This window comes from Novosphingobium sp. SG754, assembly GCF_013149315.1.
GTDB lineage: Bacteria > Pseudomonadota > Alphaproteobacteria > Sphingomonadales > Sphingomonadaceae > Novosphingobium > Novosphingobium capsulatum.
The window spans coordinates 1-91,069 of record NZ_JABGCC010000011.1 but is presented as its reverse complement, the minus strand read 5'-3'; the positions used below and the strand labels follow the sequence as shown (position 1 = coordinate 91,069).

77 protein-coding genes and 3 tRNA genes are annotated in these 91,069 nt (G+C 65.6%); 40 read left to right on the top strand and 40 right to left on the bottom strand.

Features of this window, described 5'->3' with window-relative positions; translation table 11 throughout:
* Positions 1–209 precede the first annotated feature (209 nt).
* The 3 genes from FHW97_RS19575 to FHW97_RS19565 all read right to left on the bottom strand — a co-directional run bounded on the left by FHW97_RS19575 (position 210) and on the right by FHW97_RS19565 (position 4,124).
* Positions 210–1,271: a glycosyltransferase family A protein gene (locus FHW97_RS19575; RefSeq protein WP_168353345.1), complete on the bottom strand. Its 1,062-nt coding sequence runs from the start codon at positions 1,269–1,271 to the stop codon at positions 210–212.
* Entirely contained in the window at positions 1,268–3,811 is a 2,544-nt protein-coding gene (locus FHW97_RS19570) for an aminotransferase class I/II-fold pyridoxal phosphate-dependent enzyme (protein WP_168353346.1), read from the bottom strand. Before FHW97_RS19570 ends, FHW97_RS19575 begins: the two co-directional genes overlap by 4 nt.
* 151 nt (positions 3,812–3,962) lie before the next feature.
* Positions 3,963–4,124: a hypothetical protein gene (locus FHW97_RS19565; RefSeq protein WP_171799559.1), complete on the bottom strand. Its 162-nt coding sequence runs from the start codon at positions 4,122–4,124 to the stop codon at positions 3,963–3,965.
* A 175-nt stretch (positions 4,125–4,299) separates the two neighbouring features.
* On the opposite strand from FHW97_RS19565, the gene FHW97_RS19560 reads away from it, so the two are divergent.
* The 6 genes from FHW97_RS19560 to FHW97_RS19535 all read left to right on the top strand — a co-directional run bounded on the left by FHW97_RS19560 (position 4,300) and on the right by FHW97_RS19535 (position 9,945).
* On the top strand, positions 4,300–5,226 hold the full coding sequence (locus FHW97_RS19560) for a LysR family transcriptional regulator (protein ID WP_028657921.1): 927 nt from the start codon (positions 4,300–4,302) through the stop codon (positions 5,224–5,226).
* A gap of 184 nt (positions 5,227–5,410) precedes the next feature.
* A complete protein-coding gene (gene modA / locus FHW97_RS19555; protein ID WP_168353347.1) occupies positions 5,411–6,277 on the top strand; it encodes a molybdate ABC transporter substrate-binding protein in 867 nt (288 codons plus the stop codon).
* Entirely contained in the window at positions 6,274–7,593 is a 1,320-nt protein-coding gene (locus FHW97_RS19550; RefSeq protein WP_168353348.1) for an MFS transporter, read from the top strand. The genes modA and FHW97_RS19550 overlap by 4 nt, the downstream gene beginning before the upstream one ends.
* Positions 7,594–7,761: 168 nt before the next feature.
* On the top strand, positions 7,762–9,123 hold the full coding sequence (locus FHW97_RS19545) for an MFS transporter (protein ID WP_370525477.1): 1,362 nt from the start codon (positions 7,762–7,764) through the stop codon (positions 9,121–9,123).
* Positions 9,124–9,240: 117 nt separating this feature from the next.
* On the top strand, positions 9,241–9,561 hold the full coding sequence (locus tag FHW97_RS19540) for a hypothetical protein (protein WP_028657923.1): 321 nt from the start codon (positions 9,241–9,243) through the stop codon (positions 9,559–9,561).
* 72 nt (positions 9,562–9,633) lie between these two features.
* On the top strand, positions 9,634–9,945 hold the full coding sequence (locus FHW97_RS19535) for a hypothetical protein (RefSeq protein WP_370525478.1): 312 nt from the start codon (positions 9,634–9,636) through the stop codon (positions 9,943–9,945).
* Between the two features lie 496 nt (positions 9,946–10,441).
* Here FHW97_RS19535 and FHW97_RS19530 read toward each other — a convergent pair whose 3' ends face one another.
* From FHW97_RS19530 to traA, 6 genes are all read right to left on the bottom strand, one after another.
* Positions 10,442–12,085, bottom strand: a complete 1,644-nt coding sequence (locus tag FHW97_RS19530) for a response regulator receiver domain (protein ID WP_171799557.1) — start codon at positions 12,083–12,085, stop codon at positions 10,442–10,444.
* A gap of 38 nt (positions 12,086–12,123) precedes the next feature.
* On the bottom strand, positions 12,124–15,075 hold the full coding sequence (locus FHW97_RS19525) for an ATP-binding protein (RefSeq protein ID WP_171799556.1): 2,952 nt from the start codon (positions 15,073–15,075) through the stop codon (positions 12,124–12,126).
* Positions 15,076–15,111: 36 nt separating this feature from the next.
* Positions 15,112–15,504, bottom strand: coding sequence for a very short patch repair endonuclease (locus tag FHW97_RS22405; RefSeq protein WP_221190890.1), 393 nt, complete (start codon positions 15,502–15,504; stop codon positions 15,112–15,114).
* Positions 15,505–15,542: 38 nt separating this feature from the next.
* Positions 15,543–16,646, bottom strand: a complete 1,104-nt coding sequence (locus tag FHW97_RS19515) for a DNA cytosine methyltransferase (protein ID WP_171799554.1) — start codon at positions 16,644–16,646, stop codon at positions 15,543–15,545.
* Positions 16,647–17,012: 366 nt separating this feature from the next.
* On the bottom strand, positions 17,013–17,579 hold the full coding sequence (locus FHW97_RS19510) for a hypothetical protein (protein ID WP_171799553.1): 567 nt from the start codon (positions 17,577–17,579) through the stop codon (positions 17,013–17,015).
* 154 nt (positions 17,580–17,733) lie between these two features.
* Entirely contained in the window at positions 17,734–20,679 is a 2,946-nt protein-coding gene (traA, locus tag FHW97_RS19505) for a Ti-type conjugative transfer relaxase TraA (protein WP_171799552.1), read from the bottom strand.
* A gap of 182 nt (positions 20,680–20,861) precedes the next feature.
* On the opposite strand from traA, the gene FHW97_RS19500 reads away from it, so the two are divergent.
* From FHW97_RS19500 to FHW97_RS22180, 4 genes are all read left to right on the top strand, one after another.
* A complete protein-coding gene (locus FHW97_RS19500; RefSeq protein ID WP_171799551.1) occupies positions 20,862–21,194 on the top strand; it encodes a conjugal transfer protein TraD in 333 nt (110 codons plus the stop codon).
* Positions 21,195–21,210: 16 nt separating this feature from the next.
* Complete coding sequence (locus FHW97_RS22400; RefSeq protein WP_171799550.1) at positions 21,211–21,426, top strand: conjugal transfer protein TraD; 216 nt, start codon at positions 21,211–21,213, stop codon at positions 21,424–21,426.
* A gap of 76 nt (positions 21,427–21,502) precedes the next feature.
* Positions 21,503–21,670 (top strand): DUF6771 family protein, encoded by a 168-nt coding sequence (locus tag FHW97_RS19490; RefSeq protein ID WP_171799201.1) that lies wholly within the window; start codon positions 21,503–21,505, stop codon positions 21,668–21,670.
* 443 nt (positions 21,671–22,113) lie between these two features.
* The gene (locus FHW97_RS22180) at positions 22,114–22,392 is read left to right on the top strand and encodes a GNAT family N-acetyltransferase (RefSeq protein ID WP_370581493.1); all 279 of its coding nucleotides are present in this window, start codon (positions 22,114–22,116) and stop codon (positions 22,390–22,392) included.
* 234 nt (positions 22,393–22,626) lie between these two features.
* Here the strand turns inward: FHW97_RS22180 and FHW97_RS19480 are convergent, their stop codons facing one another.
* The 4 genes from FHW97_RS19480 to FHW97_RS19465 are packed head-to-tail and all read right to left on the bottom strand — an operon-like array spanning position 22,627 to position 25,913.
* Positions 22,627–23,727, bottom strand: coding sequence for a PIN domain-containing protein (locus tag FHW97_RS19480; RefSeq protein WP_171799549.1), 1,101 nt, complete (start codon positions 23,725–23,727; stop codon positions 22,627–22,629).
* On the bottom strand, positions 23,727–24,593 hold the full coding sequence (locus FHW97_RS19475) for a hypothetical protein (protein ID WP_171799548.1): 867 nt from the start codon (positions 24,591–24,593) through the stop codon (positions 23,727–23,729). Before FHW97_RS19475 ends, FHW97_RS19480 begins: the two co-directional genes overlap by 1 nt.
* On the bottom strand, positions 24,590–25,633 hold the full coding sequence (locus FHW97_RS19470) for a hypothetical protein (protein WP_171799547.1): 1,044 nt from the start codon (positions 25,631–25,633) through the stop codon (positions 24,590–24,592). The genes FHW97_RS19475 and FHW97_RS19470 overlap by 4 nt, the downstream gene beginning before the upstream one ends.
* A 1-nt stretch (position 25,634) precedes the next feature.
* A complete protein-coding gene (locus tag FHW97_RS19465; RefSeq protein WP_171799546.1) occupies positions 25,635–25,913 on the bottom strand; it encodes a hypothetical protein in 279 nt (92 codons plus the stop codon).
* A gap of 119 nt (positions 25,914–26,032) precedes the next feature.
* On the opposite strand from FHW97_RS19465, the gene FHW97_RS19460 reads away from it, so the two are divergent.
* From FHW97_RS19460 to FHW97_RS19440, 5 genes are all read left to right on the top strand, one after another.
* Positions 26,033–27,235 (top strand): ATP/GTP-binding protein, encoded by a 1,203-nt coding sequence (locus tag FHW97_RS19460; protein ID WP_171799545.1) that lies wholly within the window; start codon positions 26,033–26,035, stop codon positions 27,233–27,235.
* Complete coding sequence (locus FHW97_RS22395) at positions 27,232–27,813, top strand: RloB domain-containing protein (protein WP_171799544.1); 582 nt, start codon at positions 27,232–27,234, stop codon at positions 27,811–27,813. The genes FHW97_RS19460 and FHW97_RS22395 overlap by 4 nt, the downstream gene beginning before the upstream one ends.
* Positions 27,813–29,276, top strand: coding sequence for a caspase family protein (locus tag FHW97_RS19450; protein ID WP_171799543.1), 1,464 nt, complete (start codon positions 27,813–27,815; stop codon positions 29,274–29,276). The genes FHW97_RS22395 and FHW97_RS19450 overlap by 1 nt, the downstream gene beginning before the upstream one ends.
* An 879-nt stretch (positions 29,277–30,155) precedes the next feature.
* Positions 30,156–30,740 (top strand): hypothetical protein, encoded by a 585-nt coding sequence (locus tag FHW97_RS19445; RefSeq protein ID WP_171799542.1) that lies wholly within the window; start codon positions 30,156–30,158, stop codon positions 30,738–30,740.
* A gap of 283 nt (positions 30,741–31,023) precedes the next feature.
* Positions 31,024–31,233 (top strand): AlpA family transcriptional regulator, encoded by a 210-nt coding sequence (locus tag FHW97_RS19440; RefSeq protein ID WP_169041624.1) that lies wholly within the window; start codon positions 31,024–31,026, stop codon positions 31,231–31,233.
* A 54-nt stretch (positions 31,234–31,287) separates the two neighbouring features.
* On the opposite strand, the gene FHW97_RS19435 is transcribed toward FHW97_RS19440, so the two are convergent.
* Both FHW97_RS19435 and FHW97_RS19430 read right to left on the bottom strand, forming a co-directional pair.
* Positions 31,288–31,563 carry an RNA polymerase sigma factor gene (locus tag FHW97_RS19435; protein ID WP_171799541.1) on the bottom strand — a complete coding sequence of 92 codons (276 nt, stop codon included), beginning with the start codon at positions 31,561–31,563 and terminating at the stop codon, positions 31,288–31,290.
* Entirely contained in the window at positions 31,560–32,456 is an 897-nt protein-coding gene (locus FHW97_RS19430) for an ArdC family protein (RefSeq protein ID WP_171799540.1), read from the bottom strand. Before FHW97_RS19430 ends, FHW97_RS19435 begins: the two co-directional genes overlap by 4 nt.
* Positions 32,457–32,972: 516 nt before the next feature.
* Here FHW97_RS19430 and FHW97_RS19425 point away from each other — a divergent pair.
* Both FHW97_RS19425 and FHW97_RS19420 read left to right on the top strand, forming a co-directional pair.
* Positions 32,973–33,215: a hypothetical protein gene (locus FHW97_RS19425; protein WP_171799539.1), complete on the top strand. Its 243-nt coding sequence runs from the start codon at positions 32,973–32,975 to the stop codon at positions 33,213–33,215.
* A gap of 753 nt (positions 33,216–33,968) precedes the next feature.
* Entirely contained in the window at positions 33,969–36,146 is a 2,178-nt protein-coding gene (locus FHW97_RS19420) for a hypothetical protein (protein ID WP_171799538.1), read from the top strand.
* A gap of 270 nt (positions 36,147–36,416) precedes the next feature.
* Here the strand turns inward: FHW97_RS19420 and FHW97_RS19415 are convergent, their stop codons facing one another.
* The 4 genes from FHW97_RS19415 to FHW97_RS19400 form a co-directional block, all read right to left on the bottom strand.
* Positions 36,417–37,667 carry an integrase arm-type DNA-binding domain-containing protein gene (locus FHW97_RS19415; RefSeq protein WP_171794053.1) on the bottom strand — a complete coding sequence of 417 codons (1,251 nt, stop codon included), beginning with the start codon at positions 37,665–37,667 and terminating at the stop codon, positions 36,417–36,419.
* 163 nt (positions 37,668–37,830) lie between these two features.
* Positions 37,831–37,904 (bottom strand) — tRNA-Cys (locus FHW97_RS19410).
* A 125-nt stretch (positions 37,905–38,029) separates the two neighbouring features.
* Positions 38,030–38,740 (bottom strand): RlmE family RNA methyltransferase, encoded by a 711-nt coding sequence (locus FHW97_RS19405; protein ID WP_054132614.1) that lies wholly within the window; start codon positions 38,738–38,740, stop codon positions 38,030–38,032.
* Complete coding sequence (locus FHW97_RS19400) at positions 38,737–39,897, bottom strand: Ppx/GppA phosphatase family protein (protein ID WP_168353124.1); 1,161 nt, start codon at positions 39,895–39,897, stop codon at positions 38,737–38,739. The genes FHW97_RS19405 and FHW97_RS19400 overlap by 4 nt, the downstream gene beginning before the upstream one ends.
* A gap of 532 nt (positions 39,898–40,429) precedes the next feature.
* Here FHW97_RS19400 and FHW97_RS19395 point away from each other — a divergent pair.
* Both FHW97_RS19395 and FHW97_RS19390 read left to right on the top strand, forming a co-directional pair.
* Positions 40,430–40,503, top strand: a tRNA-Gln gene (locus FHW97_RS19395).
* A 216-nt stretch (positions 40,504–40,719) separates the two neighbouring features.
* Complete coding sequence (locus FHW97_RS19390) at positions 40,720–42,690, top strand: bifunctional diguanylate cyclase/phosphodiesterase (protein WP_158271979.1); 1,971 nt, start codon at positions 40,720–40,722, stop codon at positions 42,688–42,690.
* A gap of 49 nt (positions 42,691–42,739) precedes the next feature.
* Here the strand turns inward: FHW97_RS19390 and FHW97_RS19385 are convergent, their stop codons facing one another.
* From FHW97_RS19385 to FHW97_RS19370, 4 genes are all read right to left on the bottom strand, one after another.
* Positions 42,740–42,889, bottom strand: a complete 150-nt coding sequence (locus FHW97_RS19385) for a hypothetical protein (protein ID WP_158272950.1) — start codon at positions 42,887–42,889, stop codon at positions 42,740–42,742.
* Between the two features lie 113 nt (positions 42,890–43,002).
* Entirely contained in the window at positions 43,003–44,163 is a 1,161-nt protein-coding gene (locus FHW97_RS19380; protein WP_168353123.1) for a M14-type cytosolic carboxypeptidase, read from the bottom strand.
* Positions 44,160–44,750: a DUF4136 domain-containing protein gene (locus tag FHW97_RS19375; RefSeq protein ID WP_022675724.1), complete on the bottom strand. Its 591-nt coding sequence runs from the start codon at positions 44,748–44,750 to the stop codon at positions 44,160–44,162. The genes FHW97_RS19380 and FHW97_RS19375 overlap by 4 nt, the downstream gene beginning before the upstream one ends.
* A 109-nt stretch (positions 44,751–44,859) precedes the next feature.
* Positions 44,860–45,672, bottom strand: a complete 813-nt coding sequence (locus FHW97_RS19370) for a DUF4136 domain-containing protein (protein ID WP_183533842.1) — start codon at positions 45,670–45,672, stop codon at positions 44,860–44,862.
* Positions 45,673–45,894: 222 nt separating this feature from the next.
* Between FHW97_RS19370 and ykgO the strand changes: the two genes are divergently transcribed.
* Together ykgO and FHW97_RS19360 are read left to right on the top strand one after the other, a co-directional pair.
* The gene (ykgO, locus tag FHW97_RS19365; RefSeq protein WP_008069451.1) at positions 45,895–46,020 is read left to right on the top strand and encodes a type B 50S ribosomal protein L36; all 126 of its coding nucleotides are present in this window, start codon (positions 45,895–45,897) and stop codon (positions 46,018–46,020) included.
* Between the two features lie 183 nt (positions 46,021–46,203).
* Positions 46,204–46,842, top strand: a complete 639-nt coding sequence (locus FHW97_RS19360; protein WP_168353122.1) for an HAD family phosphatase — start codon at positions 46,204–46,206, stop codon at positions 46,840–46,842.
* Between the two features lie 191 nt (positions 46,843–47,033).
* Here the strand turns inward: FHW97_RS19360 and FHW97_RS19355 are convergent, their stop codons facing one another.
* A complete protein-coding gene (locus FHW97_RS19355) occupies positions 47,034–48,359 on the bottom strand; it encodes a hemolysin family protein (RefSeq protein WP_022675721.1) in 1,326 nt (441 codons plus the stop codon).
* 183 nt (positions 48,360–48,542) lie between these two features.
* Between FHW97_RS19355 and FHW97_RS19350 the strand changes: the two genes are divergently transcribed.
* Both FHW97_RS19350 and FHW97_RS19345 read left to right on the top strand, forming a co-directional pair.
* Complete coding sequence (locus FHW97_RS19350; RefSeq protein ID WP_022675720.1) at positions 48,543–49,232, top strand: OmpA family protein; 690 nt, start codon at positions 48,543–48,545, stop codon at positions 49,230–49,232.
* 133 nt (positions 49,233–49,365) lie between these two features.
* Positions 49,366–50,376, top strand: coding sequence for an aldo/keto reductase (locus FHW97_RS19345; protein ID WP_168353121.1), 1,011 nt, complete (start codon positions 49,366–49,368; stop codon positions 50,374–50,376).
* A gap of 7 nt (positions 50,377–50,383) precedes the next feature.
* Here the strand turns inward: FHW97_RS19345 and FHW97_RS19340 are convergent, their stop codons facing one another.
* Entirely contained in the window at positions 50,384–51,166 is a 783-nt protein-coding gene (locus tag FHW97_RS19340; protein ID WP_054132606.1) for an inositol monophosphatase family protein, read from the bottom strand.
* A 206-nt stretch (positions 51,167–51,372) separates the two neighbouring features.
* Here FHW97_RS19340 and sucC point away from each other — a divergent pair, with 206 nt between their 5' ends.
* Together sucC and sucD are read left to right on the top strand one after the other, a co-directional pair.
* A complete protein-coding gene (gene sucC, locus FHW97_RS19335) occupies positions 51,373–52,572 on the top strand; it encodes an ADP-forming succinate--CoA ligase subunit beta (protein WP_022675717.1) in 1,200 nt (399 codons plus the stop codon).
* A 3-nt stretch (positions 52,573–52,575) separates the two neighbouring features.
* A complete protein-coding gene (sucD, locus tag FHW97_RS19330) occupies positions 52,576–53,460 on the top strand; it encodes a succinate--CoA ligase subunit alpha (RefSeq protein ID WP_168353120.1) in 885 nt (294 codons plus the stop codon).
* Between the two features lie 191 nt (positions 53,461–53,651).
* Here sucD and FHW97_RS19325 read toward each other — a convergent pair whose 3' ends face one another.
* From FHW97_RS19325 to FHW97_RS19300, 6 genes are all read right to left on the bottom strand, one after another.
* On the bottom strand, positions 53,652–56,087 hold the full coding sequence (locus tag FHW97_RS19325) for a ligase-associated DNA damage response DEXH box helicase (protein WP_171799537.1): 2,436 nt from the start codon (positions 56,085–56,087) through the stop codon (positions 53,652–53,654).
* Between the two features lie 43 nt (positions 56,088–56,130).
* Entirely contained in the window at positions 56,131–58,254 is a 2,124-nt protein-coding gene (locus FHW97_RS19320; protein ID WP_171799536.1) for a hypothetical protein, read from the bottom strand.
* The gene (locus FHW97_RS19315) at positions 58,251–59,957 is read right to left on the bottom strand and encodes an Hsp70 family protein (RefSeq protein WP_171799535.1); all 1,707 of its coding nucleotides are present in this window, start codon (positions 59,955–59,957) and stop codon (positions 58,251–58,253) included. The genes FHW97_RS19320 and FHW97_RS19315 overlap by 4 nt, the downstream gene beginning before the upstream one ends.
* 134 nt (positions 59,958–60,091) lie before the next feature.
* A complete protein-coding gene (pgmG, locus tag FHW97_RS19310; RefSeq protein WP_171799534.1) occupies positions 60,092–61,495 on the bottom strand; it encodes a phosphoglucomutase/phosphomannomutase PgmG in 1,404 nt (467 codons plus the stop codon).
* A gap of 42 nt (positions 61,496–61,537) precedes the next feature.
* Complete coding sequence (locus FHW97_RS19305; protein WP_107718730.1) at positions 61,538–61,822, bottom strand: molecular chaperone DnaJ; 285 nt, start codon at positions 61,820–61,822, stop codon at positions 61,538–61,540.
* Positions 61,819–62,646 carry a division plane positioning ATPase MipZ gene (locus FHW97_RS19300; RefSeq protein ID WP_171799533.1) on the bottom strand — a complete coding sequence of 276 codons (828 nt, stop codon included), beginning with the start codon at positions 62,644–62,646 and terminating at the stop codon, positions 61,819–61,821. Before FHW97_RS19300 ends, FHW97_RS19305 begins: the two co-directional genes overlap by 4 nt.
* A 120-nt stretch (positions 62,647–62,766) precedes the next feature.
* Between FHW97_RS19300 and panC the strand changes: the two genes are divergently transcribed.
* The 4 genes from panC to arsC are packed head-to-tail and all read left to right on the top strand — an operon-like array spanning position 62,767 to position 65,931.
* Positions 62,767–63,621 (top strand): pantoate--beta-alanine ligase, encoded by an 855-nt coding sequence (panC, locus tag FHW97_RS19295; protein WP_171799532.1) that lies wholly within the window; start codon positions 62,767–62,769, stop codon positions 63,619–63,621.
* Positions 63,621–65,021 carry a D-alanyl-D-alanine carboxypeptidase/D-alanyl-D-alanine-endopeptidase gene (dacB, locus tag FHW97_RS19290; protein ID WP_171799531.1) on the top strand — a complete coding sequence of 467 codons (1,401 nt, stop codon included), beginning with the start codon at positions 63,621–63,623 and terminating at the stop codon, positions 65,019–65,021. The genes panC and dacB overlap by 1 nt, the downstream gene beginning before the upstream one ends.
* Before the next feature lie 32 nt (positions 65,022–65,053).
* Complete coding sequence (locus FHW97_RS19285) at positions 65,054–65,563, top strand: (2Fe-2S)-binding protein (RefSeq protein ID WP_171799530.1); 510 nt, start codon at positions 65,054–65,056, stop codon at positions 65,561–65,563.
* 26 nt (positions 65,564–65,589) lie between these two features.
* Positions 65,590–65,931 carry an arsenate reductase (glutaredoxin) gene (arsC, locus tag FHW97_RS19280; RefSeq protein WP_171799529.1) on the top strand — a complete coding sequence of 114 codons (342 nt, stop codon included), beginning with the start codon at positions 65,590–65,592 and terminating at the stop codon, positions 65,929–65,931.
* Positions 65,932–66,045: 114 nt separating this feature from the next.
* On the opposite strand, the gene FHW97_RS19275 is transcribed toward arsC, so the two are convergent.
* The 4 genes from FHW97_RS19275 to FHW97_RS19260 all read right to left on the bottom strand — a co-directional run bounded on the left by FHW97_RS19275 (position 66,046) and on the right by FHW97_RS19260 (position 68,720).
* On the bottom strand, positions 66,046–66,486 hold the full coding sequence (locus FHW97_RS19275) for a biopolymer transporter ExbD (RefSeq protein WP_028657722.1): 441 nt from the start codon (positions 66,484–66,486) through the stop codon (positions 66,046–66,048).
* Positions 66,487–66,550: 64 nt separating this feature from the next.
* Positions 66,551–67,081 (bottom strand): biopolymer transporter ExbD, encoded by a 531-nt coding sequence (locus tag FHW97_RS19270; RefSeq protein WP_082209053.1) that lies wholly within the window; start codon positions 67,079–67,081, stop codon positions 66,551–66,553.
* Positions 67,082–67,211: 130 nt separating this feature from the next.
* Positions 67,212–67,973, bottom strand: a complete 762-nt coding sequence (locus FHW97_RS19265) for a MotA/TolQ/ExbB proton channel family protein (protein WP_022675739.1) — start codon at positions 67,971–67,973, stop codon at positions 67,212–67,214.
* Between the two features lie 84 nt (positions 67,974–68,057).
* Entirely contained in the window at positions 68,058–68,720 is a 663-nt protein-coding gene (locus tag FHW97_RS19260; protein ID WP_022675740.1) for an energy transducer TonB, read from the bottom strand.
* Between the two features lie 450 nt (positions 68,721–69,170).
* Here FHW97_RS19260 and FHW97_RS19255 point away from each other — a divergent pair, with 450 nt between their 5' ends.
* Positions 69,171–69,941: a hypothetical protein gene (locus FHW97_RS19255; RefSeq protein ID WP_107718762.1), complete on the top strand. Its 771-nt coding sequence runs from the start codon at positions 69,171–69,173 to the stop codon at positions 69,939–69,941.
* 81 nt (positions 69,942–70,022) lie between these two features.
* Positions 70,023–71,345, top strand: a complete 1,323-nt coding sequence (locus tag FHW97_RS19250) for a homoserine dehydrogenase (RefSeq protein ID WP_022675742.1) — start codon at positions 70,023–70,025, stop codon at positions 71,343–71,345.
* 83 nt (positions 71,346–71,428) lie between these two features.
* On the opposite strand, the gene FHW97_RS19245 is transcribed toward FHW97_RS19250, so the two are convergent.
* Together FHW97_RS19245 and FHW97_RS19240 are read right to left on the bottom strand one after the other, a co-directional pair.
* Positions 71,429–71,977 (bottom strand): hypothetical protein, encoded by a 549-nt coding sequence (locus FHW97_RS19245; protein WP_168353110.1) that lies wholly within the window; start codon positions 71,975–71,977, stop codon positions 71,429–71,431.
* A gap of 294 nt (positions 71,978–72,271) precedes the next feature.
* Positions 72,272–74,074: a methyl-accepting chemotaxis protein gene (locus FHW97_RS19240; RefSeq protein ID WP_171799528.1), complete on the bottom strand. Its 1,803-nt coding sequence runs from the start codon at positions 74,072–74,074 to the stop codon at positions 72,272–72,274.
* Between the two features lie 270 nt (positions 74,075–74,344).
* Here FHW97_RS19240 and FHW97_RS19235 point away from each other — a divergent pair, with 270 nt between their 5' ends.
* Genes FHW97_RS19235 through FHW97_RS19220 form a run of 4 tightly spaced genes read left to right on the top strand, consistent with a single transcriptional unit; the run spans position 74,345 to position 77,471 of the window.
* Positions 74,345–74,986 (top strand): PepSY-associated TM helix domain-containing protein, encoded by a 642-nt coding sequence (locus FHW97_RS19235; RefSeq protein ID WP_171795294.1) that lies wholly within the window; start codon positions 74,345–74,347, stop codon positions 74,984–74,986.
* Positions 74,987–75,007: 21 nt separating this feature from the next.
* Positions 75,008–75,514 carry a DUF2271 domain-containing protein gene (locus tag FHW97_RS19230; RefSeq protein WP_171799527.1) on the top strand — a complete coding sequence of 169 codons (507 nt, stop codon included), beginning with the start codon at positions 75,008–75,010 and terminating at the stop codon, positions 75,512–75,514.
* A gap of 14 nt (positions 75,515–75,528) precedes the next feature.
* Complete coding sequence (locus tag FHW97_RS19225; RefSeq protein WP_171799526.1) at positions 75,529–76,491, top strand: DUF4198 domain-containing protein; 963 nt, start codon at positions 75,529–75,531, stop codon at positions 76,489–76,491.
* A 23-nt stretch (positions 76,492–76,514) separates the two neighbouring features.
* Entirely contained in the window at positions 76,515–77,471 is a 957-nt protein-coding gene (locus FHW97_RS19220; protein WP_370525480.1) for an FAD:protein FMN transferase, read from the top strand.
* An 85-nt stretch (positions 77,472–77,556) separates the two neighbouring features.
* Here the strand turns inward: FHW97_RS19220 and FHW97_RS19215 are convergent, their stop codons facing one another.
* Positions 77,557–79,959, bottom strand: coding sequence for a TonB-dependent receptor (locus FHW97_RS19215; protein ID WP_370525481.1), 2,403 nt, complete (start codon positions 79,957–79,959; stop codon positions 77,557–77,559).
* Positions 79,960–80,342: 383 nt separating this feature from the next.
* Here FHW97_RS19215 and FHW97_RS19210 point away from each other — a divergent pair, with 383 nt between their 5' ends.
* The 5 genes from FHW97_RS19210 to gltX are packed head-to-tail and all read left to right on the top strand — an operon-like array spanning position 80,343 to position 85,115.
* On the top strand, positions 80,343–81,119 hold the full coding sequence (locus FHW97_RS19210) for an energy transducer TonB (RefSeq protein ID WP_171799525.1): 777 nt from the start codon (positions 80,343–80,345) through the stop codon (positions 81,117–81,119).
* Positions 81,120–81,130: 11 nt separating this feature from the next.
* On the top strand, positions 81,131–81,811 hold the full coding sequence (locus tag FHW97_RS19205) for a Fe2+-dependent dioxygenase (protein WP_054132590.1): 681 nt from the start codon (positions 81,131–81,133) through the stop codon (positions 81,809–81,811).
* Positions 81,808–82,899: an alpha-hydroxy acid oxidase gene (locus FHW97_RS19200; protein WP_171799524.1), complete on the top strand. Its 1,092-nt coding sequence runs from the start codon at positions 81,808–81,810 to the stop codon at positions 82,897–82,899. Before FHW97_RS19205 ends, FHW97_RS19200 begins: the two co-directional genes overlap by 4 nt.
* A 24-nt stretch (positions 82,900–82,923) precedes the next feature.
* A complete protein-coding gene (locus FHW97_RS19195; protein WP_171797612.1) occupies positions 82,924–83,748 on the top strand; it encodes an arylamine N-acetyltransferase in 825 nt (274 codons plus the stop codon).
* A gap of 44 nt (positions 83,749–83,792) precedes the next feature.
* A complete protein-coding gene (gene gltX / locus FHW97_RS19190; RefSeq protein WP_171799523.1) occupies positions 83,793–85,115 on the top strand; it encodes a glutamate--tRNA ligase in 1,323 nt (440 codons plus the stop codon).
* 10 nt (positions 85,116–85,125) lie between these two features.
* Here the strand turns inward: gltX and FHW97_RS19185 are convergent, their stop codons facing one another.
* Together FHW97_RS19185 and FHW97_RS19180 are read right to left on the bottom strand one after the other, a co-directional pair.
* Complete coding sequence (locus FHW97_RS19185; protein ID WP_171799522.1) at positions 85,126–90,597, bottom strand: hypothetical protein; 5,472 nt, start codon at positions 90,595–90,597, stop codon at positions 85,126–85,128.
* Positions 90,598–90,982: 385 nt separating this feature from the next.
* Positions 90,983–91,059, bottom strand: a tRNA-Met gene (locus FHW97_RS19180).
* Between the last annotated feature and the right edge of the window lie 10 nt (positions 91,060–91,069).

Genomic DNA, 91,069 nt, shown 5'->3' with positions numbered 1-91,069 from the left:
CAACCAAGCCGCCGGAAAAACCGGCTGCACCGCATCGGTGAAGCGGCATATATGGAGCACTGCCCAAACCGTCAACGGCCATTTTTCCACAGGGGTGCCATAGCCACCAAAAACCCAGTATTTCCGGGACTTATTGGCGTTACATTTTTGTGATCAACGCCTTTTCGGCGGTGTTCGCGCGACTCACTGCAGCGGTTTGCGTGACAGAATCAGGCCCTTTTGAGTCGCGATGCCAGCGCGCGGCCCGTTCCGATCAGCAGCGACGTGGCCGAACGCATGCGCGAACGTGGGTGTTGCGCCAACCCGGCCGGGCACAGCGCCACCACGTCTGCCCGCGACAGCGTGCCCGAACGCACGCAGGCATCGCCCAGCCGCCACCACAGACGGGCGTATTCTGCCAGAATCAAAGCCAGATCGGCCGCATCGGGCCGCCGCGTCGCCATGAAATGCCCATGGACCACCGCGACCAGCCGGCCCACCTCGGCCAGGGTATCGCGACAGGGCACCGGCACGCCGCCGGTGAAATGGTGCAAGACCAGATGCGCCGCCCGTGGCGCATCGGCACCGAACAAGTCTGTGTAAGGCTGGGCCAGAACGGCCGCCGCGCTCTGTTCCATCCGCGCGGTATAGCGCTGCGAGGCACCACCGGGATGGATGCGATAGGTCGCCAGCGGCGTGTCGATTCGGGCGAGCGCCCCGAACCGGGCGAGCCGGTGATAGAGATCGAAGTCTTCGGCATAGAGCCGATCGACCTGCTCAAACACGTCAAGCCGGCGGGCGGCTTCGGCCCGGAACATCACCGACGACCAGACCAGCGGATTGCCCAGTTGTAACCGCCAATCGATCAACGCCGGCGAGGTATGAAATGGTGCACGCGGCCCCGAGATCGCGCCAGACTTGAGGATATCGACCGCGGAGGCCACGAGCACGACATGCGGGTTGGCCTCGAGAAACGCGTGCTGCACGGCAAACCGGGCCGGATGACACAAGTCGTCTTGATCCAGCCCGACGATGAATCGGCCACGCGCCGCCGCAAACGCCAGGTTGCGCGCCACTACCGGGCCGCCATTGCGCGGAGCCGCAATCACCCGCACGCGCGGATCCTCCACCTCGCGCAGGCGGGCCAGAGTATCATCGGTGGAACAATCGTCGACCACCACCAGTTCGAAATCGGGCAGGGTCTGGGCCAGGACACTGGCAATCGTGTCCCCGATCAGGGCGCCACCGTTATAGGCGGCCATCACCACGCTGATCAGGGGTGCATCTGTCATGCCACGGCCTGGCAGGGTGCGGCGCTGGTGGCCGGCAGGACCGCATCGACGATCATCTGCCCCACATCATTCTGCCACAGCCACAGCCCATTGGCGTTGCCACGGAAACTCGGCTCTCCACCCAAAGGACCCCATGGCACGAAGCCGGCGGCAAGGCCGATGCCGTAGGCGCCCGGCACGATCTGCCCGGCGGCATCGCGCAGGCGGCAGTGACGATCGACCATCGGGCCAGGCTGCGGACCATCGCAGGCGAGCATGATCGGCGCGCCTGCCGCATCGAACAAGGGCAAGGCGCGCGGCCGATAGCCGGTTGCCCCGATCACCACGTCGGCTGCGTCAAGCGCCGCGCGCGCCGCGGCCGGATCGTGCTGGTCCAGTTGCAACAGCGTCAGGCGCGGTTCCGGCGCGCGTCCGCCCACGGCCAGCATGCGCAGCACAAGTTCGCGCGCTTCCAGCCGGAACCCGGCGAGGCGATAGACGAAGCCGCTGACCGGGCAGATGTCCGCCTCGGTAAAATCGGTGAAGCCTTCGGCCAATGCCGCTTCGCGCGAGGGGTAGAACGGCCGCAACGGGCGACGATGCAAAAGAGTGATGCCCCCGGCGCCGAGCGACAGCGCAGGATCGGCCTTGAGCAGCAGGACCGCCGCCGCCAGCGCGCTGGTCGATCCACCAACGATGGCAATGCGCGGGGCGCTGTGCGGATTGCTCCGCGCCGCAAGCCGCTGGCGCAGCGCATCCATTCCTCCCAGCCGCAGGAAGGCGTCCGACAGCACGAGGCGCTTCCCGGCAATGTCGCCCAGCGTGCCCCCGGCCAGTGGCGCCGCATGCACGGCCTGCGGGCATTGATAGCCGCCGGTGGCCAGCACGATATGGCGCGAGAGCAGGTCACGCGTCTGCCCCGCGCCATCCCGCACCGTCGTGCGCCAGCGGCCGTCGCTTTCGCGCTGGGCACGCAGCGCGGCATGCCCGGTCAGCACGCTGGCGCCATGGGCGAGAGCCACATCGCACAACCGGTCTCCCGTCACTGCGAGCAGGTCTCCCGCCTCGACCAGCGGTGCGCCCAAGGCGCCGATGTGTCCGGCCATGGTCATGCCCGCCGGATGATCGATCAGCGCGGCAAGCTCGGGATGGGCATTGTCCTTGACCGCGCTGAGAAAGGTTTCGGCCGTACTGTCGGAGCGGATGGCATACTGGCCCAGTTCGCCCCGCCCCAATGCCGGCCCCTGCTCCACCACGGCCAATCCTTCGGCCAGGACACCGAGCCGGTTCTGCTTGCTGGCGGCGGTCAGCATCGCTGTGCCGGCCGGGCCGCCACCGATCAGCACGGTTTCGAACGTCGCGCATGGCGGCATCGTCTGCTTATCCCCCTTTGGCCGCCCGTCAGCGCCCGGCGTGACCGCCGCGATGGCGGCCATGAGCTGTTCGATCACCGTATCGACATCGGCAAGGCTCATCCCATCGGTGATCGGCAGGGACAGCACGCGCGCGGCAAGGTCATCGCTCACCGGCACAGGTTCGATCAGGGCATGGTCGCGAAACCACGGCTGCATGCCCAGATGCGGGCTGAAATAGTGGCCGGCGCCCACGCCACGCTGGGCCAGGGCGGCAATCAGGGCTGGACGGTGTGCCGCCAGATGAGCCGGCAGCAGCAATGACCAGAACTGGAACGCCTGCCGCCCCGCCGCCATCGGTGCCTGGGCGGCAAAGCCCGGCCCCAGCCGATCCAGGGCCGCGTGATAGGCATCGGCCAGCGCGGCACGATGGCTGCAGACGGCATCGAGTTCCGCCAGCTTGGCCATGGCGAGAACCCCGCCCACTTCCGACAGCTTGGCATTAAGGCCGGGCAGTTCCGCCGCGCGGGCAGCCCCGAAACCGAAGTTGCTCATCCGCCGCAACGCCGCGATCAGATCAGCATTGCCGCTGTGGATCAGCCCGCCCTCACCCGTGGCGAACGTCTTGGTGGCATGCATCGAATAGACCACGGCGAACGGGGCGCCTGCGCCGAAGTTGACGCCATGGGCATCGCAACTGCCGAGCGAGGCCGCAGCATCGATCACCACCGCCACGCCATGCCGCCGGGCCAGCCAGGCATAGCGATCAAGATCGAGGCTGCGCCCGAATGCCGCATAAGGCACGATCGCCGCCACGCGGGCGCCATGGCGCGCGAGCAGGCGCTCTTCCGCCTGGGGATCAGAGGCCCAGGTCTGCGGATCGACATCGTGGATCAGCGGCGTCAGGCCGGCCCATTCCACCGCCTGGGCCGTGGCGGCAAAGGTAAAGGCCGGCACCAGTGCCAGAGCGCCAGGGCGAAGACGCGGCCCGGCAGCATGCCGAATGGCCAGGATCAGGCCCAGCGTGGCATTGCCGACGGCCAGGCAATCCCCCTTCCCGCCAAACAGCTGTGCCACCGCCGCTGCTTCGAACGCCCGCACCGCCGGCCCGCCGTTGCTGAAAATGCCACGCTGCTCAATCGCCGCAAGCTCGTCGGCCAGAGCGCTGAAGCGCGGGGGATTGGGGGCAATAAGTGGAATCGAGGGCATCGCAGGGCATCCCTGGCAGCAGGAAACACGCGCCTGTTTGCCTTGCCATCCCTAACATGCCGTTAGCAATGACTTTGATCGCCATGTCCAATGCCGAGACGGATTCATTGCGAAATACTAACGCGTCGCTGCGCCAACTTTGCCATCCGCGCTATTTTCGGGATTTGGTCGATGGCGAATGCAACCGCTGATCGGCTTCTACCAGCCGTGGCAGCACCGCCTTGGCCATCAGATCGTTGCCGGGTGTCGCCCGGTTACAAGCGCCTGCGGTGATCATAGCCACCCGCAACCGATACTTGGCTTCATTCACCACCGCGAACACTCCCGGTAGGCAACGATCTCGACCAGCGCACCCCGCTGGTCTGCATGGACGCGGGCATAATCGGCGATGGGCGCCTGTTCGAGCTGGGCAGCGCCGCGACGCATGCTTGGGAACAGGCCGTGATTTGCCGGTGCAACAACCGGCACGCGCGTGCTAAACGACCAGGGTGAGCCTGTTGAACTGCGAAATACTCGACCTGCGATCGCTGGTCGCTGTTGCCGAGTGCCGCAACTTCGTTCGCGCAGCGCACCAGCTCAATCTGTCGCAGCCCGCGCTCAGCCGCCGGGTACAGAAGCTGGAAGCGCTGGTGGGAGAGGCGCTGTTCGAACGCAGCACCCGTAGCGTTCGCCTGACCCCGGCCGGCCAGCAGATCATGCCACTGGTCCGCCGCCTGCTCGACGAAATCGACACCTCGCTCCTTGGCAAGATGGCGCTGGGCGAGCGGCAGGACGGGCGGATCGTGCTGGCCAGCATACCCAGCGCAACGGTTCGCTTTCTGCCAAGCGTGCTCGAGCAATTCGGGCGGGATTATCGCAATGTGCGGGTAAGGGTGCTGGACCTTTCCGCGACGGAGTGCGCCGAGGCGGTTCGCACCGGCGCGGCGGAATTTGGCCTTGCGCTACCGGTCTCGAGCGACGCCGATCTGGTGTTCGAACCGCTTTACGACGATCACTATGGACTGGTCTGCCGCAAGGATGATCCGCTGGCAGCAATCGACAAGCCGCGCTGGGAAGACCTGGTGGGACTGCGGTTGGTGACGGTCCATACGGGAAGCGGAAACCGCACGACGTTGGACGCGGGCCTGGCACCGCTCAATCTCGATCTGCGGTGGTTCTACGAAGTTACCCGGCTCACTTCGGCCCTGGCGCTGGTCGATGCCGGGCTGGGCGCGTCCATCCTGCCACGGCTGGCGTGCGAAGGACCAGAGGCGCGCGATCTCGTCTGGAAGCCGCTGCAGGGCGCGACAATCTTCCGCACCATCGGCGTTTTGCGTCGTCCTGCCGTCGCATTGTCTCCTGCCGCGCATCGGCTGCTCGGCCTGCTCTGTGACGCCTGGCGGGAGCGCGGAAGGAACGACACCATTCCAGATTGAAGGCAGCGTGGCGGCTGGGGGGCCGGCCGAAGGCGCATGATTTATGCGCTTAACGCATAAAGAGTGCCGATCGTTGCATTTGATGAAACGGCCATATTCTGACTTCCTGTTGCTGCCCTGAAGCTGCCGCCCCCTTTGTCAACGGTGGCGGCTTTAGCGGGTCGAGCAAGCAGTGAGAGGATATATGAACGCGCCAACTATCGCCCATGCGCGTGCGCGCCAGACCCAGAACAAGCTGCGCCGCATGCTGGGAAGGTTGCTGCTGCCCATGGCGGCGCTGGCCGGATGCAGTGCCAACACGCCTGCCAGCACGCCCGCACCACACGGGCCGCACACGGAACTGCGGGTGTTGACCTCGGGCGGCTTCACCTCCGCCTTCGCGCGTCTGTCGCAGCAGTACGAGCGGGAAACCGGCGTCCACATCGTCATCGCACACGGCCCCTCGATGGGCGAGACCCCGCAAGCGATCCCACACCGCCTGGAACGCCACGAACCTGCTGACGTCGTCATCCTGGCCAGGTCTGCGCTCGACACGCTGACTGCCGACGGTTCCATCATGCCCGGTACGCAAACGGATCTCGTGCTGTCCAAGATCGCCGTCGCGGTAAAGGCTGGCGCGCCCGCCCCCGACATCAGTACGGCCGCAGCAGTCCGCTCGGCGCTGCTCGCCGCCAGGTCCGTGGCATGGTCCGACAGCGCTTCGGGCGTCTATATCCAGACGACGATGCTCGACAAGCTGGGCATCGCCGATCAGGTCCGCCGCAAGGGCCGGATGATCCCCGCAACGCCCGTCGGCCAGATTGTCGCCAGTGGCGAGGCAGAGCTGGGCTTCCAGCAACTGAGCGAGTTGAAGCCGGTCAAGGGTATCCGCATCGTCGGCCTGCTGCCGGCCGACCTGCAAAAGGTCACGACCTTTTCCGCCGGCGTCGTCGCCTATTCGCCCCATCCTGCCGACGCGAAGGCGCTCATTGCCTATCTCGCCTCTCCCAAGGCCAGTGCCATCATCCGCGAGAGCGGACTCGAGCCTGCACCGCAGAAGGTTCTGCCATGACCCAAGCTTCCGCCGCAAATCCGCCGCCAGCGACACCGGCAGCGCCACGGGCCAGCACGCGTTCGGCCTTCACGTCGATCTTCATCGTTTCCAGCGGCAACTTCCTGGAAATGTTCGACTTCATGGTGTTCGGCTATTACGCCACCTACATCGCCAAGGCGTTCTTCCCAACCGGCAGCGCATTTGCCTCGCTCATGCTGACGCTGATGACGTTTGGCGCGGGCTTCCTCATGCGTCCCGTCGGCGCGCTGGTCCTGGGCGCCTACATCGACAATCACGGCCGCCGCAAAGGTCTCTTGCTGACACTGGGCCTCATGGCATCGGGCACGCTGGCCATCGCCATCACGCCCACCTATGCGCAGATCGGCCTAGCCGCACCGATCATCATCCTGGTCGGTCGCCTGGTGCAGGGCCTCTCGGCCGGTGTCGAGGTGGGCGGCGTATCGGTCTATCTCAACGAGATTGCGCCACCGCACCGCCGGGGCTTCTTCTGCGCGTGGCAGTCGGCAAGCCAGCAAGCCGCCGTGGTCTTCGCGGCACTGATCGGCCTGCTCGTCTCAAACTCGCTCGATGCCGCAACGATGCAGGCGTGGGGCTGGCGTGTGCCGTTCGTCATCGGCTGCATCATGGTCCCGTTCCTGTTCGTCATCCGTCGTCACATGGAAGAGACCGAGGCGTTCCTCAACCGCCAGGAGCACCCACAGCTCAACCAGATCGTGGGCATCGTCGCTGCGAACTGGGGCCTGGTGCTCAAGGGCACGTTGATGGCGGTGATGACCACCGTGTTCTTCTACATGATCACGGCCTACACGCCGACCTTCGGCAGCAAGGAACTCGCGCTGTCCTCGGGTGAAAGCCTGTTCGTCACCGCGTGTGTCGGGCTTGCCAACTTCACGCTGCAGCCGATCATGGGGGCGCTGTCCGACAAGGTTGGGCGCAAGCCGCTGCTGATCACGGCCACCGTGCTGGGCGGATTGCTGGCCTACCCGCTGATGAGCTGGCTGGTTGCAGCGCCAAGCTTTGGCAGACTGCTGGCGGTGGAACTGCTGCTGGCGGCCATCTATGCCACCTACAACGGCGCGTTCATCGTCTTCCTGACCGAGATCATACCGGCGCACGTCCGCACCGTGGGCTTCAGCCTGGCCTATAGCCTGGCGACGGCGATCTTCGGTGGCTTTACCCCGGCTATCAGCACCGCGTTGATCGGCGCCACCGGTGACAAGGCAATCCCGGGGGCATGGTGCGCCGCGGCCGCCCTGCTCTCGCTGCTCGCGCTTGTGATCGGCGGCAAGCACGCGGCCCGCGCCAAGGACTGACCCCTGCCCTTCTCTTCAACACAGTGCGGGCCGCCTTCTGGAACATGACCCGCACGGTTCTCTCGTCAGGATAAGGGATTGAACGCAAACACGGATAGGGCGATCGAACGGTCCGCGGGGCTGTGGCAGCGCATCGCGGCGCGTCCTCGCACGTTCAGGAGCACGGCGGTGGTCGTCGCTTCGGCCATGTTCATGCAGCAACTGGACAGTACCGTGCTGACCGTGGCGCTGCCCACCATGGCCCGGGATCTGGGCGTGGCGGCGCCAACGCTGAGCCTTGCGCTGACCAGCTATCTGATCGCGCTGGCCCTGTTCATTCCGGCCAGCGGCACACTTGCCGATCGATTCGGATCGCGCATCGTGTTCTGCCTGTCCATTGCCATCTTCCTCGTTGGATCGGTGGCCTGCTCGCTGGCCTTCAACCTGCCATCGCTTGTCGCGGCACGGTTCCTGCAGGGCATCGGCGGGGCGATGATGGTGCCGGTCGGCAGGCTGGTGGTCTTGCGCAGCGTCGACAAGAGCGAGATCGTCCAGGCGCTGTCGTGGCTGGTCATGCCGGCCCTCGTTGGCCCGATCCTCGGGCCTCCGCTCGGCGGCATGATCGTAACCTGGTTCGATTGGCGCTGGATCTTCTACATCAATATCCCGATCGGCATTGCCGGTATCGTCTTTGCCATCATGCTGGTGCCCAACATCCACGGATTGCAGGCGCGGTTCGATTGGGCCGGCTTCTTCCTGTCCGGGGCGGCACTCGCTTGCATCCTGTTCGGGCTGGAGCTCGCCAGCCGCAGCGGCACGGGGACCGTGGCCCTCGCCCTGCTGCTTCTCGGCAGCCTGCTTGCCGCAGCCTACCTGCTCCATGCGCGCCACACCCAGAACCCGATCCTCGACCCTGCGCTGCTGCGCACCACCAACTTCCGTCTGTCGGTCATTGCAGGATCGCTGGCGCGCATCACCCAGGGCGCGCAGCCGTTCCTCCTGCCGCTGCTGTTCCAGCTTGGCTTCGGCTTTTCCGCGGCGCTGACCGGGACGCTGACCGTCTCGGTCGCCATCGGCGGGCTGGCGATGAAGACGCTGGCCCCGCGCATCCTGCGGCGCTGGGGCTTTCGTCGCAGCCTGATCGTGTCCGGATTGGCGGGGACGGCGGGCTATGCGTTGTGCGGCGCATTTCGACCGGAATGGCCCTTGCCGCTGATCGTCCTGATCCTGCTCGTCGCCGGGTTCTTCACCTCGTTCCAGTTCACCGCTTACAACGCCATCGCCTATGCCGATATCGACGAAGCACGCATGAGTTCGGCGACCAGCTTCTATGCCACGTTCCAGCAATTGAGCATGTCGCTCGGCATCTGCCTCGCCGCAGCGACGCTGGAACTGGCCCCGCGGATGGCCGGTCGCGGGGTGCTGACGCTCGGTGATTTTTCCCTGGCCTTCCTCCTGGTATCCGTCATCTCGGGCAGTGCCATCATCTGGAACCGCAGGTTTGCGGCAGAGGCAGGCCAGGCTCTCACCAAACCCGCAGCGGCTCCGTGACGCTTCCGGCAAGAAGTGCCCCGGCGCCCATGATCAGACGGCGCACGTCGCTTTCCCATCGATCATGCGGTCGACATTGCCGTGGCTTGGCGACGGAATCCTGCTAACCGCATCGCCATGTCAAACATGCACAGGCTTGCCGGTACCGTCGAGGTTGACGGGCTTCGCTACGATTGGGAACTGCGACGCGAGCCGCAATGGAGCGAGTTTGATGGCTGGCGCGGCATGGCCGTTGCCTTGCTCCAGCAAGATGCCCCGCGTGGCGCGATCCTCGAATTTCCCACTCCCAAACGCCTGCTGAAAGGCTTGCCACCCAGCCGGCTGCAAATCAGCGACGCCCTGGTGTCACGCGGCATTCGCGCCGCCCTGCTCGCCGGGTGGGAGCCGATGTCGCGCGGCAAGACCATGGTGTTCGTCGTCGATGCAGACGGCAACTAGGCCGTTACAAGCTTGGAGAGCATGATGAGCGTTTCGGCAAAACCCTGGCAAAGCGACGTGGTCTGCACATGGTTGGAACGCCGCATCGACGCCGCACGACTGGATCAGATCGCGGCGGACCGGCGGGGATATGAAGGCCAGGACGACTATGACAAGGCAGCCGCCGAGGAATGGGTCTGCCGCGCCGTAAAGGCAGCCGCGCGCCAGGGCGACCAAACCGCCTTCGCCGCCCGCCTCAAGCACTTGCTGGGGCAGGACGACTATCAGACCACGGGCATCTATGACGACCGGTGCTTTGAAAGATATGTCCGCGCCAACCTCAGGAAACTGGCCAAGATGGCCAAGACCAACGTCGGGTTCGAGAACACCTTGCGCTATCAATGAGCAGCGCTGGCGCCGCAGCCCCCTGCCTCGCGCGCGCCCAACCACGCCCAATCGCGAGGTCTATCGCCGAGGTCGCCTGCGGCAGCTGAGACCGAAATCGGCACTGTATGGGATGAAACCCAGCTGCGCCGAGCCGGAATCGAATTGATAAGACAACTATATGATTATCAATAATAATATAATTGTATATACATTTATCTCCATCAACTGAACCATCAATGTAAATTTCAATCTCGGTTCTATTCCGAATGCCGGAATCGAACTGATTTCAGCCGCGATTCGCGAAGCGGATTTGTATCCGATTTAGGCGAAGAATGGGGGAGGAGGGGCGGCCTCCGCCGCGATTTCGGACGTCCCCGCAGCAGGGGGTCGACAACGAAACGTAAGACCGTATGTCCGCCGTGCTCATGAGGGCGGCTTGCCGTACACTTTGGCTCCGAGGGTTACTCGGGCAGCCGAGCTGATCCTCTTTGCAGGAGGACGAGCCAGTAAGCTCTCACCCCTTGAGATTTCCTCCACGCCTGAGCCATTCGTACTCGTCGAGTCCCACCCGCCCAAGAGCGCTGGCCATCTCACTTGCTGCCCGTTGCGCCTTGAGCTGATCTAGGTCTGCGACCCAAGTGTACTTTTTGCCGTCAACATCCTCGAAGACGAACTTTCCGGTCACCGGTTCGACTCTGGCAGTGATCTTTCGAGTACCGCTGTCTGGCTTGAAGCCGGCAAAATGCCTCGTCGAGACTGAAGTTAGAAGGTTCATTCTCAATTTTACGTGCTGCGCATCGTTGCGAACCACCAGCCAGAAGTCCTCTCCTTGCCCGGAGGGTGTCAGGGTCGTGAAAGAGAAGAACGTGTCCTTCTGGAGGCGAACGGTATCGCAAATCGGCTGAGTGCAGAGCATGTATGTGCCACTCTCCGCGTTCTCAGCTCTCATCCAAACGATGGAACCAATGGTGAGGTGAGGAGCCCATCCTGCGGGAGAGGGGGTAAAGCCATCTGCCTCTCGCGCGTGCGAGCTGAGACGAGCCAACTCGGAGGTCCGCTCCTGCTCGATGACATCGGCAGCACCTTCAGTCAGGTACAGACCGCGGTGCAGGAGTTTAACCTTCTCATTCCCTTGAACCTTGGTCTTTGCGTCACCCTCAACAAGGCTCGCCTTCGCAAGCTCGGCGGAGATATTCTGCTCGCCAAGAAAGGTGCCCAGCGCCCCCTGTGCGTGGTGGTCGAACCAAGCGGAGATAGTGGCGGGGCTGAGCACCTTCTCCAGCTCACCATTCCGCGTGAGGAAGCCTTTCATCTGGAGCAGCAGGACACCCAGCAGGAACTCGCTCGTGTCCGACGGATCCTGGAGCACCATGCGGTGCCCGAGCAGTGCGGGATCGAGATTGCTCCGGAACAGCGACAGAATATGATGCGTCCCATCACGAACCGCTGCCACTGCGGACATCGCGAAGGCGGGCATCAATCCTTCAGCTTCCTTTGCGAACTCGCTGATCGCCAGCACCGGTAGATCGGCGACCTTGGTCCCCTCCTTGCCCCAACTCTTTTCTGCGAAGACGATGCGAGTTGAGCCAACCTTCAGAGTCGGCTGCAAGCCCTCCGGTCGTCCGAACTCGAACCCCTCAGCCGTAAGCCGGCTCTCCAAGTTGCTCCGGCGATCGATTAGGGGAGTGGCGCTGGTGTAAACTATCACCAGTCGCATGCGACCATTTTGCTCGCGGTCCTGACGGAGCAGGTCGACAAGTGCGCGCTGAGAGAGGTCGGCATTGCCCTTGCGGAGGAACCAGTCGAGGATGACGACGTCGGCGTTTGTGCAGGCCGTCACTGCCCGCTGGACGATCGCGTCATCCTCATCCGTTTGCGCAGGCTTAAGGACGGCGCAGACGATGCGCTGATCGAGAAAGGCGTCGGCGAGCGGCTTCAGATCGACGTCGGACGATCGCTCCTCGCCGCTCAGATTCCCAGCCTGCCCACCAGCGGCGGCCAGCCCGGCATCGGTGAGCTGTTCGCTGTGGCTCGCTTCGGCTGCCTCTGCCCCGAGGAAAGCCGGCTCGATCAAGGGCTCCTGCGGTAGCGGAAGCGTACGATCGACAAAGGCTTCGTCATCGATCAGGATTGCGGTGCGTAGGAAGTTCTTCGTCACTCCGCTACAGATCGCAGGAAAGTCAATAGCTCCGCTCATCAGGCCTCCGACACTTCACTGGCCGGTGGCGTGATAAGGAACAGCGGGTGCTGGCCGGCTCCTACACGCGACAGGCGGATGTCCATCCCCTCCCTCTTGAGGGACTCACGGGAGAGGTAGAGGCCCATGCCACGTCCCCCCGGCTTGGCGGTCTCACCGAACTCGAAGATCCGTTCCGCATCGCGCTCATCAATGCCGGGACCGGTGTTGCCGATGAGAAAGCCCTCGGGTCCTGCGTCTAAAGTGATCACCCGGTTTCCTTCGCGAAGCGCTCCGAGCCAGTGGACCGCATTGTCCACCACGTTCACGAACACCGGCATCAGCGTCGAGGGATATGTCACCATAGCGTGGGTGCGGAACTCCGAGGTGGCGAGCAGAGTGACGCCATGTCGCTCCAGGCGGGGCTCAAAGATCGTTCTGACGAAGTCCTCGATCTCGGACCCGCTGACCTCCACACGGCTGCGACTTAGGCGGCGATTGAGCGGCACGAACAGTTGCAGGTAGGACTCCAGGTGCTCGAAGCTGATCCGCAGCCTTGAATACAGCCCCTCGAGCGACTTGTTTCGGTCGGCCCAGGGACGCAACGCATCCAGCCCGCGGTTGATGTTCCGGACCTGACCCGTGAACTCGTGCTGCACCAGCCCGAGGGCCATGCCGACCTGCGCGAGATCGGCATATTGATCGACTTGCGCCTTCAGGTCGTCGTTCTCACTCTCCAGCGCGGCCGTGACGTCTACCGTGAGCATGTCATCGCCCAGCGCAGTGAGGATCGAACTCAGCTGTACATCCAGACCCTGCATCAGACGGAGTGAGCGTTCGCTGGTTTCCCTGATGTCCGAGATCAAGCGGTCCCGGCGCCGCTCGAGTTCCCCCGCGTCGAGCTCCGCGACGTTAGTACGGGCCAGATCCGCCTTCACGGTCTCCACCCGGCGACCGAGATCCGCCCAGCTCGAGTTTATCGTAGCCCTGATCTGCTTCTCGAATTCGACAAGCGCGGTCGAGGTCGAGCGGCGGGCACTTCCCACGGCTGAAAGCGCTGTCTCGCTCTCCTCCTCGACGGGCTGATCGAGACGGAGGCGGAGCTCGAACCGAACCTCTCCGGCTTCCGCCATCTCGCGCACCACCGCCGCGATGTGCTCGCGCAGAGGCTCGACATTATCTACCAGCTGACGCCTTCTCTCGGCGCCGTACGCCTCCCAGTCCTGCTTCTGGCGCTTGTTCAGCCCGAATGCCCTAGGTCGAGTCACCCCCATGGCGCCCTCGACGCCTGCGAGAGCGCTTCGAATCTCGCTCTCGAGCCTCAGGAGCTGGTCGCCCGCGTCGACTGGATCCGGGTTGTTTCTGATTGCCAACACCCTGCGGTCGAACTCTTCGCGGATCTCCCCGCAACGGTTTGAGAAGGCACCGGCCCTAGCCTGTTCGAAGAACTTCTCCAGCGAGCGATCGAATGTCCGGCGCAGGCCGGCCACCTGCTTCGCGCGCTTCTGGAGTAACTCGTACTCGCGCTGCTTGATGGCGCGGATCTGGTTGAAGTCCGTGGTGAGCCGCGCGTTCTCACGGAAGAAATCGGTCGCCAGCCGCTTGAAAAGCTCCTCGATCAATACCGCAAACTGCCGATAGGCGCGGTTCTGACGGAAGCCCTCACGTCCCGCCTTCTCGACGAGGCTCCCATTGTCCAGGTGAGTGATCTCCACCGCTCCGAACAGCCGCCGGTAGGAGAAGAACCAGTCCTTGGCGGCCAAGGTCCGCCGCCGCTCGATGTTGAGCCAGTCGTAGTCGGAGTTACCATAGGGGAGGACGCGGATGCCGTCACGGTAGATGTAGAGACCACCAATGCGGTCGCATTTGTCGGCCAGCCTCTTCCACTCGTCCAAGGGCATGCGGGTGTCGCGGGCGGCACCCTGGATGTAGGCGAAGTTGATCGCGAAGGGGCCGCACGCAGTGCCACCCCGTATGTCGGAGGGAGGTGCGATCACGAACTCGTGATCGACGGTGCCGTAGATCCGCACGGTACCACGGAATGTGCCGTACTCGTCGAAGGTACCTTCCACGTGGTGATCGGCGGATGCAAACTCCTCCGGCGTGAAGAAGCTGCGGGGTCCAATCAGGTCCTCACTCGAGCCATCGGAGCGGTGCTCCCAAAACTCGGCGGTGATCGGCGGAGCGGTCGCCGCGCCCCGCATGGTGTTGCCGAAACCTAGGAGATAGCGTTCGAGCGAAGTCGCCCCGATGTCGGCGCCGGTGGTCAGTTGGTTGACGGTGAGGTCAAGGACCAGCTCGGGGCTAGTCGGCTTCACGATGAAGTGGGTGCCATAGGGTCGTTCGTCCAGTGAGGAAGGCCCCAATGCTGTGTAGATGGCGCCAGGATCAAAGGCGAAGGCATCGAGCTCACGGCGGATGAGGGCTCTCGTCCCTGCCCCGATGACATCATCTAGTTCGTCTAGATTGCGTGCCGCGGCGGCGATCAGACCAGCGATATCTTCCTCGGTTGGCCTTCGACCACCGGACAGGGTGAGCATCGGGATTTCGATTCGATCGAGGTCCAAGCCAGGCTGCTCGAACAACGACCAGTTCACGAACCCGAGAATCGGGTCGGGGTTGGCTTCCTTCCGGATCGCCCGACTGTAGACGAGCACCTGTGGCCCGATAGCAGCGATAGCGAGGCGCCCAATGCCTTTTTCACCGAGACTGGTCCGACGGGGAAGGCCCTCCGGGCCGGTCCAAACCGTTCGATTGGGATTGTTCTCGAAGACCTTGCTCTCGGTGCCGAGCGTCAGCCACTTCGTCTCGAAGTCTTCGGCGCTCATTCCGAGCCCGTCGTCGCGCAGGAGCAGCAGATCCAAAGAGTGGATGTAATCGACCCGCACGAGATGCGCATAGGCGTCATGAGCGTTTTTGAAGAGTTCGTGGATAGCGGTCGGTATGCCCGCGATCTGCTGACGCCCCAGCATGTCGACGGCACGAGCCCTGACTCTAACCTTTGCCACTCAGCGGTTCCCCTGCTCGTCCTGCAGGTTCGCTCTGGCGCCTAGCACGACACTCACCATCTCGCCGACCGAGATATACTCCCATAGACGGATAACCGTCCAGTCCAAGGCACGTAGATGATTGTCGGTGCCCACATCCCGTGACTTGTTCCCCTCTAGCTTCGGGGTCCACCAGCCACTGTTGGATGCTGGGACGCTGCCGTGCTCCGGGCAACTGCGCCAGAAACAACCGTCGATGAATACCGCCAGGCGCTGCCGGGGGAAGGCGATGTCCTTGGAGCGCCGGGCCCGGCCAGGGACGAGGTAGTGCACCCGGAAGCGCGCACCGCAGCGGTGGAGACACCGACGGAGGTCCAACTCCGGGCCGGTGTCGCGCGAGCGCTGTCGGCTCATCCTTGAGGACACGACCGTGGAACTTGCTGTTGGTTTCGTCAACATTCGACCGACAGGTCAAGCGCTGCCCTGAAACCTTGCGCGAGCTTGGTGATCATCAATGGCGGGACCGCATTGCCGATCTGACGGGCTAGCTGGGTCGAATTCCCAATAAAGGCGTACTCATCGGGGAAGGTCTGCAGCCGCGCCGCTTCCCGGGGAGTAATGGATCGGTCCTGCTCGGGGTGCGCGAAGCGGCCCTTGGTTACGTCAGTGCACCCCGTGGTGAGGGTCGGGGCGACGGTCGACCAGGACATGCGTCCGTACACATCCGGGAAGGAACTATCGTCGGAATGGCAAGCCAGCCGCAGTGCAGGCGGAAGGCTGCGGCGGCTGCCACCATCCCTGGGGATCGCCCGCAGCCGTTGGAGAGCCAATGTGCTGTGCTGGCGGGCGCGGTGCAGCGAATCGGTCTGGGATTGCTCACCTGGGCCGAGTGGGGCGAGATCGCCGATCGCGTCCAGCACCGATCTGCGCGGCGCAGAGAGGTCGAGTGCCTTGAACAACTCAACCGCTTCGCGGCAGCGCGAGGCCAGCATGATACAACGCCGGCGCCGCTGGGGAACGCCGAAGTCTGCGGCGTCCCTGACCAGCGGGCCGGAGATGTGGTAGCCTAGCCCAGCTATCCGATCGGTGAGCTCATGGAGTATCGCCGAGTGCCGTGGGGAAGCCAGCCCAGGAACGTTCTCAAAAAACACTAGGCGCGGTCGGATGAACTCCACCAGCGCGACCGAGCGCACAATCAGCTGATCGCGGCTGTCCGCTTTTCCACTCCTATTCTGACTGCTAAAGGGCTGGCAGGGCGCGCAGACGACCATCAGGTCTACCGCGGCATGTCCTGTCGCCGCTCCCAGTCGGGCACCAATGCTCTCGTCGCGGATGTCCTCCTCGAGCAGGATGACCTCGGGATGGTTCGTACGGTACGTTCTCGCCGCGACCGGGTCGTTGTCAACGGCCGCGAGAATTTTCCATCCCGCCGCCTTGAGCCCGGTGGTCACACCACCCGAGCCACAGAAAAGATCAATTACCGTCCCCGTCACAGCTACATGACTTAGCCGGTAGTTGTGGCACTCGGGAATAGGTAAAATCAAGCGGTCGATCATTCTTCGGCCCGTGACCTCTAGCTCAGGCCCTTAACCGCGGGTCGAGCGGCACGAGCTGTTTGCCCGCGCCACGCCCGCGTCGAGGGTCGAGGGTCAAGGGAAAGGACGGGCGTCAAGTTGGCGTCCTGGTTTGCCTCAAAAAGCGGCCGATCTTCGGAGTTGCTCAGCCGTAAGCAGCCCTTCCGCTCAGCAGAAGTAGTCATTTGAGCCTTTTCTCGGCATCTACGAACGGCGGCTTCCAGCATTTTACACCTCGGTCTTGACTACTCGTTAGGTGAGCCTTGCTGCCATTCGGTTTGGATGAATAAGCGACCGCTTCAGCCGGCTGCTGCCCGAAAGCAGCCTCACTGGACTGTCCCTCCCCCATCACGGCCGATCTTCCCTGCGCGCCGTCGCGATCAGCCGTTCGCCTGCGGCCCTCTGATCCATGTTCATGGTTCGCGCCGCCATCCACTGGGGCACATGCCAACTGGCCGGCAGGGACCGAGCGATGGCTCCGGGGAGCGTGGCGCATAGGAAGCTGCCGGCAAGCAGTCCCGCCGCCGCGCTCCATATCTGACGCTCGATCTGCCGATCGGCAGCCTGTCCGCGCTTCACCACGCTGTCGATTTGCCCGGCAGACCTGTCGAGCGCAGCGCGGGCAGTGTCGAGCATGCGCCTATCCTCGGCGCGCACCGTCTGGGCGGCGAGGTTGATCTGCTTGGCCATTTCGGCAGGCGTCAGCGAGACCGCCGGTGTCTGTTCGATGGCGGCAAGCCGGGCGTGGACATTGCCCAGACTGCGATCGATGCCATCGAGCGCGGCGGTGTGGTCGGGGATTCGCTCGCGTGCCGCCGTCAGATTGGCAACGGCATTGTGCAGGAGGCTGAGCTCGTGCCGCACGGCCTCGAAAGCCTGGGCGGTGGTCACTTCGGTGTCGGTGGTTTCGGTCATAGGCGCAGGCTAAACCGTGCCAGTTTTGGAACGCCAGACCCTGGAACCTCGCTGGAAGGGGTGAGATTGGTGGCCGTGTCGGCGCGGATGCTGCTGAGGCGACTTGAGATTGTGCCAAGCGGCGAAGGCTTTGCGACTCGGGCTTTGGCCTGTCCTACAGCCCGAGCCCCCGCCCCCGGCCTAGATCGAGGCCGTGCTCGAACGCGAGCTGGGGGCCTAGTTTACGCTGGCTGTCCATCATGGTGATGCCAAGTTGGGCCTTGCGGCTGGCCAGCAGGGATTCAAGCTGCGGATCGCGCTCCAGGCTCCTGGCCATGTTTGCCATGGCGGTGCGCGCGCTCTTGTGGGCGTCGATGTCGCCGGCCGCATAGTGGCGATCGGCCTGGTTGGACAGCTCGTTCCAACGGCTGACGAAGCGGTCGGCGCGAAGCTCGGGATTGGTGCGCAGCTCGGTTTCGAGCTGTAGCGCCCGGATGGCGCGATTGGCATTGCCGCGTGCCGCTTCGCTCGCCAGGCTGGGGTCTCTGGCATAGGCCGCCTCGGCATCGCGCGGCCCATGCGGGCGCAGTTCCTCGAACGCCTTGCGCGCGGACTTGAGCTCGGCAAGCTGTTCGGGAGTTTCCCGGCCGCCCTGGCCACGTGCGCTGTAGATCCCGTCGATCGCTTTGGCATGGCGTGTCAGCGCCTCCATGCGCTCGCATCGCAGTTGCGCCTCGCGGGTTTCAGGGCCGGTCGGGATTGAAGCGATTTCAGGTGACGGGGCGACAGGACGGAGCAGATCTTTGGAGACCTTGAAGCGGTGGCCATCAAAGTTCACCCGTTCGGGTAGGGCTGAGAAGTTGGGCACCTTGAGCTTGAGCCCGTCGAAGATGCCGCGCCTGGGCTGCACTTCGGGCGCAGGCTCGGGTGCGCGGGCATAGTCCGATGCCATGTCCTTGCCGCGCTCGCGGCTGAGCGCGCGGACAAGCCGATCGCGATCGGCGAAGTCATCCTTGCCGTAATGCAGATCGACCTGGTCCCTGTGCCGCGAGAGCGCGACATAGGAAGCATGGCGGTCGAGCCCTGGCGTTGCCAGTACATGGACGCTGTCCACGGTCATGCCCTGCGCCTTGTGGATGGTGGCGGCGTAGCCGTGATCGATATGGGCATAGTCCTTGAGATCGAAGGCAATCGATCGCCCATCGTCGGTGCGCACGCGCATGGCGATCTGGCTCACGTCTTCCACCGTGCCGAGCGTGCCGTTCTTCACTTCCAGGCTGCGCTCGTTCTTGAGGAACATCACGCGATCGCCGGACGCGAACGACCGCTGCCCACGTTCCACCTCCAGGCCGACATCCTCACCGAGCATTTGGGCGGCGCGCATGCGCCCACGCGCAGCTTCGTTGAGCTCGCGTACTTCATCGTTGGTGTGTGTGAGAATGATCCGGCTGGCATCGGGATTGGCCATGCGATTTCGATCCCAGCGATCGATCAGGTCTTCGCGTGCCTGCTCGCGTGTCTCGGCGGCGTGGACATGGCCAGCCTCTTCATAGGCCGTCAGCGCCTCGTCCGTGCGGCCGGTGGCAAGCTGGCGCGTGGCATCGCGCTGCCAGTCCTCGGACTGGCGGCGGATGGTGGTGATCTCGACCGCGCCGTGACGCTCGGCAATACTGCGGAACGAGGCACCGGCTTCGATGGCCTGGAGCTGCTCTGGATCGCCGACCAGCACGACCTTGGCACCACGCTTCTCGGCCTCGCTGATGACGCGCTCCATCTGGCGCGTGCCGATCATCCCGGCCTCGTCGATGACGAGGATCGATTTGTCGGTCAGCAGCTCGCGACCCTGGCCCCATTGATGTTCCAGACTGGCGATCGTGCGCGACGCAATGCCAGAGCCGCTTTCGAGGTTTTCGGCGGCAATGCCCGACAAGGCCGCGCCATGGACGGTGTAGCCGGCCGACTCCCAGGCTTCACGCGCCACGCCCAGCATCGCGCTCTTGCCGGTGCCGGCATAGCCGATGACGTTGCTGATCCCGCGTGCCTCTGTGACATGCTCCAACGCGCCGCGCTGTTCAGGCGAGAGCACCATGCCGCGTTGCTCGGCGTGGGTGAGCGCGCGTTCCAGGTGACGGTCATTGACGCCATGGTGGCGCCGCGCGTCCAGCGAGATGGTCGCACGTTCTAGCCGCTGTTCGGTCTCCAGCATGGCGCGCGAGGTGAAGCGCTCCTCGCCGCGTCCGTCAGGACCCAAACGGACAAGATCGGGTGAACTGCGCACCGCCGCCAGCACGGCATCGAACTGGTCCTTCCCCTCGCTGTGGCGGTGCACGAACATCGCAAGGTCGCGATCGGTGAAAGTGGCCTGTTGGTGGGTGATCGCATCGAGCGCGATGCCGGGGTTGGCGAGGATCTTCTCGCCATTGCTCCGGGCAATGGCAAAATGCTCTTCCAGCCGCTCGCGGACCAGGCCTTCCTGGGCCATGCGCGCTGCGGCTGGGCCGATCTTGTTCTGCGGCTCCAGGTCGATGCCCTGGGCCTCGAGACTCCGGTGATCAATCCGCGCGTCGATATCGAGCTGGGCCAGCCGTTCGTTGACGTGTTCGGCCCAGGCTTCGCGCCAGTGGGTCAGCAGCTCCGTCTTATTCCACTCGCGCACTTTGCCGCCGAAGCCATCCGATCCAACTTCGCGCATGCCCAGCATGACATGGGCATGGGGCTTGGCGAGGCCGTCGGGTCCGACATCCCAATGCACATTGAGATCGGCGACCATGCCCCGGTCGACGAATTCCCTTTGCACAAAGTCCCGCGCCAGCGCGATGCCATCGGCCTGGCTCATCTCGCGGGGAATGGCGAACTCGATCTCGCGGGCCAGCTGCGCGTCCTTGCGCACTTCGACCGCTTCGACGTCGTTCCACAGCGTCGCCCGGTCGCGCCATTCTTCCGGCGCGCCCTCGGGCAGCATGACTTCGCTGTGCACGACGCCAGTCTTGTTGGAGAAATCGTGGTGCCGGTCGAGCCGCTGATCATAGAGCCGATCGGCCGAGCGATAGGCGGCGGCGGCCACGGCGCTGGAGCCGCCACCGCGCGAAATGACTTTGGCCGAGAAGTGATAGATCGCCATGGCGACACACCAGATACGCCCAAAAGCGCACGTCGGCACGACGTATAAGCGCGCCCTCAAAAGATTTCATCATTCTCGGGACGGCAGAATCCCATGAGGTTTCAGGCAATTGGCATTGATCGTCAAGGCCGATAACTGGAAGGCCTCACGGTGCAACAGACCGCCGTCACAGGACACCAGACATGCGCAAGCCCCGCAACTATGACGAGGACCTCAAGGCTCTCACCGCCAAGGCCAAGCAACTCAAGGCACGCAAGCAGAGCCAGTTGGGCGAACTGGTTGAAGCCACTGGCGCCGATCACCTTACAATCGAAGAGCTGGCCGGCGCGCTGCTCTCGATTGCCGCCATCACCGATCCGACGCGACGGGAGGCATGGCGCAAACGCGGCGCTGCGTTCTTTTCTGGCGAGCGGACCGAACAGGCTTCTGGCCCACGCACTAGCGACAACGCGCAACCAGCAGCGCCGCACGACCAGCGCCCGTCATCGTCTGGCTCTGCAACAGGCGCGGCATGACACAAGGGTCTGGCAGGTGAAGCGCCGTGAACGCACGCGGCAATTGATCGAGCTGGGCGGGCTGGTCGCCAAGGCTGGCATCGTCGAACTGACCGACGATGATCGTGCCGCGATCTTTGGGTTGCTGGTCGAAGCGGCGGCGAAGCTAAAGTCCGACGACACCGGCAATCAACTGGCGCTGTGGCAGCGGCGCGGGCGGCGAGCTTTTGCCGAGGCCGGCGACAAAGACTGAGCACCCGGCAACGCGCGTCCCACAAACCGTCGCCAGCACGTTGCCCGCAGCCAGCCGCGTCGCCATAGGGACTAGTATGGACGACAAGACCAAGACCCGCATTCTCGGCGTGATCGAACGCGCACCGCAGTGGCTTCGCAACGATCTGGCCGCCAAGGATGCATCGGCTCGTGCGCGAGCTGAAGAAGCGCTGGCGGCAATGCTGGCCGATGCAATCGACGAGGGCAACAAGGCAGTCGGATGACAGCCAGCGACAATAAATACCAGCAGACTGGCGGACTCGTCGGCATGGCCATGCCGAACGGCACAATTCGATGGGCGAGGCGTGATGAACACCGAAGGCCTTGATCCGCATCTGCTGCATGCTTGGCTCGCCGCGCGATCGCTGGCGCGCGGGTTGCCCATGCCAGTGGCCGAGCATGGCGGTTTCCGCGTCGATACCGGATCAGAAATGGAAACTGTCCGATGGGTGTTTCCGTGCATTAGTGATGGGCTCAAGGAGCTTGCCCGTACGATCCATCAGCCGCGCCAGTTCGTGAGGTCTGTGACACGTCGGAGGCCTTGCGTGCCGCGCTGCCAGCACACTGGACCATCCATGCGCCCAGCCATGTGATGCGGACCAATGGCCCAATGCCCCGCCGACAACTCGCAGACGGATACTCTATCGCGGTCGAGCAGTCTGGCCCCGTGACATCAGTCCGCATTGTCACAGACATCGGCATCTTGGCATCCAGCGGCTACGGCGCCGAGACAGATGGCGTCTTCGTCTACGACCGAATTGTGACCGAGCCAGAGCATCGCCGCAAAGGCTTGGGGCATGTCCTCATGCAGACCCTGCACGAGGCTAGGGGCGATCCCCATAGTTTCGAACTGCTGGTCGCCACCGACGATGGCCGGGCACTCTATGAAACCCTGGGATGGGAGAAGATCGCGTCCTACGCTAGCGCCTCGATTGTAGTGATGTGATCGCCGCCAGCCGGGGGCAACTCGCGACCAATTCAAGCCGTTCTCGGACTGACGGTTGGATGACTGCTCGTGCCGGGATCAGTCATTCGCCCGCCGTGGAGCCGCCGGGCGGCTCTCCACCAGATCTCGGCCGTTCAGATTGATCCGCTCCGCTCCGCTCCTGTTACCGGAGATGCGCGTAGCCATGATGATTGCACATGGCACTCCTAAAATCCGCATGATGCGTGGATCCCGTCAGGTATCGAGGTTATCCCATTCATCGCCGAGGACCCAGCGCAGCGCGCTGAGCTTTCCGCTCAACATACCCCATTCGAAGTTGTCCCAGGGGCCGAGGTTTTCGAGACCGACCTCTTCTTCTACCCGCTTTGCAGCTGCGAGCGCACCGGTCCAGATCGTGTCAAGGATCTCGTTGGGTTTGTACGAATCACGCGAATACTCGCTTTCGGGCAGAACCTTGGTCTTGCCCTCGGCAATCATCTGCGCACGTAAGCCATGGCGGCTGTACCAAATCTGGCGCTCGAGCAGTCGTTCGGCAGCCAGAAGCTCGGACAGCTTGCGCGGCTCGATCTCGTCCTCGAATTCGGCACGGAGCTCCTCGACCCAGTCCGGCGCGATGTCGCCCAGCAGGTCGACCAGGTTGGTGGCATAGACCGATCGCTCGCCGTCGAAGAGGTCGGCGATGTCGGGATGCGGTGCGCGGTCGTCCGCGCCGACCGCACTGAAATCATGCTTGTTGTGGGTGACGAACGCGAAGACGTCGTCTGACGTCACCTCATCGGCGGCGGCGGCAGCGTAGAGCTCGATCAGTACGGCATCCGCCATGCTGTTCTTGGGCTTGTGGAACGGCGCACGTTTGTCGATCGCGCGTTCGGCGGCGCGAAGCAGCGCGTCGTCGCTGGTAGCGATATGTTCGGCGCCAGCGAAGAGCGCCTCGATCTGGGCGATCGACTCATTGACCGCTTCTCCCAGGATGGCGATGCGATGGTCGATGTCGCCGAGCTGGACGAGCGCGACATCCTTACCTTCGGCGTTTCCGAACCGGTCGACCGCATCGCGGACGCGGCGGAAGGTCGACGACAGGCTCTGCCCGCTTTCCCGGATAATGCGCTCCTTGTTCCGCGCAAACTCGGCCGAGACCTGGTCGGGAAGCAACAGGCGCAGGGCATCGGCCTTGGTCAGTTGCTCGAGCGCGGCGAGCGTCGGCCGTTGCCGATAATCCTTGGCGAGATCGAGCCACACGCTGGTGTCGATCAACAAACGAACGACCCAGGTCTCTTCGGCACCGTCGACCGAGCCGCCCGAGTCACCCGTAGTCGAGACTGTCGCATCGGTCATTACCCCGCCTCTTTCTTCCATTGGCGCTCTGCCTTGTAGTCGAAATGCCGGTCGATCGCGCCTACCAGCGGCATCTTGAGGAACGACCACCCCGGCGCGAACGCCGGCTCGAATATGTCGCCTACGAGACCGTGATCGAACGCTTCGAAGTGGCTGGCGAGCGCAAGGTCGAGAACTTGGCGCAAAAGGCGGGCAACGGCGTTCACGTCGGCGATGGTCTCGAAGGCAAAGTGCTTGCCCTTCTCGAAATTGGCGAGATCGCGCGATACATCGCGCGACGAGATATGGGTGGTCGTGGAAAGCGTGCCGTAGAGGCTTTTGGCAGATTGCCGATAGGTTGCGCCGGCGGCGGTATCGAGCATGCCGAAGCGCAGACTGTCGACCAGCTGATCGAACCGTTCGCGTCCCAGCCCGTCCAGCGCCGCGACCTTCTCGGCGACGTTGCGCGGCGGACGCTTCTGCGCGCCGTCCGGCTTGCCCGCAATGGCGGGGCTGCCCTGATCGAGCCAGAGCGCCTTGACCGATGCCTCGACGAGGAAGCGCATTTCGCGCCGCGCAGGGTCGTGAAGCCCTTCACGGATCATGTGACTGGCAGCGATCATCGACTGGACGAGATGCGGCTTGATCCGCAGCGAAATGCGTTCGTCGAAGAAGGCGTGCCAGCGCGTCGCCATCAGCTCGATCATGTTGATGCCGAGCCCATAATCGAAAATATAGCGATCGAGCTGCCGAATGGCGCCACGATAGGGCGCGCTATCGCGCAGGGTTGCATGCGCGTCCGCCCGGCGGTTCCGATCGGCGCCCAGCTCGGCGAACATCCGTGCCGACGGAACGCCCTCGCCGGACGTATTCTCGCTCTCGCTCATGCCTTTTCCTCGTCCGTGGCCGCCCGGCGCCGCGGAAGATACATTTCGGGATCCTCATGCAGATAAGGCGCGCGCTTGATCTCGATCCGTGCCCCACCGAAGCGTAGCTTATGCTCGGCGACGGCGCCAACGCCAGCCACGACCTTGAGCGCGGTGCGATAGCGGGCGAATGCCTGCGCCGTGCTGATCGCCGGGCCACCGCCATATCGCCACTCGGCCATCAGCTGCCAATTGGGGATGCCGCGCAGGACGGTGCGCTTGAAGGGCGACGGGCCGTCAGGAAGGCTGTCGTAGAGGTGATAAAGATCGTGGCTTTCCTTGAAGCTGCCCGAGCGCTGCTCGGACAGCAGTTTCAGGGCGAGCTCGCAGGCCATCTGCAGATCCCATTGTGCATGTTTGCGCTCTTCGGGCCGGTCGCGCGCGATAAGCGATGCGGCGCGATCGAGATGGGGCAGGATCGCGTCGCGCATGCCTTCGACGCGCGTGGTCGGAAGTTCGATTGCCATGATCGAGGTCACGATCGCCCGAACGGCATTGGCGATCTCGATCGCCTGGCGGCGCGCTTTGAGGCCATCGCTGCGCGGCAGCTCGCGGACATTGGGGCCATCGACGATCCATTCCAGCGGGTCTTCGTCGTCTTCGACTTGCTTGGGGAAGCAGACCCAAATGGTCTCGCCGGGTTGGCCAGGCCGCTTCGTCACGACCGGGATGCGCATCGCAAACGGCGTGTCGAGTACGAGGGTGCAGCCGGTGTGGGATTTGCCGGACCCTGATTTCACCGCTTGGCCGTAGCGCGCGGTATACCAGCCTATGGTGCGGGCATAGATCGCCTTGAACCAGTCGCTCGCCATGTAGTCGAGGAATTTGCCGGGCTCGGTGATCTCCTCGCCCACCGCGACCTGCATCACGCAATAGGTCACGAAGTCTCGCGCGGCCCGCAAGGGCCGGTCGCGCAACGGCACCTCGTCCTTCGCCAATTCGCGGTCGATGACGTCGAGCGACTCTCCTAGCGCGTCTTCGAAGTCCGTGGGCACACTCATCTCAGCCGCGTCCGCGATCCATCTGCCGCTTCAGCTCGGCCGACAGATCTTCGATCACTTCGGCATGCACGAAATAGCGCATGCTGTTGTCCTCGGGATCTTCCGAATGCTGCGCGATATCGACGAGCAGGTCATACTGCTCATCGCCATAAGTGATGTGAAGGATGTCGCCGACCCGCGGCGCGACCTCGAACTCTCGCTCGACGGAGACGCCTCCGGCGCCAAACTGCACGCTGATCAATGGCATAATGCCCGTCCTTTCCTGCTCGCCCTGAACCATCAGGAAACCCGCGAGTGCGGCCCTGTTTGTCCCAAAATAGCAATCCTCAGCCAAAGTTTGACGATTTCTTGTCAAAATGGCGGTATATCCCTATATCCGATGCGCCACGGGAATGAAACATGCTGTACGAACTTGAGATCGAGAATTTCTACTCCATCCGCGATGCGCAGCTGATCGACCTGCGCGTGGCGGCCAATGCGCCCGACCTGCCGGGACGTTTCGCGCCGTTATGGGCCGGGTCGAAGGATCGCGCACCCAAGGTGGTGGCGATCTTCGGTCCCAACGCCTCGGGCAAGTCCACGGTGCTGCGCGCCTTGTCGTTCATCGCCTGGTTCGTGCGCGATAGTTTCAGCATCGCACCCGGGGCTCGCCTGCCCTTCGAAAAATTCAACAGTGTCGGGGGACGTGGAGATGTGACGCGCCTTGCCGTGTCGCTCGCCGGCCTCGCCGACCCGGCGGACTCGAGCGAGGATGCCCTGCAATGCCGCTACCAATATGAGTTGGAGATCGGCCGTGATCACACGGTGCTGGGCGAGGCGATGTATTATTGGCCACCCGACACCGGCCGCAAGGTGCGTCTCTTCGACCGCGACGCCGATGGCAAGGTAACGGCGGCCAGTGCGTTCGGCCTGTCAGGCTTTCGCCAGGCGCTTGAGAAGGTGCTGCGGCCCAATGCCAGCGTCATTTCGACGCTGGCGCAATTGAAGCATCCATTTGCAACGTCGATCTGGGAAGCTGCCACAACGGTCTTTTCCAACATTCTGATCGAGCGGACCGACGGGATCGAGGAGCAGATGGTTCGACTTTATGCCGATAATCCCGCCCTTGTGCAGGCGCTGAATCGCGAGATCGAGCGGATCGATCTGGGCATCCGGTCGATGAAGCTCGAGATGGGCGCGAACGGCCCGATCGCACTGTTCGCGCATGAGGGCCATGATGGTCTCGTGCCGCTGGTGCTCGAAAGCCATGGCACGCGGACCTTCCTGAAGCTCTATCCCTATCTGCTTCGCGCGCTGGAGACCGGCGGGATCGCAGTGATGGACGAGCTTGATTCCGCGATCCACCCGCTGGTGCTCCCGGAGATCCTGCGCTGGTTCTACGATCCGCTGCGCAACCCGCATGACGCGCAACTCTGGATGACCTGCCACAATGCGTCGCTGCTCGAGGATCTGGTCAAGGAAGAGGTGATCTTCTGCGCCAAAACCCATGAAGGGCGCTCGGAGGTCTACGGCCTGTCCGAAATTCAGGCTGTGCGCCGCAATGACAATTACTACCGCAAGTATCTTGGCGGCACCTACGGCGCGGTGCCACAGATCGGATGAGGCCGCCACGACGACATCCAGCCCGCCGGGCCATCCCGCAGCGCCGCCGGCTGTTCGTCGGATGCGAGGGTGAAAGCGAGCAGGCCTATGTCGCGCTCCTAGCGCGTCTTGCCGACGATGCCCGACTGGCGGTCCATCTCGATGCTGTACTGCTGCAACCGGGCGGGGGCGATCCGCTGGCGATCGTCGAGCGTGCGGCACAGCGCGCCGACGAGCGTGAAGGCCGACGCGGCGAACCCTATGCCCGGCGTTTCGTCCTTCTCGACGATGATAAGCTCGGCCAGGCATCGCAACGCGACCAGCGTATCGCCGGCGTCGCCGCCGCCGCAGGCTTGCATCTGGTCTGGCAAAAACCTTGCCATGAGGCCGTCCTGCTCCGGCATCTTGAAGGATGCAGCCAGTTTCAGCCGCCAACGACGACGGTCGCGGGCCAGCAACTCGTGCAACGCTGGGCGAATTACGAGAAGGCGATGCCCTCGGCGCGCTTGGCAGAGAGGCTCGATCAGGCCGCGATTGTCCGGGTGAGCGCGGTCGAAGCCGAGCTCGCGGCGTTCCTCCAGGATATAGGGTTGATCTGATGTCGCGTTCGCTCGCCGCGCTGGTGATCGGCAATTCGAAATACAAGAAGGCGGGTAAGCTCAAGAACCCGGCCAACGACGCCACCGACATGGCCGCCGTCCTCACCGCCTGCGGTTTCAGCGTGACCATCGTCATCGACGGCACGCACAAACAGATGGACAAGGCGCTCGCCGATTTCAAAGCCGCGCTCAAAGGCCATGATGTCGGGCTGTTCTTTTTCGCCGGTCACGGTGTGCAGATTGGGGGCGAGAATTTCCTCGCGGCGATCGATGTGAAGACGGCCGACGAGACCGAGGCGAAGCATTCGTCGCTCGCGCTCAACAAGGTCATCGATACGATGGAGGCGGCGGACACCAAGACCAACATCATTATTCTTGATGCCTGCCGCAACAATCCCTGGGCGCGGGCGTGGCGCGGGGGCGAGGAGCGCGGTCTTGCGCCTGTCTATGCGCCGCGCGGCACATTGATCGCCTATGCAACGTCGCCCGGGCAGCTCGCCGGCGACGGCAAGGGTCGCAACGGCGCCTATACCGCTGCATTGCTCGAACATATCGCCACGCCCGACGTGACCGTCGAAGCAATGTTCAAGCGCGTCCGTAACACGCTCAGCGCTACGACCGCGCAGAAGCAGATTTCATGGGAGCACACATCGCTCGCCGGCGAATTCTACTTCAACCTGAGCGTCGCCGCACGCATCACCGATTATGGTGCTGCGGCGCTCGGCGATGACCTGTTCGAGCTTGATACGTCCAAGAAGAGCCACAAGATCATTGCCTCGTTGAAGACGCTGACCTGGCCGCGTCAAAACCCGGCGATCGACGAGATTACGCCCGCGCTGATCGCCAAGGTCGCGACCGACACGTTGTTTGTGCTTGGCCGCAATATCTACCAGTCGGCGGCCGGCAACGCGAATTCCGCGATCGCCTATATCAACGACTTCACCGCCAAGACGACCGGCACCGACAAGAATGACCGCAAGGCCCTGCTCGATGGCATGTTGTTCGAAATTTTCTTCGACAAGACCGGGACGCTCCGCGATCAGCCCAAGTTCCGCCGGTTTAACGAGGTGTTCGATCTGCAACGCTTTGCGGCCTGCAAGCCGAGCTTTGATTTCATCGCCGCCTGCCTCCTGCCCTATGCCGGGCGCTATTATGCGATTCCCGGCAAGTGTCACGAGGTGATCGCCGACGTACGGTTGGGCGAGAAAGAGAAGGATGCGGTGCTCGAGGTGTTCGTCGCCGGCCAGCAGGTTCTGCGCCGCGATAGCGACGATCTTCCGGCATGGGACGACGACGAGGACAAAATCTACTATCGCCAGCGCAGCAAGGCTCAATTCGAGGCATGGCTCGAGGAAGAGCTGATCGTGCCGGCGCGCCTGTTGAAGATCGGGTATAGTCGCGACGTCGCCAGCGGGGAGACTCTGCGTGTCCCGATGGGCTGGACCTGCCGCCTGCCCGCTTGAGCGCCGCGCCCAGCGGGAGCGCGCTCGCCGCGCTTCGGCCATCGCCTCCTGCTCGTCGTAACAGCCATCGATGCGCCCGCGTTGAGCGCTTCACTCGATTGCACAATTGGTAGTCTTCTGAATGTCCGATCATGTCGATAGCGGTCGTCCTGGGGAGTAATCGGAAACGACAGTTTTGTCCCAGACTCGGACCATGCGGATGAAAATCCGTTCGATACGGGAAATCAACGCGGCGGCTATACCTCACTCTCCCTGCCGCGCAGTCTCCTCCAGCACGGCGATGCGTTCCGAACAAATGGCATGGACGACACCCCTTTCGTCATCGTCCTCTGCGTCATCGCGCACGCCGCAATGCATCCGACACGATCTCGATGCCAAAGAAGGGGCCGGTCGCGCCTGTGCTGAAGAAACCCTGGCGGCGATGATTCCTAATGCGCTGTGTGAAGGGTCGGGTGAGGTGGGCGCGGCCTAAAGCCGCCCCCCCGCATCGGAGCTTTCATGATGTGTCGCCGGCGCCGCATCGGCCCCGCCGTAACCTTTTGAGTATCCTCGTCCAAGAGCTGAAGGGGCACGCCCTACTTTCCATAATTCACGCAAAAACTTGGCGCGCGGATTCGCGTCTGATATCGTGGCGCCGCGCTGCGCAAAAGGCGGCGCCGGGACTGGTAATCCCGCGAAAGCAAAGAGCTCGGAAAACACGGTTTTCCGGGGTGCCGTCGCGCATGTCCAAACCTTCGGGTTAAAGGCGGCGGCGCATGTGCTTTCGCATGTTACCAGCTCCGGCGGCTCCCGCGCGCACGCGTGCGGGAGCTCGGGGTCAGTCCGCGTGATGACCTGAGGCCTTCCGCTCCCCGCTTCTGACGCGGACCGGAGGTACATATGGACACGATCGTTCCTGCTACTTCACCCCACCTTGGCGCTCCCGCGCTGGGCGCTGCCATCATCACGTTGCCGAGCGAGAATTCTGAGCTCGGCGCGCTATGGCGACGCTACGATGCGCGGCCCGTTCGGCTCCTGCGCACGCGCGAAGGCCGCGCGCTCAGCCTGGATCGCTATCAGCGTGCAGGCGAGTTTATGGGGTCGCTGTTCTCGCCCATGGCCGATGACACCGCCTATCTGTTCTACTCGGCCGGCATCGTCGCGCAGCTGGCGATGTCGTCGCACCTGCTCGACGTGGGTTTCCCCGACGCGTGGTGCGCCAAGTACATCGGCCTCCATGTCGATCGTTCCCTGGCCTACGCCAATGCCACTGGCTTCGGTTGCGAGGACACGGAAACCGAGCGGCTGATGGACGTGCTCTCGCCCTACTGGAAATGGAACGACCTTAGCCGCGCCCACGGCATCAAGCCCGACACGGGAGGCTTTGCCGCCGGGGAGGTTCGCGACATCGTTGTAGCACTGGTGGACCACGTCGCGGAAGTGACCGGGCACGGCAGACGCAAGCAGCGCCGGGCACCGTCCTGATCGGTCTCGCCGCGCAAGACTGATTCGCGCGGTGAGACCGATTGGGGGCGGTAGACTGCGTGACACCGCTGAACTTCGCGGTTTGTCCGCCGCGCAGCCCCTGCGCGCAAAATTTTTTTGGTGTTCGTGCGAGGTCGTACCGGTACGCGCGGGTGTACCGGGCAGCGTGCTCGCGGCAGATGCCACATTCCCTGAATTCTCAGGTTCTTGCGCTTTTCCCGCAACGCCCCAATTCTACTCGTGGCCGGCCAATCCAACCCATCAAACAGGAAGGATGTGCCACATGAATACCGCCTCACCCAATTCGTTCGTGCGTCTGCCACAGGTGCTCAAGGAAACCGGGCTTTCGCGCGCGACGCTCTATCGCAAGGTCCAGAACGGGACCTTCCCCAAACAGTCACGCATTGCCACGCGCTGCGTGGGCTGGCGCCGCAGTGCGCTCGACCAGTGGCTGCAGAACCCGATGTTCTATTCCGTCGACGACTTCACTTGATGGGACCACCACCATGGTGCCGCCCGATGGCAAGCCATCGGGCGGCCTGAATTTTCACCACGGCCACCAGCGCTGCCACCAGTGCCCATAGACCGCGCGGGTCAGCGTGGAGAGGGCCTTGGCCAGTTCGGCCTGCACCGCCTCGACACTGATGCCATGGCGCTGGGCCAGCTCGACATAGCTGGCGCCCTCGAAGCGCACGGCCGCGAAGATCGCGCGCTGCCGCTTGGTTATCCGGCGCAGACCGCGCTGGCCCCGGCGCCAGAACGCGCGCGGCGATATGGTCGGCAGGACGGGCTTGCCCCATTCGGGCGCAAGAGGCGAGCTCATGGCCGATCCTCCCCACAGGCCAGCAGGAAGTCGGCCGCTTTGCTCGCTGCACTGGCGGCGCGGAAGATAGCCTTCTCGTCGGCGCACAGCACTTCCAGCCATGCGCCGATATAATCAGCATGCCGCACCGTCGGAACAATGCCCAGCGCGACACAGGCAAAGGCACTGGCCATTTCCGCTACCATTTCCTCTTTTGCATACGAAGCAGAACCAAACTTGCCGGTCTGATCCCGGTCCAGCCGGCTCTTGTGGCCCGTCGCATGGCCCAGCTCGTGCAGGGCCGTGCGGAACCAGTTGATCGGCTCGAGGAAGGCAGCCTGCGGCGGCACCTGCACCACGTCATGCGTCGGGGAATAGAATGCTTCCCCGCCCCCGATGCGGAAGGTCACCCCGCTGCCCTGGATCACGCGATCGGCACCAGCAATCGCCAGCTCGGGCGCAATCGGCGCCACTGGCTGCACCATGTCGTCAGGTAGGCCCTCGCACTGGTCGAGGTTGAACACGGTAAAGCGCTTGAGAAAGGCCACGGTGCGCGCCTCGCGGTCTTCATCCCTGGCCTTGGCCGCTTCCTCGCGCGGGGTGAAGCGATCGGCATAGCAGACCACCGTCCCCTTCTCGCCGCGCCGGACATGGCCCCCGGCTGCTTCGGCCTGGCGATAGGTCAGCCAGCGCTGCGAGGAAAAGCCCTGCTCGGTGGCAGAGGTCCAGAGAATGAGAACATTGATCCCTGAATAAGTCCTACCCGAACCGGCATTGTGGGGCAGCGTGCAAGGACAGCGGCTGGCGTCCCATGGCTGCACCCAGGGCAAGCGCCCGGCTTCGAGTTCGGCAATGATGCGGGAAGTCACCTCAGCATAGAGGGACTGGCGTTCGCTCGTGTTCACGGTGCTCATGATCTTCAAGCTCCTTAAACCGCCATGGCCCGGCGCCGGGGTGGCGGGGGGCGGCAGGAGCGGACCAACAGCCCCGTCAACAGCGGCGGGGTGCACCGAAGGGCGCAACAGCGTGGAGCACCCGGAGCCGCGCAGCGGGCCGGGTTGCACCCCGTCGCGGCGGGGCTACAGGGCCGTGACGCCCCCCGTCACCCTGGAGCCGAGGCAGACACCGCCGCGCACAAGCTGCGCGGCGACAACCGGAGGGCAGCCGAAGGCGGACCGACAGGCCGGGCCAGACTGGCCGGGCCCCGCGTCAGCGATCGTACTGGTTCTGCCGACAAGCCGGCGCCGCCGGCTCGCTACGCGCTGCGCAGGCTCGCGCGAATCCACCACCAGCGAATGGATGCTTAACCCGACGTTGGATCAGGTCGATGATGCCCGCTGGCGCGTGCAGGTGAACATTCTGCCGTCGCGTTCTGCCAAGCGTAATGCCGGGGTCTGGGACTTACCCGCCATTCCTGGTCGCTGAGCCGAATGGCTGATAACAGCATAAGCCGCCGTGTGCTTCGCGCTCCTGGCTTTCTTCCTGCCACGCTGCAAACGCACCTTCAGAGTTCCGAACCACCACACGCCGGCAGCACAGGTAACGTCAGGCCGTTGCTCAAGGCCGCACCCGAGGCCGTGTTGTCGAACACCTATCTGCGCGATCAGGGCCTGCTCTTAATCCGCATGATGAATCCGAAGCTGTCCGAAGCCCCCCGCAGCCCGGCACTTTAAGCGCAGACAGCCTGGGGCGGGGCGCCGAAAAGATCGAACTGGTCAGACATCCGGGATGATCACCGAAGTTGACTGTCCTTGCTCCCACGGCGGTTGATGGCACCGAGCGGCCGCGCCCGCGTCCAGTCGCGCTCAGCCTAACAGGTAGCGCAGGTGGGAAACTGCGGGCAGCGCAAGGCGGCGGTGGCTGGGGATGTCCTCACCGCTGGCCTCACATTGTTCAGACTTTCGCCGCTCAGCAACCGCCGGCGCTGCTCGACACTGCATCCCTGATGCTGTCTTCGAATCTGATCCTGAACCGCGCCTTCGGGCACCCATCCGTTGGCTATCTTCGTATAGCTGATGCTCCAACCAAGAGATTGATTTATATTGACATTGGCGCCGGCTATTCCAAACTCTCAGCCCCCGGAAGCACTGGGTCCTGCCCCCACACGCTGCCAGCGATCGATCCCCCAAGAAGCGCGGCGAGGAGCGCGAGAGTTCAAAAAATCAATGGGCTGTGGGTCTTCGTGGCGGAACAAAGGTTGTCTCAGCGGCTTCCCAGTCGAGAACCGCCGATCGGAGCGCACGATGGTTGAACACACTCCCGACTGCGAGGACGCCCGGTCCATGTCCGCAGCGGCGCATTTCAGGCTGACGCAGGCGCACCGTGCCGCTGTTTTCCTGATGCGCGTTGAGCCCTTTAGGAGCGAACATGATTGAAGATAGCGGCCTTTTCTGTGTCCGGCCCGGCTCTTGGGTAGAGGCCACCTGATGGAAAGCTTGCGCCTAGAAGCGATCGAGGCCCGCGAGGCGATCGCGCGCGGCAAAAGGCTGGGCCAGGACTCCGCGCACGCAGGCTTTCTTATCGAACTCGTTCATTACAACGCCGACGTGTGGATCGTCTTGCGCTGCGGTGACAGTGGCGGCATTGCTCTGCGCGCCCCGCTGTTCACTGCGTCCGCCTCCGTCACCCGCAAGCGGCAAAAGGGCTGTCTGATCGCCTGGGAGGCGCAAAGCGAGATCGGCCGATTCACAGGCGAATTGACTGGCGAGAAAACCGGCTTGGCCCAGTTTGCTTATCGCATCCACTTCACCGCCGCCCAGACAGTACATCTCCCCTACTTTCCGCGCGACCTGATCCCCCTCGGCAAAGGCGGGGATCCGCTGGCCGCGCGCGGCACGATAGAGGCCAAGCAGCGCAAGCTGAACACCGGCCTGTGCTATCTGGAACTGGAGCGCCCCAAGCTCGGCAAGCTGCTTTATGTCCAGAACCTCACCGCGCTAAATCCCTATTTCCTGGCAACCGGCACGAAGCCCGAGAGTGTGGTCGGCGGCGAGTGGCCGGTTCTTGGCTATCTTGCGCCCACTCAGCCGGGAGACCCTTCGGCGGCCATTCCGGCGGGCCAGGAAACGGTGCTATACGACACGCACCTTGTTTTCCGCCGCAAGGCTCAAGAGGATGAGGCGGAAAGTGCCTGGCAGTTTCTCGACATGCTTGGCGCGATTTACCGCAATCTGGACAAGCCCCGCACCGTGCGGCGCCCGTGGATCGAACGCAGCCGGCGCACCCTGCGCGATCTGGCCCGGTCGCCCAAGGCGCGTGAGCAGCACTATGGCGAAGTCTATTTCCACCCTTACACCTCGGCTGAATACCCTGACTCCATGGTTCAGCTCACGTTGGCGTCGGCCATCCACGATTGGGGCGTTTGGCAAGGCAAGGTCCACCCCCTTGGGGCGGAAATTCGCCGCGGTTTGGAGAAGTTCTACGACCCGCAGCTAAAAACCCTGCGCCGCTATCTGCCCGATGTCGGGTCCGACAAGAACCCCGACGCGGTCGACAGTTGGTATCTCTATCATCCACTGCTCAACCTCAGCAATCTAGCGCTGGCAGGGGATCAGGACGCTAAGGCCCTGTTCCTGCGCACGATCGACTATGGCATTCGCGCTGCACAGCATTTCCAGTACAAATGGCCGATCCAGTACGACGTTACCGACTTCACGGTCATCACCCCGGTCGCCCCCGCGGACAACCTCGGTCAGACCGATGTCGGCGGCATCTACGCTTGGGTCACGTTACAGGCCTTCGAACTAACAGGCGAAGTCCGCTTTCTCGACGAAGCGCGCAACGCTTTGGAAGCGGCGCGGGGAATGCGTTTCGATCTCAATTATCAGGCCAACCTGACTGCCTGGGGCGCCGCGGCCTGCATTCGGCTGTGGCGCATAACGAACTGCAAGACCTATCTTGCGCTGAGCTATGTCTATCTCGCCAGCTTCTTCCACAACGCACAGATCTGGGAGAGCGAGCTCGGCCTGGCTCGGCACTACTCGAACTTCATGGCCGTCACTTGCCTGCAAGATGCGCCCTACATGGCGCTGTACGAATGCTTCGACAGCTATGCCGCCTTTGAACGGTTTCTCGACCTTGGGGGGCCGGACCTGATCCCCTCAGCCAAGATGCTGGTCTCCGAGTTCTGCCGCTACGCTCTTCATCGCGCTTGGTTCTACTATCCCGACACGCTGCCTAAGGAAGCCATTGCCGCCAAGCAGCGCAACGGTGAGATCGACCGTGCCCTGTCGTTCCCGGTGGAAGACCTTTACCCGGATGGCCAGCCCGCCGGCCAGGTGGGCCAGGAGGTTTACGGTGCCGGTGCGGCCATTGTTTTTGCAACTCGCGCTTACCACCGCGTGCCCGGCGCGCCGTTTGTGATCTTCTGCGACTATTTCCTGCGCGCTGTCACCCGGATCGACGATCGCACACTCAGCCTGAAGATCGACGGCGAAGACAACCACGTCGCTAGGTTCGCCCTCGTTCGCACCGGCCGCGCGCCGTTGCCCGATGCCATTGTCCGAAAACTCTCGGGCGAGGTCATTACAGCTTCCACCGCCACAGCGGATGAGCTTTGCTACGATGTCCCGCCCTTTACAGGTTTGGTCCTATCGTGGGGATAATGAGATGCGCCTCCGGTCGATCAAACCCTCGCTTCAAGGCGCAAGGGCGCTTCTCAGTCTTTGGGGTCAGCAAGAAGTGAACGAACGTCTGGTTTCGGGATCGAGCTAAGCGGCGAGTGACGACCTACAATAGCGCACCTTGCTGGCAGTCCGCTTGGTGGCATCCAACTGGCGGCTTTTGTCAGAAGCGGACCCGCGCAAAGACGGAAGCGAACGACCTCCTCTGGTCGACAACGGCCGCCTCTAGCTGCCAATCTGCCAGCCCACGCTCTACGATCCGCTGTGCCCAAATTTCGGGCGCAGGATTTTCGCGCCGTCGCGCAGTTGATCGAGATGATCGGACCAGTGCTGCATCATACGCACCCGTTCCTCCCAATATTGGCCCCGTGCATAGGCCCGGCGAATAGAGTTTCCATCAGCGTGGGCAAGCTGACGCTCGATGGCGTCCGGATTCCAGCAGCCCATTTCGTTGAGCAGCGTGGCTGCCAAGGCGCGGAACCCGTGACCGGTCATTTCCTCCTTGCCATACCCCAGCCGCCGAAGCGCTGCGTTGATTGTGTTATCGGACATGGGGCGATCAACGGCGCGCAAGGAGGGGAACAGGAAAGAGCTATAAGCGGAGTCGTGTTCAATCTCTGCCAGTATCGCCAGCACCTGCCTGGTGAGCGGCACAGCATGAGGGCGGCGCATCTTCATCTTGTGCCCTGGGATGGTCCACACGCGCTTTTCGAGGTCAAATTCGGACCACTCCGCCCAGCGTAATTCGCCGGGTCGAACGAAGACATGCGCAAGCATCCGCAACGCCGTTCGGGTCAGGGGGTGCCCGTCATAGTCGTCGATGGTGCGCAGCAGCGCCCCCGCTTCAACAGGCGTCGTGATTGCGGCCCGATGGGTGGTCTTGGGCGTGATCAGCGCACCGCGTAGATCCGAGGCGATATCGCGCTCGGTCCGCGCGGTGGCTATGGCATATCTGAAAACCTGGCTGGATGCTGTCCGTGCTCGATTGGCGGTGTCGTAGCGCTTCGTGGCTTCGATTTTCTTGAGTGCTAGCAGCAATTCATGCGCAGAGATTTCACCGATCGGGCGCCTTCCAATCGCCGGGTAAAGCTTCGCCAGGAGCCATCGCGCTTTCTTCACCGTCATCGGCGCAGCGCCTTCGGCGACTATCTTGTCGAGCCATTCCTTGGCCACCGCCTCGAAAGTATGCGTAGCCGCCAGCGATCTGGCGATCTTTTCGAGCTTGGCGTGTTCGACGGGGTCAATCCCCTTGGCAAGCAGCCGGCGCGCATCAAGCAGTCGCTCCCGGGCCTCTCCGAGCAGCAGTTCGGGCCAGCGACCGAAAGTTATGGTTCTCTGTCTGCCATGAATGCGGTAATTCATGCGCCAGACGCGGCCACCGCTTGGTTCAACCAGCAGATAGAGGCCGTCGCGATCGCTTAGCTTGTAAGGTTTATCCTTGGGCTTCGCACGCGACACCCATGCCGCCGTAAGCCCGGATTTCTGCCGTTTTTCGCTCGACATGATGGTATGTCCCCATCCTGATATCGGGGCCTACCATCAACTCGTCCATCATACGGGTGAGATTTGATGAAACGGCCCTCGACTGACGGAGCCATAATAGCAGATAAAAATGCCGAAAAACAGCCGCTTACAGGACGCCGTCAGACGCTCTGGGAGGCTGCGATGGAGGCCCGAGCCGGAATCGAACCGGCGTAAACGGATTTGCAGTCCGGTGCGTCACCACTCCGCCATCGGGCCTCTCGTCGCGCGGCGCCGGGTGGGGCCGCGGGTGGGAGACGGGCGGTTAGCCGAGAGTGGCGCGCATCGCAACGGGATTCTTTGCACGACCGGGGATTATCCCCGGCCATGCACGCGCATCAGGATCAGGCGTCCTGTTCGCCCGACGGATCATCCGCAGGGTTGCTCGTGGCGGCGCGGCCCTTGAAGCCTTGGGCGATCACGTACCATTCCGAGGAGTCCTTGCGGCTGGCCGGCGGCTTGGCGTGCTTCACCGTGGTGAAATTGCGCTTGAGGATGGTGAGCAGGTCGCCGTCGGTGCCCCCGGCAAAGACCTTGGCGACGAAGGCACCGCCCGGGGCCAGGGTGTTGATGGCAAAATCCACCGCCGTTTCCACCAGGCCCATGGTGCGCAGGTGGTCGGTCTGCTTGTGGCCCACGGTATTGGCGGCCATGTCCGACAGCACGAGATCGGGCGGGCCATCGAGTGCGCCCTCCAGCGCGGCGGGGGCTTCATCGGCCATGAAGTCCATCTCGAAGATGGTCACGCCATCGATCGGCTCGGTCGGCAGCAGGTCGATCCCGACCACGCGCGCGGCCGGTGCCTTCTTGCGCACCACCTGGCTCCAGCCGCCCGGCGCGATGCCGAGGTCGACCACGCGCTGCCGCCCCTTGAGCAGGGCAAAGCGTTCGTCCAGCTCGATCAGCTTGAACGCGGCGCGGCTGCGCCAGCCTTCGGCGCGGGCCTGCTTGACGTAGGGATCGTTGATCTGGCGCGAGAGCCAGCGCGCCGAAGACGCCGTGCGCTTCTTGGCGGTTTTCAGGCGTTCGTGCGGATCCTTGCCGGAACGGCTCATGGGGTTGCTCCACTATTGAGTTGGCGCAGCGCCTCGCGGCTGCGCACGGCATCGCCGCCAGTGGCCATGAGGGAGCGCAGGATGCCTTCGCGGATGCCGCGATCGGCAATGCCCAGCCGATCGGCCGGCCAGATATCGAAAATGGTTTCCAGGATGGCGCAGCCCGCCACCACCAGATCAGACCGCTCGCGCCCGATGCACGGCACGGCGATCCGCTCGGCCGGCGAGAGATGCGCCAGACGCTGACTGATGCCGCGCATCGCCGCGGTCGGCACGATCAGGCCATCGACCGCGCGCCGATCATATTGCGGCAGACCCAGGTGGAGGCTGGCCAGCGTGGTCACCGTGCCGCTGGTGCCGAGCAGGCGAATCGCCCCTTCGGCCAAGGCGCGCGCGCGGGTGGGCGCGATACGCTCGATGAACGGGGCAAAGCCATCGGCGACGCGTGCGCGCATGTCGGCATAGGCGGCGGCGCGCGCGGCCGGGCTATCGGCGATCGGCCCCACCCCTTCGGTGAGCGAGACCACGCCCCACGGCACGCTTTGCCAATCGAGGATACGCGGCACCGGATCGGCCGGATCGACCAGCACCATCTCGGTCGATCCGCCGCCGATGTCAAAGATCATGGCCGGCCCATCGCCATGTTCGAGCAGGATATGGCAGCCGAGCACGGCCAGCCGCGCCTCTTCCTGCGCGGTGATGATGTTGAGGCGGATACCGGTTTCGCGGTGCACCCGCTCGATGAATTCGGCGCCGTTGCTGGCGCGGCGGCAGGCTTCGGTGGCGACCGAGCGGGCCAGGTGGACATTGCGCTTGCGCAGCTTTTCCGCGCAGACATGCAACGCGGCCAGCGCGCGGTCCATTGCCGCGTCGGACAGGCGGCCAGACTGGGCCAGCCCTTCGCCCAGGCGCACAACGCGGCTGAAGGCATCGATCACCACGAAATGCCCACCGGCCGGCCGTGCGATCAGCAGGCGGCAATTGTTGGTGCCAAGATCGATCGCGGCATAGGCCTGGCGATGAAACGGCACCGGCTTGTGCCAGGCGCGCGCCCCGCCCTGGCCCACGGCCTCGTCAGCGGCAAACAGCGCTTCGGGCAGCACCTCTCGCCCGGCGGTGACAGCCGATGGCGCCGCCACAGGATCTGGCTGTGCCATGCCGGATTGCGGCACTGCTGCAGCGCCGGGAGCGGGGGATGCGGCAAGGGGCGTGGCAACGGCGGCCGGCGCCGGCCTGCCCCGGCGCGCCCCAGTGCGGCCCCGGCCTCTCGCGCGGCCGTTGCCCTTGGCCTTGCCCTTTGTCGGTGCGGCGCCTTGCGCTGCGCTATGGCCGGCCGGCGTGGCGGCGGGCGGCTGTCCGGCGGCATCGGGCGCGGGTGCGGCCTTGCGCGGCCCTCGCTGCCTGTTCCTTCCGCCGGATCGCGGCCCTCGTCCCCTGGCCGGCGGAGTGGATTCCGCCATGATACAAATTCGCTTATGTTTTCCCGCCGGCATCGGTGCCGGTCGGGTACTTGCCTGTCACCGTAGCGTCATGGCGCCCGCGCGGCAAGGTTCGCCCCCGGCAAGCGCCCCGGCGAGGCCACGCCAGCCCTGGCGCCGGCGCGATCAACCGGCGCGATCGCACCCTGATGCAGAGGCGAAAAAACGGGTTGACGCTCTGAAACGGCCCGACTAGAGGGGCGCCTCCCGATGCCCCGTCGTCTAAAGGTAAGACTACGGACTCTGACTCCGTCAATCGAGGTTCGAATCCTCGCGGGGCATCCAATCTTCTGAAATCGCAGAATATTCTTTTCAGCTGGCATGATTGCCGGCTGCCTTGGTGCGTCTGCGCGCCATTGGCCTGCGCCACGCCCGCTGCGGCGGCGGCAGGCACCCACGTGCCGCGCGGGGATCACCGTCCGGGCGGTATGATTCTTTTCATGTTTTTGCAGGCATAATCCTGGTTTGCGAAGGAATTCGACCGACTGGGGGAGAATGCTGTTGCGCGCGTCGCGTCCATTTCGCTGGTTCGCCGAAATCGGGGATGATCCCGCGCTGGCCGTGTCGCAGGCGGTGAACCTGCAACGCCAGGTGCCGCTGCTCTATGGCCTGCTGCTGATCAATTCGCTGGCCGTGGCGATCACCCACCGCCACCAGGCACCGGCGGTCCTGACGATCAGCGTGCCCGCCGTGCTGTTTGCCATCACCTTCTTCCGCATGATCCACTGGCTGCGCCAGGCCCGCAAGGGCGTGCCCACTGCGGAACAGGCGCGGCGGCAGTTGCGCGCGATCACCGCCGTATCTGGCCCGGTGGCGCTTGCCTATGTCGGCTGGTCCCTGGCGCTGGCGCCCTATGGCGGCCCGTTCGAGCAGGCGCACGTGGGGCTCTATATCTCCACCACGGTGATCGGCTGCATCTTCTGCCTGATCGTGCTGCCCCAGGCCGCGCTGCTGGTGGCGCTCACCGTGCTGCCGGCATTCATCATCATGTGCCTGGCGCGCCAGCAGCTGATCTTCGTGACGATCGGCATCAACGTGGCGCTGGTCCTGGCCGTGCTGCTGCGCGTGCTATTCAACAGCTTTGCCCATTTCGAAGGCCAGGTCCGCGCCGGCACGCTGCTCACCGCGCAGCACGCCGAACTGCAGCGCCTGAACGAGGAAAACCGCCGCCTCGCCCTGACAGACGCACTCACCGGCCTGGCCAACCGCCGCCGCTTCCATGCCGATCTCGAAGCCTGGACCACCACCCACGCCGGCATGCCGTTTGCCGTGGGTGTGCTCGATCTCGATCGCTTCAAGCCGATCAACGATACCTATGGCCATCACGTGGGCGATCGCCTGCTGGCAGAAATCGGCGCGCGCCTGCGCCATGCCGCCGGCCCATCGGCCCAGGTCTATCGCCTGGGTGGTGACGAATTCGGGCTGATCGACCCGGACGTATCCGGCTTTACGCGTACCTGCGAGCGCTTGCTGCAGCAGATTCGCGCGCCATTGCAGGTGGGGGAAATCGTGCTCCATGTCGGCGCATCGCTCGGCGTGGCGCACTGCCCGCAGGCCGGCACCGGGGCAGACGACCTGTTCGATCGCGCCGACTATGCGCTGTATCATGCCAAGCATGTCGAAGGTGGTGGCGTCTGCGTGTTCAGCGCCGCGCTGGAAACCGCAGTGCGTGCCGATCGCGCGATCGAAGTGGCGCTACAGGGCAGCACGCTGGAAGACGAGCTGACGATCGTGTTCCAGCCGATCATCGAACTGGCAAGCGGCCGGCTGAGCGCGGTGGAAGTTCTAGTGCGCTGGACCAGCCCCGTGCTGGGCGAGGTTTCCGCCGCCGATTTCATTGCCGTGGCGGAACGCTCCACCGCGATCCACAGCATTACCCGCGCGGTGATCCGCAAGGGCCTCAAGGCCGCGCTGCACCTGCCCGACGATGTCGCGGTATCGTTCAATATCTCCGCCTGCGACCTGACCTCGGCCACCACGCTCGCCTTCATCCGCCGCGAGATCGAGCGGACCGGGATCGATCCGGGCCGCATCTGGCTGGAAGTGACCGAAACCGCGGTCATGGCCAATGCCGAAACCGCGGCCCAGGCCTTGCAGGCCTTTCGCGACATCGGCGTCCACGTGGCACTCGATGATTTCGGCACCGGCTATTCCAGCCTCGGCTATGTCCAGCGCCTGCCGCTCGACAAGGTCAAGATCGATCGCAGCTTCGTCGCCGGGCTCGACGGGACCGATGGCGATACCATCGCGCGCGCCGTGATCACCTTCTGCCACACCATTGGGCTGAGTTGCGTGGCCGAGGGCGTGGAAACGCCCAGCCAGTGGCGCATGCTGCAGGAGGCCGGCTGCAAGCACGCGCAGGGCTATCTGTTCAGCAAGCCGCTGACGCTCGATGCGCTGCTTGCGCTTTGCACGGAATGGGAACGGCAGCGCCCCTGGGGCGCACGCCAACGCCAGCGCGGCGCAGCCTGAGCGGCAGCACCGTCGCCGGTTGCTCAGCAATAATGCGGGGAAGTCTGCTTCAGAACGGCAGCGCGCGGCCGGCGCAGATCAGCGCGGCGGCGCAGGCAAGAACCGGCACGCTGGCCAGCACGTGCCCGGCGCGGCCCGGCAGCGCGGCGATTCCCCGGCCGTGCAGCATGCGGCTGGCCAGGGGCCCAACGTGGCGCATGGGGGCGGAAAGGGGCAGGATGCGGTCCATGCCCTGTCATGGCGCCAAAGGAATTAACGCGCCGTAAAGAGGGCAGGCTTCCCCGCCCTCCAACCGAAGGCACCTATCCGCGCTTAACCCTCTTGCGGTTGCAGCCATTCCCACAGCGCTGCCAGGCATTCGCGCGCCAGCAGCTTGCTGCGTTCCGCGCTCCAGCCATAGACCGGATCGGGCAGATCGGCATTGTCCTTGAACGGCATTTCCAGCGTCATCGCCACGCAGCCAAAGCGCTGCGCCACCTGGTTGGTGGACATCGCCAGGTTGCCCTGCCCCGGCCGGGCTTCGGGATAGCCACGGCGCACCTGGAAATCGGGACTGCGCCGATCGAGAATCGCGCGATAGCGCCGGTATCCGTCGAGCTGCGCGGGCGTGAGGCCAGGAATGCCTTCAAAACCGGCCAGGAACACCGCCGGGATCGCCTCGTCACCATGCACGTCCATGGCAAAGTCCACCCCGGTGGCGTCCATCGCGTTGCGAATCGCCAGGACTTCCGGCGCGCGCTCGGCGCTTGGCTCGTGCCATTCGCGGTTGAGGTTTACGCCGATGGCATTGGTGCGCAGGTGTCCGCGCGCGCTGCCATCGGGGTTGCAATTGGGCACGATGTGGAACGTGCAGGCCTGGCGCAGCGCGCGGCCATGCGGGTCGGCCGGATCGGTGAGCATGTCCAGCGCCCCTTCCATCCACCATTCCGCCATGGTTTCGCCCGGATGCTGCCGGGCATAGAGCCACACCTGACGTGGGCCGGTGCCCAGCGTCAGGCAATCGATCGCCCGCCCGTCGAGCGACAGGCCCAGCACCTGGTGCGACACGCCCGGACTGGCGGCAGCCTCGCTCACCAGGTCGTTGTGGCGTTCCAGTGAATAGGGCGCGAAATAGGCGAACCACACCTGGTCGCCCACCGGGCGATGGCGGATATGCAGGGTGCCGCCATCGCGGCCACGGTCGAAATCGGATGCCGCGCGCGTCCATTCCTGGCGGTCTTCGGAAACGCAGGCGGAATAGCCGGGCCAACCATCGGGATAGGCCGAGGTGTTGAGCCCGGTAATCGCCAGGTCCAGCTCGCGCCCGGCCACGCCGCTGACGCGAAAATGGAACCACTGAGCAAATTCGGACTGGTTGTCGCGGCGGATGGCCAGTGTGGCGCGGGCGCCATCGACGGCCAGCATCTCGATATTGCCGGCATCGAACGCGGCGTTGACTAGAATCGGGGCGGGGGCTGAATTTTCTTGCGTCATTTGACCGAGATAGTGTCACCCGACTTGCCGGGAAAGCCCGCAAACAGCGCATGGGCCATGCGCGGCGCCAAAACATCGGCCGATGCAGCGGCAGAGCCGGTCTTTTCGGCGTTTTCGGCGCGCCCTTCCCATAACGGCTGGCCACTGACGCGATCGCGCAGCACCACGCGCAGGAACGTGGCATCGACGCGGCGCGGGCCGCCGCCGATGTTGAACCCCAGCCCCAGGCCAACCCCGCTGTGCCATCCGCCGGTAGAGCCACCCAGCCCCAGGCTGACCGGGCCATTGCCGCCGCCACGCACCTGCGCCTCGCGCGAAACCTGCACTTCGGCCACGATATCGGCAGCGCCGGGCGTCGCCGCACCAAAGCCCAGGCCCGCCACTTCGCGTTGCACGGCCATCAGCCAAGGCTGGTCAGCGAGGCTTTGCGGATCGGCCGTCGGCCCACCGCCAACCGATACCACGGTCACGGCATCATGGCCTTGGCGGGCGGTAATCTCGGGCGTGGTAAAGCGCGTGACCTGCACAGGCGCTGCCAGGGCAGGCAGCGGCGCGGCCATCAGCATCACAAAAGCCAGCCTACGCATACCCTTTGCATCCTTCCTCAGGCGCCCGCTCGGTGCGGATCGTTCCGCTTGAGAGATAGGCATGGCACCGGGCCTGCTCAAGGGCGGCCAGGGCAGATCATGGCGCAGTTCAGGGGGTGCCTTGGGCCGGGGCAGCGCCAGCCGGCGCCAGGCCCGCCGAGCCATTACCGGGCGCGGCGGCATCGGCCACCACCACCTGGCCTTCGGGGAAGCGGGCAAACAGCGCCTTGGCCAGGCGTGCGGCCATCTTGCCGTCGTCCAGCCCGCCCTCGCCTTCGCGCGCCATCCCTTCGGCATGGCCTTCCCACAGCACGCGGCCGCTGGCCTTGTCACGGATGCGCACGTCCATGCGCGTGGCCACGATCGCCTTGGCCGGCTTGGTAAAGTCGAGAGCCACCCCCAGCGACACGGCGGAACCGTAGTTGCTCACCGTCGTGCTCATCGCGCCGCTGACCGGGGAATGCTTCTGCTCTTCAGGCACCACCACCTGGTGGCTGACCGCCACTTGCGCGATCTGCCCGGCATCACTCACCGTCTGGGTGTCATAGCCATGGCCCACCAGCGAATCGACCACTGCGGCCTCGTAAACCGGCAGCTTGTCAGGCGTCGGCTCATCGGCGCCCTGTTCCAGCGCATCGGCCGGGGCATCGACGCCAGCCACCACGATCCTGCCCTTGCCCAGCAGCGCCAGCGCATCAGCACTGCGATAGGATGTCACGTCGATGCGGCTCGACGGTTCGGCCGCCGCGGGTCCCCGGCGCGGGCCGTCAAAGCCGCCATACCCGCCCCAACCGGGGCCATAGCCACCACCCCAGCCGCCCCAGCCTTGCGCCTGCGCAGTGGCCGGCGCCACGGCGAGCAGGATCGGCGCCAGCGTGGCGGTGGCAGACAACGGCAAGAGCGCGCGCGAAAGGCGGAGCATGGCAGGAAATCCCATCGACAGGGCCGCAGCTGTGCCGAAAAACGGCTGTCGCGCGGCTGAACCATATGATTTAACGCATCGGCGCGCGAAACCCTCCATGCCCGGACCGGTTTATCCCCACAACCGCGATCTGCCATGCCACGGTTGACTTTCCACAGGGGGGCCACTAACGGCGCACCTTCAGTTTCGCGCCCGGGTCGGATTCGGGCAAAGGGAATAGCCATGAAGATTCGCAACAGCCTGAAGTCGCTCAAGGACCGTCACCGGGACAACCGCGTGATTCGCCGCCGTGGCCGGACCTACGTGATCAACAAGACCCAGCGTCGTTTCAAGGCGCGCCAGGGCTAATCGCCCGGCGTGCGTGAACGTTGTGCCGCTCGCCGGCACGACGGAACGCTGATGCCAGCCCGCTTCCCGGCCCGGTAACCGCCTTGCTTGCGGCCCCGGTCCGGGAAGCGGGCTGGTTTCGTTTGTGCCTGCCGCCCGCCTGTGCCCCTGTCTGTCTGCCCCCTCCCCACGGATAACCGCGCGATGCCGCATGCCCCGAATCAGTCTGTCATCAGCCGGCCGACCATCGTGGTATGGGACGTGGGCCGCGTGCTGGTGGAATGGGATCTGGCGCTGCTCTATCGCGATGCCATTCCCGATCCGGCCGAACGCGCCCGATTCGTGGCCGAGGTGGTGAGCGAGGAATGGCACGGGCAGCACGATGCCGGCGTGCCCTGGTCCACCATGGTGGCGGCGCGCAGTGCCGAATTTCCCCAGCATGCCGCGCTGATCGCCCGCTATGCCAGCCATTGGCTGGACAGCATCCCCGGCCCGGTGGCCGGCACGCACGATCTTGTCCGCCGCCTGGCCGCGCGCGGCGTGCCGCAATATGCGATCACCAATTTCGGCGTGGACGCCTGGGCGCAGTTCCGCCCGACTTTCCCCATCCTCGATCACTGCCGCGATATCGTCGTGTCGGGGGCGGAACGGCTGATCAAGCCCGATCCGGCGATTTTCGAGCTGGCCGCGCGCCGATTCGGCCAGGCCCCCGAAACCATGCTGTTCATCGACGATAACGCCGCCAACATCGCCACGGCCCGCGCGCTGGGCTGGCACACGCACCACTTTGCGCAAGGTGCCGATGCCCTGGAAGCCGATCTGCTGGCCCACGGCCTGCTCTAGGCCGTACCTGCAAATCCTTGCCGTATAGACCTTCGTCACCCCGGACATGATCCGGGGTCCCGCTTTCTTTGCGCCAAGCACATACGGTTAAGGTAAAAAGCGGGACCCCGGCTCGAAGGCCGGGGTGACGCTGGAAAGGCGAAACAACCCAAACCTGCCACGCGGCGGTTCGGCCAGCCAATGCCTTGCCCTTACCCGTCGAGTTCCACCGGCGGGGTGGCCGCCTTGGCGCGCTGGATCAGCAGCTTGTCGATCTTGCGGCCATCCATGTCGACCACTTCGAAGCGCCAGCCTTGCTCGGCAAAATGCTCGCCTTCGGTGGGCAGCTTGCGCAGCACGGACAGGGCAAAGCCAGCAGCCGTGGCATAATCGCGGTCTTCGGGCAGATCGATGCCCAGGCGATCGGCCATGGCATCGGCCGGCAAGGCGCCGGCGATCAGCAGCGAGCCATCCTCGCGCTCCACGATCATCGGCGCATCGCCTTCATCGCCATGGGCCACGAAATTGCCAGCAATCGCGGCCAGCAGATCGGCCGGGGTGACGATCCCTTCGAGATGGCCATATTCATCATGGACCAGGGCCATGGCCACTTCGGCCTGCTGGATCACCCGCAGCGCGTCCATGGTATCGAGCCGATCGGGCACGATCGCCGGCTTTTTCATCAGGCTGGCCAGCGCCGGCTCCACCCCGCGCAGCCGCGCCGCCAGGATATCGCGCACCTTGACCACGCCGACGATGCGATCGACCGAACCATCGGCCACCAGCAGCAGCGAATGCGGGCTGTCTTCGATGGCCTCATCCAGGTTGGCCGGCTGCGCGTCCTGCTCGATCCAGTGCAGTTCGATGCGCGGCGTCATCACCTCGCGCACCGGGCGGTCGGCCAGGCGCATCACGCTGGCCATCAGCGCGCGCTCCTCCTCCTCGATCACGCCAGAGCGGGTGGCTTCGGCAAAGATCATCTGCAGTTCCTCGGCCGTCACTTCCTGTTCGCCGCCCTTGGCCAGGCCCAACAGGCGCAGGATCAGGCCCGACGAGCGGTTGAGCGTCCAGACGAACGGCGCCGTCACGCGCGACATCACCACCATAGGCCGGGCCGCGACCACGGCGATCGGCTCTGCCGCGTTCAGTGCCAGCTGCTTGGGTACCAGTTCGCCCACCACCAGGCTGAGATAGGTGGTCACCGCAATGACCAGGGCAAAGCCGGCCTCGGCGGCATAGGCCGCCGGCACGCCCAGCGCGGCCAGCCGCTCTCCCACCGGACCGCCCAGGCTCGATCCGGAATAGGCACCGGCGACGATGCCCACCAGGGTGATCCCGATCTGCACGGTCGACAAAAATTTTCCGGGATCGGCAGCCAGTTCCAACGCCACTTTCGCGCCGCCACTGCCGCCTTCGGCCAGAACCTTGAGGCGGGCTGGCCGTGCCGAGACAATGGCCAGTTCCGACATGGAAAACAGGCCGTTGAGCACGACAAGGCCCAGGATCACGAGGGCGTCTGGCCACGGAAAAGAGGTCACGAGACGGCCCCTAGCAGATTTGCGCCGCGCCGCGAAGTCCCTCCGGTGTGGCTACGGTTGCCGCCAACATTCGGGAACCATTCAGGCGGCGCTGGTGTATTGGGCTTGTCCGAATTACCGATCATGTCGGGAGGCTTGGCGGGCACAATTGCCGGGCCGAGGATGAAAGAAGGGGTATTTGTCATGAAATTCAGTCGGGTGCTTGTCTCCAGCATGTGCGCCGTGTCGCTGGTCAGCCTGTCGGCCTGCGTCACCGATCCCAACACCGGCCAGCAGAAGGTGTCGCGCACCGCGATCGGCGCCGGCGCGGGCGCCCTGGGTGGCCTGCTGCTCGGCGGCCTGATCGGTGGTGGCACCGGCCGCATCGTTGGCGCGGGCATCGGCGGCATCGCTGGCGCGGCCGTGGGTTACACCATGGACAAGCAGATCAAGCAGCTGCGCGAACAGACCGCGGGCTCGGGCGTCGACGTGACGCCGACCGACAATGGCCAGGCGATCCTCGTCAACCTCCCCAACGGCGTGACGTTCGACACCGACAGCACGATGATCAAGCCCGCGTTCCGCGACACGCTGGATCGCGTCGCCCAGTCGCTGGTGCAGTATCCCAACTCGCTGATCGACGTCTATGGCCACACCGATTCGACCGGGTCGGATGCCTACAACATGACCCTGTCGCAGAACCGTGCGCAGGCCGTGGCCGATTACCTGTCGTCGCGTGGCGTTGCCCCGGCCCGCATCCGCGCGCAGGGCTTTGGCAAGACCCGCCCGGTCGCCTCCAACGCCACCGAGGAAGGCCGCGCCGCCAACCGCCGCGTGGAAATCAAGATTGTGCCGGTGACGCAGGACGACGTGGCTCGCGCCCGCGGCCAGTAAGCCGCAACGGCCTTGGCCCTTGCAAAAGGGGCGCCATCCAGACCGGATGGCGCCCCTTTTCGTTTGCCCCTCATGCCGGTTGACGCAGCGCACCATCGGCTGGCATTCCCCGCGCCAACAAGGAGATACCGCAATGTCCACCGCTTCGCACCGCTTCCGCACGCTGGCCGGCAAAGCCATGAACCCGATCGGGCTGGGCTGCATGTCGCTGAGCTGGGCCTATGGCGAGCGGCCGACCGACGCCGACGGTATTGCCTTGCTGCACCGCGCGATCGATATCGGCTATGATCACTTCGATACCGCGCGCCTCTATGGGCAGGGGCACAACGAAACGCTGGTGGGCCAGGCGCTCAAGGGCAAGCGCGACAAGGTTTTCCTTGCCAGCAAGATGGGCATCTTTGCCAGCGGCGAAAAGCGTGGGGTCGATTGCCACCCCGACACCATCCGCGCCGAGCTGGAAAAGTCGCTGACCCTGCTGCAGACCGATCACATCGATCTCTATTACATGCACCGCCGCGATTTCACCGTGTCGATCGAGGATTCGGTGGGCGCGATGGCCGACCTGATCAAGGAAGGGAAGATCGGCGCGATCGGCCTTTCTGAAATGTCGGCCGATACGCTGCGCCGCGCGGCCGCCGTCCATCCCATTGCCGCGATGCAGACCGAATATTCGCCGTGGACGCGCCAGGCAGAAATTGCCGTGCTCGACGCCTGCCGCGAGGTGGGCACCACGTTCGTGGCGTTTTCCCCGGTTGCGCGCGGCGTGCTGGCCAATGGCGTGCGCGATCCGCAGGCCCTGGAAGACGGCGACATCCGCAAGGCCATGCCGCGCTTTGTCGGCGAGAACTGGGTGCATAACCTGGCGCTGGTCGATGCCTTCAACGCCATCGCCGCGCGGGAGGGCGTCACCCCGGCACAGCTCTCGCTGGCCTGGGTGCTGGGCAAGGGCGATCACATCGTCGCTATTCCCGGCACCGGCAAGATCGCCCACCTCGAGGAAAACATCGCGCGCTGGGACTGGCAGATCCCCGTCGCCGTCACGGCCGAGATCGACGCGCTGATCAACCAGCAGACCGTCGCCGGCCACCGCTATGCCCAAACGATCCGCGCCACGATCGACACCGAGGATTTTGCCGAGGCCTGACCCCGGCCTAGCCGCGCAGGGCCTTGGACGTGGCGGGAGAAACCAGCGCGCGGGCGGCTTCGTGGATCGCCGGTGCGCTGACCAGCACGCCGAACGCGCGCGGATCGGGCTTGTTGAACAAGAGGTCCGCGCCATGCGCGTCGGTCACCAGGGCGCCGGCTTCCTGCGCGATCAGCGCGGCAGCGGCAATGTCCCACTCATAGCCCCAGCGCCAGGTCGCCAGCAGGTCCGCCTCGGCCGCCGCGACCATGGCCATGCGCAGCGCGATCGAGTTGGGCTTGTCGACCATGACCAGGTCCACCTCGGTCGGCGGCCGCAGGTCCATCGGCATGCGCGCGCCGCTCAGCGCCATGCGCTGGCTGGCAACCAGCGGCACGCCATTGCGCGTCGCGCCCTGCCCGGCCATCGCCAGCCACACCTCGTCACGCGCCGGCGCGGCGAGGATGGCCGCGATCGGACGCCCCGCCGCAACCAGCGCGACAGAGACTGCCCAGCCCGGCCGGCCGCGCACGAAATCGCGGGTGCCATCCACCGGATCGACCACCCAGCATAGCCCCCGCTCCAGCCGGGCAGGATCATCGGCAGATTCTTCCGACAGCCATCCCGCCTCGGGCAGCAGGGCGCCAAGCTGGTCGTGCAGAAAGGAATCGACCGCCAGATCGGCCTCGCACACCGGATCGTTGTGCCCCTTGTCCCATATCCTGGGGGCATGGCCGTGGCCCGGCCACAGGGCCAGCGCCTTGGCGGCGGCTTCCTCGACGATGGTTGCAAGGGTGACGGGATCGATCATGCCTGGCCCAGCCTTGGGCGTACGATTCCCGATTGGCAAGAGGGGGCAAGAGCGCTGCCCAGCGCCACTGCCAGCTAGCGATTCCGACAGTGCGCAGATTAATCGCGCAATGAAGGTCTTTGCAACTGCGAAAACCTGTGCTTATGGCAGCGCGGAAAACACGGCGCTACGCCCTCCCTTCACTCATACGTAAGCGGGGATCCTGCATGAACGTCCACGAATATCAGGCCAAGGAACTGCTCGCCAAGTTCGGCGTCGGCATTCCTGCCGGCATCGCCGCCCTCACGGTCGAAGAAGCGGTGGCTGCGGCCAAGCAGCTGCCCGGGCCGCTCTATGTCGTCAAGGCGCAGATCCACGCCGGCGGCCGCGGCAAGGGCAAGTTCAAGGAACTGCCGGCCGACGCCAAGGGCGGCGTGCGCCTCGCTAAGAGCATCGAGGAAGTCGAAAGCTTCGCTCAGGAAATGCTCGGCAACACCCTCGTCACCGTGCAGACCGGTGAAGCGGGCAAGCAGGTCAACCGCCTCTACGTGACCGATGGCGTTGATATCGCTAAGGAATACTACCTTTCGCTGGTGGTTGACCGTGCCACGGGCCGCGTTGCCCTGATCGTCTCGACCGAAGGCGGGATGGACATCGAAGAAGTCGCCCACGCGACTCCGGAAAAGATCACCACGATCACCATCGATCCGGCCCAGGGCTTCATGCCCCACCACGGCCGCGCCGTTGGCTTCGCGCTGAACCTGTCGGGTGACCTCAACAAGCAGGCCGCCAAGATCGCGCAGCAGCTCTACACCGCGTTCGTCGCGCTCGATTGCGACATGCTCGAAATCAATCCCTTGGTGGAAACCAAGGACGGCAAGCTGCTCGTCCTCGACACCAAGATGAGCTTCGACTCGAACGCGCTCTATCGTCACCCCGACGTTGTTGCGCTGCGGGACGAGACCGAGGAAGACCCCGCCGAAATCGAAGCCAGCAAGTATGACCTGGCCTACATCAAGCTCGATGGCGACATCGGCTGCATGGTCAACGGCGCGGGCCTGGCCATGGCGACGATGGACATCATCAAGCTCAACGGCATGTTCCCGGCCAACTTCCTCGACGTGGGCGGTGGCGCCAACAAGGAAAAGGTGACGGCCGCGTTCAAGCTGATCCTGTCGGACCCGGCGGTGAAGGGCATTCTCGTCAACATCTTCGGCGGCATCATGAAGTGCGACATCATCGCCGAAGGCATCGTTGCCGCGGCCAAGGAAGTGAACCTGCAGGTTCCGCTCGTCGTGCGCCTCGAAGGCACCAACGTGCAAGCGGGCAAGGACATCCTCGCCAACTCCGGTCTCCCCATCGTTCCGGCCAACGACCTTGGTGATGCTGCCAAGAAGATCGTCGCCGAAGTGCAGAAGGTCGCCTGATCCATGAGCATTCTGGTCAACAAGAACACCAAGGTCATCACCCAGGGCATGACCGGTGCCACCGGCACGTTCCACACGGAACAGGCCCTGGCCTATGGCACGCAGATGGTCGGCGGCGTGACGCCGGGCAAGGGCGGCACCTCCCACATCGGGCTGCCCAACTTCAACACCGTGGCCGAAGCCAAGCACGCCACCGGCGCGACCGCATCGTGCATCTACGTGCCGCCGCCATTTGCTGCCGATTCGATCCTGGAAGCGATCGACGCGGAAATGGAACTGATCGTGGCGATCACCGAAGGCATCCCGGTGCTCGACATGGTCCGCGTCAAGCGCGCGCTGGCCGGCAGCAAGTCGCGCCTGATCGGCCCGAACTGCCCCGGCGTGCTCACGCCCAACGAATGCAAGATCGGCATCATGCCCGGTTCGATCTTCAAGAAGGGCTCGGTCGGCGTGGTCTCGCGCTCGGGCACGCTCACCTATGAAGCCGTGTTCCAGACCTCGAACATCGGCCTGGGTCAGACCACGGCCGTCGGCATCGGCGGCGACCCGGTCAACGGCACCAACTTCATCGACGTGCTGGAACTGTTCCTGGCCGACGATGAAACCAAGTCGATCATCATGATCGGTGAAATCGGTGGCGACGCGGAAGAACAGGCCGCGCAGTTCCTGATCGACGAAGCCAAGCGTGGCCGCAAGAAGCCGATGGCCGGCTTCATCGCCGGTCGCTCGGCTCCTCCGGGCCGCCGCATGGGCCACGCCGGGGCCATCGTCTCGGGCGGCAAGGGCGATGCGGAAAGCAAGATCGCCGCGATGGAAGCCGCGGGCATCCGCGTCTCCCCCTCGCCGAGCCTGCTGGGCGAGACCCTGGCCGAAGTGCTCAAGGGCTGATCAGCCAAACCGCTGACAAAAAAGGGCCGGAAGGGAAACCTTCCGGCCTTTTTTGTTGGATTCGGCGCTTGCCGGCTCATGTTGCGCTGGCCGCCCTTCGACAGGCTCAGGGCGAACGGGAGGGCAAGACAATCGGGGAATTCCGTTCGGGCTGAGCTTGTCGAAGCCCCCACCCAGGGAGCGCAATCCCGCTAATCGGCCCGCATCGCCAGCCCGCCGAGGCTTTCCGCCTCCATCACCAGTTCGTCGTCGGCCTCGCCCTGGGCCACGCTTTCGCGCCCAATCATCACCAGCACCGGTACGGCCAGCGGCGTTACCCGGTCCAGTTCCACATGCACCAGTTCTGCCGCTGAACGGTCGAGCAGGTCAGCCAGGCGGCCCACGTCGGTCATGCGCGCGCGCGCATCGGCCCAGGCGGCCTCGATCAGCACGTGGTCGGGTTCGTATTTGCGCAGCACGTCATAGATCAGGTCGGTAGAGAAGGTTACCTGCTTGCCGCTCTTGCGCTTGCCGGGATGCTGCCGCTCCACCAGGCCGGAAATCACCGCCACTTCGCGGAACGCCCGGCGCAAGAGGTGCGAGTTCTGCACCCAGTCGACGAATTCGTCAGTCAGGATGTCGGGCGACAGCAGCGGCGCGGGATCGGTGATCGGGCGCAGGCTCCACACCGCCAGGGCATAGTCGTTGGCCACAAAGCCCAGCGGCGCCAGGTCCAGTTCCTCCATGCGCCGGGTGATCAGCATGCCCAGCGACTGGTTGGCGTTCCACCCCTCGAACGTATAGAACACGCTGTAGGCGCGCCCGCGATAGGGAAAGCTTTCCACCAGCAGTTCGCCCGGCGCCGGCAGGCGGCTGCGCCAGTCCTGCATTTCCAGCCATTCGCGCACGTCGTCGGGAAACCGCGCCCAGGTGCCGCGGTTGGCCAGCATCGCCTGCACACGGGTGGACAGGTGCGTTGTCAGCGGCATGCGCGCGCCGCCATAGCTGGGGATCTGCCCGGCCTTTTTCGCTGCCCGCACCACCAGTTCCAGATCGCGCACGCCTTCCACTTCCAGGTCGAGCCCGGCAAAGCGGAAGGTGTCGCCCGGGCTCAGCTGCGCGCCGAAATGTTCTTCCACCTTGCCCAGCGAGCGCCCGTTGCGAAAGCGCACCTCGAGCATTTCGGAATCGACGATGATCCCGGCATTGAGGCGATGCCGCGCCGCCTGTTCCGGGTGCGTCAGCCGCCAGGTGCCGGCCTTGTCGCGCACGATCCGGGCAAAGCGATCATAGGCACGCAGCGAATAGCCGCCGGTCGCCACGAAATCGAGCACCCGGGCAAACACCGCCTCGTCCACCCAGGCATAGGGTAGGCAAGCGCGCACCTCCTGCAGCAGCGCGGCTTCCTCGAACGGGCCGGCACAAGCGCAGCCCATCACATGCTGGGCCAAAACATCAAGCCCGCCGGGGCGGAAATCCTCGCCATCGCGCTGGCCCTCGTGCACGGCATCGCGCGCGGCCATCGCCTCCAGGTATTCAAAGCGGTTGCCCGGCACCAGCACCGCGCGGCTCGGCTGATCGAGCCGGTGGTTGGCGCGGCCGATGCGCTGCAACAGGCGCGATGAGCCTTTGGGCGCGCCCATCTGCACGACCAGGTCGATATCGCCCCAGTCCACCCCCAGATCGAGGCTGGCGGTGCAGACCAGCGCGCGCAGCTCGCCGCGCGCCATTGCCCCTTCCACTTTGCGGCGCGCCTCGGCCGACAGGGAGCCGTGGTGGATGCCGATCGGCAGGTTGCCCTCGTTGGCATCCCACAGCAGCTGAAAGATATATTCGGCGAGAAAGCGCGTATTGGTGAACACCAGTGTGACGCGGTTGGCGCGGATCATCTCGATCAGCTGCGGCACGGCCCAGGCGGCGGCATGGCCGCCCCACGGCACGCGCTCTTCCTGCGGCAGCAGGATTTCCACCTCGGGCGGCGCGCCGGTTTCGCCCTCGACCAGGGCAACGGTATCGATCTCCCCCCACGGAGCCAGCCAGCCGCGAAAGCCTTCGGGCTCGGCCACGGTGGCCGACAGCGCCGCGCGTTGCAGATCGGGGCTGATCGCCTGCAACCGCCCCAGCGCCAGGGCCAGCAGATCGCCGCGCTTGCCCGTGGCAAAGGCATGGATCTCGTCGATCACCACCCGTTTCAGCCCGCCGAAGATTTCAGAGGCCTCGGGATAGCTGAGCAGCAGCGACAGCGATTCGGGCGTGGTCAGCAGAACATGCGGTGGCTTGGCCCGCTGCCGCGCCTTGCGATCGGACGGGGTATCGCCACTGCGCGTTTCCACCCGCAGGTTGAGGCCCATTTCGGCGATCGGCGTCAACAGGTTGCGCTGCACATCGTGCGCCAGCGCTTTCAGCGGCGAGATATAGAGCGTGTGCAGGCCGTCAGGGGGTGGCGCATCGCCCAGGCGCGAGGGGCAGAACGCCGCCAGCGTCGGCATGAACCCAGCCAGCGTCTTGCCCGCGCCGGTATCAGCGACCAGCAACGCATGCTGCCCCGCGTCAGCCGCGGCGAGCATGTCGGCCTGGTGCCGCCGCACCCGCCAGCCACGCCCGGCAAACCAGTTTTCGATTTCGGGCGGGATCATGGCCATCGTCATAAGATAGGTAGGCTGCCCCGCCGCTGCGAGAGGCGGAGCGCCTTCACAGCAAGCGCAAAATCGGCTGGCGCTCGGTGCCTTTCCAGTTCAGCGCGGCCTTGAGCAACGCGATCTGCACCGTACAGACCGTAGCGGGCAATCCCTCCCCGTTGAATGCGCGCCGCACCGCGCCTTCGGGAAGACCGGTCGTCTGGATGATCTGGGCGATGATCGGCCCCGGAATGTTATAGCTACGGGTGTAGCCATCGGGCTGGGGCGCATCGATTTCGCCCGATGCCAGCAGTGTCCGCGCCAACTTCTGCTGCCGTTCCAGCGCGGCTCCGGTCAAGGCCGAACCCTTGGGCAGATCCTCCCAGTGGTAGACCTTGAGGCAGGTCTCTGGTCCATCGGCTTTTGCTGCCATCAGCATGTCGAGGCGCCAGCGCGCCAAGGCGTCAAGCCGCGCCGGCCCGGCGTGGGCGCGCGCATAGAGCAACCGCTGGGTCAGCACCACCTGGCCCTGGTGTGCGAGTTCGCCGGGGTCGGCGGTGAGATGCCGATTGGCATTGATCGTGCCGGCGAAGTTGGGATTGGCCTTACGCAGATCGGCATAAGACATGCCTGGCCCGAACAGTTGGTGGACCACATCGGCCAGCAGCGGGTCGGCCGCCGGATCAAAGGGGGCATTGGGCGCCTGTCCCGGCGCGGCAGGAGCACTGGCTTCGTAGGCAGCCGGAGGCGCTGACGCCGGGTGGTCCTGCCCGTAATCGGCAATAGCAATGACCATGCGCACCAGCCCGATCAGCACGATCGCGATCCAGCCAAAGTTCCTGCCGATACCGCCGCTGCCACTGGCCTGCGGCTCCCACGCGGCGACGAGGACAGGATTGAAGTGCTGTTCCAGCTCGGGAAAATTGCTGCGCACGCCATCGATCAGCTGGCGCACCTGGCGCCGCGACACGAACAGGCCCTTGCGCGTGCCCGTCCGGGTCAGTTCGGCCCAGGCCCTGTGCAGCGGGTGGGCCTTGTCCTGCACCTTGCGGGCAAAGCGCAGGCCGCGCAGCCGCGCGTTGAGGAAGGCGATCACCGGCCGCTCGTTCAGCGTGCCGCGTTCCCGTTCCCAGCCAAGAGCCTGCGCCGCCGGTTCCAGCAGCGGGGCAGAACGCGGCCAAGATTGCGCGAGCAGATCAGCCAGCCAGGTTTCGATCTCTTCCGATCGTTCCACCTGGGCCATGTGCGCCTCGCCCAGCAGGGTTTGCAGATGCGCAAGCGCCGCCGCTTCCTCCACCCCGTCAAGCGGCGCCTCGCTGCCACCCTCGGGCATCAGCGCGACGAACAACGCGTCTTGCGGCGGGTGGGCCGTGCGCACCAGCGGCTGGCTGCCCAGGCGCGAGATCAGGAACGCCACAGCCGGCGAATCGCCCGTGGTCGCCGGCCGATCGGCCCAGCCGAACGCCTGCGCGGCGCGGTCGAGCAGCGGCGCCGCGCGCGGCCAGCTACGCGCCAGGGTTTCGGCGAGCCATTCCTCGGTGCAGGACCACAGGTCCACCCCGCCGGCATCGGCCTGGGCGATCAGCCGATCGAGCAGAGCCAGGGCGGCCGCGCGATCGTCTGCGGTCAGGCCAAACTCGGTGCCCGGCCCGGCGAGCAGCAGGTCATGCAAGGCATGGTCGGCGCGCGTTTGGGGTTGTTGGCGCCCAAGGCTTACCCCCGGCGCATCGGCTGCCCCGGCCAGAACGATCGCTGCCAAGGTGGGTCGCTGCACCACGAACTGATCATCGGCCGGACCGCGCGCCGGCGCAAACGGCAAAGCCGGCACCAGCGCATCGTGGCCATGGTCGTGCCCGGCACGTACGGTGCCTGTGTCGGCATGCCCGTCCAGCCGGGGCGCGGCGTGGGGCCAGGTGCCCGGCGGGGTATCGTCAGCCGCCTCTGCCGCTGTTGCGCGCTCGTCTTCCATCGCCACGGGCAGCGCGGCGGGATCGCCCGGCGCATCGGGCGCACTGGCCTGCGCCGCCTGGCTGCGCGCCCAGGCCAAAGCCGTATCGCGCGCCTGGCGTAGCGCGGCAAAGCCGGCAACATCGGCGTCCACCTCCATCGCCCGCAGCGCATCGGCATAGGCGCGGCGGATCGCGCCCTGATCGGGTGTTGGCGCGATGCCCAGGCGGCCCCAGGCGCCGTCAATCACAGTGGCATCTCCGCGTCCAGGCTGTCGAGCCGGGCGGCAAGGTCGGCATGGGCCTGGGCAATGGCGCGATGGTCCTGGCTTTCCAGCGCAGACTGGAACGCGATGATCCACTGGCCGATCACCGTGCGCACATCGCCCAGGTGATCCTCCCACATGCGCTCTGCCCGGGCGAGCAGGGCCTGGTTGCCGGCGTCCTCGCGCGGGTGAACTTTCAGCGCGGCCAGGGCACGGCGGCGACGGTCGAGTTCCGCGTCATCCTTGCGATCCTCCTCGTCCACGAACACCACATTGCGGCTTTCCCCGGTAAGGGGGATGGACACGTCCACCTCCAGCAGGCCGGAACTGTCATAGCTGAAGCGCACGTCCACCTGCACGTCGCCCGCCGGGCGCGGCGGCACGGCTATATCCACCGCCCCCAGCCGCACATTGCCCGAAACCTCGCGCGCCTCGCCCTGGTAGATGCCGAATTCCACCCGCCGCTGGTTGTCGCCCATCGTCTGGAAATAATGCACCCGGCTGACCGGCACGGGGGTATTGCGCTCGATGATCGGGGTGAACAGGCCGCTGACAATGCCGCCACGGCCATCGCGCTCGCTGCGGTCCACGCCCAGGGTGAACGGGCAGACATCGGTGATGCGCACTTCGTCCAGCCCGCCATCGCGGGCGATCAACCCGCCCTGGATCGCCGCGCCCAGCGCCACGGCGTGATCGGGATGCACGGTGGAATTGGGAAAGCGGCCGAACAGCCGCGTGATCGCCTTGCGCACCACCGGCATGCGCGTGGCCCCGCCGACCAGCACCACCTCTGACAGGCTGGCCGTATCGATCTGGCTGTCGCGCAGGGCACGCACCACCGGATCGCGCAGGCGGCGCAGCAAGGGTTCGGCCGCCGTTTCCAGATCGGCCGCGCTGACGCGGGTCGCAAGCCGCTGCTCGGCCACGGTCAGCGCCAGTTCCGCCTCGCCCGTGTCAGACAGCACGCGGCGCGTGCGTTCGGCTGCCTGGAGCAGCAAGGCGCGGGCGTGTTCGGGATTGAGCCGGTCGAGCAGGCCATCGGGATCGAGCCGCGCCCGCACTGCGCCAGCCAGCGCCGCGTTGAAATCGTCGCCACCCAGGCGGTTGTCCCCGGCAGAGGCGCGCACCTCGACAATGCCGGCAAACATCTCCACGATCGAGACGTCGAACGTGCCCCCGCCCAGGTCGAACACCAGAAACGGCTCATGCTCGCCCCGGCTGGCAAGGCCAAACGCCAGCGCCGCCGCCGTCGGCTCGTTGATCAGGCGGCGCACCGATAGGCCGGCCAGCTCACCGGCGCGGCGCGTCGCCTTGCGCTGCTTGTCGTTGAAATAGGCCGGCACGGTGATCACCGCCTCGGTCGGCACGGTGCCGGTCTGCGCGGCCACGTCATCGCGCAGGCTGGCGAGGACCAAGGCGGAAAGCTCTTCGGCGCTGAACGTGTTGCGTCCCAGCTTGAGCTTGTGGTCGGTGCCCATGTAGCGCTTGAAGCTGACCTGGGTGACGCCATCCTTGGCGGCCATCCGCTCCAGCGCGGCCTGGCCGACAAGCGTGGTGCCATCGGGCAGGACGGACACCGCCGATGGCGTCAGCATCTGCCCCAGCGCATTGGGCACCAGTTGCGCCGCCTCTCCATCCCACAGCGCCACGGCCGAATTGGTGGTGCCAAGGTCAATCCCGATGATCATGCGCGCGTGCCCGTTGCCATAGCGCGATCATGGCCGGGCGAGGGCGACGATGGCAAGACGATACCCGCTCCAATCACGTTCAGATCAACCTGGCATGGCGCTGCGATCGCGCCAGAAAACGGAACGGGTCCGTTTCAATGCGGCACTTGTTCCGTGCGGGCCAGGCCCGACAGCGCCAGTTGCGTGTCGATCTGCTGCATCAGGCGGGCCAGCCCTGCCTCGCTTTCGCTTTCCGCCCGCGCCACCAGCACGGCCTGGGTATGCGAGGCGCGCAGCAGCCACCAGCCATCGGGCGTGGTCACGCGCACGCCATCGATCGCCACCATATCGGCGCCTTGCGCCTCAAGCCGTGCTTTCACCTCGTCCACCGCGGTAAACTTGCGCGCTTCATCCACGGCAAAGCGCAATTCGGGCGTGGCGATCGTATCGGGCATCGCGCCGCGCAGGTCGTTGATCGACTGGCCCAGCCGCGCCGCAGCCGCGATCAGGCGGATCGCGGCATAGATGCCATCGTCAAAGCCATACCAGTCATCGGCCAGGAAAACGTGGCCGCTCATTTCGCCCGCCAGCAGCGCACCGCTTTCGCGCAGGCGGGTCTTCATGTGCGAATGGCCCGATTTCCACATCTGCGCCTGCCCGCCCAGCGCCCGTACCCGGTCGAACAGGGCCCGCCCGGTCTTGATATCACCCAGCACCAGCGCGCCGGGACGACGGGCGAGCAGGTCTTGCGCCAGGATCATCACGATCTGATCGGCCCAGATCAACCGGCCCAGCCCATCGACCGCGCCGATGCGATCGGCATCGCCATCGAACGCCACGCCAAAATCGCAGCCGTCCCGCACCACTATCTGGCGCAGATCGGCCAGGTTTTCCTCCACCGTGGGATCGGGGTGGTGATGGGGAAAGGTGCCATCCACCTCCGTAAACAGCAGCCGGTGCTGCCCCGGCAGACGCGCCACCAGGCGTTCCAGCACTGGCCCGGCGGCGCCATTGCCAGCGTCCCACGCCATGCTCAGCCCGGCCAGACTGGCGCGGTCGATCCCGTCGAGTCCCTTGAGCAGGCGATCGACATAGGCATCGAGCACGGTGACGCTGCGCACCGTGCCGGTGCCGCTGTCCCAATCGCCGGCCTGCGCCTGGCGCCCCAGATCCTGGATCGCCTCCCCGAAAAAGGGCTGGCCATCGCGCACCAGCTTGAAACCGTTGTGATGGGCGGGGTTGTGGCTACCGGTGATCTGGATGCCCGCAGCCACGCCGGGCAGCGTCAGCGCCGCGAAATAGAGCATCGGCGTGGGGCCAAGGCCGATCCGCACCACATCGGCGCCGCTCGCGCTCAGGCCTTCGACCAGGGCATGCTCCAGGATCGGCGAACTGACGCGGCCATCCATGCCCACCACCACTGCGCCGCCGCCCGCGCGCACCACCTGCGTGCCAAAGCAGCGCCCGATGGCACGGGCATCATCGGCGCCCAGGCTTTCGCCGAATACGCCGCGCACATCGTATTCGCGCAGGATCGTGGGATCAAAGCTGTGATTCATGGCCTGCCCTCCGGCCGTGTTGCAGCGCTGCCGTGCGCCGGCTCAGCGCCGATCGACCAGCCGGGCCAGCAGCAGGTCGCGCGCGGCGTTGGCTTCGTGCACCGCTTCGTTGCTGCCGCCGCGATCGGGGTGGACCATGGCCAGAAGGCGGCGATGCGCCTCGATGATCTGTTCGCGCCTCGCATCGTTCCCCACGCCCAGGAGATTGCGCGCCCGGGTTTCCGCAATCGAACGCGTGTCGCGCTGGCCCAGTTCCCATGGCCAGCGCTGGGTCAGCGCCTTGACCGCCACGCAGACCAGCGCCGCCAGCAACAGCAGCTTGGTCACGCGACGTCGACCATCGGGGTCGCCTGGCCAGAAGCGGTGCGGTGATTGGCCGGCGGCAGGTTGAGCCCGGCCACCAGGGTGCGCAATTCCTGGCGCGCTACGAGGTGGCTGGTGCCCAGTTCGCCCAGGTGCCCCTTGTCGAGCAGCGTGAGGCCGCTGGGAAACAGCTCGCGATAGATCACGCGTTCCGACAGGCCATTGGAAATGCGGAAGCCCACGCGCTTGGACAGCTCGTTGAGTGCCTGGTCGATGCGCTTCTGGTTGCGCGCTTCCACATGCTGGGTGCGGTTGCGCACCACCACCCAGTCCATCTCGCGCCGGGCATCGCGGATCGTGGCCATGGCGCGCTTCTTGCGCGCTTCCCAGATCAGCTCGGCATAGAACGACAGGCGCCGCACGCGAAAGGTTTCGGCGTCGACCTGGCCGATCAGGTCAAAGTCGACGAAGCTGTCGTTGAGCGGGGTCACCAGGGTATCGGCGCTGGTGGCCACGTGGCGGGCCAGTGGGTCATCGCGGCCCGGCGTATCGAAGATCAGGAAATCATGATCCTGCGAAAGATCGGCCACCACCGCGTCCAGCGCCTCGGGCGTGGTATCGTTGAACACCACGTGGGTGGCGTTGGGCAGCGGGATCTGGCGGCGGCGCGCTGTCTCGTCGCGGTTCTGGAGATAGCGGTTGAGCGTTGCCTGGCGATTGTCGAGGTCGATCGCGGCGACCCGCGCCCCCTGATAGGCCAGGGCCACGGCCACGTGGACGGCGGTGGTCGATTTGCCGGTGCCGCCCTTTTCGTTGGCGAAAACGATGCGATGGGGACCTGTCGACACGCGGGCTCTCTCTCGATCTGGGGCGGTTAACCGAACGCTTGAACACCCGGTTCACCACGGCTAGGGGAAACCCCGCCGCGCGGCCGGTTGTTGCCCCGGCTTAAAGGAGAGGCACCCGGCGTGCAAACCATCTATCGCCTGGACGACCTGCGCGCGGCCGTCGCTGCATCCAAAACAGGGGAAAAAACCCTGGCCCTGGTGCCAACCATGGGCGCGCTGCACGAAGGGCACCTCACGCTGGTGCGCCGGGCGCGCCATCTCGCCGATGCCGTGGCGGTGTCGATCTTCGTCAATCCGCGCCAATTCGCCCCCGGCGAAGATTTCGACGCCTATCCCCGCCGGCTGGAAACCGATGCCGCGCTGCTGGAGGCCGAAGGGGTGGATATCCTCTGGGCCCCCACGCCCACCGAAGTCTATCCCCAGGGCTTTGCCACGACCGTTTCGGTGGCCGGCCTTGACGAGCCGCTGTGTGGCGCGGCCCGGCCCGGCCATTTCGATGGCGTGGCCACGGTGGTGTGCAAGCTGTTCAACCAGGTGCAGCCCGATTTCGCGCTGTTCGGGGAAAAGGACTGGCAGCAGCTGGCGATCATCCGCCGCATGGCGCGCGATCTTGATCTGGCCTTGCCGCGTGCCGACGCGATCATCGGCGTACCCACCGTGCGCGAGGCCGATGGCCTGGCGCTGAGCAGCCGCAACCAGTACCTCACGCCCGCCGAACGCAGCCAGGCCGCCGCCCTGCCCCGCGCGATCGAGACTGCGATCGCCAGCCTGCGTGCCGGGGGCGATGCCGATGCCGCCCTGGAAACCCTGCGCACCACGCTGCTGCGCGGCGGCTTTGCCCGTGTCGACTATGCCGAACTGCGCGACGCTGAAACGCTCGACCTGCTCGATGCGCTGGGCAGCCGCCCGGCGCGCGTGCTGGTGGCCGCACACCTGGGCAAGGCCCGCCTGATCGACAACTGGCCGGCCAACTGATGCGCGGCTGGCGCCCTGCCCTGGCCGTGGTGCTGCTGGGCTTGGCGCCGGTGGCCCATGGCCAGGCCGGCGATAACCTGGAGCCGATCCTCGCCGGGCTGCCCGCAGGGGCGCGCATCGGCCTGATCGCCATCGATGAAACCGGGGCGGTGGTCGCCGCGCGCAATGCCGACGCGCGCATGGTGCCAGCCTCTACCACCAAGCTGTTCACCACCGCGGCGGCCCTGGCGCTGCTGCCCGCCGCCGATCAGCCCGATACCACCGGCGGTGCGAGTGTTTCCCTGGAAGGCCGCGCCGACCGGCCCGACGTGATCTTGCGCGGGCATGGCGACGCGCGCCTGTCTTCTGCGCCCGATTGCGCGGTCGATTGCCTGGCCACCCTGGCCGATGCCGTGGCGGCGCGCACGCGCCAGGTCGGCGCGGTGATCGGTGATGATCGCGCCATGGCGGACGAACGCTGGCCCTCGGGCATGAGCTGGGACAACATGGCCACGCCCTCGGGCACGGCGATTTCCGCGCTCACGCTGGATGACAATATCGCGGTGGCCGCGATCGACGCGACAGCCGCTGGCACAGCCGACAGCCCCGTCCGGATAACCCCGCCAGCAGGTCTCACCATCAGCGGTACCGTGCGCATCGGCACCGGCGATCAGCCTGCCCTCACCCGCCGCACCCTGCCGGGGTCAGACGCCTGGCGCATCGATGGCGTGGTTCCCGCCGGCAAGACCTGGCGCATACCCCTGGCCCTGGCCGATCCGGCAGCGCGGGCAGCATGGGTGCTGCGCGGGATGCTGGTGGCACGCGGCGTGAAGGTGCGCGGCAGCACCCTGGCCCGCCATCGCGATGGCGCCGTGCCGGCCGAGCCGCCGGTGCTGGCGCGGCTGGTGCCCCCGCCCTTGCGCGAGGATGTGGCGCTGACCTTGCGGCAAAGCCAGAACCTCCATGCCGAACTGCTGCTGCGGCGCCTTGCCGCCTCTGGCACGGTGGCCGATGGCATCACCGCGCGGATGGCGGCGCTGCAAGCGGCCGGCCTGCCGCCGGGCAGTGTCAGCCTCTATGATGGCTCGGGCATGTCGACCTACAACCGCGTTACCCCGCGCGCACTGGCGCTGCTGCTGCGCTGGGGGCAGGCGCAGCAGTGGGGTTCAGACTGGATCGCGGGGTTTCCCGTCGCCGGGCAGACCGGTACGCTCAAGGCACGGCTGAAAGCCACCCCGTTAGAGGGCAAGCTACGCGCCAAGACCGGCACCTTGCTGGGCACGCAGGCCCTTGCCGGCTTCCTGCCGACCGCCGCTGGCCATACCCTGGCCTTTGCCGCGCTGGTCAACGATCTGCCCGATGGGACCAGCGCCACGCCGGTGGTCGATGCCTTGCTGCTGGCCCTTGCCGCGCAGCATTGAGCCTGGCCGCGCCGGCACTATAACCGGGTGCCATGGCCAGCCTTACCATCAATGCCCAGCCGCTCGACATTCGCCTGCCCGATGACACGCCGCTGTTGTGGGCGCTGCGTGATGCCGCCAATCTGACCGGCACGAAATACGGCTGCGGCACGGGGGAGTGTGGCGCCTGCACGGTGATGGTCGATGGCCAGGCGATGCCCAGTTGCACGCTGTCGCTGGGCGAGGCCGAGGGCCGCAGCGTGACAACGATCGAAGGGCTCTCACCCGATCGCAACCACCCGGTGCAGCAGGCCTTTGCCGCCGAACAGGCGATCCAGTGCGGCTTTTGCACACCCGGCCTGGTCATGGCCGCCGCCGCCCTGCTGGCCCACAATGCCGATCCGGCCGAAGCCGATATCACCGCCGCGCTGCCCTACGTCTGCCGCTGCGGCGTCCAACCCCGGCTGGTGCGCGCGGTCCAGCGCGCCGGGCGCATCCTGCGCGGCCAGGAACCCCCAATCCGCCTGCCAGCGCCGCGCACGGCGACCACCGGCGGCTACTGACCCTTCGCGTTTCAAGGAGAACGACCATGCATGCCACGATCTGGCACAATCCCGCCTGTGGCACGTCGCGCAATACGCTGGCCCTGCTTCACGAGGCTGGCGCGCAGGTGACGGTGATTGAATATCTCAAGACCCCGCCGAGCGCGGACAAACTGGAGCAGCTCTATCGCGATGCCGGCATCACCCCGCAACAGGGCCTGCGCCTCAACGGCACCGACGCGGCCGAGCGCGGCCTGCCCCAGGCAGATGACGCCACGGTGCTGGCTGCGATGGTGGCGGAGCCCAAGCTGATCGAACGCCCGCTGGTGGAAACCGACAAGGGCGTGCGCCTGTGTCGGCCCAAGGAGAAAGTATTCGAAATCCTCTGACCGGCGTAACGCCGGCGGGCCGCCTGGGGCGCGGGCAAAGAAAAAGGGGCGGATCACTCCGCCCCTTGATCTGGTTTCCGGCGTGGCAGCCGGAGGAAACGGGCCGGTTAGGGCTTACTGCGCCGCCTTGCCGAAGGTGGCGTAGTTTTCGTTCCCGACGAAGCCGAACTTGGTCACCTTGGATTCGGTGATGTCCTTCAGCAGTCGGTTGGCCGTTTCATAGCTGGCATAGGCTTCCGGCTGGAACTGCAGTTCCGGTTCCGGATTCATCGCCTTGGTCGCCTGCAGCAGCGAGATCAGGTTGCCTTCGGTAATGGTCGAGCCATTCCAGAGGATCTGACCGGTCTGCGTCAGGATCAGCTTGTTCTTCACCGGGTCAACGTGAGGCATGTTCGTAGGCGGGGTCGCCTGCGGCAGGTTCACGTTGACCGAGTGCGTGGCCACGGGGATGGTAATGATGAACATGATGAGGAGCACGAGCATGACGTCGATCAACGGCGTCGTGTTCATTTCCATCATCGGCGCGCCATCGTCCTTGCCGCCGCTCATTGCCATGGGTTTTACTCCTGTTCGCCGTGCGTGCCCCGAAGGACACGCCCCGGACGGTGTCCGTCAGGCGTTAGCCGTTGGGATCGACCGGGGTGGAGATGAAGCCGACCTTGGGATAGCCCGCAGCCTGCACGTTGTAGATCGCACCGGCGACACACTTCCACGGAACATTGACGTCGCCACGGATGTGCACTTCGGGGATCTTTTCCGGGTCCATGTTGGCCGCGCCGCCTTCACGCTTCACGATCGCGTCGAGACGATCGAAAGCCTGCTTGTACAGCTCGGTGTTGTCCACCGGAGTCACGTTGTTGAAATAGACGCGGCATTCGCCGTTGCGAGAAGAGCCCTGATAGCCCGGTTCGCGCGGGCTACGGCCATTCGCGTCGGTCGCCACAACAGCGAGAAGCAGGTTTTCCACCTTGTCCTGGGTTTCTTCCGAGGCAAGGACGGGAACCTTGAGCTTTTCGATGGTCTGGATCGCGACCGGCACCGCGATGAGGAAGATGATCAGCAGCACCAGCATCACGTCCACGAGCGGCGTGGTGTTGATGTCCGACATCGGGCGTTCTTCTCCGCCAGCGCCGCCTACAGACATTGCCATTGGTTACATCCTATCCGATTGAAGCCGCGGGAGGGGCCAGGGTGTGGGCTTGAAAGGGCCGCCCTGGCCATGACCCGCGTTCTGCGGACAAGGCCGGCGACAGGATTGCTGCCGGCCTTGGGGTGACAGCTTACTTCTTGACCGGAGCAGCAACCGGGGCAGCCGGCTTGGCGGCCGGAGCCGGACCAACGGCGGGCTTCACGGCGCCCTTCGAGGTGATGTTGGCAAGAACGTCGGTCGAGAAGCCCTGGAGCAGCTCGGCGATCTTCTTGTTGCGCGACTGCAGCCAGTTGTAGGCAAGCACGGCCGGCACGGCGACGAGCAGACCCAGCGCGGTCATGATCAGAGCTTCACCGACCGGACCCGCGACCTTGTCGATCGAGGCCGAACCGGCAAGGCCGATGGCGATCAGAGCGCGGTAGATGCCGACCACGGTACCGAACAGACCGATGAACGGCGCGGTGGCGCCCACGGTGGCGAGGAAGGGCAGGCCGCCAGCGAGGCGAGCGTTGATCGAAGCTTCCGAGCGAGCGAGCGAACCGTGCAGCCAGTCATGGGCTTCCAGGGAGTCGGTCATCTTGGCGTGCTGGTCTTCAGCGGCGATGCCGTCGTCGACGAGCTGGCGCCATGCGCTGTTCTTGTCCAGCTTGGCAGCGCCTTCGCGCAGGGTGGGGGCGCGCCAGAAGTTGGCGAGCGCCTTGTACTGGCCAAGGATCTTCGCCTGTTCGAAGTACTTGGTGAACAGGATGAAGAACGAGCCGAACGACATGATGCCCAGGATGGTCACCGTGGCGTACGAAATGAAACCGCCAGCCTGCAGGGCTTCAACGAAGCCGAACTTGTTCTGCGGCGCGGCATTGGCCGCAGCAGCGGCAAGCGTCTGGATAAACATTCGGGTCTTCCTCTCAAGAATTCGATAGCAAGTGCAAAAGGCTGCGCATGGACGATGGCATATCCGAAGGGGTGATGGAGATCATCAATCCTTCGGGATCTGCCAACGCACCGAACTGCTGTACGTGCTGCCGACCGGCTGGCCGTTCTGGGTGCCGGGCTTGAAGCGCGCACGGCGCATCAGGTTCTGGCACGTTGCAGCGTCCAACTCTTGGTTGCCCGAAGAGCGCGTAACCGAGCAGTTGGTTGGCCGGCCGCTGGCGTCATATTCCAGACGGAAGCCGGTCGTCCCTTCGGCGCCTTCACGCAGTGCGCGCGAGGGGTAGTCGTTCGACGTCACCCAGTCACCCGGGTTGCCACGCGGCGTGCCGGGAACCGGCGGCGGCGGCGGCGGCGGGGCCGGGGGAGCCGGCGGAGCCGGAGGCAGCACGACCGGAGTCGGCGGCGGTGCGACCGGCGGCGGCGTCGTCACAGCCTGAATCGGCGGAGGAGCCAGATTCAGGTTGATCGGCGGCGGCGGCGCAACGATCGGTGGCGGCGGTTGATCAGGCTGCTTCGGGGGCGGCGGTGGCGGCTCCTTCGGCTTTTCCTCTTCGATCTTGACCGCGGTGGTCACGTCCTTGATCTTCTTGAACGCCGAGTAGGCAAGGCCGGTGACCAGCGCATACCCCACGACGACATGAAGAACAGCAACGATGATGAGCGCGGTGATCTTGTTACCGCTCATCTGTTGGTCAGCGTATGCCATTCAGCTCCATTACTCCTGAACGTCCTAGCCAAGCCCGACACATCGCCCACAGGACAACGCCAATCGCGCCCGAAAAGGACCGACGCCCGGAATCACCGTTCCGGCCGACGAGACAATCCAGCGATTTCATTCCACCCTGCCGAACAACCCGGACCGCCGACATCGGACGCAGAGGGCCCGGCGGCGGCATGGTTCGGACTTGGTTTTTTGTTTGCCCGAACGATCGGGAGCTTTAACGCCGAACCTATAAGGGCGCAAATGCTTTATCGGTTAAGCCATGATTCAGCGATGCGTCCCGCAATCGCAAGGAAATCTTAGCAATTTTGCGGCGCTGCGCCGCACGGAAGGAGGAATATGCCCAAATCCGCGCATCCGATGCGAAATTTTGTCGCTGGCATGCTGGTGTTTGCAAGCATTTCGGCGCCCCTGCACGCACAATCGGCGCCGCCCATGATTCGCACTCTTGACGCTCCGGCGCTGACCTATGCCGATCTTGTCGACCTTGCCCTGCCCGCGCACATCGTGGCCAAGGCAGAAATCACCGCGGTTTCCAAAATCAATCCGGCACTGTCTGCCGATGTCGCGCCGGGCAAGGTGCGCCTCTATATAGAGGCGCGCACCACCGCCCTGCTGGTCGGCCCCGACATTGCCGATACGCTCAGCTTCCTGGCCGACGTGCCGCTCGATGCGCGGGGCAAGGTGCCCAAACTGCGCAAGATGCCGGTGCTGCTGCTGGCCGATCCGGTCAACGGCCGTCCGGGCGAGCTCAAGCTGGTGTCGCCCGATGCGATGCTGCCCTGGACGCCCGAGCTGGAAGCGCGGCTGCGCCCGATCCTGACCGAACTGGTCAACCACGGCCAGCCGCCGGTGATCACCGGGGTGCGCGAGACCATGCACGTGCCCGGCAACCTGACCGGCGAGGGCGAAACACAGGTGTTCCTCTCCACCCCCGATGGCAAGCCTGCCTCGCTCTCGATCCTGCGCCGCCCCGGCGAACGAACCACCTGGGGCGTGAGCTTCTCCGAGATCGTCGACCAATCGGCCAAGCCGCCCCAGCCCGAAACCCTGGCATGGTATCGCCTGGCCTGCGCCCTGCCGCCCGAGCTGCCGCCCCGCAGCGTGATCAGCGGCACGGCCGACGATCGCCAGATCGCCAGCGAGGACTATGCCCAGGTGATCCGCGAGCTGGGCCCCTGCACGCGCAATCGCCCGCCGCACTGAGAACTGCGCAGTGATGCTGGCCTTTTGGCCGGTGCTGAACTAGGGCACCGGCCAGAGAACAAGACGAGAAGTGGGAAGACCATGAGCGAACCCTTGCGCATCGCGCTCGCCGGCCTGGGCACCGTTGGCGGTGGCGTGATCCGGCTGATCGAAACCAATGCCGACCTCATCGCCCGCCGGGCCGAGCGGCGGATCGAGATCGTGGCCGTGGCCGCCCGCGATCGCAGCAAGGACCGCGGCGTGGACCTGTCGCGCTATGCCTGGGAAGACGACATGACCGCGATGGCCGCCCGGCCCGACGTGGACGTGGTGGTCGAACTGGTCGGCGGGTCTGACGGCCCGGCGCTGACCCTGGCGCGCAATACGCTGGCTGCCGGCAAGGACCTGGTCACCGCCAACAAGGCGATGATCGCCCACCATGGCCTGGAACTGGCCGCGCTGGCCGAAAAGGCCGATGCCGCGCTCAAGTTTGAGGCGGCCGTGGCCGGCGGCATCCCGGTGATCAAGAGCCTCAAGGAAGGCATGGCCGCCAACGATATCAAGCGCGTCTATGGCATCCTCAACGGCACCTGCAACTATATCCTCTCGACCATGGAGGATACCGGCCGCGACTTTGCCGACGTGCTCGCCGAAGCCCAGGCCAAGGGCTATGCCGAAGCTGATCCCACGTTCGACATCGACGGCATCGATGCCGCGCACAAGCTGGCGATCCTGTCGAGCGTGGCGTTCGGCACGCGGATGGATTTCAAGAGCGTGACGACGCGCGGCATCCGCCGCCTGCTTGCCGCCGATATCGCCCAGGCCGATGTGCTGGGCTATTACATCCGCCTGATCGGCATGGCCGATACCGAAGTGGACGCCAGCGGCCAGCGCCGCCTGGTGCAGCGCGTGCAGCCGCACCTGGTGCACCGTGACCACCCGCTGGCCCATGTCGATGGCGCCACCAACGCCGTGGTGGCCGAAGGCAACTTTGTCGGCCGCCTGCTGTTCCAGGGTGCCGGGGCCGGCGACGGACCGACCGCCAGCGCCGTGGTTGCCGACCTGATCGACATTGCGCGGGGCGATATCGGCACGCCGTTCTCCATCCCCGTGGCCGAACTGGGCGAGGCCCCGCCGGCCGAGACCGGCGATCGCATCGGCAGCGCCTATATCCGCTTCAACGTGGCAGACCGTCCCGGCGCGCTGGCCGAGATCACCGCCGCGATGCGTGACGCCGGGGTTTCGATCGAAAGCCTGATCCAGAAGGGCACCCCGGGCCTGGCTGCCGGCGATGCCGATACGGTGCTGGTGCACATGGTGACGCACGATGGCCCGGAAAGCGCGATCGGCCGGGCCATGGCCCTGCTGTGCGACTCCCCCTGCCTGACCGAGCCGCCCGTGGTCCTGCCGATCCTCGACGAGTAGGGCCCGCAAGCCGCCGACAAACTGAAAAGGGCCTGGAAAGCATCGCTTTCCAGGCCCTTTTCATATCCAGCGACCAGCAGCGCTCAGGGTGCGCGGATTTCGCCCTTGGCGATGCGATCGGCATCCGATCCGGGCGGCGGCGGCGGCAGGGCGGTGATATCGAAGTAATACATCGGCGGCGGCACGCTGCCAAAGCCGACGCAGGCGCCATTGCCCTTGCACGGCGCCATGCCAAATACATTGGGCGCGCGGGGCAGGCCATCGTTGGTCGATTGCGCGGTATCAGTCTGGTCGCGCAGCGGCAGGCGCTCCTTCTCCCGCGCTTCGGCGCCGCCGCAGACCACGATCGCGCCATCGGCGCTGCGGCCGGGCCGGCAACGGGTGGCCTGGCTGCCGGTGATCAGCCGCTGGGCAAGATTGCCGTCGGCATTGCTCAAGGTTGGTAGCCCCGGCCCGGCAACCTGCGGCACGGCCACCGTGGGAGCGGCGGAAGGCGTGGCCTGACTGGTCTGGGCCTGACTGGTCTGGGCCTGACTGGTCTGGGCCTGGCTATCCTGAGCCTGGGGCTCTGCCTGGGCCAGGGCCGCCGGGGCCGGTGCCAGGACCAGGCCGCAGGCCAGAGCCAAGGCCACGATCGGGGCGGGAATGGGAAAACGGACCGGAAAGGGCACTCTCGACAACACGGCTTTCTCCCGTCCAGGGGCGGCCCCGAAACATGTGCCGGACATAGCCAGCACGCGAATGCTGGTGTCTGCCGTGTCCTCGTGCGCGCGATGACGCGTGTCACCGCTGCTGCGGCGATCGGTGCGTGACGCCTGACCGGCCGCAGCGACAAAAACATTGCCGGCGCCATAGCTGTAGAGGCCATGTGCCCGGCCTTCAACGAACTTTATACAGAGCACTCCCAGAGCATCGGCGGATGCAGGCTACCCCGCGGCCAGTGCCAGGCGCGGACCCGGCTGGGCATCCTCGCGCATCGAGGCGCGGCGCAGGTCCTGGGGCCTGGCCACATGGGCTGGGCGATTGGCCACGTCGCGGGTGCGGAAGGTGGATACCAGCCGGGCCAGCGCTTCGGCCTCTTCGGCCAGGCTGCGGGTGGCGGCCGATGACTGTTCGACCATGGCCGCGTTCTGCTGGGTCATGCGGTCCATGTCGCTGACCGCGCGGTTTACGTCGCGCAGCTTGTCGGCCTGGTCGATCGCGGCTTGCGCAATGCCCGAAACCAGGCCGCCGATCTCTTCCACCCGCGTGACGATGCCGCCCAATCGCGCGCCGGTCTCGCCCACCAGCGTCACGCCGTGGCTCACCTGCTCGGTGCTTTCGCTGATCAGGGCCTTGATATCGCGGGCTGCATCGGCAGAGCGCTGCGCCAGCGCGCGCACTTCGGAGGCAACCACGGCAAAGCCCTTGCCAGCGTCTCCGGCGCGGGCTGCCTCCACCCCCGCGTTGAGCGCGAGCAGGTTGGTCTGAAAGGCGATGCCGTCGATCACGCTGATGATCTGGCCGATCCGCGCCGACGATGCCTCGATCGCCGCCATCGCCGCCACCGCGCGGGTGACTACGTCGCCACCGGCAGCCGCCTCGTCCTGGGCAGCGCCGATCGCGCTCTGCACGCTGGCGGCGCGCTGCGCGGTTTCGCCAACGCTGCGGGTTACGCTATCGAGCGAGCCTGCCGTCGTGGCCAGGCTGGCCGCCTGTTCCTCGTTGCGCTGGGCCAGGTCTTCGGATGCGGCGCGGATTTCGGCGATGGCGCGGGCCACGCGGTTGGCCCCCACGCGCACGCCGCGCAGCGCCTCGGCCATGGCGGCGATTGCAGTGTTGTAGTTGGTGCGCAGCGCCTCGAAGCCGGGCGGGAACGTCGCATCGATCCGCTGCTCCAGATCCTTGCCGGCGATCACGTCCAGCCCATGGGCCAGGGCATCGACCACCCGGCCCTGCGCCGCCCGATCGGCCTCGCGCGTTTGTGCCGCGGCGCGGAACACGTCCATCGCCCGCACGATCTGCCCGATCTCGTCCACCCGCTCGGCGCCTGCCAGCGGGCGATCCAGCGCGCCCTGCGCCATATCGACAATGCCATCGGCAGTATCGACCAGCGGAGCGATCACCCGCTGGCGCAGCAGGTGCCCCACATATACGACCAATACCAGCACCAGCGCGGCAAGCAGGCCGGTGCCGACCAGCGAGACCGTGACCTGGCGATAGCCGCTTTCGAGCAGGCGGGCGCGGTTGGTATTGGACAGCGTGACCAGCGCATCGACGCGCTGGTGCTGCAAGGCATAGGCCTGGCGCAGCGGCCCGGCGTGGATTGCCCGCATCGCCGCCAGATCGCCCCGCCGTGCCGCGGGCAGGAACTGCTCGTCCACGGTCTTCCAGAACGCCACTTCGGCATCGAGCACGGCCTGCACCGGCGCGCGCATTGCATCGGGCACGGGCGCGGCCTGCCAATAGGCCTGGCGCTCCTTGAACTGGGCTTCCTCCTCGGCCAGGGCCGTCATCTCGGCATTGGCGCGGGCGGGATCGTCGAGCATCAGCGTGGTATGCAGATAGGGTTCCACCACAAAGCACGGTGGCGGCAGGATATCGGCCAGGAGTTCGTCCTGCAGCAGGCTTTCGTGATGCATCGGGCCGCCAAAGCGGATCTGCGCGACCACGAACGCCGCCAGGGTGATGGCGACCACGATCAGGCCGATGACCAGCCGCGTTGCTTGCCGCGTGCGCACGCTCAGCATCGAAGAACACTCCATGGGCGGATTTCGCGCTTTTCCTAGCGTGGCGATGCTTAATCCCGCGCGGTAGACGGGTTCCGGGGAATTGCGGAGCAGGGCAAACCCGTAACAGCCGTGATACAACCACAAACTTGCAAATGACTCGCATTAGGTTAAGAGCAGTACCAACTCCAGCCCGCCAGCGACGGACCCGCCTTGACCACGCTTGACCAGATCGACCGCCCGCGCCCGCCTGCTGCCCCGCCCCACGCGGCGCCGCGCCCTGATGCGGCCCTGGCGCCAGACCGCAACCAGGCGAAGAAAGCGCGCAAGGCCAGGCAGTTCTGGCTCAAGCAACTGCACACCTGGCACTGGATCAGCGCGGCGGTGGCGCTGGTTGGCATGATGCTGTTCGCCATCACCGGCATCACGCTCAACCATGCCGCGCAGATCAATGCCGAGCCGGTGGTGGTCGATCGCAACGCCGCCCTGCCCGCCCCGCTGCTGGCACAGATCGCAGCCGCGCCAGCGGCCAGCGATGCGCCGCTGCCCGCGCCTGTGGCGCAGGCCGTGGCGCGGGCCGTGGGCATCGATCCCCAGGGGCACGCGGGCGAATGGTCTGACGATGAAGTCTATGTTGCCATGCCAGGCCCCGGCACCGACCGCTGGGTCAGCGTGAACCGCCACAGCGGCGCAATCACCTCGGAAAAGACCGATCGCGGCTGGATTTCCTGGGCCAACGATCTGCACAAGGGCCGCAACACCGGCACGGTGTGGTTCTGGTTCATCGATGTGTTCGCGCTGGCCTGCGTGGTCTTCACGCTGACCGGGCTGATCCTGTTGCAGTTGCACGCCCGCCATCGCCCCGCAACCTGGCCGCTGGTGGCGCTGGGGCTGGTGATCCCCGCAGGCATCGCCCTGTTCTTCATCCACTGACCGCAAGGGAAACCCCTGTCGATGCGCAAGTCCCTTCCGCTTGTTGCTGGCGTGCTCGCCGCGCCGCACTTGGCTCTGGCCGCCCCCGCCGCGCCGGCCGGCGTGATCACTGTCACCGTCCCGCGCCTGTCGGTAGCCGAATACCACCGGCCCTATGTGGCCGGATGGATCGAGCCGGCCGGCGGCGGCCAGACCCGCACGCTGTGGGTGTGGTACGATATCAAGAAGGTAGGTCGCGAACCGGGCACCAAGTGGCTGGGTGACCTGCGCAGCTGGTGGCGCAAGGGCGGCCGTTCGCTGGGCCTGCCAGCCGATGGCCTTTCCGGCCAGACCCGCGCGCCGGGCGCCTATCGCATCCCGCTGCCCGCCGGACTCCGGCCCGGGGCCTATACCCTGTTCGTGGAAGCGGCGCGCGAAACCGGCGGCCGCGAACTGGTGCAGGTGCCGTTCTCGGTGCCGGCCAAGCCCGCTCCGGCTGGCGCCAGCGGCCGGGCCGAACTGGGCCAGGTGACCGTTTCCCTGCGTTGAGAGGACCGACCCCGATGAACCGCAAGTCTCTGGCACTCGCCGCGCCGCTCATGGCGCTGGCGCTTGGCGCGCCCGCCCATGCGCATCGCATGTGGCTGCTGCCCTCGATCACCGTGCTGGCCGATACCAACCAATCGGTCACCGTCGATGCGGCCATTTCCAACGACCTGTTCTATCCCGATCACTTCCCGCTGGGGGTTGACCAGGTCAAGGTCTGGGCGCCCGATGGTACGCCGGGCAAGATCGAAAACGCCGCGCGGCTGCGCACGCGATCGGTGTTCGACGTGGTCATCGACAAGCCCGGCACCTGGAAGATCGGCACGGAAATGGCCAATCTATCTGGCACGTTCAAGGTGAATGGCGAGCTGTGGGGGCTGGGCATGCGCCGTCCCGGCGGCACGGGCGGCCCAGGCAGCCAAGCGGGAATGGGTGCGCCGCCGCGCGGCATGATGCCGGGGGGCCCGGCTGGTCCCGGTGGCCCCGGCGGACCCGGTGGTGGCGAAGGCGGCCCCCGCCCGCAGATCGCACCCGATCACATGGTGGCCAGTCTGGCCGATATTCCCGCCGATGCCACCGAGGTAAACCTGACCGAAACGCTCAACCGCAACTTCGTGTTTGTCACCGCCGGCACCCCCACAACGCAGGCCTTTGCCCCCAACGGCAAGGGGCTGGAAATGGTGCCCATCACCCATCCCGATGAACTGGTGAGCGACGAGCCGGGTAAGTTCCGCTTCCTGATCGACGGACAGCCGGCGGCCAAGCTCAAGGTGACGGTGATCCCCGGCGCCAAACGCTATCGCGATATCGAGGGCGCGCAGGAACTGACCACTGCCGCCGATGGCACGGTCACGGTGAAATGGCCGGTGCCTGGGTTCTATTGGCTGAACGCCAGCCTGACGGACGATCACCCGGCCAACCCGCGCGCCGCCCATCGCCGGACCAGCTATACCACCACGCTGGAAGTCGTGGCGCCCTGACCCTGCCCGACCAGGCAAACCGGATGTTGCGCCTTGCCGTGCCCACCGCGATCGACCCGGACAGCCTGGCCGGGTTCGATCCGGCGGCGCCGATCATCACCCTGTCAGGGCTAACCATGGGCACACGCTGGCAGGTGCGCCTGGCCCATCCGGCTGGCAGCGCGGACAGCGCCGCTTTGCATGCCCTCATCCAGGCGCGGCTCGACCGGATGGAGCGGGCGCTCAGCCACTGGCAGCCCGGCAGCGTGCTGATGCGCTTCAACCGCGCGGCACCGGGAACTTGGCTGCATGTGGATGAAGACCTTGCCGGCGTGCTGCACCATGCTTTGGCCGTGGCGCGGGCGAGCCATGGCGCGTTCGATCCGGCCATCGGCCGCCTGACCGACGCCTGGAGCCTCGGCCCCCGCCGCCACCCCGCCCCGCCCGACAGCGCCACGCTGGCCGCCGCCGGCGCGGCCTCAGGGTGGCAACGCCTGATCCTGGAACACGCCTGGTTGCGCCAGCCCGGCGGCCTGTGGCTCGATCTGTCGGGCGTGGCCAAGGGATATGCCACAGACACCCTGGCCGATCTGTTGGCCGCGCAGGGCCTGCGCCACGCCCTGGTCGAGGTGGGCGGCGAATGCACCGGGCGCGGCCTGCGCCCGGATGGCGATCCGTGGTGGGTAGACGTGGAAAGCCCGCCCGGCGCCAACCTGGCGCCGCTGCGCGTGGCGCTGCACCAGTTGAGCATGGCGACCTCGGGCAGCTATCTTGGCCTGCACACCATCGCCCCCGCCACGGGCCAGCCTGGCCAGCGCCATGGGGCGGCAACCGTGCTGCACCGCCATGGCGCAATGGCCGATGCCTGGGCCAGCGCGCTGATCGTGATGGCGCCAGCCCAGGCCCACGCTGTGGCCGTGCGCGAAAATCTCGCCACGCGGTTGGTCGATCCGTCGGGTGGCGAGTGGCTTAGCCCGGCGTTGGCAGCGATGATGGAATAATCATGCTAACACTGATAGCATGACGGCCACAAGAAAGGCCACCGGATGGTCTCCGGCGGCCTTTTGCTTGGCTATGCAATAGCCGTTAGAGCTTCACATTGGCCGTGAGGATCGCCGTGCGGCCCGCAGCCTGGCTGGCAAAGTGCGAGGCATAGGCCTTGTCATAATAGCGCTTGTCGAACAGGTTGTTGATATTGGCCTGAAGCGAGAAGCGCGGCGTCACCTGGAAGCTGGCATTGGCATCGAACCGCCAGTAACCGGGCACATAGCGCGCCAGGGTCTTGGTCACCACGCCGCCGCTCACCGCCGCGCCATAGCCGCCATAGACCTTGCTCATATAAAGCGCGTTGGCGCCCAGCGAGAGGCGGTCAGTCGCCCGGTAGGTGGTGTTGGCGGTAAAGCTGTGGTCGGGCGTGTTGGGAAAGCGCTGCCCGGTGCTGGGCGAGGGTACGTAATAGGTGACGCCCCCTGCCGTCACCGCAGTGGTGCCGCCGTTGATGATGGTGGAATCCATATAGGTATAGCCGCCGAAGACATTCCAGCGGTCGGTGATATTGCCGCTGGCCGAAACCTCGATGCCCTTGACCCGCTTGTTGCCGATGAAGGTCACAGTGCCGTTGGCATCGGTGGCGCGGGCATTGGTGGTTTCGGTCTGGAACGCGGCAAGGGTTAGCGACAGCCCTTCGCCGAAGACGTTCCACTTGGTGCCCACTTCATAGCTGCGCGTGCGCTCCACCTTGAGGGCATCGGTGATCGCCTGGCTGGTGGTATTGAGCGCGTTGCTGTCGCTGCCATTGGCCAGATAGGAACCCGGCGGCGTCGCGGCGGTAGAGGCCGAGGCATAGATGCTGCCGTTGGGCGCGGGCTTCCACGTCAGGCCGGCCTGCCAGGTCCACAGGTTGTCGATCCGGCTGTACCACGCGCGGCCGCTTTCGTCCGCAGCGGTCGCCAGCAGGCCAGGGCTGACGCGCGTGACGTAGTGATCATAGCGCAGCCCCAGGTTGAGCAGCAGCGCATCGGAAAAGTCCACCGTATCGAACAGCGACACCGCCTGGGTATTGGTGCGCGCCTTGGTCCAGGTCTTTTCGGCCGAAAGCATGATCGGCGCGGTCACGCCCGATCCATCGGCGGTATAGCTGGCCCACTGATCATAGGGATTGGGATTGGCCAGGCTGGTGCAGTTGAAGGCCGCAATCGACGCGGCACCGCAGCGGCCACCCGCGGCGCTGATGCCGGTGGCGATCGCCGTTCCCGTGGCCGCATTCGACACATAGTTGCCGACATCGGCGGTTTCGCGGCTGATCTCGCCGGTCAGGGCAAAGCTGTTCTTGATCCCGCCCAGCGTGAACGTGCCGTAGAAATCCGTCTGGTTGATAAAGCCGGTGGTGCGGCTGTAGCGGCTGTTGGCCCGGCGCCAGACATTGCCGTTGATCACGTTGCCCTGGCTATCGTCGGGCTGGGTCAGGACATAGCCCTGGCTCGACACGCCATAGCGCGTGGTGTTGCGCAAGGTCAGCCCATTGGCGAAATGGTGTTCGAGGCGGGCCGTGCCGGTGTTGACCAGGGTGTGGCGGAAATCGCGATCCACCAGGCCATAGAACGCCGTGCGTGGCGTCGCGGCCACGGTGGTTTCGCTATAGCCGGCCGGCGCATTGGCGGTGATGCGCAGATAGGGAATGCCCGAATCCGGCAGCTCGTGGCTTTCCAGGTGATAGTAGTCCAGCGTCAGGCTGGTGGGGCCAGACAGGCCGAACTTCACCGAGGGCGCGACGCCCCAGCGATCCTGCCACACCGCATCGCGCCCTGCCACGTGCTGGTCGTGATACATCGCGGCCAGGCGCAGGCCGACATTGCCGATCGGCTGATTCACATCGGCGGTCACCCGGCGATATTCCGCCGTGCCGGTAGCGGCCGAGACATTGGCAAAGCGCTCGCCGGTCGGCTGCTTGGACACGAGGTTGATCGCCCCGCCCACGCTGCCGCGCCCGTTCATCGTGCTGTCCGAACCCTTGACCACCTCGATCTGGTCCACGGCAAAGACATCGCGCGATTGCGCGCCGATATCGCGCACGCCATCCAGGAACAGGCTGTTCTGCGCATCGGCGCCACGGATGAACGGTCGATCGCCCTGCGGATTGCCGCCTTCGCCGGCCCCCAGGGTGATGCCCGGCACGAAGCGCAGCGCATCGGCCAGGCTGGCCGTGGCATTGTCCTGCAGCACCTGCGCGGGGATCACCGTGACCGTGCGCGGCGTATCGAGCAGCGGGGCGGTGTACTTGGGCGATGCGGCCCGTTCGGTCTTGTAGCTGCCCTCGGTAATGGCGGTATCGGTGACGGTCACGCCGCCCAGCACGCGCGGCTCGGGGTTTTGCGTGGCCGTTGCATCCTGGGCCAGGGCGGGTGCGGCACCCGCGATCAGACTGATGCAACCCAGCGCGAGAAAACCGGCAGCCCCCGCCGCACCGGCACGATCAAAACTGTCCCTCACTCATTCATCCTTTGCGCGAAACATATCATTCGTTGCGGCAGGCTGCGGCGCGCTTGCGCCGATCCCTGGTCCCGGCGGGCATGCGCATCCGGCCCCGCCGATGCCGCAGAGCGCTTTAATGCGAATTGCTATCAGTCGCAACGCTATTGATAATGATTCGCCAATTTGATCTGCCTCAAGGCTCCTAAGTACCGCGCGACCTAGAAATCCGCCATCGCCACGGGCGGTGAGACGTCCGCAATGTAGCCCCCATGCACACGGTCAGAGCCATCTGGCCGAAGGCTCGGAACGCTATTGCGATCTATTCTCTCGACTCGCGCCGGAGAAGCGGCTATGCGAATGACTCTCAATAACCTGCCAAACCGCCAACGGGGGCCAGAATAGTGAGCAGCCAGGCCAGTTTGATCGCAACGCCAACCCTTGCGCCGCGCCCGGCATCGTCCGGCCTGCGCGGAGAGGTCGTGCCGCTGCGGCCTGCCACCTGGCAGCCTGCGCGCTATGAACCGAGCCGACCGCGCGGGCTGGCCATGATCGGGGCGGGCGCTGCCGTTGGCGCATTGCTCGTGGCTTTCCTGTCGCTGGGCATCGTGGCGGCCAAGCCGCGCCATCACACGCTCACGGCGGTGCGCCTTTCGGCTGATCTCACGCCACCACCACCGCCGCCGCCTCAGGCCGCGCAGCAGCCACCGCGCGCGCCGGTGCAGCCTGCCTCGCCCATCGTGGCGCCGCCGCCACCGATTACACTGGCCTTGCCCGCACCGACGATCGCCACCGCCCCCGTCGCCGCGCCGGTTGTCGTGCCCACCCCCGCCCCGGCCGCTGCGCCAGCCCCGGTGGCGGCGCCAGCCCCGGCCGCACCGGCCGCGCCAGCGATTGCCAAGGGCCGCGATCTGTCGGCCAACCTGGTAGATGCCAGCCCGCCGCGCTACCCCATCGATTCGCGCCGCGCGCGCGAGCAGGGCACTGTCGTGCTCAATGTCACGGTGGGGCTCGATGGCCGTGTCGCCGATATCGGCCTGTCCCGCTCCAGCGGGTTTGACCGGCTCGATCGCGCCGCACTGGCCGCCGTGCGCCATTGGCGCTGGACACCGACGCGCCAGAACGGGCAAACCGTGATGGTCCAGGGCCTGGTGTCCATTCCCTTCGTGCTGCAAGGCTGAAAGCCAATGCCATGATGCTGCATATTCCCGGCGTCCTTTCGCCGGACGACGTGGTGCAGGCCCGCGCCGCGCTGGCCCAGGCCGAATGGGAAGACGGCCGCGCCACCGCCGGCCATCTCGCCGTGCGCGCCAAGGCCAACCTGCAATTGCCGCTCGACAGCGCGGTGGGCTCCGCGCTGGGCCAGCGCATTCTCGAACGGCTCGGCCAGACGCCGCTGTTCATCGCCGCCGCGCTGCCGCTGCGCGTGCTGCCGCCGCGTTTCAACCGCTATGAAGGCGGCGGCACTTATGGCAGCCACATCGACAACGCCCTGTTCCGCATGCCCGGCACCGACACCTATGTGCGCACCGACATTTCCAGCACCCTGTTCCTGTCCGATCCACACGAATACGACGGCGGCGAACTGGTGGTGGAAGACAGCTATGGCGCGCACCGGGTAAAGCTCGCCGCAGGTGACATGGTGCTCTATCCCGGTACCAGCCACCACCATGTCACCCCGGTGACGCGGGGCGCCCGCCTGGCCGCATTCTTCTGGACGCAAAGCCTGGTCCCGGCCGAGGCCGACCGCCGCAGCCTGTTCGAGATGGACCAGGCGATCCAGGCCCTTGCCGCCGACCAGCCCGATCATCCCTCGGTCGCGGCGCTCACCGGCGTCTATCACAATCTGCTGCGCCGCTGGTCGCAGCCATGACCGGCGCGCCCCTGCCGGCGGACATCGCCACGCTGGATGATTATGAGCGGCACGCCGCCGCACTCATCGATCCGGCCACCTGGGCACATATCCAGCAGGGCCACACCGCTGCCAACCGTGCCGCCCTGGCGCGCTGGGGCCTGGTGCCGCGCATGCTGCGCCCGCTCGATGGCGGCAGCACCGGCACCATGCTGTTCGGCCAGGCCCACGCCGCGCCGATCCTGCTCGCCCCGGTGGCCTATCAGCGGCTGGCCCATGCCCAGGGAGAAATCGCCACGGCCCAGGCCGCCGCCGCGCTCGACACCGCGCTGGTGGCCAGCACCTTGTCGAGCGGGACGCTGGAAGCGATCATCCAGGCCCTGCACGATGCGGCCAGGGAATTGCAGCGCCCCGCGCCGCCGCCCGCCTGGTTCCAGCTCTATGTCCAGCCCGATCCGGCAGACACGCTCGCCCTGGTGCGCCGGGCCGAGGCAGCCGGCTATTGCGCCTTGGTGGTAACGGTGGATGCCGCCATCAAGCGTGCCGAGTTCACTCTGCCGCCCGGCGTGGAGGCAGCCAATCTTGCCGGGCAGGCGCCGCCGCGTCATCACACCCATGCCCACAGCGGCCAGCTGGTCTTCGGCAGCGCGCTCGCCGCGCAGGCCCCAACCTGGGACACCCTGGCCTGGCTGCGCCGCGAAACCACGCTGCCTTTGGTGGTCAAGGGCTTGCTCCACCCCGATGACGCGCTGCGCGCCCGCGATGCCGGGGCCGATGGGGTGATCGTCTCCAACCATGCCGGGCGCGTGCTCGATGGCGTGGCGCCCGCGCTGATGCTGCTGCCGGCGATGCATGCCGCGCTGGGCGCCGACTATCCGCTGCTGTTCGATGGAGGTATCCGCAGCGGCGCCGATGTGCTCAAGGCCATGGCGCTGGGCGCGCGGGCGGTGCTGGTCGGCGCGCCGCAATACCATGCCCTGGCGGTGGGCGGCATGGCCGGCGTGGCGCATATGCTGCACATCCTGCGCACCGGATTCGAACTGGCCATGGCGCAATGCGGCTGCACCAGCGTAGACCAGATCACCCGCGATCTGGTGATTGCCTTGTAGGCCATAGCCGTTAAGTGGCGGCGCATGATCTGCGATCTGCCCAGCTATCTCGCCCGCATCGGCCTTGCCGCCGCCCCCGCTGCCACGCCGCAGGGCCTCGAACAGGTGCAGCGCGCCCATCGCCAGGCGATCGGGTTTGAAAATCTTGACGTGATGCTGGGCCGGGGCATCGGCCTGGAACCGGCCGATATCCGGGGCAAACTGGTCGATCGGCCGCGCGGCGGCTATTGCTTTGAACATAATCGCCTGTTCGGGGCGATGCTGGCCACCATGGGCATGCCCACGCGGCCGCTGCTGGCACGGGTGTGGCTGCGCGTCTTGCCCGGCGTGGTGCCACCGCGCACCCACACGTTCAGCCTGGTGACGCTGGCCGGCGAGCAGTGGCTGGCCGATGCCGGTTTCGGTTCGTCCTATGTGCCGCCCATGCCGCTGGCTGACGGCGCCAGCGCGCTCGCTGCCGATGGCTATCGCCACCGCCTGCGCCGCGCCCGCGCGCCCGGCTCGCTGCGCGGCGAATGGGAGGTGGAACGCAGCCAGGACGGCGCCACGTGGGAGGCGCAATACAGCTTCGACACCACCGAAGTGGCTGCGCTGGACCTGGCCATGGCCAACCACTGGGTCGCCACCCGGCCGGAATCGCGCTTTACCCAGGCCTGCATCGTCTCGATCGTGCAGCCGCAGGGCTTTGCCTCGCTGCTCGATCGCCAGATGACAGTGCAGACCGCGCATGGGCGCGACGTCAGCGAACTTCTCGATGCAGCCGCCTGGCAGCGCACCCTCGCCGATGTATTCCACATCGAACTGACCGATGCCGAGGTTGCCCAGCTGGCGCCGCGCCTGTTCGGATAAGTCCCCGGCTGGCCTTGGCCGCCAATCGCGCTATAGCGCGGGCCATGACTGTGGTTACCCGCTTTGCGCCCTCGCCCACCGGCCGCCTGCATGTCGGCAACATCCGCACCGCGCTGCACAACTGGTTGCTGGCGCAAAAGCATGGTGGGCGCTTCCTGCTGCGCATCGACGATACCGATGCGGCACGCAGCCGCGAGGAGCATGTCGAAGCGATCCGCGCTGATCTTGCCTGGCTTGGCCTCCATCCCGAGCGCGAAGAGCGCCAGTCTGCGCGCTTTGCCATTTACGAGGCCGCGTTCGAGCGACTGATCACCCAGGGCCGGCTCTATCGCTGCTATGAAACCGCGCAGGAACTTGATCTGAAACGCAAGATCCTGCTCGGGCGCGGGTTGCCGCCGATCTATGACCGCGCCGCCCTTTCCCTGACCGAGGCCGATCACGCCGCCCGCGCCGCTGCCGGTGACAAGCCGCACTGGCGCTTCATGCTGGATCACGACACCCCGATCACCTGGGACGATGGCATTCGCGGGCCCCAGCATTTCGATCCGCGCCAGATGTCCGATCCGGTGGTGCGCCGCGCCGATGGCTCGTGGCTCTATATGCTGCCCAGCGCGATCGACGATATTGAAATGGGCGTAACCGATGTGCTGCGCGGCGAAGACCACGTGTCGAACACCGCCACGCAAGTGCAGATGTTCCTGGCTCTCAACGCCCAGCCCCCCCGCTTTGCCCACGAAGCGCTGCTGACCGGCAGCGAGGGCAAGCTGTCCAAGCGCCTGGGCTCGCTCGGCGTGGCCGACTTGCGCGAGGCGGGAATCGAGCCCGAAGCCCTGGTTGCCCTGCTCGCCCGCCTCGGCACGTCCGATCCGGTCGATCCGGCGCTCGACGCGGCAGACCTCGCCGCCAGTTTCAATCTCGCCCATTTCGGCCGCGCGCCAGCCCGGTTTGACGAGGCGGAACTGCAACGCGTCAACGCCGCCGTGGTCCATCGCCTGCCCTATGACCGCGTCGCTGCCCTGCTGCCCGCCGGCATGGGCGCGGCGGCGTGGGAAGCGATCCGCCCCAACCTGGCCCACATCGGCGAAGCGGCCGATTGGTGGCAGGTGATCCAGGGGCCGATCGCGCCCGCCCCGTTTGACGAGGAAACCCGCGCCTTCCTGTCTCAAGCCGCGCAGGTTGCCGCCACGCTCGATTGGGCCAATCCCTGGCCCGCGCTCACTGCCGCGCTGAAAGACAGCACCGGCCGCAAGGGCAAGGCCCTGTTCCTGCCGCTGCGTCAGGCGCTGACCGGCATGGACCACGGGCCGGACATGAACGCCCTGCTGCCCCTGATCGCCCAGGACGAGGCGGTTCGCCGCCTGTCCTGAGCGCCGGGGATCACAGCCGGAAGCGCAGCCCCGCCGTGGCGCTGCCGCCATTGCTCGGCGCGCCCAGCTCGCCCGAACCGGTGAGGAACAGCGTGGCGCCCGGCGCCATCTGATACTCAACGCCGGCCGCCAGGCTGGCGCTCAAGCGGTTGCGCCGCACGCCCACAGCCTCCAGTTCGTCGGTCGAGCCCGCCAGGCTGGCAAACGCCCGCGCCTGGCGCCCCTGCACGCGATAGCGCATGCCCAGCGTGACAAAGCGACGCCACGGCGAGGCAGCATCCGGCGCGGTCTCGAAGCCAAGCCCGGCGTCGACAAAGCCTTGGGTCAGGCGCGCCCGCGCCACATCGAGGGCAAAGGGATGGGCGCTCGCTTCCTGGATCGCCTCGTGGCTGGTCCGCACCCAGGTCGTGCCCACTTGCGGACGCAACAACCAACCCGATCCCAGCGGGACCGTGCGGCTGAGCGAGGCATCGAAAGACCAGCTGGGCAGCGAATAGCTGGCCGTGATCACCCCGGCATCGGGCACGGTGCGGCGGGTAAAGGCATCGGCATCGTCATAGCTGGCAGACAGCGTAACGCGGGTTTTCCCGCCAAACCGCGCGGTCACGCCGCCGATCGCGCCGCTGGCCTTGGTCGATGCGCCCAGGCTGGCAATCGTCTGGTGGCGGTCCATCCACCCGACATAGGCAGCGACGGCATAGCCTTCGCCACCGACACCCAGGCCAACCAGGCCGCCATAGCCATTGAGCGTTGCCGCGCTCACTCCTTGCGCGCCATTGGCACTGAACTGGCGCGTGCCACCCACCATCTGGCCAAACCCGAAGACATGGCTGTCGCCGCGCGCCTCGGCCTCGCCCATTGTCCGGCTGGTGCTGGCCAGGGCCAGCGCGGTTTCCGTGCCGATCTGCAGCGCATCGGCATAGGGTTCTGGCGTCAGGCGTGCGAACGCTGCAACGATCGGTGCACCCTGGCTGTCCTGCAAGCTGTCGAGCGCGGGGAACAGCGCCACCGGGGCATCGGCCGCCGCCATGGCAGTGTTGATATAGTCGATCGCGCGGCGCACCTGCGGCGCATAGCCCGGCGCATTGGCAAACTGCACCAGCAGGCCCAGGTCACCGTTGGCCAAGGTGCGCAGCGAACCGGCCAGGCCCGTTACCGTGTCAAACTGGCCGGTCACCCCGCCCGATGCACTGATCAGGTCCAGCGTGGAACCGACCTTGACCGGCGTGGTCGCCACGATCTGCAACGTGCTCCCGGAATTGATCGTCAGCGTCCCGTTGATGTTCAGCTTGTCACGGGCACTGGGCGCGATTTCGAACACCGTGGTCGATCCGGTGACCAGCAGCACGTTGCCATTGACCGTCATCGTCCCGGGCGAGGCACCTGGGCTGAGCGTGCCGTTGACGGTAAGATTGCCGTTGACCGTGCCCGCCGAACCGAACACCGCGCCGCGCCCCACGGTAATGCTGTCGGCGTACATCACCGAGCCGGCCAGGCCGACGAGCCGCCCACCGGTCAGCACCACGCTGCCAAAACTGCCCTGGTTTGCCAGTGTGGCAAATCCACCGCTTTGGGTCAGGCTCGAAACCCCGATTACCGTGTCCAGCGCCACTGGCGTAGCCTGGCTGCCACCGTTGATTTCCAGCACATTGGTGCCGCCGCCGGCATAGATCGATCCGGCAAACGCGCCGTTCATCACCAGACGGTCGTCACCGCTGCGGGTCACGATGTCGCCCGTGATCGATCCGCTGTTGATCAGCGTGGCATTGCCGCTCAACAGATAGACGTTCCCAACGATACGGCCACTGTTGTCAAACGAGACCATGTTGCTGACGTCAGCCGCGACAGAAACGGCATAGCCGACGGGCTGCCCATAGCCGTACCAATCGGGATCGGTCTGCGGCGTGAAGCCCGTGATCGTGCCACTGTTGGCGATAGTGAGGGTGCCGGCTTCTGCTGTCGGTGGATAGCTGTAACCGCCGCCCACGATGCTGAGGCCACCACTGATCACGCCGCTGTTGGTCACATTGCTGCCAGCGAAGGTATTGGCCGCCAGGTCGACAGCCGGGCTCACGCCATTGTTCCCGATGCTGCCGCTGTTGTTGAAAGTCAGGCTGGATCTGCTCCACGCCGCAACGGCAGACCCCGTCAAGGTCGGCGAACCAATGCTGGCGCTATTGTCGAACAACGCCGTCGCCACCCAGGCCCGGCCGATATCCGCGCGATTGACGAAGCCCGCCAGATCGCCCTGCAGGCCAGGCACGAGTTGGACGTTATAGCCCGAGAGCGTGCTTACGCCGCCGGTGGTGGCCAGCTGGTTGATGATCGTGCCGGTACCAGCGACCAAGATGTTGCCGGTATAACCAGATGGGCCGGCAAGAGTGACCTGCGCGGCGGCGCCATCGGCAATCGTGAGTTCCTGCGTAAAGCCTGTGGGCAATGCCTCGCCCAGCGTCACGGTTGCCGTTCCGGTGCGCAGATGCCCGATCGTGTTCGTGCCCGCGCCGCCGTCGATCGTTCCGCTTACGCCGAAACTGGCTCCCGTCTCGATCAGCTGATCATCGGCATCGCCGAACAACAGGTTCGCGCTGATCGTGCCCCCATCGGCAATATAGACGCCACTACTGTAAGCGCGGTCATAGTATGGGGAATAACCCAGGTCGACTGTCCCGTTGATGACGCCGGCATTGCGCACCAGCCCGCCGCCCATCTCCACCGCGTCGCCAACGCCGGTAATCGTGCCGCCCGCCAGATTGGTCACCTGGTTCGCGCCGCTGTAATAACCATAGCTCGACATGGCGATGGCCGCGCCACCCGTGCTGACGAGGGCGCCGCTGTTGCTCACCGTGGTGCCGATCAGTTGCACCGCGCTTTGGCTCGCAGTGATGCTGCCCGTGTTGGTCAGTGTGTGGGCAGTCACGCCCAAGCCGCCATCGGCCACGATCGTGCCCGCGTTCACCACCGTTTGCGCGGTGACAGCGCCATAATAGCTGACGGTATTACCGCGCGCAGACGTATCGGTCAGGCGAACCGTCCCGTTGTTGATGAATGTGGTGCCCGTTTCATAGGAGTAGTATGCCGTCGGCAGCGCGACCGTGCCCATCGGATAGACAGCGCCGCTGCGCGTGGTTGCCAGCGTGCCAGTGTTGGTGATCGTGGCAGGTATGCTCGCGACGCTGCCATTGTATCCAGTGGCCTGGGTCGGAATCACCGACGTCGTGCCCAAGGCCACCATGTCGGTCGTGGCGACCGTACCGCTCAGCACGACATTGCCGGTGCCGGCGATGCTCACCGTGGAACCCCAGGTTCCATCGGCATGCAATGCCAGGGTGGTGCCGCTCGCAACCTGATAGCCGACGCGGGCAAAGCCACTGGGCAGCGCCAGGGTGGCGCTCGCGTCGCCCGTCACGTCATATCGCAATTCCGAATGATCCGCCTGAACCACGCCGTTGATCCCGGCAAAGCCGCTGGTTCCCGGCCCACTCAGCGTGGTCATCAGCACGTCATCCCGCCCCAGGGTCAGATTGCCGTTGAGCATCCCACCACTGGTCGCAACGTACATCGTCCCGCCATAGGAGGAGTTGCCAGTGCGAGTGGCGATCTTGACGTCCCCATTGATCGTGCCGGCGTTATAGACACGGATGTAAAATGCCCAGGACTCGCTTGGCGCGACGGCGGCATTGCCGCCGGTGATGATGCCCCCGGCGCGATTGTCGATCTGGGCATAAGCTCCCAGCACCACGGCCGTCCCAGACGCGCTGATCTGTCCGGTATTGGTCAGGATCCCGTCACCCAGCAGAACTCCGGTCGTCGCTCCAGCAATCGTGCCGCTGTTGGTGCCGGATGTGCAGATACAGGTATAGGTCAGTTCCAGGGCAGTTCCGCCGGTCGAACGGATCGTGCCACTGTTGCTGAAGCCCGAGCCGGTATAGACCGAGGCAGCCGTGCCGCCCGCGGTGATCGTGCCGCTGTTGGTGAAATTGTCGCCATTTGTCCTGAGGCCATTGCCGCTTGCGGAAATGGATGCCTTGTTATCGATGACGGTATTGGCAAGGTCGACGGCATAAGCATCACCGCCGGTCTGGCTGGTAATAGTGCCCTCGTTCACGAACGTTCCGCCCGCTGGATAGAACGAAGTGTTGCTCACCACCGTTCCGGTCCCGCTGATCCTGGCCTGGTTCAAGAGCGTTCCAGCACCATCGAAGTAGAGCGACGATACAGTGGGATAGTCGCTTGCCACGGTCAGCGTCGTGCCAAAGATGGGCGCCAGGCTGAGCTGGGTGAAATGCGTCGGCAGCACTGGCGCTGCCGACAATGTCGCATCGCTGCTGGTCACCAGCTTCAAGGTGTTGACCCCGGCGCCGCCATCGATTGCGCCGGAAATGCCGGTTACCAGGTTCCCGCCGTTGAGCGTCCCCACCAGCACGTCATCGCCCGATCCGAACACGACATTGCCGGCGATCGACCCTTGGGATGAATCGATCGTGCTGTTGCCAGACCCGGTGAGGACATTGCCGACGATTGTGCCCTGGTTCACCAGGTTGAGGCTGCCTTGCGTGCTCAACGCGGTATTGCCGGGCTTGACCGAGATCACGCCGCCAGCGGTGTTGGTGACATTGAGCGTGCCGCTGCCAGCGGCAATGATCGTGCCATCGCCGGTGTTGCTGATCACGCCGCTGTTGGTAATGTCCGCCCGGACCGGCGTTCCGTCGATCACGCTGGCGCCACTGGCGCTGATCGTGCCGCCCGCAAGGTTGGTCAGCGTCAGGTATGACGCACCGCCGATCGCAGCCCCGCTGCCGGTGTTGCTGATCGTCCCGCTGTTGGTCACCGTGCCATAGCTCAGCACGATGGTGGGGCTGGCACTGCCAGACGTGATCGCGCCTTCGTTCCATACCGTGCGATAATATGCGCTATTGCCCAGCGATGGCGCGATCGCGCTCAGCGCCCCGCCGTCGATCGTGCCGATGTTGCGAATTGCGGCATTGGCCTGGATCGCGCCGATAAACCCGCTGGCGTTGTTGTAGACCGTGTTGAAGCTGAAATTGGGGTTTGTGTCGTAGATCGCCACGCCGCTCGTACCGGTGATGGTGCCGGCATTGGCGATCGACAGCCAGGTGCTGCCATAGGGATTGCCAGGGCTTCCCGCCAAGGTGATGCCGTACGCGCCCGCGACCGTGCCGTTCTCGCCAACGGTAAGATTGACGCTGGAGCCGGCAAAATCGGTCCCGCTGGAATCGGCTGGCCCAGATAGCACGGCGATGCCCGCAGTCCCCGTATTCGACACAGCACCGTTGACCGTGATCGTGGCATAGCGCGACTGAAACGACGCTGTGGCCGGCATCGCTACCGTGATCGCCGCCGGGCCGTTGGTGTTCAGGCTGGCGCCCTCGTCAACCGTCAGAGCCGTACCCGAACGCGTGATGACATAACCATCGCTGGCCGTGCCGGTACAGGTCACCGCAGTGTCCGTCGTTTCCACGCATTGCGCCCAGGCATGGGCTGGCAAGACGGCCACCATGGCAGCCAGGCTGGCTTGCGCGCGCAGAAAGTTCGCCGGCGACGGGCGACGAACAGGTTGATGATGGTCCAACGATTGCCCCTAAATCACGGTATCTAAACGGATAGACACCAACCTTGTGTATGAAGCAATTTGAAAAGGACCAAAGCATTTTGATATTGCTGCAGCGCAAAAAGGTTCCGCAATGGACCTGCGCTTGCGGCTTGTGCTCGGATGCAGCCAGGCTGGCCAGCAGGGGCGATGCCGCCCGGTGGCGTTTTCGCCGCCAATTAGCGGCATCCTGAACGCAGAAAGGCCCCGTGCCTTGTTTGGCCGGGGCTGTTGTGTGTTAGGCTGTGTTGAGAGATGGTTGCGGGGGCAGGATTTGAACCTGCGACCTTCAGGTTATGAGCCTGACGAGCTACCGGGCTGCTCCACCCCGCGATGCGCTGCG

Excerpts from the sequence above, each read along its gene's own strand:
- FHW97_RS19265 (WP_022675739.1), bottom strand. The coding sequence starts at position 67,973 with ATGTTTATCCAGACGCTTGCCGCTGCTGCGGCCAATGCCGCGCCGCAG.
- FHW97_RS19425 (WP_171799539.1), top strand. The coding sequence starts at position 32,973 with ATGGCTGATAACAGCATAAGCCGCCGTGTGCTTCGCGCTCCTGGCTTT.
- FHW97_RS19255 (WP_107718762.1), top strand. The coding sequence starts at position 69,171 with ATGATTCGCACTCTTGACGCTCCGGCGCTGACCTATGCCGATCTTGTC.
- FHW97_RS19550 (WP_168353348.1), top strand. The coding sequence starts at position 6,274 with ATGACCCAAGCTTCCGCCGCAAATCCGCCGCCAGCGACACCGGCAGCG.
- FHW97_RS19460 (WP_171799545.1), top strand. The coding sequence starts at position 26,033 with ATGCTGTACGAACTTGAGATCGAGAATTTCTACTCCATCCGCGATGCG.
- FHW97_RS19480 (WP_171799549.1), bottom strand. The coding sequence starts at position 23,727 with ATGACCGATGCGACAGTCTCGACTACGGGTGACTCGGGCGGCTCGGTC.
- FHW97_RS19345 (WP_168353121.1), top strand. The coding sequence starts at position 49,366 with ATGTCCACCGCTTCGCACCGCTTCCGCACGCTGGCCGGCAAAGCCATG.
- FHW97_RS19285 (WP_171799530.1), top strand. The coding sequence starts at position 65,054 with ATGGCCAGCCTTACCATCAATGCCCAGCCGCTCGACATTCGCCTGCCC.
- ykgO (WP_008069451.1), top strand. The coding sequence starts at position 45,895 with ATGAAGATTCGCAACAGCCTGAAGTCGCTCAAGGACCGTCACCGGGAC.
- FHW97_RS19415 (WP_171794053.1), bottom strand. The coding sequence starts at position 37,667 with ATGTCGAGCGAAAAACGGCAGAAATCCGGGCTTACGGCGGCATGGGTG.
- FHW97_RS22395 (WP_171799544.1), top strand. The coding sequence starts at position 27,232 with ATGAGGCCGCCACGACGACATCCAGCCCGCCGGGCCATCCCGCAGCGC.
- FHW97_RS19360 (WP_168353122.1), top strand. The coding sequence starts at position 46,204 with ATGCCGCATGCCCCGAATCAGTCTGTCATCAGCCGGCCGACCATCGTG.
- sucC (WP_022675717.1), top strand. The coding sequence starts at position 51,373 with ATGAACGTCCACGAATATCAGGCCAAGGAACTGCTCGCCAAGTTCGGC.
- FHW97_RS19250 (WP_022675742.1), top strand. The coding sequence starts at position 70,023 with ATGAGCGAACCCTTGCGCATCGCGCTCGCCGGCCTGGGCACCGTTGGC.
- FHW97_RS19375 (WP_022675724.1), bottom strand. The coding sequence starts at position 44,750 with ATGCGTAGGCTGGCTTTTGTGATGCTGATGGCCGCGCCGCTGCCTGCC.
- FHW97_RS19225 (WP_171799526.1), top strand. The coding sequence starts at position 75,529 with ATGAACCGCAAGTCTCTGGCACTCGCCGCGCCGCTCATGGCGCTGGCG.
- pgmG (WP_171799534.1), bottom strand. The coding sequence starts at position 61,495 with ATGAATCACAGCTTTGATCCCACGATCCTGCGCGAATACGATGTGCGC.
- FHW97_RS19475 (WP_171799548.1), bottom strand. The coding sequence starts at position 24,593 with ATGAGCGAGAGCGAGAATACGTCCGGCGAGGGCGTTCCGTCGGCACGG.
- FHW97_RS19440 (WP_169041624.1), top strand. The coding sequence starts at position 31,024 with ATGAATACCGCCTCACCCAATTCGTTCGTGCGTCTGCCACAGGTGCTC.
- FHW97_RS19450 (WP_171799543.1), top strand. The coding sequence starts at position 27,813 with ATGTCGCGTTCGCTCGCCGCGCTGGTGATCGGCAATTCGAAATACAAG.
- FHW97_RS19465 (WP_171799546.1), bottom strand. The coding sequence starts at position 25,913 with ATGGTTCAGGGCGAGCAGGAAAGGACGGGCATTATGCCATTGATCAGC.
- FHW97_RS19385 (WP_158272950.1), bottom strand. The coding sequence starts at position 42,889 with ATGCGCCACGTTGGGCCCCTGGCCAGCCGCATGCTGCACGGCCGGGGA.
- traA (WP_171799552.1), bottom strand. The coding sequence starts at position 20,679 with ATGGCGATCTATCACTTCTCGGCCAAAGTCATTTCGCGCGGTGGCGGC.
- FHW97_RS19315 (WP_171799535.1), bottom strand. The coding sequence starts at position 59,957 with ATGATCATCGGGATTGACCTTGGCACCACCAATTCGGCCGTGGCGCTG.
- FHW97_RS19260 (WP_022675740.1), bottom strand. The coding sequence starts at position 68,720 with ATGGCATACGCTGACCAACAGATGAGCGGTAACAAGATCACCGCGCTC.
- FHW97_RS19420 (WP_171799538.1), top strand. The coding sequence starts at position 33,969 with ATGGAAAGCTTGCGCCTAGAAGCGATCGAGGCCCGCGAGGCGATCGCG.
- FHW97_RS19445 (WP_171799542.1), top strand. The coding sequence starts at position 30,156 with ATGGACACGATCGTTCCTGCTACTTCACCCCACCTTGGCGCTCCCGCG.
- gltX (WP_171799523.1), top strand. The coding sequence starts at position 83,793 with ATGACTGTGGTTACCCGCTTTGCGCCCTCGCCCACCGGCCGCCTGCAT.
- FHW97_RS19435 (WP_171799541.1), bottom strand. The coding sequence starts at position 31,563 with ATGAGCTCGCCTCTTGCGCCCGAATGGGGCAAGCCCGTCCTGCCGACC.
- FHW97_RS19500 (WP_171799551.1), top strand. The coding sequence starts at position 20,862 with ATGCGCAAGCCCCGCAACTATGACGAGGACCTCAAGGCTCTCACCGCC.
- FHW97_RS19205 (WP_054132590.1), top strand. The coding sequence starts at position 81,131 with ATGATGCTGCATATTCCCGGCGTCCTTTCGCCGGACGACGTGGTGCAG.
- arsC (WP_171799529.1), top strand. The coding sequence starts at position 65,590 with ATGCATGCCACGATCTGGCACAATCCCGCCTGTGGCACGTCGCGCAAT.
- FHW97_RS19220 (WP_370525480.1), top strand. The coding sequence starts at position 76,515 with ATGTTGCGCCTTGCCGTGCCCACCGCGATCGACCCGGACAGCCTGGCC.
- FHW97_RS19525 (WP_171799556.1), bottom strand. The coding sequence starts at position 15,075 with ATGCTGGGGCGTCAGCAGATCGCGGGCATACCGACCGCTATCCACGAA.
- FHW97_RS19370 (WP_183533842.1), bottom strand. The coding sequence starts at position 45,672 with ATGCTCCGCCTTTCGCGCGCGCTCTTGCCGTTGTCTGCCACCGCCACG.
- FHW97_RS22405 (WP_221190890.1), bottom strand. The coding sequence starts at position 15,504 with ATGAGCCGACAGCGCTCGCGCGACACCGGCCCGGAGTTGGACCTCCGT.
- FHW97_RS19490 (WP_171799201.1), top strand. The coding sequence starts at position 21,503 with ATGGACGACAAGACCAAGACCCGCATTCTCGGCGTGATCGAACGCGCA.
- FHW97_RS19400 (WP_168353124.1), bottom strand. The coding sequence starts at position 39,897 with ATGGCACAGCCAGATCCTGTGGCGGCGCCATCGGCTGTCACCGCCGGG.
- FHW97_RS19195 (WP_171797612.1), top strand. The coding sequence starts at position 82,924 with ATGATCTGCGATCTGCCCAGCTATCTCGCCCGCATCGGCCTTGCCGCC.
- FHW97_RS19510 (WP_171799553.1), bottom strand. The coding sequence starts at position 17,579 with ATGACCGAAACCACCGACACCGAAGTGACCACCGCCCAGGCTTTCGAG.
- FHW97_RS19430 (WP_171799540.1), bottom strand. The coding sequence starts at position 32,456 with ATGAGCACCGTGAACACGAGCGAACGCCAGTCCCTCTATGCTGAGGTG.
- FHW97_RS19540 (WP_028657923.1), top strand. The coding sequence starts at position 9,241 with ATGTCAAACATGCACAGGCTTGCCGGTACCGTCGAGGTTGACGGGCTT.
- sucD (WP_168353120.1), top strand. The coding sequence starts at position 52,576 with ATGAGCATTCTGGTCAACAAGAACACCAAGGTCATCACCCAGGGCATG.
- FHW97_RS19470 (WP_171799547.1), bottom strand. The coding sequence starts at position 25,633 with ATGAGTGTGCCCACGGACTTCGAAGACGCGCTAGGAGAGTCGCTCGAC.
- FHW97_RS19340 (WP_054132606.1), bottom strand. The coding sequence starts at position 51,166 with ATGATCGATCCCGTCACCCTTGCAACCATCGTCGAGGAAGCCGCCGCC.
- FHW97_RS19230 (WP_171799527.1), top strand. The coding sequence starts at position 75,008 with ATGCGCAAGTCCCTTCCGCTTGTTGCTGGCGTGCTCGCCGCGCCGCAC.
- FHW97_RS19570 (WP_168353346.1), bottom strand. The coding sequence starts at position 3,811 with ATGCCCTCGATTCCACTTATTGCCCCCAATCCCCCGCGCTTCAGCGCT.
- FHW97_RS19350 (WP_022675720.1), top strand. The coding sequence starts at position 48,543 with ATGAAATTCAGTCGGGTGCTTGTCTCCAGCATGTGCGCCGTGTCGCTG.
- FHW97_RS19405 (WP_054132614.1), bottom strand. The coding sequence starts at position 38,740 with ATGAGCCGTTCCGGCAAGGATCCGCACGAACGCCTGAAAACCGCCAAG.
- FHW97_RS19240 (WP_171799528.1), bottom strand. The coding sequence starts at position 74,074 with ATGCTGAGCGTGCGCACGCGGCAAGCAACGCGGCTGGTCATCGGCCTG.
- dacB (WP_171799531.1), top strand. The coding sequence starts at position 63,621 with ATGCGCGGCTGGCGCCCTGCCCTGGCCGTGGTGCTGCTGGGCTTGGCG.
- FHW97_RS19380 (WP_168353123.1), bottom strand. The coding sequence starts at position 44,163 with ATGACGCAAGAAAATTCAGCCCCCGCCCCGATTCTAGTCAACGCCGCG.
- FHW97_RS19270 (WP_082209053.1), bottom strand. The coding sequence starts at position 67,081 with ATGGCAATGTCTGTAGGCGGCGCTGGCGGAGAAGAACGCCCGATGTCG.
- FHW97_RS19275 (WP_028657722.1), bottom strand. The coding sequence starts at position 66,486 with ATGGCAATGAGCGGCGGCAAGGACGATGGCGCGCCGATGATGGAAATG.
- FHW97_RS19515 (WP_171799554.1), bottom strand. The coding sequence starts at position 16,646 with ATGATCGACCGCTTGATTTTACCTATTCCCGAGTGCCACAACTACCGG.
- FHW97_RS19575 (WP_168353345.1), bottom strand. The coding sequence starts at position 1,271 with ATGACAGATGCACCCCTGATCAGCGTGGTGATGGCCGCCTATAACGGT.
- modA (WP_168353347.1), top strand. The coding sequence starts at position 5,411 with ATGAACGCGCCAACTATCGCCCATGCGCGTGCGCGCCAGACCCAGAAC.
- FHW97_RS19200 (WP_171799524.1), top strand. The coding sequence starts at position 81,808 with ATGACCGGCGCGCCCCTGCCGGCGGACATCGCCACGCTGGATGATTAT.
- FHW97_RS19325 (WP_171799537.1), bottom strand. The coding sequence starts at position 56,087 with ATGACGATGGCCATGATCCCGCCCGAAATCGAAAACTGGTTTGCCGGG.